Consider the following 110686-nt stretch of genomic DNA (forward strand, 5'->3'; position numbering starts at 1 on the left):
ACACATCAGGCACCCTCGATGCTCTGCTCAAAAACAAACAAACAGCGTGAAGTCGACACTTGTCACAAAGGACCAAAACAATGAGCGAATATGACGTAGATGTTGCAATCCTTGGCGCTGGCACGGCCGGAATGGCCGCTTACCGCGAGGCCGCCAGGCAAACCGACAGGATCGCCCTGATTGACGGAGGTCCTTTGGGAACAACCTGCGCAAGGGTCGGGTGCATGCCCTCCAAACTGCTGATTGCGGCGGCAGATGCCGCGCATGAAGCGCGCCACACCGCAAAATTCGGCGTTCATACAGGGGAGGTATCAGTAGACGGCGTGGCCGTGATGCACCGTCTGCGCACGGAACGTGACCGCTTCGTGGGCTTCGTCAAGGAGGCCGTGGATGAATTCAAGGACCATCACCTGATCCGCCAGAACGCGCGGTTTGTTGATGATAACACCTTGGAACTGGCCGATGGCACCCGGCTGACCGCCCGCACGGTAATCATTGCGACAGGCTCACGCCCCGCAGTGCCGCCCCCTTTCGAGGTAGCCGGGGATCGGTTGATCATCAACGATGATGTGTTTGACTGGCAGGATTTGCCCCGCTCGGTTGCCGTCTTTGGCGCAGGCGTGATCGGGCTGGAACTGGGTCAGGCGCTGTCGCGTCTGGGCGTGCGGGTGCATCTGTTCGGGATGGGCAATGCCGTCGGCCCGCTGAGCGATCCGGATCTGATTGCCTATGCCCGTGACACATTCGGAGCCGAGTTCGCCGCGCATTTTGATGCTGATACCAAGATCACACGCGACGGTGACGCGGTCGTTGTGCAGTGGAGCAACCGCAATGATGACAGCGACACAGGCGAAGAGCGGTTCGATTTCCTGCTGGCCGCAACGGGGCGTCGGCCCAACCTTGACCGGATCGGGTTGGAAAACACCTCGCTGGTGCTGGATGCGCTCGGCACGCCAGATATTGACCCGCAGTCCATGCAGGCACGAACCAAGGGCGACACGGTGTTACCGATCTTTGTGACCGGCGATGCCGCTGTTGATCTGCCCCTGTTGCACAAAGCTGCGGATGAAGGCCGGGTCGCGGGTGAGAATGCCGCCCGGTATCCCGAAGTTTATCGCCGCGTGCGCCGCACGGGCCTCGGCGTGGTGTTTTCTGATCCACAGATTGCGATTGCCGGTTGCGGCCACAAGGCGTTGACAGAGGCGGGTGTCGATTTCGCCTATGGTGAGGTTTCCTTTGAGGATCAGGGCCGCGCGCGTGTCATTGGCAAGGACAAGGGTTTGTTGCGTGTCTACGGGGATCGCGAAACCGGGCTGTTGCTCGGGGCCGAGATCATAGGCCCGGCGGCGGAGCATCTGGGTCATCTTCTGGCCTGGACCATCGAGAGCAAACTGACCGTTGCTGAGGTTTTGCAGCGCCCGTTCTATCATCCTGTGATCGAAGAGGGCCTGCGCACTGCGCTGCGTAACCTCGCCGCCACCTTGGATTTTGGCCCCAATCCGCCGTTGCGCTGCATCGATTGCGGGCCGGGCGGCTGATAGAAACATCTGAACATGACTGTCCTTCTCACCCCATTTTTGCTGATGCTTGCATTTTGTGTCGGCTATGCAATCCGGCGCGGCAGTATCTGTGCGGTTGCCGCAACGCAGTCGCTGATTGTTGAACGCCGCAGCAGACGCTTTCGCGCCTTTGGTGTGGCGGCGGCAGGGGCGGGGGCTGTGATTATCCCGCTGCACTGGCTGTTTCCGGCTAGTGCGACGCTCTCCGCCGGATATCCTGTCACGTTGCAGGTGCTCTTGGCGGGTGCTGCTTTCGGGTTGGGTGCGCGGATCAACCGGGCCTGCGCCCTTGGTACGCTGGCGCATCTGACAGGCGGCAACCTCGTCTATGGGCTGACGATAGTTGGGATGGTCGCAGGCGCGACTGCGATTGCGTCCGTCGGTAGTGCCAGCGAAAGCGACGCGGTCCTGCGTGTTTCCCCCCTCGAAATACCGACCGTTGGGGCGGTTTCGATCTGGGGCGTGCTGGTTGTGGTCCTGATCGTGGCGCTTTATCGACGCGCGCCACGTTGGTTGCGCAATCTGCGCGATCCGGCACCGTCGCGGATGGGGCCTTATCGCGCGATGCTGGTGGTCGGTGTTTGTGGTGGCCTGCTTTATGCATTGGCAGGCAGTTGGACGTATATGAGCGTCCTGTCACACCGTGCCGAACGTCTCGTTGACCCGACCCTCAATTTCGATGGTTTGCCTGTGGTAATGTGTGCGATGACCGTCGCGATCGGCGGGCTGATGGCCGCGTGGCGATATAGTGACTTTGATCTGCGCTTTCCGCCCCTGATGGCCAGTGCGCGGTGTCTGGTCGGAGGGGCCATCATGGGAGCATCGGCAGCAGTCATCCCCGGAGGCAACGGCACAATGCTGATCCACGGCCTGCCGTCACTGGCCCCCCACGCCATCGCGGCATACGCTGCGATGACCCTGACGTTATGTCTGTCGTTTCTAATCTGGCGTGAGGCATAAGTGGCAGGGGTGGAAAGGGTGATCCCGCAGGCGCGCCCCGCCTTGAAAGGGTGGTTTCCAGCGGCGCTATTGAAGTGCCGGAAAGTAATCCGCGGGCGACATGCGAATATCGTGCAGATTGTCGGCATTGCGCGTCAAAACCACGATCTCTGGTCCGGTCGCCTCGAAAGGTCGCGCAGGTTCAGATGTCGCTTGCCGGATCGCCATTTGGGCTTGCAACATTGGGTCGTCAAAAGACGCAGCCAGCACGCTGCCATTCATCAGGCCGCGTTTGATCGTGTGGTTGACATAGGTTGCCACGAGGACCGGTTTTTGCGCATCGGACCGGGTTGCCAGCAAACCAATCGCAGCCTCTATGGCGGGTGCGCTTGCGATCAGATAGCTGGCATCGGGATGGCGCTCCAGCGCGAGTTCGCTCAGCGCAAGCTGTTGGCGCAGGCCGGTATCCGCGCCCAGCACGTCCACTATGGTGACAGCGCTGTCGGCAAGCCCGTCGCGCAGTCCGGCTTCCAGTGGTCCCGTCCAGCCTGCCTCGGGGGGGCCGGTGACAAGAACCGCAGTCTGGGCGGATGAGCCCGCCGGGTGCAGCGCGCTGAGGTGACGGCCCAAAACATAACCCATGTCGCGCCAGTCCACACCGACATGACCGGCCAGCGCATCGCTGTGCACTTCGTTGACCAGCCCAAAGACAGGGACCGTCTGTGCCGCCTGTTCAATGGCATTTGTCAGCTCGACATGATCAGATGCCACCGCACCGATGATAATCGCGTTGACCCCGCGTTTGACGCAGGCGTCAAGCTGGTCGATCTGCACGGCAGGGTCGCCGTACCCACCTGCCTCAAAGAACAGAAGGTCTGCGTTGTTGCGCTGTGCTTCCTGCTCAAGACCAAAGCCGACACTGAGCCAGTACTCATCCTTGAAATGGGGAACCAATACGCAAAACAATTGGCGCATTTCAGCTTTTGGCGGCGTCGGGAGGACCGACAGGCCAACCCCGAGCGCAAAGCTGAAAGCGGCGATTGTGCCGGTCAGGGCAGCCCCGTAGTGTCTGAACATGCGACGAACGAGCTTTGACACGCGACTGATCCAAATCCTGAGCGCTCTTGCGGCTTTGTCCATTATGGTGGGCCTGGCGGCGATTGGCGTCAACCGCTATCTGGTGCGCACGCAGGACGCCCTTATTCAAAACAACCTGCCCGCGATAGAACTGGCAAGCCGAATTGGCGCGTCCACCGAAGTGGTTGGATCGCTTGCTGCAGCCTTTGTTCAGGCCGACACCAGCGCAGACCTGGAGCAGATCGCCACCGCCCTGCAGAGGACGGTCCTTGATATCGAAAACGGAGCGCAAGCGCTGGCTGAACTGAGCGGGCCTGCGGCCGAGGTCATGCAGGGGGTGAACGCAAATGACATCGTCGTCCGGATGACGGCCAACGGGCACGATGAATTGCGGCTTGAGGATCAAATCCAACGCATGGTGAGTGCAGTCGCACAGGATGGTGCGCGCCTTGATGCCCTCATCGAAGCCGAGACCGACCTTGCCCGCTTGCGGGTGACCGCAGGTATCGCAGATCTCTACGCAACCCCTGACATCGACCCGCGCCCGGCGCTGGATGCATTGGCAGATCGCTACTTCTTTGCCTTTGAACGGCTGACGGAACTGGCGCGGATGGTGGACGCTTTGCGATTGCAGTTTCAGCAAGTGCCAAGGCTGACGCTGTTGGAAGATGTGCAAATGGCGCATGATCAACTTGAAACGGGCCTCACCCTCGCACTGCGCCGCGTCGCTTTTCTGCCGTCACCGCGCGCGGCGCAGGAAGCTGGCATGCTGCTGGAACAGCAAAAAAGGGCGCTGCAAACAGGTGGCTTGATCGATCTGTCGCAAGAAAAGATCAGGCTGCGGACGTCGATCACGCAAGACAGCGCGTTGCTGCAGCGCACCATCACAGAGCTTTCCCAAAGGGCACGGCAAGCGCGTGATGCGGTTCAGGCGGCGGGGCTTGCGCAGATTGCACAGGCGCGGCAGCGCGCTTCGCTGATGCTTTTCGGGCTGATGTTGCTCGTTGCCAGCGCGATCATTGCGGGGGTGTTTTTGTGGCTATACGCCCGCAGGCAACTGATTGCGCGGCTTGGTAATGTTTCACGTCGGATCGTTGCTGTGGCAGGGGCGGATTACGGTGCACCGGTTGCGATCAGCGGCCACGACGAAATCGGACGCCTTGAGAAGGCCCTGAACATCCTGCGCCGCCGCGCGATTGATGCCGCAAAGTTGCGCGATAGTCTGGAGGACGCCGTCATCGCGCGCACCGGCGATGTAGTCAGCGAAATGCAAGCCTCGGATGCCGCGCGCGCCGCTGCCGAAGCGGCAAACCGCAGCAAGACCGAGTTTCTGGCCCGGATGAGCCATGAAATCCGCACACCCTTGAACGGCATCATCGGAATGCTCGATCTGTTGGAAGCAGATACGCAGGATGCGGACCGCAAGGCGCGCACCGCCACTGCGCTGAAGTCAGCGCGCGAATTACTGGATATCACCAACGACATTCTCGCCTTCTCCAGCAATGATGATACTGCAAACAGGGGCACTCCGGTGCATTTCGATCTGCGTGAACTGGTTGGGCAATTGGGTCATCAATTGCAGTCCCTTGCGACGAAAAAGGGGTTGGAAGCGGGCGTGGACCTGTCGGACCCGGCACCGCTGGTTGTGTTGGGGGATGTGGTGAAGATCCGACAGATCGTCGGGAATCTGATGTCAAACGCGGTAAAGTATACCAAGCGCGGGACGGTCATGCTCATTGTGGATCATGCCATGGATGCGCATTCGGGGCAGCTCGTGCTCAGCTTTACGGTGGCGGATACCGGTGTTGGCATGACCCGCGAGGCGATTGATCATGCCTTTGATGCCTATATGCGTGCCGATGCGGCCAAACGCGCCGGGATCGAAGGATTGGGCCTCGGCCTTGCCATTTCGCGCACGCTTACCCAAGCGCTCGGCGGCGCGCTCAGCATCGAAAGCGAGATTGGCCTTGGCAGCCGCTTTACCCTGACCGTGCCAGTGATGCGCGGGGATCCAGCACGTATTGCAAAAGATGAGACGCCATCAAGCGACCTGCTTTTGCGACGCGATGTGCTGGTCATTGATGACCATGGGGTCAATCTGATGGTCGCGCGTGGCTATCTGGAACGGCTGGGATGTCGCGTGACCGAAGCCGACAGCGGCACCGCCGGGTTGCAGGCCTGCAGTGCAGGGCGCTTTGATCTGGTCCTGATCGACCTTGATCTGCCTGACATGAGCGGCGCAGATGTGGCTGCCGCGCTTGCGCAACAGGAAAACACGCCCTTGCTGGTGGCACTCACCGCGCATTTGATCGAGGATACGCCCGAAAACCGGGCGATGCTGGGCGTTGCGCGCATCTTGTCCAAACCAATCTCGCCCCGTGCGCTGGCCGAGGTGCTGGCCGTCAGCACCTTGGATGGAACACCCCCTGATTTCGAGGGTGTTTTGGAAAGCCTGCGCAGCGATACTTCTGACCTCGGGGCGCAGACCACCGGGCAGATCGTGGCAGAGTTTCTGGATGACTTGCCACGCGCTGTTTGCGTGATCCTCGACGCGGCTTCGGAGGATCAGCGCAAACACGCACACAGGCTCAAAGGGGCTGCCGCGAATTTTCACCTCGAAGCATTTTGCGCCGTTTTGGCCCGTATCGAAGCCGCAGAAAGTGGCGCAGACGACGATCTGCGCACCCTGTTGAACAAGACAGCACAGGATGCGAAATCCATGCTGGACAAGGCCGCCCGAGAGGCGGGGCTTCAGACCGATTTCGGATCAACAAAATGATACCCCCGTCCGTGCTCGGTCAGGATCCATTCTGGGTGGGCGGGGTCGTGTTCCAGCTTCTTGCGCAGGCGTCCGACGACCACATCGATCATCCGGTCGTTTGAGCGCATTGCTTTGCGACCCATCATTTCGGCAAGCCGCGTCCGGCTGAGCGTCTGACCGGGATGATCGGCAAGCGCGCTCATGACGTCGAATTCCTGTTTGGTCAGCGTCTCGGTCCGGGCCGCAGACACCAGCCGGCGCCGGATGCGGTCGAAACACCAGGGGCCGAATTCCTCCACCTGATCCGAACGTTGCGGCGCTTGTCCGATATCGGCAATACGGGCCATAAGGTTCTTGACCCGTGCGGCCAGTTCGCGCTTGTCAAAGGGCTTGGTCACATAGTCATCCGCGCCCATTTCGAGACCGACGATCTTGTCCACCTGATCGTCGCGCGCCGTCAGCAGAATGATCCCCACCCGCGATTTACTGCGTTGCTCGCGGGTGATGGTCAGCCCGTCTTTGCCCTCCAGATTGATGTCGATCAGCAAAAGTTCGGCGGGATCAGCACTGAGGATTTCGTCCATTTCCGTGGCGTTTTCGGCCTGACTGACGCGGTATCCCTGCTCTTTCAAATAGGCAGCCAGTCGCATTCGTGTTGTGCGGTCGTCTTCTACGATGAGGATGTGTTGGGGCATGGCGCCACTGTTACATTTCTTTACATCTTCGAACAACCCGGTTTGCGCCGGATCAACACCTGTGGGTGTGCGTTGTAATAGTGTGGTGCCAAATCAACCTGTCACAGGAGGCACGCATGTCAATTACGCAACCAACCCGACGCAGCTTTTTACAAGGCGGTGCAGCTGCATTCGGCGCAACAAGTCTGATGGGCACAACGGCGCTTGCAGCACTTGATCCGAACTCTTTTGACGGGCGCGTGTTTCACGCAACGCACTACGGCCCGTTTGAGGGTGTTGTGCGCGACGGCAAGCTGGTCGGCCTCAACACCATCATGGACATTGACGCCCGCCCGACCGAGATGCTGACCACGGGGGTGATGGACCGGACCTATGACAAGTCGCGCATCAACTATCCGATGGTGCGCAAATCTTATCTCGACGGCTGGGAAACCGGCGACATCAAGCCCGAATTGCGCGGCAAGGAAGAATACGTGCGTGTCGATTGGGACACCGCATGGAGCTTGACGGCCAAGGCGTTGCTGGACACGGCCACAAACCACGGCAACGAGGCGATCTTCAGCTCCTCCTATGGTGGGTGGTCCAACGCGGGCACCTTCCGCCCCAACGTGCTGCAGGGCCGGTTGATGAACCTGATCGGGGGCTGCACCGTGACCGCTGGTGACTGGTCGGCGGGGGCCTCGCAGGTCGCGCTGCCCCATATCATCGGCGATATGGAAGTCTATTCGACCCAATCAGCCTGGGAGACCATCCGCGATCACTGCGAGGTCTTCGTGCTGGTGGGGTGTGACCCGATCAAGAACAACCGGGTGGAGTACCGCGTGGCAGACCATGGCATGTATGCGCATTGGGAAACCATCCGCGATTCAGGCGTGAAGTTCATCTCGATCAACCCGCAGAAAACCGCCTCTGACGCCTATCTGGACGCCGAATGGGTCCAGATCGTGCCCAACACCGATGTGGCGCTGTTTTGTGCCATGGCCAACCACGTGCTGGCCGAGGGACTTGAGGACCGCGCCTATATGGCGAAATACACGGTCGGCGCTGACAAGTGGATCGCCTATGTCAACGGCGAGGAGGATGGCGTTGCGAAAACCCCGGAATGGGCGGCGGAGATCACCGGCATTGACGCGGCGAAAATCCGAGAGATGGCGGAGCTTTTTGCCAAATCCAACACCAATATCGCTGGGGCATGGGCGCTGCAACGCGCGCAACACGGTGAGATGACCCATTGGGCGATCATCAACTTTGCCGCGCTGACCGGCAAGATCGGCAAGCCCGGTTGTGGTGTGGGCTTCAGCTGGCACTATGGCAATGGCGGCATGCCCGCTTCGGGCAAATCCAACCCGGCGGGCCTGTCGCAGGGGCGGAATTTTGTCAAGACCGTCTGCCCGGCGAGCCGCATCACCGACATGCTGGAAAACCCGGGCAAGGAAGTGTTCTACAACGGCAACACCCACACCTACCCAGATGTGAAAGTCGTCTTCAACGCGGGCAACAACTTCATGAGCCACCAGCAGGATACCAACCGGCTGATCCGTGCGCTGCACAAGGTGGAAACCGTGGTCAGCGTGGATGTCTGGTGGACTGCGGCGACGCGCTGGTGTGACATCGTTCTGCCTGCGGCCTCGACGCTGGAACAGGATGATATCTCCTCCGGCGGGACCTATTCCAACGACAAGGTCTACGCGATGAAAAAGATGATCGAGCCCGTGGGTGAAAGCCTGCCGGACTACGAGATCTTTGAAGGGCTGGCCGATACGCTGGGTCTGTGGGCGCAGTTCACCGATGGCGAAGACAAGATGTACCACGTCAAAGCTGCTTATGAGAAATCCAGCGCATCTGCGCACACGCCGTTCGACGCGTTCTGGGAAAAGGGCTTTGCCCGTCAGGAGGTGCCGGAAGAGGCGCGCAAATGGACCCGTCACGGGGAATTCTTCAACGATCCCGAAGGCGCGCCACTGCACACATCCTCAGGCAAGATCGAGATGTTCTGCGAGGATTTTGCCAAGCTCGATATCGACGACATGCCGGGCATGCCGATCTGGATGGAAAAGCACGAATACCTCGGCAACGCCAAGGAGGGCCAGTTGCACGTCGTGTCGCCACACCCGTGGTTCCGCCTGCACAGCCAGATGGACCAGTCGGAAAACCTGCGCGCGCTTTACAAGGTGCAGGGGCGTGAACCGGTGCGGATCAACACGGAAGATGCCGCCGCGCGCGGGATCGAGGATGGCGATCTGGTCGAGCTTTACAACGACCGGGGCACGGTGATTGCGGGCGCTGTTGTCAGCGACGAGATCATGCCCGGCGTCGTATCAATCTACGAGGGCGCGTGGCCGCAGCTGGACAGCAAGGGGCGGTGCAACTCGGGTCTGGTGAACTTCCTGACCTCGACACAGCGCTCGTCCGGCGTGGCGCAGGCAACGACTGCGAATACCACCCTGTGTTCAATGCGCAAATGCGAGGATCCGGAGGGGCCGAACCTGGCCTATGAGAAACCCGCGATCCTTGAGGACTACGACTATGCCGCGATTGATTATGACAAGATCGGTGTTGATCGCCTCTATGAGCTGACCGAAAAGCTCTATGCGGATATGGGCCCGGGCGAGAAGATCTACTTTGAGCGCTGCACGGTCTGCCACGCCCCGCGCGAAGTGACCCACTTCACCCAGCAGCAGTGGAAAGGCATCACCCCATCCATGTTCCCGCGCGCAGGTCTGGACGAAGCCGAGGCGGCCTTGGTGACAGAATACCTCATGCAAAACGCCTCGGACGCACCAAAGTGAACGCATGTGCAAAACAAGACGGGAGGCTGGTTTGTCCAGCCCCCGCCAAAGGCGCGTCGATCCTGACGCGCTGCCATAGGCGCAAGCAACACAGGGCCAGCAGTTTAAACAGACTTGCGGGACGGCTGACAGAATAATCTGAAAGGAAGAAAAAGATGAGCAACGATCTACCCGGCGCGGCAGGAAATCTCGCCGCCGCCCATCCGGAGGTCTGGGACGCCTATGCCAGTCTGGGTGCCGCCACCGCCAGTGCCGGCGGGCTGAGTGTGCGCGAACGGCGCTTGGTCAAACTGGCCCTTGCCATCGGTGCGGGGTCCGAAGGTGCGGTGCATTCGCATGCCCGCCGGGGTCTCGCAGAGGACATTGGCCAGCAGGACCTGCATCAGGTTGCTCTTTTGGCCATCGGGCCTTTGGGTTTGCCGCGCGCGGTCGCAGCGGGCACATGGATTTCGGACGTCACCGAAGCCTGAAGCAAATCTTGAACCGGGCGCTGCGATGCGCAGCCCGGTTCAAGGTCAGGTTGGCCACGCCCGATGCGACGGCGGGGCTACTGCTAGGGCCGACCCCTTTAGCGTTCCGCGCGTTTGCGGCGGGGTGCTGCGGTGTCTGACTGTCCTTCGCGGTGAAAGATATAGATGCCCGAGCCAAGGATGATTGCCACGCCGATCCACGTCAGCGTGTCCGGGAAATCGCCAAACACCAGAAACCCGAGGGCCGTGGCGGTTACGATTTCCAGATACTGAAACGGCGCCAAGGCGGTTGCGTCTGCGGATCGGTAGGCTTCGGCGATCAGCACAAAGGATGTGGCCGCAACCGCGCCAGCGCAGAGGATCAGCAACCATGTCGCGGTGTCACTGGCGGCAGGTACGAACCCCGTCATGCCCGTCGCGCCCAGACCCGCAGACAGCAGGATAAGGCCAAGACCGGCATAGATCGTCGTGCCACATTGAACGGTCAGGCCGGAGCGGGTCACGGTTGCTTTCTTGAGCACGATCATGTTCAGCGCATAAGCAAAGGCAGAGATCAGCGGCAGCAAGGACGCCCAGCCATAGACGTCAAAACCGGGACGGATCACGATCATCGCGCCAATCAACCCGACACCGACAGCGGCAAGGCGGCGCGGCTCGGCGGTTTCCCCCAGAAGGAACGCGGCAAGAATGGTCAGGATCAGCGGCTCAACAAAGAAGATCGCAAGCGCCGTCGTGATGGGCATCACCGCGAAAGCGCTGATCAGGCTGGTCAGCGACACGATCAGCAGCCCCCCCGACAGCGCCACAACGGGCGAGAACATCGCCCCGCGCAGACGGTGCCGCAGAAGATAGGCCACCGGCACCAGAAACAGCGCCTGCGCCAGAATACGGCAGAGCGTGACACCGACCGGGTTCAGTGTCTCACTGATCAGTTTCGCAAATGTATCCCCCACGGGAAGCAGCAGCATTGCCACGATCATGCAGATCATCCCGGTATTGGGTTTGGCAGGTGCGGCAATGTGGAGACCGGGCAGGGACGGGTTCTGGAACATCTTGGGACCTCAACAATCACTTCGGGACCGCTCCACTGCGGGAGCCGTCCAAATCCGGGCGTTCAGGATATTTGCGGAAAGGGCAGAAAGCACACGACGCCATCGCGGGCACTGCCATTGATGCGGAGTTAGGCCGCCGCCCGGTTTGGGTCAACATGGGCAATGTGAAAGCCGCTATGCAAAATGCGAATGGCTCACATCCGGACACGTCCGCTGTTGCGTCAGGGCGGTTTATCCGGGGCAATCAGGTTTCACCGCCAAGTTTTTCGGGCGTCAGTGGTGGCGGATATATGCGGGCGTCACGTGAATATCTGCGAGTAACTCATAATGAATCTGAAGAATATGAATTATACTAATAATTGAGATGCTGGTAGGTAGCGGCAACGAAAACTTGGGGGCCGCCATGTCTTTACACGATCATCACTGCGTCAACGCACTGAACGCGACCGCGCGCGAGCGTATCCTGATCATGGATGGCGCCATGGGCACGATGATCCAGGGGCTCGGTCTTGGGGAGGATGATTATACCGGTCACGGAACCGGCACGCCCTGCGCGCATGCGACGGACCTTCCGCAAAAGGGCAACAACGACCTGCTGACCCTGACACAGCCGCAGGCGATCGAACAAATCCACTATGATTTCGCCATCGCAGGCGCGGATATCGTCGAAACCAATACGTTTTCCTCAACCGCGATTGCACAGGCCGATTACGGTCTTGAGGCTGCCGTCCATGATCTGAACGTGGAGGCGGCGCGCGTTGCGCGGCGCGCGCTGGACCGGGCCACGGCGCAGGATGGCAAGCCGCGCTATGTGGCGGGGGCCGTTGGCCCAACGAACCGTACCGCGTCTTTGTCCCCGGATGTGAGTGATCCGGGGTATCGCGCGGTGACCTTTGATGGTTTGCGCCTTGCTTACCGCGACCAGATCCGGGGGCTGATCATCGGGGGCGCGGATTTGATCTTGATTGAAACCATTTTCGATACACTCAACGCAAAGGCGGCCATTTTTGCGGCGATCGAGGCGTTTCAGGCGCAGGGCATCCGCTTGCCGATTATGATCTCCGGCACGATCACTGATGCATCCGGCCGCACGCTTTCGGGGCAAACGCCGACGGCGTTCTGGCATTCGGTGGCGCATGCCCGACCGTTTTCCGTGGGGCTGAACTGCGCGCTGGGGGCGGGCGCGATGCGGCCGCATATGGCGGAGCTTGCGGGCGTGGTTGACACGCTGACCTGCGCCTATCCCAATGCTGGGCTGCCCAACGCCTTCGGGCAGTATGACGAGGGCCCCGAAGAGACCGCCACACAACTGGCCGGTTTCGCCCAAGAGGGGTTGTTGAATGTGGTCGGCGGTTGCTGCGGCACCACGCCTGAGCATATCCGCGCCATTGCAGAAGCGGTCGCCCACTTTGCGCCGCGCCAGTTGGAAAAGGAGCAAGCGGCATGACCCGGTATTTACGCCTTTCCGGGCTTGAACCCTTTGTCCTCACGCCCGACATCCCTTTCGTGAATGTGGGTGAACGGACCAACGTCACCGGCTCTGCCAAGTTTCGCAAGCTGATCACCAATCGCGACTATGCCGCAGCCCTCGATGTGGCGCGCGATCAGGTGGAAAACGGCGCGCAGATCATTGATGTCAACATGGATGAGGGGCTGATCGATTCCAAACAGGCGATGATCGAATTTCTCAATCTCATCGCGTCCGAGCCCGACATCGCGCGCGTGCCCGTCATGATCGACAGCTCCAAATGGGAGGTGATCGAGGCGGGCCTGCAGTGTGTGCAGGGTAAATCCGTGGTCAATTCCATCTCGATGAAAGAGGGCGAGGAGGAATTTCGCCATCACGCCCGGCTTTGTCTGGCCTATGGCGCCGCTGTTGTCGTCATGGCCTTTGACGAAGAGGGGCAGGCCGATACCGCCGCCCGCAAGATCGAGATTTGCGCCCGCGCCTACCGTATCCTCGTGGAGGAGGTCGGTTTTCCGCCCGAGGATATCATTTTTGATCCCAACATCTTTGCCGTGGCCACCGGCATCGAAGAGCATAATAACTATGGCGTCGACTTTATCGAGGCGACCCGTTGGATCCGCCAAAATCTGCCCCATGCGCATGTGTCGGGCGGGGTGTCCAACCTGTCATTTTCGTTTCGCGGCAATGAAACGGTGCGCGAGGCGATGCATGCGGTTTTCCTCTATCACGCCATTCAGGCGGGCATGGATATGGGCATTGTCAATGCGGGCCAGTTGGCCGTCTATGACCAGATTGATCCCGACCTGCGCGCGGCCTGCGAAGACGTGGTTCTCAACCGGCGCGACGATGCGACCGAGCGGATGCTTGATATGGCCGAACGCTTCAGGGGCGGTGCGCGCGAGGCAAAGGTGCGCGATCTGGCGTGGCGCGCGTGGTCCATTGAAAAGCGGCTGGAACATGCGCTGGTCAACGGCATCACGGAATTCATCGACGCCGATACCGAAGAGGCGCGATTGCAGGCCGCGCGTCCGCTGCATGTGATCGAAGGGCCACTGATGGCGGGGATGAACGTGGTCGGCGATCTGTTTGGGGCGGGCAAGATGTTCCTGCCGCAGGTGGTGAAATCCGCCCGTGTGATGAAACAGGCGGTGGCCGTTCTATTGCCCTTTATGGAAGAGGAAAAACGCCTGAATGGCGGGGACGGGCACGAGGCGGCGGGCAAGGTCTTGATGGCGACGGTCAAAGGCGATGTGCATGATATTGGCAAGAATATCGTGGGTGTCGTGCTGGCCTGCAACAATTACGAGATCATTGATCTGGGTGTGATGGTCCCGCCGCAGAAAATCCTTGAAGTCGCCAAGGCGGAAAACGTGGATATCATCGGCCTGTCCGGTCTGATCACGCCGAGCCTTGATGAGATGGTACATATGGCCAGCGAACTGGAGCGGGAGGGCTATGACATCCCGCTGCTGATCGGCGGGGCGACCACATCCAAGGTGCACACAGCCGTCAAGATTGCCCCGCGCTACACCAAAAATCAGGCGATCCACGTGCTGGACGCCAGCCGGGCTGTGGGTGTGGTCAGCAAACTGCTCAATCCCGAGAGCCGCGATGGCTATATCGAGGGCATTCGCGACGAATATGTGAGCGTGATCGAGCGCCATGAACGCTCCGAACGTGCCAAGGAACGTGTGCCGCTGGCCGCCGCGCGGGCCAATGCCATGCAGATTGATTTCAGCGATTACACCGTGCCCGCGCCGACCTTCACCGGCACCCGTGTAATTGAGGATTGGGATCTCGCAGAGATTGCGAAATACATCGACTGGACGCCGTTTTTCCGCACTTGGGAGCTGAAAGGCGTTTACCCGAAAATCCTTGAGGACGAACGGCAGGGAGAGGCCGCGCGCGCGCTCTTTGCTGATGCGCAGGCGATGCTGAAACAGATCATTGATGAAAAATTGTTCGGCCCCCGTGCTGTCGCCGGGTTCTGGCCGGCCAATGCGCGTGGTGACGACATTCACCTCTTCACCGGCGAGGACCGGGACACGCAGTTGGCCACGCTGCACACCCTGCGCCAGCAGCACGCCAAACGCCCGGGGCGGCCCAATATGGCCCTGTCCGACTTTGTCGCACCTGTTGGGACACCAGATTATGTCGGTGGTTTTGTCGTCACCGCAGGCCCGGAGGAGGCCGTCCTGGCCAAAAAGTTCGAGGAGGCAAACGACAGCTATTCGTCGATCCTTGTCAAAGCGCTGGCCGACCGGTTTGCCGAGGCCATGGCGGAGATGCTGCACCAGCGGGTGCGCCGCGAACTCTGGCCCTATGCGCCCGACGAAGGGTTTGCCCCGAATGAACTGGTGGGTGAGCCCTATCGCGGCATCCGCCCCGCGCCCGGCTACCCGGCCCAGCCCGATCACACGGAAAAACTGACCCTGTTTTCCCTGCTGGAGGCCGAAGCCAATACCGGGGTCGAACTGACGGAAAGCATGGCCATGTGGCCCGGTTCTTCGGTATCAGGGCTCTATATCGGCCATCCTGACGCCTATTACTTTGGCGTGGCCAAGGTGGAACGCGATCAGGTGGCGGATTATGCCGCGCGCAAAGGCATGGAGACGGAGGAGGCGGAAAGATGGCTTGCACCCATCCTGAACTACACGCCGACCCCGGTCGCTGCTGTTGCCGCTGAATGATCTGGGCTGATGTGCTAACCGTTTGATTTGCAACGGGTAAAACATGAACCTGCGCTGTTTGCGGCCCCATGAAGGTGTCTTTTCTAGGAAAAGATGCGTCTGTCGCGCGGGCCGGAAATGTCACCCGATGCAATAACGAGCCGATTGTTTTACACGAAGGGTTCACCCGAAACGTGGCGTGTTCTGACAAGGGCAAAAGGCGCGCCATCGTCCGCGCGCATCGCCTGAATACAAGTCGTCAAATCCGGCGGACAAATGGCCGCATCTTTCTGTACCCGGACAGCGGATTGCATCGGGGTTTTGCCCTAGAAGTGCCCGCCTGTTGCAGCTAAGGCTTGCGCCATTCGGTGAGCGATTCAAGAACCATACGGAGATTTTATGCCACCCCGTCCCAACATTCGACATGTCGTCTTTTTCAGCGCCAAGGATAAGGTCGATCTGCCCCGTATCATCGACGGGTTATCGCTCTTGGCGGATATCCCGCACTCAGAGGTTTTTGAGGTGCGCCAGAACACCCGTGATGATGCGCTGTCGAGCGAAGTCGACGTTGTCGTCTATGCAGAGTTCGCAAGCAATGAGGCGCTGTCGGCCTATAAGGCCCATCCGCTGTACCTCAAGGCTATCGACATCGTAAGGCCCTTGCGCAACCTGCGCATCGCGGCGGATTTTTAGACTTGGCAAGCCGTTCTGTCCCACGACAGGTCATCTTTGATAACGGTCCCCTTTCAGGGGCCAGCGCGTTTGTTGACCCCCTTCATACGATCCGCGCTGACACAGCTGCAGATGTGACCGATGCATTTGCTGCGATGGAACAAGCAAAGGCGCAAGGGCATTGGCTGGCTGGATACGCGAGCTACGAACTGGGCTATGTGTTTTCGCATAAATTGAGCGATTTGATACCCGTCGACAGAACGGTGCCGCTGCTGTGTTTCGGCGTCTTTGATGCGCCATCCCCGGCCGAATTCGCCCAGCCTTTGAAGCCTGCGCGATTAAAGGATTTGGACCCGGTTTGGGACGAAGCACAATACTCTGCCGCCTTTTGCGAAGTTCAGAAACTCATATCGGCTGGCGATATTTATCAGGCCAACCTCACTTTTCCGCTGACCGCCCGATATGCTGAACCGCCGATCGCGCTCTACCGTGATCTTTGTGCCAAACAACCGGTCCCTCATGGTGCTTTTGTGGATCTCGGGGGGCCGATGCTCTTGTCCCGGTCACCAGAATTGTTTTTTGCCATCGACGAAAGCGGGCACTTTGAAACCAAGCCGATGAAGGGGACTGCCGCACGCGGTAAGACACCGCAAGAGGACACCGAACAGGCGAGATGGCTTCAAAAATCTGAGAAGAATCAAGCAGAAAACCTGATGATTGTGGACCTTTTGCGCAATGATGTCAGTAAACTGGCTGAAGTAGGCAGCGTTAAAGTCCCGGATCTGTTCAAAGTCGAAACCTATGCAACATTGCATCAGCTAACGTCCCGCGTCACGGCCCAGATAGTGCCGAAAACCACATTGTATGATATATTTGAGGCATTGTTTCCCTGCGGTTCAATCACCGGCGCGCCAAAGATCAGAGCGATGCAAATCATTCGGTCGCTCGAGAGCGAGGCGCGCGGCGCATATTGTGGCTCCATCGGCTGGATCGCTCCCAACGGGTCGATGGAGTTCAACGTCGCCATCAGGACAGTTGTCTGCAACGATGACGGAACTGCCACGCTCAACGTCGGCGGCGGGATCGTGCACGACAGCAAGAAAAGCGACGAATATGCAGAGGCGATCCTCAAGTCTCGTTACGCCGTTTGATGCAGCAAGCGGGATGCCGGATTTAGCGCTGCATCACGCGCACTGGTCACAGAGCGTGACATCCCGGCAGGACAGCACAAGGCGATCATGAAACGCTTATCTCAGCAACACGTCTGAAGTGAGCGATGTTTCCTCACCTGATGATTGTGTGGGGGATAACGCGCCCGCGTTCAGGTCATCCGCTGCAAGGTTCCGTCACGTTTGACGAGGTGATGCCAGCCGACCGCCATGACGATGTGACCAAGCACAAGCAGGCCCAGGATCCAGCCCAGCTCCCCATGCCATTCCGCCATTGCGTCCATCCAGGCGATTTTCGTTTCACGCGGCGCAAATATCTCAATGCCGAGATAGCTGAACCCGCGCGTACTGCCCGCCGCCGCAATCAGACGGAGCGTCGGCACAATCACCATCAGAGTATAGATCGCCAGATGACCTGCGAGAGCCGCGCGCCCGATCAGTCCCGCGTGCGGCGCAGGCCGTCGCCTCAGGTTGATCAATCCCCATGCGCCGCGCAGCAGCATCAGCAAAAACAGGGTGGTTCCGAGCGGTGCGTGATAGGCCCAGAAAAACTCGCGCAGCGGATCTTCACGGGGCAGGGCCCATCGCAGCGCTGCCGTTACAAACTGCATTGCAAAGAGGAGGGCCATACCCCAGTGCAGAGTGCGAGAGATCAGGCTGTATCGTTCAGGTGTATCGTAAAATCTTGACATGGATGAGCCTCTTACGTCAGAAAATCGTTTGCTTTGCGATGATACCAGATGGATTTAGGGCAGTTACCCTTGATCTGTTTGCAGGTCTGCGGCGCAGCGAAAACCAATATGGCGATGGCCGCGTTCGGACGCGTTCGAAAACCCATCTCGATGGGTTGCGGTCAACGTGGCGGCGTCGGCATCGTAGATGTAATCCCCTCCTCTGGTAACGCGCTCACCTGCCAGAGTGTTATCCTCGCGGCCATCCTTTGGGTCATAGGGATAGGCCCGCAACAGGCTTGAGGTCCATTCGGCCAGCGATCCACTCAGATCAAGCACGCCCAGTGGCGAAGCCCCGGCAGGACGACCGCCAACTGCGCCTGTGACACCAGTGCGCCCGGAGGTGAAAACGCGGGTTGGGTCGGGTGCTGTGTTTCCCCAAGGGTAGAGAAACGCATCCGAACCCCGCGCCGCCGCTTCCCACTCTGCTTCGGTGGGCAGCCGTGCTCCGCGCCAGTGGCAATAGGCGCGTGCGCCTGCCCAAGTTGTTTCCGCTACGGGATGGTCTGCATAGCCCTCGGTTGGCACAAATCTATCCGTGTCGTGACCAATCCGCGCCTGATCATCATCCAGTGCGATGAGGGGGTAAAGACCACTGCCGCTGCGTCCCTCAGTCAGAAGGGCAATCCCGCTCTGAGACAAGTGTTTGGCGGAGACGCCGCCTGCCTCAAACGCCACCAAGACCTGAATATCGAGCGCGTTCAGGTATTCCGCAAAGGCCGCGTTGGTTACTTCGGTACGATCCATGCGGAACCCTTCCAACGTCACGCTATGCGCGCGGCGTTCAATGGCTGGACCGTCATTACGACCCAGCGTGTAAGGGCCCCCTTGTATCGTCAGCATCGTCTCGGATGCCCGCACGGCGGATGGCGCATTCGCGGACGTAAAAGGTACTGCGCCGAGTGTTGAGTAATCAGGTGGTTGCTGATTTTGCGCTGCGTGAAGGGCACCCGCGCAAAACGTGATGACCGCACCGCCGGCCAGCATGCTCAGATAGCTTCTCGTTATCTTCGTAAGCGCACCCGTCATGCTGCCCCCGTATCACGTCAATAACATTCAGCCGGTTCATTGGCTGCTCGACAAAACAAAGCTAGTCTATATATACGTTTACAACAGCTATTGTCGATAACATATATGTGAGACGCGATGTCCCGCCGGAAAATGGATGCATTCAAGACACCAGACCTCGTGGTGGCGGAAACGGGAAGCCATGTGCCAGAGCAACAGGCGTATCTCAATCTGATGCGCACATCCCAAGTGCTTGGGCAGGACGTCAGTGACTTGCTGGCCGGGTTCGGGTTGTCCGGCAGGCAATACAATGCGCTGCGGGCGATCCGGCGGGGCGGCGATGGCGGCGCGAGCGTTTCGCAGATCAGTCAACAGATGACCGATCCCCGGGCTGACGTCACCCGCCTGATGGATCGCTTGGTGCGCGATGGATGGGTCAGGCGTGAACATGACGAAACGGACCGACGCATTGTGCGCAGCCATTTGACCGAAAAAGGCAAGGAGTTGCTTGCCAGGATCGACCAGCCGTTGGTTGATCTGCACATTGGACAGCTGCAGCACCTGTCCAAAGACGAATTGGAGCAGTTGAGCGCGCTGCTGCAAAAAGCACGCGGCGAGGGCTAAGGTGGGGGCTGACTGCCCTCACCAGTCTTGAGGCATTGGTGTTTCCAGAACCGTAAAACCCGAACCATTCGGGCGTATTATGACACCCTCTCCTTCGGCCAATCGCACGTTGGCGACCGTCGCGATATTGGATGTGTGCGAAATGATGATGCGGTTTGCTCCGTCTTGCGGCGGCAGGCGCAACCTGTCCCGAAGGTATGCGATCCGGGCTGCCCGACCCTGTTCATCCGACAAAAGACCAAGGAGTTCCATCCGCTCCTCGACGCGGCCAAACGCAATCTCTGCCATATCGCGGCAGCGTGCAAAGGGACTGGCCAAGACCGCGCCGACCGGGATGGCGTGGCGTTTGAACGCGTCGCCGATCATGCGCGATTGTTCAATCCCCGCCCCCGACAAAAGCCGTTGCCGCGCGCGGGGCCAGTTGATGTTATCGACCCCCGACCATGTGGTCGCACCGTGGCGAAAATAGATGACGTGCCCGCCGCTCTGCAATGCAGAGAGCGTTTGCGGGGCCGCTCGCAGATACGTCGGCAGGGTGAAGATGGTAAAAGCCCCAAACAGCAGATGCCGCCGGGAGATCAGTGATTTTGAGGGCATTTCATCCGTCTATTCCCCTTTTGTGGTGTGTGTTTTGTATTACCAACCGGGGTTGTACGGCCTCGATGAAACCATAGCGCCCCATGGGTCTGAGACCACCGGGCGTTACCTTATCATGAGTGCTCAGACGGATCGGCGCGCAAGGCCACGTCTCTTCAGTCCAGTGGAGCTGCCGGGCGTAAGGTGCCTGCGCACTCACCAAATCCGATGCGGTAGCCGTCACCTTTGGCAGCCCCGCGCAGGGTCAGGGTATCGCCGTCTTCAAGGAAAGTGCGCGTTTCGCCGGTGTCCAGCGTCAGCGGTTCCTTACCTGCCCAGCTAAGCTCCAACAGACTGCCTCGGTTTGCCTTTTCCGGTCCCGAGATCGTGCCGGAGCCCAATAGATCGCCGACCCGCATCGGGCAGCCGCTGGTGGTGTGATGGGTCAGTTGCTGGGCTGGCGAATAATACATGACGTTGTAGTTCGTGCGCGACAGGATCGTCTCGGATTTACCTTCTGGCGCAAGGCCTACTTCGAGGTCGATATCATAGAGCATCGGGCCGGGCTCGGTGAGGTAGGGCAGCAGTTCCTTCTCGCGCGGCGGTGTCGAGGCACGGAACGGCTCAAGGGCGGCTTTGGTGACAATCCACGGGCTGATCGTGGTCGCCGTCGCCTTGGCCTGAAACGGCCCGAGTGGTTGGTATTCCCACGCCTGAATGTCGCGCGCGGACCAGTCGTTCAGCAAGACGTAGCCAAAAATCATGTCATCGGCTTCCTGCACGCTCACGCGGCCTTTGGAGGGTTTGCCGACGATGGCGCCCATCTCAAGTTCCAGATCAAACCGTTTTGACGCCTCGAACACCGGCATTTCGGCGTCAGGCGCTTTTAACTGCCCGTTGGGCCGGGTGATGTCGGTGCCGCTGACCACAACGGATGATGCGCGGCCATTGTAGCCGATGGGGATGTGCAGCCAGTTTGGCGGCAGGGCATTGGCCGGGTCGCGGAACAGGCTGCCGACGTTGAAGGCGTGATGACGGCCTGCGTAAAAGTCGGTGAATTCTGTCACGGTGAACGGCATCTCAAGCGTGGCCTCGGCCATGGCAATAAGATGCGTTTCAAACGCGCTTTTCTGGGCGGCACCTTTGCTCAAGGCGGTAGTCAGGTGTTTGCGAAAGCTGTCCCAGACATCGGACCCAAGTGCCATGAAGTCATTCCATGTGCCGCGTGCAAAGACACCGCTTTCGGGCAGGTCAAGCAGACCGGCCTGTTCCAGCGCGCTCACATCCAGAATGTAATCCCCGATGGCGACGCCTGCGTGCAGATCACCGCCCGCGACGTGAAACGCGCCATAGGGCAGGTTGTTGAGGGGGAAGTCGGTTTCGGGCGAATTTGCGCTTTCAACCCAAGATTGGATGAGCTGTGTCATGGGGGTTCCTTCAGGCTGCGTCTGGCTGGTTTTCGGGGCGCGCGGCGTCAAAGGCCGGCAATTTGAGCGCCTGCTTTTCGACGTCGCGCAGGCGGGCAAAGGACGTCAGGTCAACGCCCCAGCGGTGTGCATTGTAAAGCTGTGCAACAAGGCACAGGTCGCAGAGCTGCGGTGTGTTCGCAAAGCTGTACGTCGGAGCATCCGGCAGCAGGGCCTGATAGGCCTCAAGCCCCTCGCTGATCCAGTGGCGCATCCAAGCGGCGGCGGCATCACCGGTGAACCCGTGATGGGATTTCAGGCGGCTCATCACCTTGAAGTTGTTCACCGGGTGAATGTCTGACGCGATAATCTGCGCGGCCGCCAGCACCTTTGCGCGCTGCAACGGATCGCTTGGCAAAAGGGCGGGGTCGGGCGCGGTATGTTCGAGATAATCGAGGATTGCCAGCGATTGGGTTAAAACGGTGCCATCCTCCAGCACCAGCGTCGGCACAGCTTTGCTGGGGTTTTTCGTCACATAGTCGGGCGCGCGCTGCGCTCCGGCCACAAGGTCGACCGGGACTGTCCGATATGACAGCCCCTTGAGGTTCAGCGCCACCCGCACGCGGTAGGATGTGCTCGACCGCCAATAGGAATAGAGCGTCAGCATGGTGATCACTTTTTACCCGGTGTGCCGTCGAATTTCTTTTCGATGTCCGCCCAGCAGTTGATGTAGTCGTCCTGCAGCGGTGCTTCCTTGCCCGCGAATTGGGTGAGTTGCTGTGGGAAGCGGGTTTCGAACATGAAGGACATTGTGTTGTCCAGCTTGTCAGGGCCGAGGTTCGCGTTGGACGCTTTCTCGAACGCCTCGCGGTCGGGGCCATGGGGCAGCATCATGTTGTGCAGGCTCACACCGCCGGGGACAAAGCCCTGTGGTTTGGCGTCGTATTCGCCATAGATGTTGCCCATCATTTCGGACATAATGTTCTTGTGATACCATGGCGGGCGGAAAGTATCTTCGGCCACCATCCAGCGTTCGCGGAAGAGCACAAAGTCGATATTCGCGGTGCCCGGCTGGCCGGACGGCGCGGTCAGCACGGTAAAGATCGACGGGTCGGGGTGGTCAAACAGGATCGCGCCAACCGGGCAATAATTGCGCAGGTCGTATTTGTAGGGCGCGTAGTTGCCGTGCCACGCCACCACGTCGAGCGGGCTTTGCCCAATTTTGGTAGTGTGAAACTGACCACACCACTTGACCGTGACGGTCGAGGGCACTTCGCGGTCCTCAAAGGCGGCAACCGGTGCCTTGAAATCACGCGGGTTGGCCATGCAGTTCGCACCAATCGGACCCCGGCCCGGCAGTTCAAATTTCTGGCCGTAGTTTTCACAGACAAAGCCGCGCGCAGGCCCGTCCAGCAATTCCACACGGTAGACCAGACCGCGCGGGATGATCGCGATTTCCTTGGGTTCAAGGTCGATGATCCCCAATTCGGTCGCGAAACGCAGGCGGCCTTCCTGTGGCACGACAAGCATCTCGCTGTCCGCAGAGAAGAAATAGGCGTCCTGCATGGATTGGGTCACCAGATAGACGTGGCTGGCCATGCCCACTTGCGTGTTCACGTCACCTGCCGTCGTCATGGTGCGCATCCCCGTCAGCCATGTGAGCGGCTCATCCGTATGCGGGATCGGGTCCCAGCGGTACTGACCCAGAGAGGTCACATCAGGGTGGATGTCCGGAGCGGAGCGGAAATGCGGCAGGTCGATTTTTTCATAGCGGTGGCTGTGTTTGACCGACGGGCGGATGCGATAACACCACGTGCGTTCGGGGCGCACATCGGTGAATGCCGTGCCGGAAAGCTGCTCGCCATATAGCCCATAGTTGCATTTTTGCGGGCTGTTCATGCCTTGGGGCAGGGCACCGGGCAGGGCTTCGGTCTCGAAATCATTGCCAAATCCGGGCATGTAGCCGGGGTTTGTCAGTCCGCCGTCGGCCTGAACCAAAGGGCTGATATCTGCGTCTTTCATGGCATGTCTCCTCACGTTTCAAGTGGTCGGCACCGATGCGAATAATGGTGCGTTCAATTCCGCTTTGACAGGTGGTTCAAATTCGTTTCACTTGCAACGATTATCATTTTGTGGAAAAATGAGTCAAGATCATTTCATATGCAACGAAATCGAAGGTGCCGGATTTACATGACCTCAAGTGATTTCAACCTGTCCGAATTCCTGCCTTACAAACTGTCGGTGCTGTCATCGCGCATCTCCAAGATGCTCTCGAAGGTCTATGGCGCGGAATACGGTCTTTCGACGCCTGAATGGCGGGTTCTGGTCCATGTTGCGCGCCGCGAAAAGATGTCCGTTCGCGAAATTCACGACAGTGTCTATCTTGAAAAGCCGAGTGTCAGCCGCGCGGTAACCAAGCTGGAAAAGGCGGGGCTTCTGGCGAAATCCACTTGCGATGCCGACCACCGCCTTGTTGAGATCGAAGTGACCGCGTCGGGGCTGGATGTGTTCAACGGGATTGTTCCTGCGGCCCTGTCATTTGAAAACGCATTGATGAGCACATTTTCGGATGCGGAGCGGGATCAGTTCAATACCCTGATGGAGCGTTTGCATGATGTTCTCGATACACAACCGGGCGCGACACGCCGACCGCAGGTGGACGATGAAGTCTCAAAAACACTGCCGAACGGTGCAGGCTAGCCGCGCGTAAGTGCATTCGGAAACCCAAGACAGCACCGAGGAAATGAATATGATTGAACGAACCGGCAAAAGGTCTGTCATCACCGGCGCGATTTCGGCGGAAGAAACCATCGGCATTGCGTTGGCCTTGGAGAGCGCGTGGGCAGCGGCATGAAGGCGAGCAAGGTCGTTTCGCCGTCCGAGGCTGCCGCCCTGATCAAGGACGGTGATTGCGTCACGACCTCCGGTTTCGTTGGCATAGGTGTCCCGGATGAACTGCTGGCCGCTGTCGAAGATCGGTTTGTGCAAACAGGTCATCCGCGCGATCTGTCGTTGGTTTTTGCCGCAGGGCAGGGGGATGGCAAGGAACGCGGCCTGAACCGGTTGGGGCATGAGGGCCTGTTGAAACGTGTTATCGGCGGGCACTGGGGGCTGATCCCAAAGGTCGCGACGCTGGCCACGCAAGGCAAGATCGAAGGCTGGAACCTGCCGCAAGGTGTGATCAGCCAGCTTTACCGCGACATTGCGGCGGGCAAGCCGGGCATGTTGTCCAAAGTTGGCCTTGAGACCTTTGTCGATCCGCGCAACGGAGGTGGTGCGATCAACGAGATATCGACAGAGCCGCAGGTTGAACTGATGGAGATCGGCGGCGAGGAAGTCCTGTTCTACCCGTCACAGAAGCTGACGGTCGCCTTGCTGCGCGGCACGACGGCGGATGAGGTGGGCAATGTCACGATGGAGCGCGAGGCGCTGACCATCGACAATCTGGCGCAAGCCATGGCGGTGCACAATGCGGGCGGCGTGGTGATCGTGCAGGTCGAACGTGTGGCGCAGGCGGGGACATTGCCCGCCCGCGACGTCCATATCCCCGGTATTCTGGTGGATGCCGTCGTTATCGCGCGCCCGGAAAACCATCTGCAGACTTATCGCACCGCCTTCAGTCAGGCCTTCACCAACCGCATCAAACCGCCTCGGGGTGAATTGCCGGTCATGCCCCTTGATGCGCGCAAGGTGATCGCGCGGCGCTGTGCGTTTGAGTTGCCCGTGAACGGTGTGGTCAACCTTGGGATCGGGATGCCCGAAGGCGTGGCCTCCGTCGCCGCCGAAGAAGGGTTGCTGGAGCATCTGACGCTCACCGCCGAGCCGGGCGTGATCGGCGGGCAACCGGCTTCGGGACTTGATTTCGGTGCGGCGGTCAACACCGACGCGGTGATCCCGCAGAACAACCAGTTTGATTTCTATGATGGCGGCGGCCTTGACCTGGCCTGTCTGGGGCTTGCGCAGGCGGACGCTATTGGCAACGTCAATGTCTCCCGCTTTGGGCCGCGTCTTGCAGGTGCGGGTGGGTTCATCAACATCAGTCAGAATGCCCGCGCCGTTGTGTTTGCCGGCACGTTCAGCGCGCAGGGGCTGGATGTGCAGATCGACGCGGATGGGGTCGAGATCCGCCAAGAGGGCAGGGCGCGCAAATTCCTCGATCATGTCGAGCAGATTTCGTTTTCGGGCGTACGCGCGGCGCGGCTGGGTCAGCCGGTTTTATATGTGACCGAGCGGTGCGTGTTCGAACTGACCGCTGGCGGATTGAAACTGATCGAAATCGCCCCCGGCATTGATCTGGAGCGTGATATTTTGAGCCTGATGGACGTGCCCCCGATTGTAGATGAAATCTGCCTCATGGACCCGCGCATTTTCCGCACACAGGAGATGGGCCTGCGCACCGACCTGTTGCACCTTGATCTGCCGGACCGCGTGGCGATCGAGAGCAAGCTCGGCCAGCTATTTCTCAACTTCGAGAAAATGCGCATCCGCACACAAGACGAAATCGATCTGGTCAGAACGGCGGTCGCCCGCACCTGCGAGGCCCATGGCAAGCGGGTTGATGTCATCGTGAACTATGATGGTTTTCGTATTGACGAAGCGCTCGAAAGCAACTGGGCCGACATGGTGAACCGCTTGACAGAACGGTATTACGCAAAGGTTTCGCGCTATTCCGGATCGGCCTTCATGCGGATGAAACTGGGAAAGGTCTTTCCCGACGCGCGCACGCATATCTTTGAGACCGGCCCGCAGGCGCAGGCGTTCCTCGGGGCTGAAGAGGCGCCATAAAGCGTCATGCGAAAAACCTGAAACACCTAGCGCCATCTGACATCAAGGATTTCAACGCGTTACGTGATACGTGATATTTCAGGTATTTCGTCAGACGCTCTAGGTGATCTGCGATGGTCCAAGTATCTTGTCAGACGCCATAACTCAGGATTGTGGCAGATCGCCCAGATCAAGGTTCACGGCGAATTGAGTGCCAATGGCATCTGCTGCCGCGCTCAGTTGCACAAGATGCGCCTGCGCTACATCATCCACGCTGCGCCTTTCGGCGAGCCAGACCAAACTCAGCGCCCCCACGACCTGATCGCTGGCGCGGATGGCAACGCTGATCGCGCTGGGAATTCCGCCATAGTCCACCGCGCGCCCCCAATAGCCATGTTCCCGGCTGGCAAAGCCGCGCGCGCGGATATCTTTGAGTTTATCCGGCAGTTGCGCGGCGGCATCGCGGTCTTTGCCTTTCAGGCTCGCGCTCAGTTTGTCGGAGGATTCCATCCGTTCTCCGGGTCCCAAGGCGGCCAGAAAAGCACAGCCCAAAGCCGAGCGGAAAGGCGAGGGGCGGTAGCCGATACAATCGGGAAAGATACCATGGCGGCCATAGTGTCGGGTCGTATCGACAATCTCGACCCGCCCGTTTCCGATCGCGGCCGCAAGATCCACCCCCAGCCCGGTTGCCTTGGATAATTCCATGATTTCTGCGCTTCCGGCCTCGACCAGCGCATCTATCGAATCAGGGTAGGCGCTCAAGCGCGGGAACCGGGACCCAATACGATACCGACTGTCGCTGCGGCTCTGGGTCAGCCATCTTTGATTGACCAGCGTTGCGCAAATTCTCAGGATCGTGGCTTTGGGCAAACCCGTCTGATCCGCCAGAAAAACCAATGAACACACGCCATTACTCGACACAACTTCGAGTATTTTCATACTGCGTTCAACAGAGCGATTTAGTTTGACCACGCGTTCCACCTAGTGAAACGCATGTTCGACCTAAAAGGGATGTGTGTCTAGTTAATATTGTGGTGCGCCGTGGCCGGGCAGAAAGGCTTGCCGCAGACCGAGGAGGAGGGGACCTGTGCAGAATGTGCTTTCAAGATCCGTGACGGGATTGAGCCTGGCATTGTCCGGTTTGATTATCGTCGTCGTTTTCTACGTCTCTGTCTTTGGTGTCTTCAGCGAATCCTACCTTCGGGTCGGCATGTTGCTGGTCGGTGGCCTGCTGATCCTGCTCTTTCAGATCGAGCGCAGCGGCAGCCCTGTGGGAAAACTGCTGGCGCTCATCACGGCGGCCTTTCTCGGCGTTGCGGTCTATCAGTACTTTCGCGCCGCTGCGGAAATTGAAACCGGCCTTTATTTTCTGACATCCGCAGATATCTGGCTGGGCACTTTGGGTTTGATCGCCGTGATCGAACTGACCCGCCGTTCTGTCGGCATGGTCATGGCCTGCGTGGCGGGTTTTGTTTTGATTTATGGCGCATTCGGGCAGTTCGCGCCGGGCTTCATGCGCCATGCGGGTATGACGTCTGAGGAATTGATTCAGGTTCTGTGGTATTCTTTCGACGGTGTTTTCGGACGTCCGATGGCCACGGTCGTCTCGACCATTCTTATCTTCATCATCTTCGGGGCTATTCTGGAATTCCTGACCATTGATCAGGTGTTGGTGAAACTGGCGCTGGCCGCCACCGGGCGCGTGCGGTCCGGCCCTGCAGCTGCGGCAACGATTGCCAGCGGTCTGTTCGGCACGATTTCGGGCAGTGGGGTGGCCAATGTGGTCGGCACGGGGGTCATCACCATTCCGTTGATCAAGAAACGCGGTTTCAAACCGCATTTCGCAGGCGCAGTTGAGGCCGCAGCCTCTAGCGGGGGGCAGATCACACCCCCGATCATGGGCGCGGTTGCCTTTATCATGGCCGACGTGACAGGCCAGCCTTATCTGACGATTTGTGTGGCGGCTGCGGTTCCGGCGATCCTCTATTACGTTGGTTTGTTCATGGCGACGTCCAGTGCGGCGCGCGACATGGATCTTGATATCTCCGCACAGCCCAAGATGAATTTTGCATGGCGCGAGGTCGCGCAGATCATTGTGTTCATGCTGTCCCTGACAGCCATTGTCGTGGCCATGGTCGGGGGGTCTTCGCCCGCCTATGCGGGCTTTATCGGCGTGGCCTTCGCCATCGTCTTCGGCTTCGCGCTAAAGCCGAGCCTGCTGACCGACATCCCGTCCTGGATCAAGTTCATCCGTTCAGCGGGCATGATTTCCGCCCAGCTGGTGGTCATCGTGGGGGCCGTGGGGATCATCATCGGCATTTTGAACCTGACCGGTGTCGGCCTGCGGTTCGCGTCGCTTGTTGGCAGCTATGCCGACGGGCAACTGGCGGTATCCCTGCTGCTCATGGCCTTGGCCTGTCTGTTGCTCGGCATGGGGATGCCCACGGTGCCCGCCTATCTGATCATCGTGCTGGTCATGGGCCCTGCGCTGCAAAAGCTTGGCGTGCCAATCATTCACACGCATATGTTCGTACTGTATTTCGGCGTGTTGTCGGCTGTGACCCCGCCAGTTGCACTGGCCGCCTTTGCCGCCGCACCAATTGCGGGGGCCGGGGCCATGCGCACCGCTGTTGAGGCCTCCCGGCTGGCCTTGCCCGGCTTTGTGATCCCTTTTGCCTTTATCTATCAGCCCGCAATGTTGCTCGGCACCGGCTATCCGCTGATGGAATCGGCACAATCGATCCTGTTTGTCACACTTGCCGTGCTGCATATTTCGCGCGCCTGTTACCCGGCCAAGGGCAAGGCACGCTTTGCGCCCATCGGGCTGGCCCTCGCTTTCGCGCTCTTGTTCTTAGGAGCTTATGTGTCATGGATTGCTGTGGCTGCGACCTTTGCGCTGTGGTCCGTCGTCAGGTTCGGCACCTTCATGACGCCCGAAAATACTTGATCCAGAGGAGGAACGACCCATGACACCCCCAAACCTGACCCGCCGCTCCCTGTTGGCAAGCACGGCAGGTGCGGCTGCACTTGCGGCCTTGCCGCGTGCCGCTTTTGCCAAGGAGTTGCTGCGCATGTCGACACTCGGACCGGGCACCAGCCCTAACCTTGTGATGACGACCTTTGCAAACATCGTGAACGGGGCGCTACCGGACTACGAGATCCAGTTGAACGCGACCGGTGCCGCGACCCGCCACGTGCTTGAAGTGGCCATGGGCCGCAGCGATTTCTGCATGTCCTCGCCGGTGATTCATGCGCTGATGCGCCGTCAGGCCGCGATGTATGAGAAAATCGAACAAGCCCCCGAACTGGTCAAGAACCTGCGCACGGTGCTGAACTTCCCAATGGGGGTTTATCACATTGCGGTTTATGGATCCTCCGGCATCACGTCCATGGATCAGATCGCTGGTAAGCGCGTTTTTCTCGGCCCGCCCGGCGGTGCGGCCTATACGACCATGCAACGTTTGTTCAAAGCGGTTGCTGGCCTCGAAGCGGGCACGGATTACGAAGCGGTCAGCCTTGGTTGGGACGCTGCTGCCGCTGCTTTCCAGGATGGCAACATCGACGTCTATTGCAACCCGACCAACGCGCCCAGCCCGGCCCTGACGCAGATCGCCGTCACCAACGAAATCCGCTTCCTCGGCATTCCCTCAGAGGCGCTCGAGACCGAAGGGGTGCAGGCCCTTGTAGGGCGTCCGGGTTTCAGCGCGGCGACACTGCCCGCGGGTGCTTACGGCGACAATCAGATGAACGAAGAGGATGTCACGACCCTTGGCGTGACTGTGGGCATCGTCACTAATCAGGACGCGGACGAGGAGATGATCTATCAGATGAGCAAGGCCTTCTACGCCGGGGTCAAAGAAGCGGGCGATGGGTCGCCGTGGTTGCGGGCGATCACCCCCGAAGGTGCCGTGCAGGACATCAACCTCGCCCTGCACCCCGGTGCCCTGCGCGCCCTGAGCGAGATGGGTGTGGCCATCCCGGACGCCGCCAAAGGCTAATCGGTCTGGCCGGCGCGCACACAGCCCCGGCCATTCCTGTTGTTTTCAATGATCTGCAGAACCCGGAAACTCTCATGACAAAAAACGTCCTCTTCATCATGTGTGATCAACTGCGGTGGGATTACCTGTCCTGCGCGGGGCATCCGGGCCTTGAAACACCCCATATCGACGCGCTGGCCAAACGCGGCGTGCGCTTTGACCGGGCCTATGTGCAATCGCCCATCTGCGGTCCATCGCGGATGTCCTTTTACACCGGGCGCTACGTCAGCTCGCATGGCTCAACATGGAACAGCATCCCGCTGAAGGTGGGTGAGATGACCTTGGGCGATCATTTGCGCCCGCTGGGTGTGCGCACGGCTCTTTGCGGCAAGACACATATGGCTGCCGATGCGGAAGGCATGAAGCGCCTTGGCCTAGCACCCGACAGCACCATCGGGGCGTTGGTGGCGGAAAGTGGGTTTGAGCCCTATGAGCGCGACGACGGGCTGCACCCAAGCACGTCCTATGGCAAGCGCAACAAGAACTACGATGATTTCATGAAGGAGCGCGGCTGGGAGGATGAAAACCCGTGGGACAGCGTGGCCAACAGCGGTGAGGATCAGGATGGCAATATCCTCAGCGGCTGGTTCCTCGATAATTCCGATCTCAAGGCGCGCGCCGCCGATGAGGAAAGCGAAACCCCCTATATCACCCGCCGCGCGATGGATTTCATTGAAGAGGCTGGCGACACCCCATGGTGCCTGCATCTCAGCTATATCAAACCGCACTGGCCCTATATCGTGCCCGCGCCCTATCACGACATGTACCCGCCCGAAACACATTCCCCCGTGCTGCGCCATGACGTGGAAAAGGATGACCCGCACCCGGTGTTCGGCGCTTTCATGGAAGAGCGCGTTTCCAAAGCCTTCACCAACCAGACCACGCGCACCAAGGTGATCGGCGCTTATATGGGCCTGATCAAACAGATCGATGATCAGATGGGCGAATTGATGGCCTTTCTCGACGCCAAGGGCCTGAGGGATGACACGTTGATCGTCTTTACCTCGGATCACGGCGACTATCTGGGCGATCACTGGCTTGGCGAAAAAGAGCTGTTTCACGATCCATCGGCGCGCATACCGCTGATTGTCATGGACCCAAGCCCGGAGGCAGATGCCACGCGCGGGACGGTGTCAAATGCACTGGTGGAGGCGATCGACGTGGCCCCCACCATTCTCGATTATTTCGGCGGACAAGAGGTGCCGCATATCATCGAGGGCAAGTCCCTGCGCCCCTTGATGCACGGCAAACAGGAAGCTCTGCGCGATTTTGTGGTGTCTGAATATGATTATTCCATGCGTCAGGTCCGCCGTCGTCTTGGCGTCAGCGTCGCGGATGCCAAACTGACGATGCTGTTTGACGGGCGCTGGAAATACATCTTTGCCGAAGGGTTCCGCCCGATGCTCTTTGATCTGGAAACCGATCCGGATGAATTCAACGATCTGGGCGGCAATCCCAATTTCGTACATGAATGCGACCGCCTTCAGGCGTTGTTCTCCCAGTGGACCCGCCGTATCAGCCAGCGCACGACCATTTCGGATGCCGAGATCGAAAGGCGCGGTGCAGACCTGAACGAGGCAAGGGCGGGCATCATCATCGGTTTCCCCACCGAAGCCGACCTTGAGGCCGCGCTTGAAGCGGATAAAAAGCCGCCGTCCTGATCCACCCCTTCAGGCAGTACAGCGCGGGCTTCCATTCCTCTTTCGTATATCCATTTTCCGCCCGGGAGGATACGCCCATCTATCGGACGGTATCAGTGAAAAAATGAAAAAGACGGGTGCAGCGATCAGAGCGCCTGCTAGACTGCCAAATGAACGGGTCTGTGCCCTGATGCCAGAGCGTGGTGGACCAACGAAAAGAAACGTGTCGCTGGTCAAGCGCCTGAGACAAATCTCGAAGTGAGGAAATTCTGTGACCCAATACAAGACTGATTTTGAATGGACACGCCAGCAGTTCGATCTGCCCGAAGGGATGATCTATCTTAACGGCAACTCCCTCGGGCCGATGCCGCGCGCGTCGGTGCCAGCCATGACCAGTTTTCTCAACGATGAATGGCGTACCGAACTGATCAAGGGCTGGAACACCAAGGACTGGTTCATGCAGACCAATACGCTGGGCGATCGTATCGGGCGTCTGATTGGCGCACCTGCGGGCTCCACCGTGGTCAGTGATACATTGTCCATAAAGGTCTTTCAGGCGGTTGCAGCGGGTATGGCGATGGTGCCGGACCGCAAGGTGATCCTGTCGGACAACGGAAATTTCCCGACGGACCTTTATATGGTCGAGGGGCTGATCAAGCTGAAGGATGCAGGTTACGAGTTGCGCACGCCCGATCCCGAAGACGTCATGGACCATATCACCGAAGACGTTGGCGTTGTGATGCTCACCGAAGTCGACTACCGCACGGGCCGGCGCCACGACATGAAGGCGATCATCGACAAGGCCCATGCGCTGGGCGCGGTGGTGGTCTGGGATCTGGCGCATTCTGCCGGTGCGGTGCCTGTCGATGTGGGTGGCTGTGACGTGGATTTCGCCGTTGGCTGCACGTATAAATACCTCAACGGTGGGCCGGGGGCACCTGCGTTTATCCATGTGGCGCCCCGCCTGCTCGACACGGTTGAGCCGTTTTTGTCGGGTTGGTACGGGCATGAGGCCCCCTTTGCCTTTGACACCGCATTCCGCCCCATGCCAGGCAAGATCGAGCGGATGCGGATCGGCACGCCGTCGATTGCGTCTTTCGCGCTTTTGTCCGTGGCGCTCGATATTTGGGACAATGTGGATATGGACGAATTGCAGACGCGCTCAGCAGAACTCTGCGCGCTGTTCATCAGCGAGATTGAGGCGCGTTGCCCTGGCTTGGATCTGGTCACGCCGCGTGATCCAAGGAAACGCGGCAGCCACGTGTCGTTCGCGTTTGAGCATGGCTATGCCTGTATGCAGGCGCTGATAGCTGATAATGTGATTGGCGATTTTCGTGCTCCCAACGTCATGCGTTTCGGGATTACACCGCTGCTAGTGAACGAGGCTGACATCATTGGCGCTGTCGACAAACTGGAGAAAATCCTCAAGGAAGAGCGCTGGAAAAACGCGCAATTCCAGAAACGTTCGCTTGTGACATGACAGTAGCAAACGTGCTCATGATCATGTGCGAGTAACTCAGATAGGACTATCCGGGCTGTCCGGGTCATCAATCGATGCGCATGCTCAATCTTGTGGAACATGGTGCCGTTTTCAAGCGGGTCGAATATTTCTCCCGGCTATGTGCGCGCGCCGTGCTGGGCGGCAAAACCCACAGACCGCTCACAGCGGTTTGGGCTTTCCAAGCGCCCTCAAATCGGTGCCGTGGTCTTTGAATGTGGCTTTGAGGTTTGGAATAGGCTCGCGTCTGTGCATCCAAATTGGGAGGCGAAGTGCTGTCGCATTTCAAAGACTGTCTTGCTAACGAATAAAGCGCAGCGCCGGGACCGGGCCAACTCTGGCGAGGGCGCGGATGGCTACATCATGTCGGGCGAGCTGTTTAAGATTGCAACCTACTGGCCAGCGCCGAACTGGAGGACCCCGATCGCAACGATGCGACAAGCCATGCAATCGAATTGCTGGCTCAGACGGGTGACGACCGACCTGTGCTCACCACAATGGGACCGCTATTGTCCTCGTTCATACCATCCTGTTGTGGGCGGCATTTGAAGTCTGCGCAAAGATCGGTTTGCCGTGACAGGTGAGCCTTTTGCCAAAAACTGTCGGAACGATGCCGCGATTGGTCCTGTTAAATGGCCGAACGCCAAGAACACGCACCGCATGCTTACCGGTTGCCGTGCTGACACATTGCAACCAGTAGCGCAGCTCAAAACGTGTCATCGCGTGGTCGCCGGTACGGGTGTGATTTCAACACATATGGGCGCTATGTCGTTATTGGAGCGCGGCGGCGATGGATGGCAGAAATGACGCTCATCGCGGCAAGCGCAGAGCTGCGCGGGTTGTCGGGCAGGGCCTTGCCCTCGATCCTGAAGCCGAAACTCCCGAATGCGCCGGATGCATGTATTTCGTGAATGTTGGCGGTTGCATCGGGATCTGCGATCAGAACCGCTTGTGTGTGATCAAAGCCCAATCCGGCAAGGGCCACAGCGGCAGCGACATTTGCGTTCTTGGGATACTGCGTTGCCGCCTGTCGTGCCGTGCCCCTGAAGTGGGCGGTGGCAAATGTCAAAGCGTCCAGATCGACGCGCTCTTGCGCGGCAGATCCGCGCCACCCGGCGGGCGGCTTGCGTCCGGTGTAAGTCACCTCGCTCAGCCCCCCGACACGCGCAGCTTGCAGACAATCCAAAGCGCCGATCGCACCGCTGGCCAAATGCAGCTGTGCCCCACCGGTCCGTGCTGCTTGCGTCAGGAGTTGTTCCAGATTTTCGTCGGCAAGTGCGCCCAGTGAGACGGTCACCAGATCAATGCCCCGTTTCAGAATGGCCGCCCCATGTTCGATCAATGCTGCATGTCCCGCGCAATCGACCATCAAATCAATATCATCGGGAAGGTCGGCCACGCTTGCGACACGAACGGACACTTTGTCATTCGCACTGTCCATACGCGCCGGCCGCACAAGCGAAACAAGATGTGCCCGCCCTTCAATGCTAAGCTGATCAATCACATAGCGGCCGATGGCCCCCTCACCGATAATACCAATCTTCATACAGGCCTCCTTGTTTGTTCTTTATATCGGAAACTTAAAGGGCTTTGATATAGTTTCATGGCATCGCCAAGTCAGGTCGCGCAGAATGCCCGCCCGCGATTTCGACGCCTTCTTCAAAAGTGATTAAGGGTCCTGGATCAATTTGAGCTGCTGCATGCAATCGCTAAAACAAGACCCAAAGCCTGTGCAGGCAAAACGATGTGCGGTATCCGTACGGTTGGACTGACCCCGTTTGCTGATGGTTCTGCACTGGATAAGGCGGGTGTGTTCGGCATCGTCACATTGATCGACCGGCTCGAAAACCAAGCCCGGTTGTCGACGCTTTGGCAGGGGCGCGCAGACCCCGGCGCGCTGGACAAAGATTGCCGTTGCTGGCCTGATTCTACCTGCCGTCTTGGCTTTTCGCTGATCCCGGCCGCTGGTCACGGTCAATGCTTTCATGTTTTCGCTTCTGGCTTCGCTGGCGCTCTTTGCCTTTATCTAATTGCGCGGGGTGACGCCCGAAGCGATGATCCTTGTGGGCGCCATTGCCTTTGTCGGCCTCGTCGGCCCCCATATCGCACGCATCATAGTCGGGGAGGACCAGCGCGGTTTTCTGCCGTTGTCTGCCCTGATGGGCGCGCTGATCCTGTCGTCAACTTCGATCGTGTCCAAAGCGATCACACCCGGCATCGTCTATCCCATCGGCATGATCACTTTGCTGATTGGCATTCCCTTCTTTGTCAGCCTCATTCTGAGCCAACGCAAAAGGCACTGGCAGTGACCCTTTTCGCAACCGATCTGACCTTTGCCTATGACAGCCGCCGCGTGCTCTGCGGGACCAGCTTCAACGCGCTGCACCGGGGGGAGTTGACCGCTCTGATCGGGCCCAATGCGTCAGGCAAATCCACCCTGTTTCGTGTCATCGCGGGCCTGCTGACACCCAGCACTGGCATGGTCAACCTGAACGGCACCGATCTTTCGACGCTCTCCTCCCGCAACCGGCTCAGGCGGGTGTGTTTCATGCCGCAGTTCTTTGCCGTCAGTGCCGCGCTTACCGTGTTCGACGTCGTGATGATGGCGCGCAAGAACCTCGCTGGCTGGCGCGTCAGTGCTGAGGATATGGGTGCGGTCGGGGCTGCCCTGCATGACGCGGGTATCGGGCATTTGTCCGAATCCTACATCTCCGAGCTGTAAGGCGGGCAGTCGCAGATGGTATCCGTGGCGCAGGCGCTGATCCGACAGGCAGATGTCTATCGGGGTCGATCTCACCCACATCCCCCTAGGCGTAGAGCGCTGCGATGCAGCGTAGGAGGTTGTTGACACGCTTATCTTTAAAGTGCAAAATTTTACACATGGTGGAATAAAATTCGGTTTCGCGACTTGGCTAAATCGGTTCCATGGGGGAATGAATGGCGCTCACGGCGGAAAAGATGGCGATGGAGGCGAGCCTTTCTGTGCGTGCTGCATGGCTGCATTACGTTGGTGGGCTCACACAGGCGATGGTCGCCAAGCGGCTTGGGGTGCCATCGGTCAAGGCGCATCGCCTGATCGCGCGCGCGGTGCAGGATGGTCTGGTCAAGGTCTCGATCGAAGGGGACATCGCGGAATGCATCGCCCTGGAAAGCGCAATCGCGGCGAAATACGGGTTGAAAACATGCGAAATTGCGCCTGACCTCGGAGAGCCGGGATTGCCTCTGCGCACGTTAAGTCAGGCGGGCGCGTCTTTCATCAAGCGTGAGATCGACAATGGTGATCATGCTTGTATCGGGATCGGTCATGGTCGAACCTTGGCTGCATCGGTCGACCAGATGGGCCGGTGCGACGGCAGCAAGGTCAAATTCGTGTCGCTGCTTGGCGGGTTGACCCGGAATTATTCGGCCACACCGCATGACGTGATGGCCCGTCTGACGGCCAAAACGGGGGCCGCGGCCTATGTAATGCCCGTTCCGTTCTTTGCCAATTCGGTTGAAGACCGTGAGGTACTGTTGAACCAGCGCGGTGTGTCCAAAGTATTCGAATTGGCGGCAAATTCCGAATTGAAGGTTGTTGGCATCGGCACAACCGAACCCAGCGCGTCGCTGGTGTCATCCGGCATGATAGAAGCGCCAGAGATAAAGGACGTCGTTGCCAAGGGTGGCGTTGGCGAATTGCTCGGGCAGTTCTTTGACGCGGAGGGGCGCACCATACGAACCGCTCTGACCGAGCGAACAATGTCTGCGGGGCTGAACGGTTCCGAGGGCAAAAAGATTGTCGCCATTGCAGGTGGCAAAGAGAAGGTCGGCGCAATCCGATCTGTATTGATGAACGGTTGCCTGAGCGGCCTCATCACTGATGAGCGCACGGCACGCGCGCTTTTGCAAGACTGATACGATTTTGAAACCTAGGGAGGAAATCTAATGTATGATAAAGAAAACAAGCTGATAGACAGCTTCACGGCTGGCAAGATGAGCCGGCGTTCACTGTTCAGGGGCCTTGGCGCGCTCGGCCTGTCCACATCTGCGGCGGCGATACTGGTCAATGCCTCGGCTACCCGTGCGCTGGCGCAGAACGGGTTTGACTGGAAAAAGCACGAAGGCACAACCGTGCGTCTGCTGCTCAACCAGCACCCTTATACGGATGCGATGATTGCCAACCTTGAGAACTTCAAGGAACTCACCGGCATGAATGTGGAATATGACGTCTTCCCCGAAGATGTGTATTTCGACAAGGTAACGGCCGCCTTGTCGTCAGGCTCCAGCGAATATGATGCCTTCATGACCGGGGCCTACATGACATGGACCTATGGTCCTGCGGGCTGGGTCGAGGATCTGAACGAATGGATCATGGACGACACCAAGACCAACCCGGATTACATGTGGGAAGACGTGCTCGAAGGCGTGCGCAAATCCTGCGCATGGAGCGGTGTTCCCGGTGCGCCTATCGGGTCTGATGATGCCAAGCAGTGGTGTATCCCACTGGCCTATGAGCAGAACAACCTGACCTATAACAAGCGGATTTTCGACGCCAACAACCTGTCCGTTCCCACCAATATCGACGAGTTGCTGGACACGGCATCGGCGGCCAAATCCGTCATGGAAGGCGGCTATGGTATCGGTGTGCGCGGCTCGCGCAGCTGGGCGACGATCCACCCCGGTTTCCTGTCGGGATATACCAACTTTGATCAGGTCGATCTGACCGTTGGCGATGATGGCATGTTGTCGGCTGCCATGAACACGGATGTGTCCAAGGAATACCACAGCAAATGGGTCAAGATGATCCAGGATTCCGGTGCCCCTGACTGGTCAACGCACACATGGTATCAGGTCGGCACGGATGTGGGGGCTGGTAAGTCTGCGATGATGTTTGACGCGGACATTCTCGGCTACTTCATGAACGGTGGCGAGAATGCAGAAGCGGGCAACCTTGCCTTCTCTGGCTTTGCGGCCAACCCTGACGCAGCCGCGCCGACGCCAAACATCTGGATCTGGTCGATGGCGATGTCGCGGGCCTCACAGAACAAGGACGCCACATGGTACTTCCTGCAATGGGTCACGGGCCCTGAGCATGACCTGTTCGGCGCGCGTGAGATGGACCTCGTGAACCCCGCACGTTCTTCGGTGTGGGCGGATGAAATGTTCCGTGACAAACTGTCGTCGAAATACTCGGGATATGTCGAAATGCATGATGCATCGGCACCGGGGGCATCGATCAAATTCACGCCGCAGCCGCTGTTCTTTGACCTCACGACCGAGTGGGCAGAGACGCTTCAGAAGATGGTCGCCAATGAGGTGCCTGTTGATGAAGGGCTGGATATGCTGGCCGAATCCGTCAACACCCAGCTTGGTGAGGCTGGCCTGCACTAAGTCAGCAGAGACGAAAGGGTCCGCCAGCCTTGTGCAGGCGGGCCCCCACTGTTTTACACGCACACTGTGAATTGCATGCTCTGAGAGCGCTCAGAGATACAGGAGACGATTGTTCATGTCAGACGCAACGATAGGCGCCCCCCCTCGCAGGCGATTTAAAGTCAGCAGACGGATGCTGCCCTATGTGCTCAGTCTGCCCGCCTTGCTGGTCTGCATTGGCATTCTGATCCCGTTTTTCACGGCGGTGTTGTATTCGCTGCAGCGCTATCGTCTGTCGCAACCCTGGGCGCGGGAATACAACTGGGGCCAGAACTACCTGAATTTCATGTCGGATGCGTCGTTCTGGAACACGTTGAAAGTGTCGCTCACCTACGCGTTCTGCGCGGTGGGGATCGAGTTGCTGTTGGGCTTGGGGATTGCCCTTCTGCTGCAAAAGCGGACGCGGTTCAACAATTTCGTTTCGATCATGCTGCTTATGCCGTTGATGACGGCCCCGGCGCTTGCGGCCCTGATGTGGAAGTTGATGACAAATCCGGGCTTTGGCATTCTTTCCTATTTTGCAGACTTGCTGGGCTTTACCGATTTCAACTGGGCGTCCGATCCGCAGACCGCAATGCTGACGGTCGTGATCGTCGATGTCTGGGTCTACACACCCTTTATCATGATCCTGCTGCTGGCCGGGCTGCGCTCCCTGCCGCAACAACCTTTTGAGGCCGCCGCATTGGACGGCGTGCCGCGATGGTTCGTATTTTATCGCATCACCCTGCCCATGCTGACACCCTTCCTGCTGACCGCAGTATTGTTCCGCATGATCGAGAGCATTCAGCAGTTCGACATCATTTACGCGATGACCCAAGGGGGGCCGGGCGATGCGCTGACCGTGTTTCAGGTTGAAGCCTATCTGAACTTCTTCCAATCGACGAATGTGGGGCGTTCTGCAGCGCTGATGATGATCCTTTGGGCGATCACCTATTTCTTGTCGAGCATCTTTATCAAAAACTGGCTGCGTCTGCGTGAACGGCAGCGCGGCGACGCATAGGGGCAAGGCCATGAACACCACCTCTCCATTTGAGACTGTCCTGCGCGGCATCGCGATCACCCTTGTGATCCTGTTCTTCATGTTCCCGATTTTCTGGATCATCCTGATGTCGTTCCAGACCAATGCAACGATCCTTCAGGTGCCACCTTCGGTGTTCTTTGAACCGACATTGCAGAATTACCGGGGGCTGATTACCGGCCAGCTTGTGACGGATACCAGCTCCCTTGAAATCAAGTTCATGGGTAATCTGTTCAACTCGCTGTTTTTGTCAACGGCCTCTGTTGCGGTGGGTCTGATCCTTGGTGTGCCTGCGGCCTATGCCTTTGCGCGGCTGAAATTCCGCGGCTCCGAAGACATCGCCTTTACGCTTTTGTCCTTTCGCTTCGCGCCGCCGCTGCTGGTGCTTTTGCCGCTCACGATTTATTTTCAGCAGTTGGGCTTGGCCAATACCTACGGCGGGTTGATCTGGGTCTACCAGTTGATCGTGCTGCCGCTCATCCTGTGGATCGTGCGGGGTTATTTTGAGGATATTCCAGCAGATATCGAATATGCCTATCGCATTGCAGGCCACCGCTGGTGGACGACATTCCGCAAGATTGCGCTGCCTCTGGCGGGGCCGGGAATTGCGGCGGCGGCCCTGCTGGCGTTCATCTTTGCATGGAACAACTTTATCTTTGCGCTGGTGCTTGCCTCGGCGGACAAGCAGCCGGTCACGGTCGGGGCGCTGGCCTTTATCACCGCCTCCGGCGTGCAATACGGGCAGATCGCGGCGGGGATCATCCTGTCGATTGCGCCGACTTTTGCGCTCGCGCTTTATGCACAACGCTACCTTGTCGAAGGCCTCAGCCTTGGCGCGGTGAAAGGATAAACCATGACTCTGGCGCTTGAGAATATTGTCAAAGCCTTCAAAAAGGACGTGGTTCTGGACGGGGTCAGCCTGTCGGTGGATCAGGGGGAGACACTGGTGTTGTTCGGCCCCTCCGGGGCGGGTAAAACGGTGCTGTTGCGTCTGATCGCTGGCGTGGTTGAGCCGGATGCAGGCAGCATCACCATTCAGGGGCGTGACATGAACGGGGTTGAGCCAGAGGACCGGGGCATCGGCATGGCGTTCCAGAACTTTGCCCTGTTCCCCCATATGGATGCGACCGACAATATCGCAGCCCCCCTGACCGCGCGCAACATGAGTAAATCGGGGATCACCGACACAGTGGGCAAGATCGCCCGGATGCTCAAGATCGAACATGTGCTGCACCACAAGCCCAAGGAACTGTCCAACGGTCAAAAGCAGCGCACCGCCCTTGCCCGCGCCCTTGCGGGGGAGCCTGACATTCTGCTGCTTGATGACCCTTTGCGCAATGTGGATGCAAAGCTGCGGTTCGAGATGCGGTTGGAACTGCCGCGCCTGCTCAAGGAGCAGAACGCCACGGTGATCTACGTCACGCAGGACTACAAAGAGGCGATGGCGCTTGGGGATCGGATCGCGGTGATGAGTGCGCGCGGCATCGAACAGACCGGCACGCCGTCCGATATCTATCTCGCCCCGGCCAATATCGAGATTGCCCGCCTGTTTGGCGACCCGGTGATCAACCTGTTGGATGTTACGCTCACACAAGGCGCAGGTGGTGTGCAGTTTACCCTGTCCGGTGTTCCCGTGACCGTTGATGCCGGATATGCCGAAATGGTTGGGCGCGCGTGCACGGTTGGCATTCGCCCCGAAGCGATCCGCTTTGTCGCAGAAGGCACCGCAGGGGCGATCCCCCTTATAATCGAGACGGAAACACCGCTGAACGAGAAAACCGTGACCCTCGGACTGACCCAAAATGGTCGCGAAATCATGGTGTCGCGCCCGGCGGGCAGTCCGGGACCTGCGCAGGGGACGGGCTTTGTCACGATTGACGCGACCCACATCCATCTGTTTGACCGCGCCACAGGCAACCGGGTTGCACCGACACAGGCCGCAAAAACACAAGGAGCCGCATGATGAGCGCGCTGTTGAAACTGACGGGCGTCGACAAGTTCTACGGTGCCATCGGCAAAAGTGTTCATGCGATCCAGAACATCGACATGGACGTGATGAAAGGCGAGATTATCGCGCTTTTGGGCTCATCTGGCTGCGGTAAAACCTCGACCTTGCGGATGATCGCGGGCTTTGAGGAAACCAGCCGGGGGACGATCGAACTGGCGGGCCGCGAAATTCAGACGCTCCCGCCGGTTCGGCGCAATGTGGCGATGGCCTTTGAGGGGTATTCGCTTTACCCGACCGTGACCGTGGGTGAAAACATTGCCTTTGCGCTCAAGGCCGCGAAACTGCCCGCCAGCGAGGTAGAGGCCAAGGTCAAGGAAGTGACCGAGATGCTGGAGATTACCGACATTCTGCACCGGTATCCGACGTCGGTGTCTGGCGGGCAACAACAGCGGGCCTCGCTGGCGCGCGCGCTAATCCGCGATGCGGATTTGCACCTTCTGGACGAACCCATGGGTCAGTTGGAACCGCAATTGCGCACTCTGCTGCGCGGGCGGATCAAATACTATATCAAGGAACGTGGGCTGACGGCGATCCTCGTGACGCATGATCAGACCGAAGCCAACGCGCTCGCAGACCGGATCGCGGTGATGGAGGGCGGTGTGTTGCAGCAATTTGCCACCCCGCAGACCATCAAGGAAGCACCGGCCAATCTGTTCACCGGCACTTTTGTGGGCGAGCCGCCGATGAATGTTTTTGACGCGCAAGCCAGCGATCAGCAGGGGCATTTGCACCTCGATCTGGGGCAGGGTCTGAATCTGAGTTATGCCGCTGATGCTTTTGCCCCCGAAGTGCGCGCGAGCCTTTTGGCGCGCAAGAACATCGTGCTGGGGGTGCGCCCTTATGCGGTGCACCGCGACACGGCGGGCGCTGAGGCAAAGGTCATCGCGAACCAGTGGCTGGGCGATCAGAGCCATATCGCCGCCAGTTTTGCGAACGGCACCATCGTTCTGGTCGAACACGACCGGGCGGATGTGGCGGTGGGGGATGCCATCCATGTGCGTCTCGCACCGGAGGATCTGCATGTCTTTGACAAGGACACGGGCGCTGCCCTCAGCCACGGGGCGCATATGGCATGACGGCTCAGGCGCGTGATATTCTGATCGGGATTGATGCAGGCACATCGGTCATCAAATCGGTGGCATTCCTGCTGGACGGCACGCAGATCGCCGTCGCCTCTGTGCCCAACCGCTATACCACGCGCGCGGATGGCGCGGCGTTTCAGTGTCAGGATACGACATGGGCGGATTGCGCCCGGACCCTGCGCGATCTGGCCGACAAGGTGCCCGATCTTGCGGCGCGCACGGCGGCCCTTGCAGTGACGGGGCAGGGGGACGGCACGTGGCTTGTGGGCAAGGACAACCGGCCCGTCACGGATGCATGGCTTTGGCTTGATGCGCGCAGTGCTGCCACGGCGGCCAGCTTGCGCGCGACAGAACCGCGGGAGCGGTTCCAGAGCACCGGCACCGGGTTGAACGCCTGCCAGATGGGCGTCCAACTGGCGCATATGGATGCGACGATGCCGGAGGTGCTGGACACCGCCGAAGTCGCGCTGCACTGTAAGGACTGGATATATCTCAACCTGACCGGCGTGCGGGCGACCGACCCGTCAGAAGCCAACTTCACCTTCGGCAGTTTTCGCACCCGCGCCTATAGCGGCGCGGTGATTGCCAGCCTTGGGCTGACCCATCGCCGTGGATTGCTGCCCGAAATCGTCGATGGTGCGCAGCAAACTCATGGCCTGTCCGCACAGGCCGCCGCGCAGACCGGGCTGTTGGAGGGCACGCCCGTGGCGCTGGCCTATGTGGATGTGGCCTGTACCGGGCTGGGCGCGGGGCTTTACACGCCGGATGCCGCGACGGGCTGCACCATCGTGGGATCAACGGGGATGCACATGCGCGCAACCCCGGCGGCAGATGTCACTCTGAGTGCGGAGCCTTCGGGCTATGTCATGGTCTTGCCTGTGCCGGGCCTTGTTGCGCAAATCCAGACGAATATGGCCTCAACGCTCAACATCGACTGGCTGCTTGGGCTGGGGGCGGATCTGATCCGCGAGATGGGCGGCGCTGTTGAACACGCCGATCTCGTTGCCCGGATCGAGGGGTGGCTGGCGCGTACAAACCCCGGCGAGGTGATTTATCACCCCTATATCTCGGAAGCGGGAGAGCGCGGACCCTTCACCGACACCAACGCGCGCGCTGCTTTCATGGGGCTTGGATCAAAGCATGGCTTTGCCGATCTGCTGCGGGCGGTCATCGAAGGGTTGGGCTATGCGGCGCGCGATTGCTATGACGCGATGGGCGGCGTCCCGACCGAGGTGCGCCTGACGGGCGGGGCCGCGCGCTCGGCCGCGCTGCGCAAGGTTTTATCTGCTGCTCTGGGCGCAAATGTACGCACGACCGCGCGCGAAGAAGCCGGTGCGGCAGGGGCTGCGATGACGGCTGCTGTGGCGATCGGGGCCTATTCGGATATGAATGCCTGCATCGCCGATTGGGTGCAGCCTTTGCTCGGGCCTGCCGAAGCACCGGACGCGGACCTTGCTGCGCGCTACAGCGCTTTGTTTCCATCCTACCGCACCATCCGCACAGATGCCGCCCCGGTCTGGGCGACGCTCGCCACAATCAAGGAGACACATCATGCCTAAGTCAGTCGCGATCATAGGCGATCTGTTCATGCTGCCGGAGAAATTTGCCGATGCGCTTGCGGCGGCCTGTGGCGACGCGGTTGACATCCGCACCCGCAAGGACAATTGGCCCGATGAACCGATGGAACATGGCTATTCGGTCAAGGGCATGGATGATCTCAAGGAGTATTTCGGCACGGCGGATGATGTGGTCGACTTCGTCGGGGATGCGGAAATTCTGGTGACCCATCTGGCCCCTGTGTCGCGCGAGATGCTGGCGCGGATGCCGAACCTGAAACTGGTCGCGGTGTCGCGCGGCGGGCCGGTCAATGTGGATATGAAGGCGGCGGCGGATCACGGGGTCACGGTGGTCAACACACCGGGGCGCAATTCCAGCGCCGTGGCGGAATTTACCCTTGGGGCCATCCTGACCGAGACCCGCAAGATCCGCGAAGGTCACGAGGCGTTGCGCAATGGCATATGGCGCGGTGATCTTTACCGGGCCGATATCACGGGCCGCGAATTGAATGAGATGACCGTGGGCGTCATCGGCTATGGCAATATCGGCAGCAAAGTGGTCAAGCTGCTGCGCGCCTTTGGGACCAAGGTGCTGGTTTGCGACCCCTATGTGCAACTGACCCCTGAGGATGCGAAAGCGGGGGTGGAACATATGACACTGGACCGCCTGTTGAGCGAGGCGGACGTGGTTACGCTGCATGCGCGCGTCACCGATGAGACAAAAGAAATGATGAACAAAGAGGCCTTCAAGAAAATGAAAAACGATGCGTTATTCGTGAACACGGCCCGTGGCCCGATGTGCCATTACGATGATCTTTACACAGCACTGGTGGAGGGTGAAATCGGCAGCGCCATGATGGAAACCTTTGGTGTCGAACCGGTGCCCAAGGACTGGCCGCTGCTGCAATTGCCCAATGTGACCCTGACCCCGCATATCGCCGGGGCGTCGGTGCGCACCGTGACCTATGCGGCGGAACAGGCCGCCGAAGAAGTCCGTCGTTTCATCGCGGGTGAACCCGCGCGCAACCCGTGCTGATCTGATGGGACAGCGCGAGGATATCATCACAGCCTGCAAGAAGCTGGAAGCGGACGGGCTTAATCGGGGTGCATCGGGCAATGTGTCGATGCGCGATCGCGATCATATGCTGATCACGCCATCGGCTGTCGGCTATGACGTGATTGCGCCGGACATGATCGCCCGGATGCGTCTGGACGATGACAATGGCGGTTGGGAGGGGCCGAACAAACCTTCATCCGAGTGGCGTTTTCATCGCGACATTCTGCGCGGGCGCCCGGACATCAACGCGGTGGTGCATACCCATGCACCCTATGCGACCATTCTGGCCATCGCGCGCAAACCGATCCCCGCGGTGCATTACATGATTGCGGCTTTTGGTGGCCCCGACATTCGTGTCTGCGATTACGCCCGCTATGGCACGGCAGAATTGTCCGAGCATATTCTGGAGGCGATGGAGGGGCGCAATGGCTGTCTGATGGCCAACCATGGCATGGTGGTGGGGGCGTCTGACCTCACGCGCGCGCTTTGGCTGGCGGGTGAGCTGGAAGCGCTGGCGCATCAATATGTCCATACATTGGCGATTGGTGGGCCGGTGTTGCTCAGCGACGGCGAGATCGAAGAGACCGCCAAAGGGTTCGAAAGCTACGGCGTGCAGGCAAAGGACACCGCCCAATGAGCGAACCCTGCGACCTCTTCATCATCGGGGGCGGCATCAACGGGGCAGGGATCGCACGCGATGCCGCCGGGCGTGGCCTCAAGGTTGTGCTGTGCGAAAAGGATGATCTGGCGCAGGGCACATCTTCGCGGTCGGGCAAGCTGGTTCATGGCGGGCTGCGCTATCTTGAGTATTACGAATTCCGGCTGGTGCGCGAGGCGCTGATCGAACGTGAAGTCTTGCTCAACGCCGCGTCGCATATCATCTGGCCAATGCGGTTCGTTCTGCCCCATTCGCCGGATGATCGGCCTGCCTGGCTGGTCCGTCTGGGGTTGTTTCTCTATGACAATCTGGGCGGGCGCAAAAAGCTGCCCGGCACTAGGGTGTTGGACTTGCGCCGCGCTCCCGAAGGGGTGCCGCTCAAGGATGGGTATACCAAAGGGTTTGAATATTCCGACTGCTGGGTCGACGACAGCCGTCTTGTGATCCTGAATGCGGTGGACGCCGCTGAAAAAGGGGCCGAGGTTCTGACCCGCACGGCCTGCACATCGGCGCGGCGCAACGGGGATCGGTGGGACATCACCGTGCAGGGCCCGGAGGGCACACGCGCCTTTTCCGCCCGCGCACTGGTCAATGCGGCGGGCCCATGGGTGACGGATGTTGTCGGGCGCGTGACCGGCACCAACAGCAAGCGCAATGTGCGGTTGGTTAAGGGCTCTCATATCATCACGCCGAAATTCTGGGAGGGGCAGCAGGCTTATCTGGTCCAGAACCACGACAAACGCGTGATCTTCATCAACCCTTATGAGGGCGACAAGGCGCTGATCGGCACGACCGATATTGCCTATGATGGCGCGCCTGAAGCCGTCACAGCGGATCAGAGCGAGATTGATTACCTGCTGGCAGCGGTGAACCGCTATTTCAAACAGGAATTGACCCGTGACGATGTGGTGCAGAGCTTTTCAGGCGTGCGCCCGCTTTATGATGACGGCGCGGGCAACCCGTCAGCCGTGACGCGCGACTATGTGTTCGATCTTGAAACACAAGGCGGTGCGCCGCTGTTGAATGTCTTTGGTGGCAAGATTACGACCTTTCGCAAGCTGGCAGAACATGCGCTGCAAAAGCTCGACGGCTTTTTCCCGCAGATGGGCGCGGATTGGACGGCGAAAGCGCCGCTGCCCGGTGGCGATATTGCAGACGCGGATTTTGACCGCTTTGTTGCGGATATACAGCGCGAATACCCATGGCTGCCGGCGGATCTGGTGCTGCACTGGGGCAGGCTTTATGGCACGCGGATGCGGATGATCCTTGGGGATGCAACCGCGCTGGAGGATCTGGGGGTTCAATTCGGCCCACGCCTCTTTGAGGCAGAGGTGCGCTATCTTGCGACCCACGAATGGGCGATGTCCGCGCAGGATATCCTGTACCGCCGCACCAAGGAGAATTTGCAGATGAGTGCTGAGCAGATCGACGCCTTTACCGCGTGGGTTGCGCAAAATCTGGAGCGGCAAACATGACGATGCAGCCCGCTGATCTGGCAGAGCTTGCCAGCCTGTCCGCCCGGATCGGGGCCGATCCGATGCTGATACAGGCGGCGGGGGGCAATACATCCGTCAAGGATGGTGATGTGATGTGGATCAAGGCGTCGGGCACGCTTTTGGCCGATGCCGAGGCGCGAGATATCTTCGTGGCCTGTGATCTGCCAGCCATGCGGGCCAGTCTGGAAAAGGGCGAGGCCCGCGCTGATCAGCCGATGGAGTTTGCGCTGGCGCAGGACGGCTTGCGCCCCTCGATCGAAACATCGCTGCATGCGGTTTTTGAGCAGCGCATCGTGCTTCATGCGCATTGTGTCCATACGCTGGCGCATGCAATTCAGGCCGACCCGGTGGCTGCCATCGGTCAAAAACTGGTCGGGTTCAACTGGGGCGTCACACCTTATGCGAAACCGGGGGCCAATCTGGCGCGGCAGGTGCGCGATCTGGTCCGGCAAGGCTGCGATGTCATCGTTCTCGGCAATCACGGCGTGATCGTCGCGGCCGATACGGTTGGTGCCGCGGGTGATCTTTTGCTCGGCGTAGCTGAGGCGCTGCGCGTGGAGTCGCGGCCCCGGCGCGCGGCCCCGCCCGGCGATCTGCCTGAGGGCTGGGTTGCGGGCCCGGCCTCCCTGTCTGCGGTGGCCTGCGATCCTGCGCTGTTGGGGATGGCGACGGGTGGCAGTCTGTATCCCGATCACGTGATTTTCTGCGGCGTGGGGGCCATGGCCTGTGACGCGCCACCCATGGGCGACAGCCCGCCCTTTGTCCTGATCCCGGGCAAGGGGGCTGCCATACGTGCGGATGCAACGGTGGGTGCATGGGCCCTTGCGCAGTGTCTTGGGGATGTGCTGACGCGTGTGCCCGAAAGCGCCGTTTTGAACTATCTGACCATGGCGGAAAATGGCGAATTGCTCGATTGGGACGCCGAAAAATATCGGCAGGCGCTGAATGGCTGAGCTTTACCTCGGTATTGATCTGGGCACCTCCGGCGCGCGGGCCGTGGTGACTGATGCAGCCGGGCATCTTGTCAGCACGGGCAAATCCGCCCATGCCGATCACCCCGGCAGCCCGCGCGTCCCGTCCGTCTGGTGGGCGGCAACGGAACAGGCGGTCTTGGCGGCACTGGAGGATGTTGACGCGCGCGACGTACGTGCAATGGCGGTTGATGGCACCTCGGGCACGATGCTGGCGATTGATGCCATGGGCGTGCCCTTGTCCGACGGTGTGATGTATAATGACGTCTGTACCGATGCGGAGCTGTTGGACCGTATCACCGCCGCCTCACCCGAAACGACCGCAGCACGCGGGGCCACCAGTGGTCTGGCGCGGGCGGTGCAGCTGCTGACGCATAAGCCCGCACGTGTGGTGCATCAGGCCGACTGGATCGCCAGGCAGTTCAGCGGGCGCTGGATCAGCGACGAAAATAATGCGCTTAAAACCGGATATGATCCCGTCAGCGGCAGTTGGCCCGACTGGATCGCGGAGGTGATCGACCCGGCAGTGTTGCCGGAGGTCGTAGCACCGGGAACGGTAGTCGGGCAGGTGGGAGATAACCTCTTTGGCCTCAGCCCGGATTGCGCGGTGGTTGCGGGCACAACGGATGGCTGCGCGTCCTTTCTGGCCACGGGCGCGGCGCAGGCCGGGGATGGGGTGACGGCGCTTGGCAGTACGCTGACGATCAAGCTCTTGTCCGATCAGCCGGTATTCGCGCCGCAATTCGGTATCTACAGCCACAAAATATTGGGCCTTTGGCTCGCGGGTGGTGCGTCCAACACCGGGGGCAATGCGCTGTTGTCGGTCTTTTCCGCGCCTGAGATCGCGGCTCTTTCGACCCGGATCGACCCTGAGACCGACACCGGATTATTTTATTACCCGCTGGCCAAACCCGGTGAACGCTTTCCGATCAGTGACCCGGAACACGCACCGGTCATGGGGCCGCGCCCGGCAGCGGACAGCACGCATCTGCAGGCCATGTTCGAAGGTATCGCAGACATCGAAGCGCAGGCCTACGCGCGGCTGGCTGAGCTTGGTGCGCCCGACTTGCGCAGCGTTCGATCCGTGGGCGGCGGTTCTGCGAATGCAGCATGGACCCGGATCAGAGCGCGTCGCCTGTCCGTCGCAATGCCCGAACCGCTGTCCGGTGAGGCCGCGTTCGGCACAGCGCTTTTGGCACGGTCGGCCCTATGAAAACGGATTTGATGACCCTTGCCCCGCAGTATGACGCGTTTCTGATCGACCAGTTTGGCGTGCTGTTGGATGGCACAGGGGCGTATCAGGGGGCAGCGGCGGCCTTGTCCACCCTGACGGGGATGGGCAAGCAGGTGGTGCTTTTGTCAAACTCCGGCAAGCGTGCAGCCCCGAATTCGGCGCGCCTGACGCGGTTGGGGTTTGACCGGGATAGCTACATCACCGTGATGTCATCCGGGGAAGCCGCCTTTGCCGAAATCAAAGGCCGGATCGGGCAGGATATCGCCCCCGGTGCCGCCGTTTGGGTTCACGCGCGTGACGGGGATATGTCGGCGGTTGCAGGGCTTCATCTGACTCCGGTGGATGAGGCCGCAGCGGCGGATCTGCTGATCATCGCAGGCAGCCGCGCAGATGAATTTGACCGCGCGCATTACCGCACATGGCTGGCCCCTGCGGCGCAGCGTGGCGTGCCCGCTTTTTGCACCAACCCGGATATCAAAATGCTCACGCCACAGGGGCAGCGGTTTGGGGCAGGGGTCATTGCGCAGCTTTACGAAGAACTGGGTGGCACGGTGGAGTGGGTTGGAAAGCCCTATCCGCTGATCTACCGCATGGGGCAGGCGGTTTTGGGGCCGTCAGAACGCATTTTATGCATTGGTGACAGCCCCGAACATGATATCGCAGGGGGGCGGGCCGCGGGCTTTGCGACGGCTTTGGTGCGCACCGGATTGCATGCCGGTCTGTCCGAGGATGCGCTGCTGGAGCATTGCCGCGCCACGGCGATGCCCGATTTCATAATACCGAGCTTTTGCTGGGAGGGGCCTCGATGGCATTGACGCTTTCGCTGAACACGAACCCGCTGGTCAACCGCTTTGCACAGCCGGACGACCTGATCGACACCGTCGCGCGGGATCTGCGTATCCGTGATCTGCAACTGACCCATGAATTCATCAACCCAAGCTGGCCAGCTCCGGTCGCCGCGCGGCTGACCAACACGATGGGCGCAGCTTTGCGCCGCACCGGCGTGCGCGTCACCAGCGGCATGACGGGGCCTTATGGACGGCTCAACCACTTTGGCCATCCTGACCCTGATGTGCGGCGCTATTACGTCGAGTGGTTCAAGACCTTTGCCGATATCACAGCTGAATTGGGGGGCACCTCGGTTGGTACGCAATTCGCGATATTCACCTACAGCGACTACGACGACCCAAGTCGGCGTGCCGCCCTGATCGACACGGCGATCGAGTGCTGGGCGCAGGTTGCGGAACACGCCAAAAGCGCCGGGTTGGAGTTCATTTTTTGGGAACCGATGAGCATCGGGCGCGAATTCGGGGAAACCATCGCAGCAGCCCTGGCGTTGCAAGACCGGCTGGACGCTGCCGATATGGCCGTCCCGATGAAGATGATGGCCGATATTGACCACGGCGATGTGACCAGCCCTGATCCGGCGGACTATGACCCCTATGCCTGGGCGCGCGCGGTGCCAAAGGTCAGCCCGATCATTCACATCAAGCAAAGCCTGATGGACAAGGGCGGCCACCGCCCCTTTACCGCCGCGTTCAACGTGCAGGGCCGTATTCAGCCAGCACCCTTGCTGGCGGCCTTGGCTGAGGGCGGTGCGGTGGACAATGAAATCTGTCTTGAGCTGTCCTTCAAAGAGCGCGAACCGAATGACCGCGAAGTGATTGGTCAAATCGCGGAAAGTATCGCCTTCTGGGCACCGCACATTGATAGTGGTGTGCAGGATTTGAACATATGAACACCATACTGATGGTTAAAACGAGGTCGTCGCATGTCTGAACCGTCTTTTTGGATTGGCACCAGTTGGAAGATGAACAAGACGCTTGCCGAAGGGCTGGATTTTGCCCGCGCGCTCGCCGTAGCGGATGGTGCGCGCGATCCGCGCATCCAGCGGTTCGTCGTGCCGTCCTTTCCTTTCGTGCGCGACATCAAGGCTGCATTGGCCGATACCTCGGTCAAGGTCGGGGCGCAGAATATGCATTGGGAGGATTCAGGCGCGTGGACGGGCGAAGTTTCCGCGCCGATGCTGGTGGATTGCGGCTTGGACCTTGTGGAACTGGGACACTCCGAGCGGCGCGCGCATTTTGGCGAAACGGATGAGACCGTGGGGCTAAAGGTGGCGGCGGCTGTGCGACATGGGTTGATCCCCTTGATCTGCATCGGCGAAACGCTGGAAGAACGCGAGGCAGGGCGCGCAAAAGAGGTGCTGGCCGCGCAGGTCAGCGCCGCGCTGGCGCGGGTTACTGGCACCGTGCCGGTTTTGCTGGCCTATGAACCGGTCTGGGCGATTGGTGAACACGGCATCCCCGCGACATCAGAATATGCCGACGCGCGACAGGCCGAGATCATCGACGTTGCAGGCGAGATGCTGGGACGGCGGGTGCCCTGCCTATACGGCGGGTCGGTCAATCAGGACAATTGCGAGGAATTGATCCGCTGCCCGCACATTGACGGGCTGTTCATCGGGCGCGCGGCATGGGACGCGACCGGCTATCTGAAAATTCTGGAAAAATCTGCGGCAACCTTGGACTTGGGAGAAACGACATGAAAATTGCAGTGGCAGGCGATAGCGCGGGCGAAGGTTTGGCGAAAACCCTCGCGGAGCACCTTGGCGCGCACCATGACGTGGTCGAGATGTCACGCACGCAGGACGGCCCGGATGCGTTTTATGCGGACCTGTCCAATCGCGTCGCTCGTGCTGTGATCGCGGGCGAGGTTGAGCGTGCCATTCTGGTCTGCGGCACCGGAATCGGCGTTTGCCTGTCGGCCAACAAGGTGCCGGGTATCCGCGCGGCACAATGCCATGATACCTATTCCGCAGGCAAAGCGGCCACGTCAAATAACGCGCAGATCATCACGCTGGGTGCGCGCGTTGTCGGTGCGGAACTGGCCAAGGATATTGTGGATGCTTATCTCTCCAGCCATTTTGATCCCGAGGGGCGCTCGGCTGGAAATGTGCAGGCGATTGACCGGTTGGACGCCGCCTATAACAAGGCGTGATCCAGCGCGTGCCTTGATCATTGACAATGCTTCGGCGCGTGTTGGCGGAACCCATGAAACCCGTGCTCGGAGCTGACTGTGGTCTAGAGCGTCTGACGAAATACCTGAAACATCGAGTATCACGTAACGCGTTGAAATCTATGATTTCAGGCAGCGTTACGTGATCGAGGTTTTTCGCATGACGCTTTAAGCCCGTCAAAACGTGATTTGCAGCTTTACGTCCGTTGGCCGCTGTTCCACGGCCCGGTCAAAGGCCGCAATACTGTCGGAAAACGCGAATGTCTCTGAAATCAGCGGTTTCAGATCAACCTTGCCCGATGCGATCAGATTGATGGCGCGGTCATAGACATTGGCGTAGCGGAAAACGGTTTCCAGCCGCACCTCCTTGGCCTGAAGGGAGACGATGTCCATCGGCACAGGCTCCACCGGCATGCCCACCAGAACAATGGCCCCGCCGGGGCAGACAAATTGCGGGGCTTGCAGGATGGCTTGCGCCGCACCTGAGCATTCAAATACAAGATCACAGCCCCAGCCGCCAGTTTCGGCTTCGATCCTTGCAACCGCGTTGTCATCGCCCAGGTTGATCGGAACAATGGCGTCATACTGGCCGATCAGGTCCAGTTTGGGCTGGGCAAAATCGGTGATGACCACCTTGGAACATCCGCCCGCCAATGCGGCCAAAGCGACCATCATGCCGATTGGGCCAGCGCCTTGCACCAGAGCCACATCGCCCGGTTTGATCTTCGCGCGAAACGCGGCCTGCATGCCGATGGCAAAGGGCTCGACCATCGCGCCCTCCCCGAAGGTCACATTGTCCGGCAAGGCGTAGGTGAATTTGGCCGGATGAACGACTTCAGGCGTCAGGCAGCCGTGGATCGGGGGCGTCGCCCAAAACCGCACAGCTGGATCCACGTTGTAGATGCCCAATTTGGCAGCGCGGGAGTTCGGATCGGGAATACCCGGCTCCATACAGACCCGGTCGCCTTTTTGCAGGTGGGACACGGCGGTGCCGACCTCCACCACGGTGCCTGCGGCCTCATGGCCCAGCACCATCGGTTCCTTTACGACAAACGGGCCGATTTTCCCATGGGTGTAGTAATGCACATCACTGCCGCAGACACCCACCGTATGAACCGCAATTCTGACGTCATGTGGACCAAGGTCGGTGTCGAGGTCTATCTCGCGCAGGGCAAGCTTGCCCTTTTCTTCCAATACGAGGGCTTGGGGCATAATCGGCCTTTCACAGTTCCTTAGGGTGCACTGGTCACACAGGTTTCCGACTGTTGGTCGAAAATATGGCTGTTCTGTTTGTCCACGGTGACATGCAATGTTTCGCCGGGAACCCAATCGCGTCTCTCGCGTGAAATGACACAGGCTTCCTTGCCGCCGATCCTGCCATAAAGATGTGTCTCCGGGCCAGTGGGTTCAGCTACAGAAAGTATCATTTTCAAATCTGACTCCGTGTCCGACAGGCTGAGGTGCTCGGGCCGTACACCCAGCAGAATTGCCTGCCCGTCTTGCAAGGCCAGACCATCGCGCACAGCAACGCGGGCGCCGCCAATATCAAGCGCGGTTTCGCCACCAGCGGTTTTGACAATCCCCTCAAGGATATTCATGCCGGGCGACCCGATGAACTGCGCTACGAAGAGGTTCTTGGGATTGTCATATACATCAAGCGGGGAGCCTGATTGCTCAATCACCCCGTCGCGCATGATCACCACGGTGTCGGCCATGGTCATGGCTTCGATCTGATCATGGGTCACATAGACGGTGGTGGTTTTCAAACGCTGGTGAAGCTCTTTGATCTCAGTGCGCATCTGAACGCGCAATTTGGCATCAAGGTTGGACAAAGGCTCATCAAAGAGAAACACGTCAGGGTCGCGTACGATCGCGCGGCCCATGGCGACACGCTGGCGTTGCCCGCCCGAAAGCTCTTTGGGATAGCGGTCCAGATAGGGTTCCAGCGACAGGATACCAGCGGCCCAGGCGACCCTTTCGTCAATTTTGGCCTTGTCCATCTTTTTCAGATTCATGGAAAACGCCATGTTGTCGCGCACTTTCATATGCGCATAAAGGGCGTAATTCTGGAACACCATGGCGATATTGCGGTCTTTGGGATGCACACCGTTCACGCGCCGCTCCGCGATATTTACATCGCCTGAACTGATGCTTTCCAAGCCGGCAATCATGCGCAGAAGGGTGGATTTACCACACCCCGAAGGCCCCAGAAGGACGACGAATTTGCCGTCTTCGATATCCAGATTGATGCCGTGCAGGACCGCAACATTGCCATAGGTCTTTTTCAGGTCTGCGATTGTCACTGACGCCATATCTGTGCCCACTTGGTTACTTGCCAAAGCATGCCGTATCCGCTGCTGCCTTGACGTATTCAACTTACACGCCGCCGCCCGAGAAGGCGGCGGCGCTTTTCATGGTTGAGAGACTTAGCGAAGCTCTGCTTCGGCGACCTGTTGATCAACCAGTTTTGCGATCTGATCCATGCAGGCCTTGGCATTGCCGTCATAGTCCTGACCGGTGAGCAATTTGCCCAGTTCGGTCGGGATTTCATTGTTCGCAAGACCGGCCCAGATCGCCATGTCCGGCTCGGACGCCATGTAGTTGTTGATCGTCTCAAGAACCGTGCCGAGGTGGCGGGTGGTGCCGGACCCTTCAAGGTTCTGGCGCTCCAGAATGCGTGGATCGTTGTAAGACGATGTGCGCATCGGGGCAAAGCCACCCGCGAGCGTGCAGCGTGTCATGATGTCCTTGGAGCAGGCCCACTGCATAAACAACCATGCGGCATCGATGTTGCTGGAATAACGCGACAGGGCGATCGAGGATCCACCCTGATGGCCCCAGTTTGGAATCTCACCAAAGCCAACCGCATCGCGACCGCGCAGGGTGGACGGGCCCTGAAGTGGGGTCGTCATCTCCCAAAGACCTTTCACGGCGGAATCGTCCGCGTTCCAGCCGGGGAAGAATTCGGCCCACGACTGGCAGAGCGCGATCTGACCCGAAGCACCCATCTGCCACTGGCCATCCCATGTCGCGGCGACGGAGTTCGCTGGCGCATTTGCCAACAGGTTCATGTACCACTCCAGCCCTTCGATGCCTGCGGCGTCATTGCCCGAGAACATCTTGTCCGCGTCGAATATCGACCCGCCATGGCCCCAGACCGCCTGTGACCAGTCACATTCCAGAGAATAGTGACCAGATTTTGCCTGCAGCCCGGTGCCGTAAATACCGTTTTCCTGCTCCGCCGCGGTGATCAGTTCCACAGCCTGTGTGAAATCTTCATAGGTTTTTGGAACGGCAATGCCGTGCTTTTCAAGGATGTCCTTGCGATACATCAGCGTGAAGATCGGAATGTCGAAGGGAAGGCCGATCCACTTGTCCTGATAAAGGCTGATGCCTTCGACCAATGGCTCCGAGAAGTCATCAAAATCAAAGCCCGGCATGGCAAGGTCAGGCTTGTCCGCATAATACTCACGCGGATCAATCGTGTCGCGCGAGAAGGTCGCAGTCCATGCCTGATCAAGGTAATAAAGGTCATAGGTGCCAAGCTGGCCCTGAACGTCCTGTGTCGCCTTGGCCAGAACCTGCTCAAGTGGAACGATTTCGATTTCCACATTGATTCCGGTCAGCTCTGTGAACTCGGATTTCAGCTGGTTCAGAACAACGGTCGGCGGTGTTGATTCCGACGTGTAGCGGATTGTGGTGCCGGCGAAGGGCTTGCCCGCTTCACGCAGGAAATTTGCCACATCCTCCGGCGTCTCCCCGTGGGCATCGGCCATTGCCATGTTGCCAAACGAGCGGAAACCGCCGAGCGATCCCGCAGCGAAGGCCGACATGCCGATACCTGCCATGCCCATTTTGCGCAGAAAATCCCGTTTCGAGATGCGTTTATTCGTGAAGTCATTGGCGCTGTCTATGATGAAGCGCTGCTTGTCGTGGGTCCTGAAGCTCATTTGGATACCTCCCTGATATGATTTGAGCCGTATTTTGCCCTCGGATGAGGGTTAGAAAGATCAGTCCTTGATTGCCCCCATCGTCAGCCCGCGCACCAGATGGTTCTGAACGAGCAGGATGAAGATAAAGCCCGGTATGATGGCCGATGTCCCAAGCGCCGAAATATATCCCCATTCGCTTCCCGTGGATGTCACGAAGGTGGTGATTTTCACCGGGATCGTGCGGATCGAACTTGTAAGGAACAGGGCCAGAAGAAATTCGGTCCAAGAGAAAATGAAACAGAGCACCGCGGTGGCCGCCAGACCGCCTTTTGACATCGGTAGGATCACTTTCCAGAACACCTGCCAGCGCGTCGCACCGTCGATCATGGCGGCATGGTCGATATCGACCGGAATGTCGTCGATGAAGGATTTCATCAAAAGCACGGCGATGGGTATATTGATCAGCGTATGGGCGATGATCAGCCCCACATAGGTGTCACGCAGGCCCATGTCGTGAAAGATGAATACCAAGGGGATAATGATCGCGATGGGGGGCAGAAACCGCTGTGACAGCACCCAGTTCAACAGGCCTTGCGAGCCCCGGAAGCTCATGCGGGACAAGCCGTAAGCGGCAAGCATCCCCATCCCCGCCGACAGAACGGTCGAGCCGACGGCGACGATGATCGACGACAGGATTGAGCCGCGCCCGTCATAGGAATTGCCACCACTGGTGCCGAAATCCGACCGGGTGTTCTGGTTCACATCAATCGAGGATTCGCCGAGCAGAGTGACGCGGTAGTTTTCCATCGTCGGCACAAAATCAAACCAGATCACGCCATCTTTGTCGAAAACCGCCGAAATCGGTTTGATCGAGGTCAGCGCGAACCAGAAGATCGGGAACAGAAAGACCAATACGATAGAAATGGCAGCAACGTAGCGCGCGATGATGAAGGGCCGTGACTGTTCCATCAAAAGCGTACCTTGAAGACTTTAATGAAGACATTGGCAACGATCAGCACCACCAAGAGCGTAAAGATCGCAACTGTGGAGGCGAATGGGAAATTCGCGCTCTTGAAATAGATCGTTCCGGTGTAGGCCGTCAGGGTTTCGGTGGCGGTGCCGGGTCCGCTGTCCGTCATCACCTTGACGTAGTCAAAGACGCGGAACAGGTCGATGCCCCGAATAAGGACGGCCAGTGCAATGATTTTGGACATCATGGGCAGGGTCAGCTTGAAGAACGCCTGCACATCCGTCGCCCCATCAATTGCGGCGGCCTCAAAGGGGTCTTTGGGCAGGGCGCGCAAGCCTGCCAGCATGATCAGCACCATGAACGGCGTCCATTGCCAGACATCCACGATGATTACGGCCAACAGCGCGGTAGAGCCTGTCGCCAAAAGCGGTGCGTCTTTCGATATGATGCCGAGATCATAGAGCGCATGGCTGATCACACCGAACGAGCCGTCATACATCAGCAGGAACATCATACCCGTGACAGCAGGGGGCACCACCAGCGGCAGTGTCATCAAGGCGCGCAGAATGCCAAACCCCTTGCGATCCGTGTCCAGCAAGAGCGCAATCAGCATGCCGAGCGTCAGCTGCAAGATGATGGCCAAGAATGTATAGGTCAGGGTCACCTGAAGCGCATCCCAAACCCGTTCATCTGCCCAGAGCCGCGACCAGTTCCACGCGGGGTCAAAGGTCTCGACCCGCGTCGCAGGGTTGCGTTTGTACATCGTCAGCCACAGCGAATAGAGGATCGGATAAAGCCCGAACACCAGAAGCAGCGAAATGCACGGGAACAGCCAGGGCAGCGGATGTTCAGACGTCAGCCACCGCGGCATGCGCAGACGGTTGTCTGATCTCTCATCGGCTGATGGTGTCACCGTGCTCACAATCAGCGGCCTCCCGGAAGGACCCAAGCGATGGCCATGGCAGTGTGGCTTTCGCGCAAACTCATCTGAATGTCCTCCCTTACCTTGGTGTCTGGCACTGTTTTTTAGTCAACCCTTGTCGAAGCCCGTTATGTGCAGCGCATTCGAAGAAGAAAACACAAAGACAATATCCAACCTGAGACCAAGCTATCCCCTTGAAACCCTATACCAATAAAAAACAAAAAAAAAGAGGTAGTTTACATGTGTAAAGAATGGTCTGAGCGTACAGCCTGTACCATATTTAGCACGGTGCGCTTTGCGCTGCTCACCTGCCGCTTCACAGGTGAGATCGCGGCCTTTCGTGGCATATGGTTTTGTCACAGGTAAGGGGGATCAGGTCGTCGGGCAGACAAAGTCGGGTCGAATACCACACCTGCGCATGTAAGCGCCGACGTCGTGACCTGAGAACAGCCCGTGATCCTCAATCAGCACGGTTTTCATCCCCGCCGCAGCGCCGCCCAACACGTCTGTGTGCAAAGTGTCACCGACCATGGCCACGCGGTCTGGTGAGACCGCGCCGAGGCGTTCCATGACCGCCTGAAAGGCGTTCCCGAAAGGCTTGCCGAAAAACTGCGGCACAACGCCGGTGCGATCTGCCAGCGCATGGGTGAAAAAGCCGGGCTCGCAACTAAGTCCGGTTTCACGCGGGGCCACAAGATCGGGGTTGGCGCAGACAAGCGGGCGCTTTTGGGCAAGCAGAGCCTGTTCCAACGCCTGCATAAGCGCGTCATCGATGCGCTCGCTGGACAGCATTAGAAAACCATCCACCGCGGGCTGCGTGTCCGCCGTCCAAGCCACGATATCCAGATCAATGTCCTCTAACGTGTCGCTTGCCTTGCACACGGCGCCCCAGCGTCCCTTTGGTAAGTCCGCTTGGATATTCTGAACGCAGACATCGCGGCTGGTCACGATCTCATCGGCGGAAAAATCAAACCCCAGACCCCGGAACTTGGCCACGGCAAAGGCATGATCGTCGCTCGCGGCATTGGTCAGCACGATCAGCCGTTTGCCCATGGCGCGCAATTGCGCGATGCGATCGACCGCACCGGGAATGGGAGTGGCCCCCACATTCAGGACCCCAAAGGCATCCAGTACAAAGGCGTCCACATGCGGTGCGACATCTTCGAGCGTGCGGCAGGCCTGTGGTGTTGCGCAGAACTGCCCGCCCGGCAAGCGATCCCGGACCTGCTCATATCGATCAAAGGCGGCCTCGGTGGACAGGACTGCTGCATAACTCATTGTTGTTCCTCAGTGAACTTGCGCAACCCGGCGTTCCAGTCGGACAGCAGCGGCCACAGTTTTTCATAGTGCCCGCGCAATGCTTCGTAGCGTTTGACGCGTTCGGGGTTGGGCTGCACGGTTTTAACGATCTCGCCTTTCATGGCAAGAGAGGCCTCTGACAGGGTTGGATACCATCCGGCCCCATGCGCTGCTGCCATTCCGGCCCCAAGCGAGGATGCTTCACGGACATCTGATTGCAGCACCTCAACATTCAACGCGTCGGCCATGATCGAAAGAAACAGATCAGAAGAGGAGCCACCGCCAATCGCGACAACCTTGTTCAACCGACGGCCCGTCGCCTCACGCGCTTTGTCAAACGCAAGTGCCGTATCAAGTGCGAGGCCTTCGAGTATGGCGCGGTAAATGTCGCCGGTTTGCGTCGACCCGGAAAGACCGGCGATCACCCCACGCGCATCGCTGTCCCAGTTTGGCGTCATCGATCCCTGCCAATAGGGCAGCACGATCAGGCCGTTCGCGCCGATCGGGCTTTGTTGTGCTTCTTTTTCGAGGGCGTTCAGAAAGGCTGTCTGATCTTCCTTTCTGACCTGCGCCAACTGCTCTGTCATCCAGTCGATCAGGAAAGTGCCGGCCTTGAGCAGTGTTTCATAGATGTAGCCTTCTCCGGAGACTGCAATTTCCGTGCGAAACGCCTGCGAATGGGCATATTCCGGGGAATAACACCCCGCAACCAGCGCCGTGCCGAGGTTCATATAAGCGATGCCGGGTTCAACGGTTCCGGTGCCAGTGGCGGCGCATTGACCATCCCCGCCGCCCGCGACGACCGGAATACCCGCAGGCAGCCCGGTTGCCTCTGCGGCTTGCGCCGTGAGAGGTCCGATCACTGCACCGGGGCGATACAAGTCAGGCAGGATCGCCGCGTCAATGCCCGCCGCGTCCAGCAGTTCGTGCGACCAGCACCCGTGTTTCATATCCACCATGCCCATCGGGTCGGCCGAGGCCAGCGACGTAGCCCAACGCCCGGTCAGATTGCGGGTGATAAAGCAATTCACATCCGCGAAATGGCGGATCCGGGCATAGATATCCGGGTGGTTTTCGGCGATCCACAGCATGCGATAGATCGGGACAATGACATCCACCGGCTTGCCGGAGAGCGCGCGAATTTTCTCCGCGCCGTATTTTGCGGCAAAGCTGCGCTGCTGGCCTGTCGCGCGTTCATCGAGCCAAAGGCTTCCGGGCAGTAGTGGTTTTTCATCCGCGCCAAAAACGCAAAAGGTCTCGCGTTGATTTGAAACCGCAACGGCTGCAACGCGGCGCGCATCAATCTGGCCCGTCACCTCGCGCAGCGCCTCTTTCGTGCTCAGCCACCAGTATTGCGCGTCTTGTTCAAAATGTCCCGGTTTGGGATTGGAAAGTGCGATGGGACACCGCCCTTCGGCCACGAACTTTCCCTCACGCGTCCATGCAATCGCCTTGGTCGCGGTGGTCGATGAATCGATTCCAATCACACAGTCTTTGATTTCAGGATGCTCTGTCATAACCCTCGCCGCATCGTTTCCAACAGTCGCTGACGCACCGCCTGCGCGTATGTCTCTGCGACATTATCTCTCCCTTGGTTTCAGAACTTTTGCCGCGTTGGCGTGATGCAAATTTCCTGGATCAGAGCGTTTTGTGGCATCTGATAGCTGTGCAACATGATGGATGCCACATGCTCCGGGCCGATCCCGCCGCCGATCTTTTTCTTGTTGTCCTGATAGGCCTTGAGCGTATTGGGGTCATTCACCGCGCCAAGGACCTCGGTTTCGATGATGCCGGGGGACAGAACGATGACCCGCACATCGTAATCGGACAGATATTCGCGCAAGGATTCCGACACCGCGTGGACAAAGAACTTGGTGCCGCAATAGACCGTATGATCCGGATAGACCTTGCGCCCGGCAATCGAGCTCATCATGAACAGCGTGCCTGCGCGGCGCTCCATCATGTCCGACATCACGGCATGCACCGCGTTCATCACACCCTTGGTGTTGATGTCGATCATCTCATCCCATTCTTCGGGGGGCTGTGTGCCGATATCAGCGAGCCGCGCAATACCGGCGTTGCAGAACATCATATCGACGGGGCCGTATGCGGCTTCGCCCTTTTCGACGGCCGCCCGGATCTGGGCACGGTCACGCACGTCAACCTCGCAACACACCGCATTGGGCAGGTTCAGCGCCTCCATCCGGTCAAGGCGGCGCGCCATCAACAAGACAGGATGCCCGGAATCCGAAAAGGTTTTCGCCACGGCGGCCCCGATACCGGAGCTGGCGCCCGTAATTGCGACCAATGGTTTTGTGCTCATCTTACCCTCCCCTGAAATGGCTTACGTCTGGATCGCGATGAATTGCTCAAGCTGACCGGCATTAGCGGCGATATCGACAAAGGAAAACCTGTCTCGCATCTCATGTCCATGGCGCACGGCCTCGCGGTAAAATTCAAGGTCAATTCCAAGGTCCGCAGCGGTCGTTGGCGCGCCTGCATCCGCGAGCAGCTTCTCCATCTCCTGGACCGGGATCATGAATTGGCGTAACTCGCGCTGAAGCTCAGGCCATAGGGTGGCCAGTTTGTGATTGACCGCGTCCAAGGCGTCACCGTCCAGTGCCTTGCGCCGCAGTTGTTCGATGCAGTCGGTGGCGGCGGTGCCCATGCGCTTTTTCATCCCTTCGGTATCAATTGGCGTCGGTTTCATCACCGGTGCGCTATCCTGCGCCAGAAGTCCCTGCTGAATGCGTGCCATGGTCAGGCTGGCCACACCCACCTGTTGCCCATGCAGCGTGCCGGGATGCCGCGCCCCTGCAAAGCAATCAATGTAGTGCGAGATCTGATGTTCGCCCATGGAACCGGGATTGGACATGCCGATAAATCCGATGCCGAGCCCGCAGAGCGTCAACACGCGATAAAGCCGTGCCGTCGCTTCGATATCGCCCTGCGGCAAAAGATGGGCACATTTGTTCAATTCGATTTCATCCGCGATCTGGATGTCAAACGGTACGGAGCGATAGAGCGTGCCGAGCAAACGGTGCGACATCCACCAATCCACCTGCGCCACCGAGCGGGCAACGCAATCGGCAAACCCCGATGCGCTAAGATGCGAGGGTGCCGCCGCAGAGACAGCCATATCCACGAAGAACCCGGCCGGGGCTTGCGCTGGCAGCGAAACCTTCAAGCCGGAGTCCAGTGTCATGCTGGCCGTGGTTGACGTATATCCGTTCATCGAGGCCGCAGTGGAAAACACAGCATAGCGCCGCCCGTCCTGCGCGGTGACGTATTTGCACAGGTCATTGAGGGTGCCTGAGCCGACCGCGATGACGCTGTCGTATCCTTTGAGTTGGTCCGCCAGTGCGGCTGCCGTCTGCATGTCCGCATGGGGGTTTTTCAGAACGATTGCCGCCTCGCCGCCGATGGGTTTGAGTGCGCGCGCGACGCGCCCGCCCAATACGTCATACGTGTTCTCATCGGCAACAACAGCGAGCTTTTCTCCAAGCTTCAGCCTGCCAACAAGCACTTGTTCCATCCCGTCAAGGCTCTCCCTGAAGACGATGGACTCGTAGGGGACGGAAACCTTCTTGCCAGCCTCGGCATCATAGAAGTCACCTGCAACGATATCGTCGATCAAGGTCGTCCAGTTGCGGCTGTCCATTTCCGCTAAGTCCATGGCGTTGCTGCTCCCATTGCTGGATCGGTGTCCGAAAGTCGGCATAAAGTAGCAGCAAATTTACAAATGTAAATTACAAATATACATGTGTATCTGAGTTGTGCTAATAGCTGGGGTGGGTCAAGAGTGTTCCTCGTCGCTACTAGAATTGACTGCGCATATGAAACGTTTGAAAAAACCAGTTGAGTTTTCCGATGCGGCTGTTTGGGCGGCATGGCTCTATTATGTTGATGAACTGACACAGAAAGAAATCGCCGACCGGTTGGGCACGTCGCGTGTGACTGTCATCAAACTGTTGGCCGAGGCGAAAGAACGCGGCCTCGTTAAGATCGAAATTGACACGACCGTCGCCTCACATGTGGCCTTGTCCCGTCAGATGGCAGATCATTTTGGTCTGCAAGAGGCCCTTATCATTCCCTCGCTGGAAGGCGCCGATGATTTGAAAAGGCTGGGCCGTGCCGCCTCTATCATGCTGGTTGGCAATCTGAAGGACGGGGAAACGCTTGCCGTGGCCTGGGGGCGCACCGTCGCTGCCGTTGCGCAATCCGTGCCCGGGCATACGCGGTTGGATGACATCACGGTATGCCAACTGGTGGCCAGCCCGGACGGTATGGCCAGTGATTTTTCACCCGAACTGTGCTCGTCTCTGTTGGCCAATCGCTTGCGCGCCAAATGCGTCAACATCCTTGCCCCTGCAGTCGTTTCCAACGCCGAAGTCAAAGCCAGCCTGATGGCGGAACCCTCGATTGCGGCCCAATTCGAGGTGATCCGCAACGCCTCCACCGCTTTGTTCGGTGTCGGCGAATTGGGCGCGGGTTCGACAATTTCCACCCATAATGTGCATAAAGCTGAGACGCTGAGCGCTGTAGAGGCAGACGGCGCTTTGGCCGTCATCATGGGGCTTTTCATAGATGCCGACGGCAATGAAGTGCGCTCGCCGGTGCATGACCAGCTGATTGGCGCGACGCTGGAGAATTTACACGCGATCCCGCGTCGCATTTGTGTGGCCGGAGGTCTGCATAAAACAGCCGCCATCCGGGCTGCCTTGCTTGGGAAGCTCGCGACCCATCTGGTGATAGACGAGGCCACCGCGCAAAGCGTGCTGGACTCCGATTTGACGGATCAGCCTGACTGATCCCGCAGGACCCGGCGATCTGCGCAACTGCCAGCTGCCCCGCGAGGGCAGGCGGCATGGCTCGGCAAAGGGCGCGTGCGTTGTTCATGCGCCGCGCAATCCCATATCCCAAAAACCGATTTCCAGCCGGGTGGCGGTGGCAAAGCGGGCTTGTAACTGTGGCCATCGTGGCGAAGCACTCGGATGAGGCCCCAAACGGCGTGTCACCGCCGCATCGATCAAGACGCCCACCGAAGTCATAGCCTTCTGATAACCAGCATCGGCATAGAGCGTCTGACGAAATGCCTGAAACATCAAGTATCACGTAACGCGTTGAAATCTTTGATTTCAGGCAGCGTTACGTGATTCAGGTTTTTCGCATGACGCTTTAGGTGCCGATCCAGTCGCCATAGGGCGTGTCGGGGGCGGCTGTTGCGGCCAGTCGTGTTCCGATTTCGCCATAGCCGAAAAAACAGGGTGCGAGTGCAGCCAACAGATCAAGCAAATCCCCCTGCAGCCCCGTGTCCATGACGTAGCGGGTATAGGCAAGGTTCTCGAATTCTTCACGGGCGGCATATAGCGTTGCTTCATCAATGCCTTCGGCTGCGCAGGTTTGCACATGAAGGGCCATCTCGTGATTGACCAAGGCAACAACGGTTCTGGCACCATACTTCATCTCATCCAGCGTCTCAGACTTGACCACGCCCGCGCGAAATGAACGAGGAACACGTAGTCCTGAACAAGGTAATGCAGAAACGCGGCGCGCGGCAGCGATCCATCTCGCAGCCCTTCCACGAAATCATTGTGGGTATATGCCTGACAGGGTTCAGGGCATCCTGCACGCCAGAGCGAAAAGGTCTCCCCATACACAGAACCGGTCATAGTGCGGCCCCATCTCTTGCGGTGTTGCTGATCTGTGCAAGGTGGCCCGCGTTTTGTCTGGTAACAACGAAGTGCAGGATGGTGTCACAGTGTAAAGACTTTATAGGTCATTCACTTTCATTGCGCGTAAAGGGATGCGAAATGGTGCGTCGGCCCGTGGCCGGTACCCACGGACAAGGCGTCTGCATGCGCAATGACCTGTGCGACATAGGATTTGGCGGCAGCTGTGGCAGCGGCGGGGGGCAGTCCTTTGGCCAATTGCGCGGCCAGGGCCGATGACAGCGTGCAGCCGGTGCCATGGGTGTTTGATGTGTCGGCCCGCTTTGCGTCAAACCATGTCACGGCCTCTGCGGTGACAAGGCAATCAGGGCTGTGAGGCTCGTCAAGGTGCCCGCCTTTGATCAGTGCCGCCTTGGCACCAAGGGCGCAAAGTGCAGCGCCTTGCGCGGCCATCTCGTCGCGTGTTGTGGCGATGGCCATACCAAGCAGATGAGCGGCTTCGGGCAGGTTTGGCGTCAGGACGGTTGCCATCGGCAACAAGGACGCGCGCAGGGTATCCACCGCCTCCGGCTCCAGCAGCGCGGCACCCCCTTTGGCAATCATCACCGGATCAAGCACGATGGGGATGTCGCTGTGCCCCTGCAACGCATCTGCCACAGCGGCTGCGATCTCAGCATTGGCAATCATACCGACCTTGATCGCATCGACGCGGATGTCGGCAAAGATGGCTGTGATCTGCGCTTGGACGAACGCGGGCGGAACCGGATGAATACCAGTCACGCCCTGCGTATTCTGTGCAGTCAACGCCGTGATGGCCGCCATGGCAAAGGCACCATTGGCTGAAATTGCCTTGATGTCGGCCTGAACCCCCGCGCCTCCGGAGGGGTCAGAACCTGCGATACTCAGGAAGTTTGGGATCATGTTTTGTGCTCCGGTTTGAAGGAGTGAAATGCGCGCGCCGCCGCCTTTGGGTCGGCCTGACCGCAGATGGCTGAAACGACGGCCATGCCATCCGCTCCGCTGGCAAGCACACCATCTATATGGTCGGGCTTGAGGCCGCCAATCGCGACATTCGGCAAAGACGACAGCGCGATCAGATCGGCCAGTCCGTCAAAACCCGTGGGCTGCGCGTGGTCGGTTTTCGTATCCGTGCCAAAAACAGGGCCCAGCCCAAGGTAATCCACATAGGCCGGGTCCGCGTCGCGCACGGTCTGCGGCGTTTCGCACGACAGACCCAGAATTCTGTCGGGGCCGAGCATCGCGCGGGCTTTGTCCGGCGCAATATCGCCCTGACCGATATGCGCGCCATCTGCATCCGCGGCGACTGCGGCAGTAACATCATCATTGATGACGAGCGGAACGCCGGGGCCCTGCAAGGCGGCCTTGAGCGCCATCGCGAGGTCAATGCGCTGCGCGGTGGTGGCGTGTTTGGCGCGCAGTTGCACCATCGTCACCCCACCCGCCACCGCACGGCGCACGGTCTCCACGATGCCTGTTTGCGCACAAAGCTGCGGGTCGGTCACCAGATAGAGCCGCAAGTGATCTTTCAACTGGCCCGTCATCCGATGACCTGTGCCAAATCAGCGGGCTGTGTGTTGGCAAGTGCATCAAGGAAATGGACCTGAAAGCTGCCCGGCCCCTCGGCGCGCTTTGCAGCGGCACTGCCTGCGACTTTGAAATGCGCAAGGGCGGCGAGCGCCGCGTCGAAAGCCGGACCTGTGGCTGCATATGCGCCCATCAATGCGGTCTGAGAGCAGCCCAGAGCGGTAATCTGCGGCATCAGGGGCGAGCCGCCCGAAACCTGCGCCTCGCGGGTGCCATCGGTCAGATAATCAACGGGGCCGGTGATCGCGACGACCGACCCAAACTGGGTCGCAAGCGATTTGGCAGCCCCCTGAGCGGCCTCTACGCTGTCCCCGCTGTCGGCCCCTTTCCCAGCCCCTGCTTCCCCGGCCAGTGCCAGAATTTCAGATGCGTTGCCGCGCAGGATCGTAGGGCGTTGTGCGACCAGAAGCTGCGCTGCACGTTTGCGATAATCGGAGATGAAGTGCGCAACAGGATCCAGAACCCACGGGATATTCTGCGCATTGGCCGCCGTTGCCGCCGCCACCATACTGGCCTGCCAAGGCGCTGACAGTGTTCCGATATTGATCGTCAACGCGCCGCAAACAGGTGTAAATTCGGCGATTTCCTCGGGCGCATGGACCATGGCGGGTGATGCACCCGCTGCCAAAACGACGTTTGCCGCGACATTCATCGCCACGTAGTTCGTTATGCAGTGCACCAAAGGATTCTGGTTGCGCAGCGCAGTCAGCAGGTCATGTGGGGCCATTGTGTTTCCTCTTTTTGCAAGCAAAAAGAGGTGCGATGTATGCAGCACAAGTAGACATACAACCTCCCTCCGCCAGCACTATCTGGTTCAGGTTCGAAGGGTACGTCTCAGCTTTTCAGCGCCCCTGGTGCATAAACGGCTAATTTTTTTCGGTCGGGTCGTCAAACTGATTCAACGCGTCATACGCAGCGGCATCCATCACCCATGCGGTTTTGCGCTGCCGGTTAAGGCATAAGCTGTCCGCCGTTCACTTCGATCGTCTGGCCAATGATATATCCCGCCAGACGATTTGACGCCAGAAAGAGGTATGCGCCTACGCAGTCCTTAGCGCTTCCCAAACGCCCTTGCGGAATGGTTGCCAGCATCGCGTCCATCTGCGCTGCGGTCGAGTAGCGTTCATGAAATGGCGTATCAATCACACCGGGCGCGACCGCGTTCACCCGGATACCATGGGCGATCCATTCTTTGGCCATACCCCGGGTGACGTTTGAAACGAATGCCTTTGACGAGCCATAAAGCCCGGCACCGTTGCTCGCGCCGTTTCTGGCTGCAATCGAGGATGTATGTATGACGAAACCGCCGTTCACCTTTAGATGGGGGAAGGCAGCCTTGGAGGCCACAAGGATTGAACGGGCGTTTAAATCCATGATGTCGTCGTAATCTGTGTCGGTCACATCGGTGTAGGCAACCCGCCTGACCATGCCACCGGCATTGTTGATGAGCCCGTCAAGGCCGCCGAGCGCCGCTGAGGCGGCTTCAACCGCAGCGCCCATCGCCGCACTGTCTGACGCATCCGCTCGGATCAGATGCGCTGTGCCGCCTTTAGCCTCTATGTTGCGCGCCACGGTTTCCGCAGCTTCACTGCTTGAATTGTAATGCACACCGACATGTGCCCCTTGTGATGCAAATGCCCCTGCCAGCGCCGCTCCGATGCCGGTTGATGCGCCAGTAATCAGAATGCGTTTGCCTTTGAACTCGGGTATTCTCAAAGCATGTTCCGACATGAAGGGACTCCTGACAGACCCTCGCAGGTCCAGATTACTTTCGGCTGCAAAGGACTTTGGTAAATAAACAGTTGTTGCGTATACGGTCAGACTCAAACCATACTGTAGTCTCCGGGCGGCCGTCTAGTAGCCGCCAGAAAACTGGGAGGATTGTATGAAATACTTGGCTGTAGCAACATGCATTGCATTGGCATCGGGGGCCACGACGACGTCGGCGACCGAACTTGTGGGCGCTGTGCAGTTCGACGAATCTCACGCCTTTACCAAAGCATTGCGGGAGTTCGAGCGCGTCGCGGGCGAATGTTCCGGTGGCTCGCTCACCTTTGATCTGCACCTGAATTCAGAGCTTGGGCTGGAGAAGGATTATTTTGAAAACATGAGCCAGGGCATCGCGGTGGATTACGCCATTGTCAGCCCATCGCATATGTCGACTTTCTCGCAGAAAGCGCCCTTGATGGACATGCCGTTCCTGTTTCGTGATCTGGATCACTGGAATGCCGTAATGGAACAGGATGCTCTTGCTCCGCTCGCCGCGGACGTTCTGCAGCAGGCGGATGTGCGGCTGATCGGCTACGCGGGCGGTGGCACGCGCAACCTGATCGTGAACAAGCCCGTGACCACGATGGAAGAACTCCAAGGGCTGCCAATGCGCGTCATGGGAGCACCGATCCAGACCCGTATCTTCGAAGCCATCAAGGCGGCCCCCTCGGTCATCGCCTATAGCGAAGTCTATAACGCCATCCAGACCGGCGTAATCGACGCGGCCGAGAACGAGGCGGCAGGCATCGAACAGATGAAGTTCTACGAGGTTGGTCCAGAGATTTCGCTGACACGGCATGCCATCACCGTCAGGCCAATTGCATTCTCAAACGCGACGTTTGAGCGGCTGACGCCAGAAGAACAGGCCTGCGTGATGGAAGCGGGCAAGGCTGGTGGCAAGCTGGGCCGCGATCTTGAAAGCGGTCAGGACAGCGAAAAACTGTCGGCGATGGAATCTGCAGGCTTGCTCAAAACCCATGAGTTTACGGAGCGCGACAAGCTTTTGGAACTCGCCGGTCCTGTGAAGCGGTCATATGCCGAAGAACTGGGCGCGACTGACGTCCTAGAAGCGATTGAAGCTGTAAACTGATCTATATCCGGGTTCCGTGTCCTCGTGACGCGGAACCCGCCCACCACTCAGACAAAACGAGACGCGCCATGCGTATGTTTCTCGAAGGCTATTATCGCCTTCTGAAGTTCCTTATCACTCTGTTGATGGCCGCGCTGATCGTTCCGGTGACGATGCAGATCCTGAGCCGGTACACCGGAATGGTACCGCGTTACATCTGGACGGAAGAGATCGCGCGTTTCTGCTTTGTCTGGATCATCCTGATCGGTGCGATGATCGCCGTTCGGGACGGCACCCATTTCGACGTTGATGTGTTGCCCCATACCCAGAACCGGCATATCGAGTTCGCCTCCAAATTGTTTGTGCACTTGTCCATCCTTGTGATGGCGCTGTCGTTTCTGTGGTGGGGGCGCGATTTCTTTGTGCTCGGCGCACGACAACAGTCCGAAATATCCGGACTGCCCATGTGGATGATCTATGTCGCCTGGCCCATCGCGGGGGGCACGTGGACGATATTTACCGTTGAGCGCATATTCGATGATTTTCAAGTGTTCAAAAAGGGAATGGTCGATGGGGCCGGGTGAAGTCGCTGCCATTCTGTTTGGCACTTTTGGCATTCTTGTTGCGCTGCGCGTGCCAGTTGCCTTTGCGCTGGGGCTGGCCGTGGTGCCGGTCTTTTTCATCGAGGACCGCCTGACGCCCGTTCTGCTCATGCGCGAGATGTTCAAGAGCTATAACGCTTTCATCCTTCTGGCGGTCCCGTTTTTTCTGCTGGCGGCCAATCTGATGAATGCGGCTGGTATAACGGATCGGCTGATCCGCCTTGCGCGCGCGATGGTTGGGCATCTGCCGGGTGGGGTAGGGCATGTGAATGTGGTCGTCTCCATGCTGTTTGCCGGCACCTCCGGGTCATCGACCGCCGATGCGGCGGGCATCGGATCGCTTTTGATCCCGCAGATGAAGAAAGAGGGGTACGATTCATCTTTCGCGGTGGCCATCACGGCCTGTTCCAGCGTCATGGGGGTTATTATTCCGCCCTCGATCCTGATGATCGTCTGGGGTGGGCTGATGTCGGTTTCGATCGGGGGGCTGTTTCTGGCTGGTGTGATCCCCGGCATTCTCATCGCGGGCTCGCAGATGGTAACGGTCTATATCTACGCCAAGCGGCGGGGCTATCCGGTGCACACACGCTCCACACTCGTCGAACTCTTCCGCGCGGCGGCTGGCGCGTCCTTGGCGCTCATGACGCCGCTGATCATCGTGGGCGGGATTGTTGGTGGGTTTTTCACACCGACCGAAGCCTCGGTGGTCGCCGTCCTTTATTCGCTGTTTCTGGGCATGTTTATCTATCGTACGATCACGCCGCGCCAACTGCCGCATATCCTTTACGACAGCGCGCGTTTCGCCGCGATTACGCTGTTCTGCATCGGCACCGCATCTGCCTTTGGATGGTGTCTGGCTTATTTCAAAATCCCTGCCACATTGGTGGCCTATATTGACCAGCTCGGTCTGGGCGTCATCGGCATTGGGATCATGTGTGCCCTTGCGTTCCTTCTGATTGGCATGTTCATCGACGCGATTCCCGCGATCATTATTCTGGGCACGGTGTTATTCCCGGTGACGCAGCATGTGGGGATGCACCCGATCCATTTCGGTATCATAGGTATCATGAGCCTTGCGTTTGGGCTGGTCACACCGCCCTATGGGCTCTGTCTGTTGATCAGTGCCGCGATTGGCAAAATAAGACTGATCGAAGCGCTGAAAGACGTGGTCGTCATCTTGCTGCCAATGATCTTTGTGTTGTTGATCATTATTCTTGTGCCTGATCTCATTCTCGCGCTGCCACGCTGGCTGATGCCGAATTTCATTCAGTGAAGCGTGGCAGGTTGTGCTTCCGGTGCGCGCAGATCATCTGTGATTGCGATCCTCGCTTGGCGGGTCCACAGGTCACCATTACTGAGAGAAACGTTGCCGGATTGCCGCGCTGCGCGAACTGGGGGAGGGGTGCTTCTGACACCCCGTTTCCGAAAAGAGTGGGCGGGAGATGCCCCGATACCTGCGCGGCCATCACCGTGTTCTCTTTTGCCTCAGGTGTGAGACATAACCGGCAGAAAACACGTTGGATGATGTAGCCCGAGTGGGGCAGGGCATGTAACAAAAGCCGAACCCTCATGCGGCCAGAAAAGCCGGATTCTCTGCCGATTGGGTGGAGGTTATATGTGGCAACAGGCGCCGGAAAGCGGGCAAGAACTTGTTAAATCGTGGCACAATCCCAAGTGCGGCAAGACCGATGCGTTATTTGGAGCACGAGCCGACGCGGTGGTAGCCATTGCTGCGCAGGACCGTGTCGGCAATCCCCCGACCAAAGGCTGATTTCGTCTCAACGACAACCATTTTGGGTGAAGTTGCGGCCTCATTCCTAGCGTTCCAGAACTGCAAGTTACGATCAATGGTCATGCGCTCGCCGCCCGCACGGGCAACAAGTGTCATCCTTTCGTGTTGCACTTGTATGACCGGCAGATAGGGCGCGTTCAGCCCTCGACCGTAGTGACCGAGGTGGGATTGTTCGGCGAACTGCATGGCCGGGGCGGTCAACTGGTCCAGTGCCGAAGGGTCATGCGGCAGGCGTTTCTTGACCGTGACTTTCCGAAGCGACTTCAGGTTCACTTCGACAAAGCAGATGTCAGCACCGAGGTAGTGCCGCGTGTGCAGCGTGGAACGCCGCCGACGACCCGCTCATGAGAGCCAACGGCGTGAGCGCCTTGACCGCTTCTTCCGCTACCTCATTCAGGTCAACATGATCATCTTAGCCAACCTCCATTCGATCCGCGCCCGAGGACAAAAGGTATTGAGTGACCGCTCGCGACAGTGCCTTGACGTCATCACGCATGGGGTCGAGCGTTGGGTCATCCGACAGGTTACTTAACCGCGCAACCAGAACTGCCACGGGCGTTCGCAAGGCGTGTGCGGCTTCTGCGGGACGTCGCTTTTCGCTCTCCAGTTCACTGTTAAGCCTGTCAACCGCACGGCTGACTGCATCTGTCAGATACTTGATTTCAGCGGGTGGATTATCGTGTTGGAATAAACCTGATGGCTTGTCGGGCGAAATTTCCCTTGCCCAGCCCGCGGCCTCCGCGACCGGCCTCAAGTCGCGGCGAATTCTCAAAAGCACACCACCAATCAAGATATCCAAAGTCGGAAGCACGGGACGCAGGACATGGTCAAAAAATTTGCCCAAAATCTCTGCTCTGATCAAGTTAGCCGGATCGCCGATCATTGCAAAGTAGACGCGATAACGTCCTTCCGGCCCAAAGATGACGTGCGATGCGTAGGTTTCCATCTCGCCAAGAGCCGCCTCGCGTGCAATCCAGTCATCCAGTTCAATCGGACTTCCCAGCAGATTGGTGGGGAGCAATTCTTGGTTCATGCTGTCGATGAGACGGTTCTGTGAATCCACCAGCACATATCCATAGGCATTGGGATAATTTGCGAAATGAGGCGGAGCCGCATCCTGAATACGCACAGCGTTTGCAGACGCTGCCAGCAGGGCCTGATCAAGGTAACCGATCTCGCGACTGACGGCATCTCCCAAAAGCGCACTGTCGAGGGCAACATCGTACATGGCGACAAAAGCAATGTTCGCAACCAGCACGGCAGCGGAAATCCATATCAGTCGCCGCTTTAAGCGTGTGGACCCTCGCTCGCGTTTTTGCGTCATCTTCGCAAGTGGCTCCCATCCAGCAACATCCAGCCAATGCCGCGTACTGTCCGCATGCTGATGTCTGCCTTGGAAGCTTCCAGCCTGCGCCGCAAACGCGATACGGTCGCATCAACCGCATTTGTCGTGATGTCTGCGTCCTGATCATAGCGGCTTTCCGCGAAGGCGCGACGCGACGCAACCTTATTTTTGCGCCACATCAGGATTTCCAGCACGTCAACTTCTCGGCGACCGACGCCGAGCAGAGTGCTGTTCATACGTGCTTTGCGATGGGCGGTATCAAGGCGCTGTGACCCGGCCTCAAGAACCACGCTCAAACAGCTGCCGGGTCTGCGCAAAACGGCACGGTACGGCGCAATCAACTCTGATACCTCCATAGGTTTGACAAGGTTATCATCGGCCCCCCCGTTCAACCCCAAGCGGATTGTCGGCAGCGTTGTTGCCAATAGCGGCAGCGCTACCCGTAGAGCCAGTACGCGGAAAACCCAGCCTGCTTTACCTCACCCTGTGAGCCACTCGCAGCCGCTGCGTTGCCGCAAGCGGTCAAGAGCGAATGACAGCTGTCCGCCGCGATTTCATTTTCGGGAGGGCACCGCGTGCCATCAGATGGGTGCGTTCGTTATCGGGGATGCCAAGGTCGTCGTCGCGCATTTCCAACTCAACTATGCTGCGCCGCCTAAGTGGCGAAATAACGGCGACTTTTATTGATGACAGGGCTAAAACAGCGTCGATCCGTAGAAAATGGAAACTGCCAGGGTATAGGCGGCAAGAAGAGCAACGTTGATGGGATTGCCGGAGAGCTTCGGCGTTTTTATCTGGGAGACATTCAAGCCTGCGAGGCACAGGCCGGCGGCTGCGAGGATGATCGAGAACACCATCTGATCAAACAAACCTGCAAACATAAAGATGAAGACGAGAAGGATGCTGTTGTTATCAATAGCCAATCCGGTGTATTTTGCATCATCCGACAGGCCAAAAGTGCTGAAGTAACTTAGCCGGGTCACACCGAAGACGAGCATTATGAAGGCAACCGGCAAAAAGGCCGGGCTGAAATTGGCATAGCTCAGGACTAAAACTGCAGGTGTGACGCCATAGCTTACGATATCAATCAAGAGGTCCAGCTGGCCGCCAAACTTGCGATCATCGCCAGTGCGACCGGTCATCTTGCGGGCAATAAGCCCATCGGCCCAATCAAATGCGACTGCCCAGATCATGCCAATCATGGCAGCGGCATACAGACCCGTTATCAGAAAATAGATCGCCAAGAGCGTGCAGCCCAATCCTGCGAGAGAACAGATATTGGGCAGATCCTTAATGTAAGACAGAATAGGGCGTTGAGGAGAAATGGCGTTTTCAGTTGTCATGGCAGGTCCTTTGAGTTAGAGGATGAGGCCCCTGTTCAATCTTTGACAGGCAATCTCTGCTTCCCATTCTGTGTGCATTTGAAACGCGTAGTCTTCAAAACACCAAACAACTCCAGATTTTAGAAAATCTGGGGTTAAGTCAGTTTAATTGTTTGAAACTAAACGACAAAATTCACGTTAGCGTGCATTTCGATGCCGTTAGCTAGCACTGTTTGTGGGCAGGTAAAAGGAGAATACGTAGAATGATCGTCTATACAGTCGGCACTTTCGATTTACTCCATGTTGGCCATCTTGCTCTGCTGAACCATTGCAAGTCACTTGGTGATGTTCTCGCGGTCGGCGTCGCGTCGGATGAGGTCGTGAACCTTTACAAACCAAACGTTCCTGTCGTTCCGTTGGAGCAGCGCGTTGAGATGTTGCAAGCGCTTAGCTGTGTCGACATCGTTCGACCCTACCATGAATTGGAATATGTGTCAGGCTGCATAGCGGTGGACGTGGATATCTTTGTCATTGGCGAAGATTGGGGCACCCAGGCACACAATCTGGATGTGGATGCTTATTTGAGGGAGATGGGCAAAGAAATTGCTCAGGTTCGGTATAATCCACGCACGTCTTCTACAAGAATAAAGCAAATGGTTTTGGCGCAATCGCAGGCGCACAGAAAACCAGAACTGATGGTGTCTTAATCGCCATTCCTCACTCAAAGCCGTGCATGCGGCTTCTGCTTGGAAAGGGCTAACCAATGATTGCAGTCCATTCCATGCCCAGTGCGTTTAGTGCGGGAGAATGTGAACGCATTATCGCGGCGATAGCCCAGACCCCGACTAAAGAAGCCCTCCTCGTTGGTCAGCGGCAGGATCACAATTTGCGCAACGCTGAATTGGTTTGGATAGACAACGTCGATGGCATGGGCTGGGTGATGGAGCGGTTGATCGCGCTTGTGCGCGCATCCAATGTTGAGCACTTTGATTTTGATCTGCGGGAATTTGCAGAAAGCCCACAGGTGGCGATTTACAAGGATACAGATGGGGGCCATTTTGCGTGGCATTCGGATATCGGAGACGGGCCAGTTGCGCGCAAACGCAAGCTCACTCTTGTCTTGCAATTAAGCAAGCCTGGTTCTTATGACGGTGGTGATCTTGAGATCATGCCCGGCGCTCAGGTGCTGGCCGCCAGTCGCGCACAGGGGTGCGTCAGCATTTTCCCCAGCTTCACGCTGCATCACGTAACACCGGTCAAACGTGGCACACGACATTCAATGACTGTCTGGGCGCATGGCCCGGCCTTTCGGTGATGCGTCCGGCTGGGATGCTACCGATTATGTTTCTTAGCAGTCAAAATTCATCAAATTCAGGAACCTTGCCCAGCCTTATCAGAAAACGGGGCGGTTCAACTTCTCCAGTGTTGGGATCCTCGTTCACGATATAGGCATCAGCGCCTGCGCAGTCTTCGGACTGGGCTTCCCTTTCGGCTCTGTTTTGCGCCTCAGATGCTGTCGTATATTCGAATTGCTTGTCGATTTTTAAGCTATCTTGCCCATCGCGCCCAACTTTCTTTTCCACATATGTCTGGCAGATATAGTGAACTTTTGCTGTGCTCTCGTCTGGTTTCGTCATGGTTAAGTCCCTGAATACAGCAGTGGCGCTGATGATACTTGAGAGCAGTTTGGCTCGATCGTGGGTATTCTTTGGGGAAACTGCGGCGCGGAACTGAAGGGCATGTAACGTAACAATGATGGGTACTTTTCAGGCTAACTGAGTATGTTGATGTTCCACGCCGCCCCCGTGTTATTTTGCCTTCTTGCCACCAATCGCCAACGCGGGTTTGCCAGCGAGTGAATTGGCTGTAGCAGAGATTTTTGCTTTCTCTTGTTTTGGTTTCTTGGCTTCTTTATTTCCACGTTTATTACCTTTGGCCATCGTCTGTCCTTTCAAAGTGCAGCGATCCAATGCCGGAATGACAAGGGGTGGCTGTGGTCGTCACTGCTTACCACCAAGGGGCGCGCAGTGATTTGGTGCGGGAGGGTCATGTTGGGTCCGACGTTTCCTCTGCGGCCTCATCAAACGCTCGTTGCTGGTCACGCGATACTGTTGAAACTGGTGATCCAAACATTGCGTTGGCAGCCTCAAAATCTTCGATGGTATCAATTCGCGTCCAGTCCGATCCCTTTGTGTCTAACGTGTGAAAAGGAATGTCCTGCTTGATCAGTTGCTCGTAAGCGGCCCCGCAGTGGAGATTTGCACCCGCTGTACCTTTCTTCATCTGCTTCAGTTCTGAAAAGAGCAGGGGTCCGGTGACTGCGCTGATCTTCTCGATCCCGATCAGCTTACCACGCGCGGTTTTGGACGTGACGGACTTGCCAATTTCGACCACGCGCATCTGTTCGTCGACAACGACTTTTCTGTCGCTCCTGGTAAGTGCAGCACCGTAATTAACGCACAGCACATTGGGCAGTTGCGTGTCGAGCAATGTCCGCAAAAATCTGGTCTCAAACACCATATTGGCATCAAACTTGATAAATTCAGCGATCCCGACGGCATCGGACGCCAGCATGAGCGAATGGCAATCGTTATTGTCGTGATAGCGGTCATTGAGCACGTAAGTGACCCTGATGCCGCGAAATGTCTTGTTGACGAACTCCCTGATCTCGTCAGACCGGTGCCCCAGAACCAGCACGAATTGGGATATACCACAGCTGAGGCAATTGCGGATCATCCGCTCTAGGACAATGGAACCGCCGACAGATAACATGCATTTTGCGCAAGCGTCTAACTGGGGGTTTAGCCTTAATCCAACGCTTGCTGCCAGTATGACAGCTTTTGGAGGGCGATTGATTTCATACTTCATTCTGTTTCCACTCCATAATTGAGGCGTTGATTGTTTCCTCTTGGTTCGCTGGCAACCTCGGTGATCCGGTTTCTGCGAAAATGGGCGATGCGATCTACGACTATGCGCAGATTGAGAGAGCAATGCGAAGTGCGGCCGCCAGCGTGGCATTGTCGGATATGTTCAAGTGGTTTGGACCTGCACTACGCAATTCACTGCAGGTCCAGTTTTGGTTTATCAAGCGTCAAGCTCAAGCCCGGCGATGCACGCCTTTGCGAGGTCGCGGTTTGGCATGTCAGTACCGGGTAGCGTCGCCCAACCTGCATCCATAACGGCCTTGGTGCGGTTGAATGCAGAAGCTTCTTGAATGACGGCCAGTTTAGGCGCGCGCTCCGGGTCAGCTTTGGACGCGTCAAGACAGACTGGCACCATGGCCTTCGTCACTTCTTCAGTGGCAAAGGTCTGGGCCATTTCTTCAGCAGTGGCGCCTGTTGTCCAACCACCCCAGCTGAATCCAAGGATCGTGATCGCAATTGCACCACCTACAGCACCGTAGATGCCGGGTTTCGTCCATTCTGGAAAAGTCATTTTGGTTCCTCTGACGGAGAAAGCGCCGCCCCACTACTTCAATTTGATCTACTCAGGTCCGCTTTGCCCGCGCACCGTTTTTTAGTTGCGTTGGCCGATCATGATCGCCGCTCGTCCTGATCGTGACCATGAGGCGCAATACGCTGGCCTTGAACGATTTCCCTGACAATCTGCGCAAAAATCACCACCCTCAGCGAGGGGCGCGACAGTTAAATTTTCTTGATGCAGGAATGTCGTCTACTTTGGTAGGCAATATGCCTAAGCAGCAGATACAACAAACTTTTGTTTGATACGTATAACTTCCCAGTCCGAAAATGACAACCGGCCTTGTGTTGCCCGCTTTGGATTGATCGGTCATCTCCGCCTTGCGGAAAGTCGTCGCGATGGGCTCGACGTCAGCACAAAGAAAACGCTGTTTTCGGGTCTCCACACGGCCACGTCGCAGGTTCGGCGAACATCCTTTGTGGATGCTCCCTGCATGGCAGGATATTTTTGATCCGATTTGTGCATGTGTCAGAGGCAGTCGTGCCGCTTATCCTGAAGGCTGATGATTTGATCCCTGAAAAGCACAAATCGTCCTGCAGGCGTCGAGTTCAAAACCACGCAGCGCAATGAGCTCCCCCTCTCATTGCCGCAAGTGGCGATTACCGGACAGCGGGCAAACTGACTTCACCTATCTGAAGATCCTTGGTTGGGTTGTCTGACTTGGAATTACAGTGAGAGGGGTCATAGAGACCCCTCTCACCGCGTTCAGAATATGAACTCATCAAAGAATTCGGATCCACAGAACGATGTCACATCGGAAGAATCTGCCGCTGACGTGCTGAAGGCGATGCTTTGCGTTTCGCCATTCATGCTGACGGTTCCGAACAGCTCTACGTCACCTTCCATGGCCAAGACCTCGACGGTCAGGCCGCTCTCTGAACTGGCGACCGATCTGATACTGGCGCTGCTGATCGTTGACCCGGATTCCGTTCGCACGTTGGGGCCAAAGTCAAAGACGAAATTATCGGAGCTGAGTTCCATACCGCCCGCATCGTCGCACACGACCGTGCCTTCATCGAGGACTCTGGAAACGATGGGCACTTCTGTACCGGGGATGGCGATGGTTCCTGAATCCGCATCTTCTGCAGTTACATCATCGACTGTTGCTGATCCTCCAGCACTGAAATTCCCTTCGCCTTGCACATCCACCGATGGACCATCCGTGTCGCTGGCAACTGACGTGACTTCGACACTGCTTCTGGTGGTTTGAGTGGTTGAGCTGCTCGTGCTCGTTTCTTCGACGTCTTCGTCTGTCTCTTGATTTGTGCTGAAACCTCGTGAAGCCATGAACTGTTCGATATCAAAGCCGGTTCCGGCAGTGATTTCTGGTTCCGCAGGGGGCGCTTGCTCGACTGTGGCAGGCACTTCTTCCACAACCGGGGCGTCTTGCGCGGATGCGATGACCGGATCAGTGGATTGTTCTGACACGAATTCTTCTGCGGTTATGTCATCGACTGTGGCCGAGCTACCGCCGCTGACGTTACCTTCGGTCTCAAGCTGGACCGATGGACCATCCGCTTGGCTGGCGACCGCAGTGGTTTCGATGCTGCTTCTGGTGGTTTGAGTGGTTGAGCTGCTCGTGCTCGTTTCTTCGACATCTTCGTCTGTCTCTTGATTTGTGCTGAAACCTCGTGAAGCTATGAACTGTTTGATATCAAAGCCGGTTCCGGCAGTGATTTCCGGTTCCGCCACTTCCGGTTCTGCAGGTGCTGTGTCTTCAACCACGGCAGGTGTTGGTTCAACCACGGTCAACGCGTCCGCGCTTGCATCGGGGAGTATGACGGTATTTGCGCTCGTTGTGCCAAAGTTCTGGGTGACAAATACCGCGTCCAGCGTCTGCCCGTCGTCAACAAAATCACCGGCCTCGATACCAATCCCGATTTCCTTGAAGTCCGGGTTCAAGAGGTTTGCGCGATGTTCAGGGCTGTTCATCAGGTTGGTGTGCAGCTGGGCAACTTCGTCTGACATGCCATTGTCACCGGCTTCGCTGACCCATGCTATGTTTTCGCCGGTTTTCCAGTTTCCTTCCAATTCATAGCCTGAAGCCTCGATGCGCTCACGCCAATTGGATCCGTCAGCACCCGTATGGCTAAAGCGATCATTGTCGAGCATCCATACGCTGTGGTCTTCACTGGCTTCATTGAGGTCTGCGTTGAATACTAAAGGATCGAGGCCGACTTCTGCACGGTCTGCATTTATCAAATCCAGCATCTGCTGCTCGTATTTGTTGGCTTGTGACATGACATTCTCCTTTGAGTGGTTTTTGGCATCATGTGGCTTTCGGACTGCATCCAAAACATGACCCGTGCACTCGGTATGCGGGAATCGCCGGTATCCCGAATCCACCATCCCACTTTGCGGAATGACCTCCAAAGGAGCGTCCGCCAACTGGCTAATTGGACGCAATAGCGTCCATTGTGGTTTGTCGAATTGGGGAAACTGACAGCAAAATTACGCCTATACGTCAGCGGCGCTAGAAACGCTGCAAGGTGCCCACGAAAACGGGGCTTATCTATCGTACGTTAGGCGAAATCATAGCCGACAGGTTGATGTTCAGGCAACCTGCACGCTCCGACCTCAGGGCGACTGAACGCATAACGCAACGCTGTCACACTTCTCTGTAGTGTCGGCAATTGGCAAAATACCACCGACAGCCAAAAACACAGAGTGCTTGTGTTTCCGAAGCGGAACTGAGCTTCGGAAACCGTGGCAACCGCAATCCCAAAATCCGAAATGCCAAAATTGCCCGATCGGCGCAATTCGTGAAATTCCCCGGATCAGACCGGTCCGTTGAACTCGGGCAAAGCTATCTAAGGGACATGCCAAGATGAAACCGAAAATGAACCTTATCGTCTGGGTGTTAATCTCCATCCCACCCGGTATCTATCTTTGGGTGAAGTTCTTTCAGCTGGTGTTCTCATTCCTTTGGAGAAATCACTGATGGAAACCTTGGAAGGTCCATCGACAGAGGGTTTCTGGCCGCGAGCTTGCCGGGTCCCCGCGTGTTGTAGCGCAGACACTGCTCCACCTAGAGGAGGGATACAGCCATTTGCAGTTGACGTGATAAAGCTGCCAACGGTCCATCAATGTCTTCGGACAAACGGTATGAATTAGATGCTGTGTTTGCTGCTGCCCCCGACGGAGACAGGACTTTCCTGAGATTAGCAAAAGAGGCCACACAAGAGGTCGCGTCCAGTCGTCTTAACCATAGCGAAAGGAACGATCATCATGGTTGAGAATATCCGACGTAACGGTGAGCATGTTTTCGATGAGTTTCTAGCCGGTGATGCAGATGTTAGCACACGCCCAAAAGACATAAGTGACAAAAACCATTGTTTTCACATCAGGGGCGGTCGAGGCGGCGAGGCGCACGTGCCGTTTCTAAGCGCTCCTGCCGAAAAACGGAACAGTATCCGGCGCGGTGTGTTTTCGTTCATATGCCGGGCTGCTTGCCTCGTCGCAGCAGGGGCAATCGCGCTGAGAGCATTTCAATAAACCGAGCTTGTTCCGAGCCGCTGCGTTTTCAGGTTTTGAAATGTTATCAGACCTGTAGCATATGCATTTTCCTTAAGATCTCTCACAAGTTTATGGCCGACTTTACTGTCGATATGACCAAAATTCCGACAAGACAGACATAACAGAAATACTTCGGAGGACCGGGAAAAAACAGGTAGCCACAAGAACCGATGATCAGACACGATTGCAAAATCACATCGCTCAAGCTTCCCCAGTAAATCTTTGGCTTTGACAAGTTGCGTCTGATCCAGCTGCGGTTTGCCCACCGCTAACCCTGCATACTGAAGAACCTTCAAAAGGAAGCGACAACAATCAGCGGCCATCATTTGATCACATCGTTCAGAGCAATTAAAAATGCTGTCATCGACCAACTCAGCTGACACGGTCGTTTCTTGTTGAAAAATACGTGTTCTTATCGACTTCAAATCGATGCTCTGGGAGATAACCGGTGTGAGCTGCTCGATTTCTTTCTTTGGCTCAACTTTCGAATTCAACCTTTGCTCGACTCTCGATGTGAGCACATATTGGCGCCCATTCAGCCTGAGCCTTATCCACCCACCGTCTTCCAGCCTTTTTAATCCGCGAAAGGTAGCGGATCGACTGATGTCCGTCTTTTGAGCGAGTTCATCCAAGGTAATCGGGCCGTGTTTCGCCACAGTTTCCAAGATTTCGAATATCCTAGTTTGCAACGATCCTGCTCCACAGACTGGTATCCCAGTTTCTTATCATTGTTGATTCCTGCTATCCAACTCGCAATTCCGATAAGCGAAACGGTGCTGTTTGGTGCGGTGATTTTAAATGCGCTTTGGCTTCAATTATTTGAATTCACATTGTAAATTGACCGAATAATTCATATTCTGCGTCTGGTTTTGCCGCCCGCTTCAAAAGTGGCAGAGATCACTGGAGACGCTCGGGAAACGTGTGATTTGTTACCTTCATGGTCTATTCCGACCCGAACCAAGAAATGCTTTTTGAAGCTCTCCAAGGAGAGGGCTCGTAAGCGACTGTGATAGAGTGCCGGGATACATTCGTGTCGATTTTGGTGGAATATAAAGGCCAGTCGCAGCTCTTTGTTGTGCAGGTCAGTAAACCAGCTATTCTTGCGAGCAGTACTCAATTCATGCACTTTCGGGCGTCTTTCTTGACGACAAAAGGTGAACAGGAAAGCCGATTTCATGCTCTGTGTCCTCCCTCCGCCAGCATTATCTGGTTCAGGTTCTAAGGGTACATCTCAGCTGCAAAGCGCCCCCGGTAAATCTCGAATAGGAGCTTCCATCAGACGGGTCAAATGGTTTGGCACCTCCTCGAACTTTTGAGCGGTCCGCTGCCATTTCGAGCCTTCCGCAAACGTCCGCTCAGCCAAAGCCTACGAAAGATATTGTGGTGCTTGCACACATGCGTGATCGGTTCGATCTGTCTTTGGGGAGCTATGGTCACCGCCGAGGGGACGCATTTGTTACCCGGCAGTCGGTTGCACAGCAATCTGCCGAGAGGGCACCACTCCAACTGCGGCGGCCAATACTGTTTTCACGATTGTCAGAAAACCTTGCGCCCGAACGGCTGCTACAATCCGCGTAGGCACCGCTCAGAAGCCGGCTGGAAAAGCCCCTTGGCCTTCGAAGCAAAGGCTGCATAAATGGTTAATAGGAGCGGCACGAAAGCGGGACAGATCAACTGAATAATACTTCCGCACATAAACTGAGAAATTTTTAGTCCATATTTTGGTTACATCGTTCACAGGTAAAGGAGTTATCAATAACGTGTTTTCAAACGATAGAATATCGCTGAAGGGGTAAGTTTTGATTAGCCCATGTATTGCAGTCCAAGAGGGAGTCGCAACGAACCGTAAAGATGTAGAAGTTGTTGTTTGGCGCGATTACATCTGCCGTCACGGCCTTCATCTGAGGCTTTGGATAAATAATCATGAGTTGGAGCATCCCGAAAAGACTTACTCAGTTTTGCTTTCCATTTAGGGCAGCTGAGCAGGATTGAGAGAACTCTACATTTAAATGAGCGTCGCGTCGGGGGCAGGATCAACTTGAATTCACCTTTCACTGACGAACAACTGCCCATGCTTAAGGTTATTGCGCATGGGCATATAATTTTGGGAGCAGCACCTCATGCGCGCCGCTTGCAGAATAGTGGGTTTGTCGCCGTCCGGGCGGCCGCGGGTTCATATCTTTGGGCCCTGCGGCCGTCCGTTTAGGGGCAACCGTCTGGGATTTCTGATCGCGGCACGCGCAAAAGGCAACGCCGGGGTATGCAGCAATGAAGATCCAAACATGGGGATCGGTGGTATACTCCTGATACATAAAATGAATGCCGCTTGTATTTTACCGACGCGCCCCTCTGAAAATGGGGAATTACGACACAAAGCCTCCTTAATAAAATCGGTCCAAAGCCGCTGTTCGACGTTGGTTCTCGATTCTGCGCTCGATGCCCGCATCGCTGCCGCTCGCTGTGCCGGAGTGATTTGATATTGGCAAGTTCGGGCGGGTATGTCCTCTTTGTACTGCTGTTCTTAACGACCTTGCATTTCATTTCGCGTGATCATTGGGAGATCGAACACCCATGTATGCGAAGACCGGCACCAAACCTGTTGTTTCGGCGCGAGCAGATGGCGTTGGCGTGCAGTTCCGACCCTGAGGCCAAAGAACGTGCCGGGCTCGTCCGGCGTCTGTGTATGTATGCGCGTTCCGCAATCACCGCAAAAGCTTAAACACCTGCGGCGACCGCTGTCAGCGACTGTTTCGAATACCTTGAGCCTGCCACTTGTCAGTTCGAATTGACCATCATCGATATGCACGACCCATCCGAACGCGGTGCCCGAGTTGATCTGGCAATTCTCGCAGTGGCAGATCGCGCAGCGCTCGGGGTCTACAACAGCCTGATACGTAATAGCCCCACAAAGGCATCCTCCGTCCACGTTCATTTGGTCTCTCCAAAATGCAGCGTTAAACTACGCTTCACCCTGCATCTCACCCTTGGGAAGGTCAAACTGGTGCGGATCGATCCAAAGCTGCCTTTTAGCGGAATCCTCAATTTCTGCGATCGCAGCCCGGAGCCGTGAACTTTGCCGACATTCGTCGCACTTACATCAATATCCGCTTCTTTACGCCGATCAACAAAAGGTGCTTTTTGGGAAGATCTGTCATCTCGGAGAACGAAAGCTCAAGAGTACTTTGCCGTTTAATTGACATTAACAATTTCACTTATTAGTTATCATGATAACAAATGAGGGAATACCAGATGTCAAACTCGCTATTCGTCTTCGCGGAAATCAAGCCGAAGCCTGAACATTTCAAGGATGCTCAGCAAGCTATCATCGAAATTCTGAACCAGACTCGCGCGGAAGAAGGCTGCCGTTCGTTCGAGCTGTTCGAGGCACCGGGTCAGGACACGCTGTATCTTTTCGAGGAATGGCAAGATCAGGATGCGCTCGATCAGCACCATGCTCAACCCTACACAGCCGCGATCTTCAAATCTTACGAAGGATGGCTGGCCGAACCACCTCGCATCCTGCCTCTGCACAGTCTAGGTTAGCATGTTCTTTCTTCGGGAATTGCCCACGCGGATGATGATCGACGGCTACGTATCAGCGACTGGCGTGGGCGACGTGGATGCCGTGGCGCGTGCACTCTCGATGATGCGAGAGGCGAGCCAGCTGGAGCGCCTGCTGGATGCCTACTTTAATAGCCACAACCTTTCACAGTTGAAATTCCATATCCTCATTGTGATAGACCGCGAACCAGAAACAGACAGTCTTCGTCAAAGTGAAATCAATCAACGCCTGGACGTTTCCAAACCAGTACTGCACCGGACTGTGACCTCGCTACTGAAAGACGATCTGCTCGCCCGCCGTGACGATCCCGAGGATTCACGCGCGCACCGTCTGGCGCTGACCGATAAAAGCAAAACGGCGCTTGCAGCGATCCTACCCGGCTATTTTGAAACCATTTCCGTTTTTATGGGGAAACAACCATGACGCGGCTTCTGACGGCCTTCTTTGCATGGATCGTCGTTTATGCCGCTGTCACCGTTGTTCGAAGCTGACGTTCGCGCACGGCCTATCATCGGTCAGGATGGGCTCTTTCCAGCCATTTTCCGCCTTGCGGTATCATCGACTTTGGGCCAGCGATGCACCGTTGTGAACGGCTCAAATCAGACGTCCGCTAGATGGCAAACCCAGCCATGGCACCATCTCTAGACCTGTCGTTCGTTCATCTTGCAGCAGCTTGGGACCAACATCGTGGACTTTTCGGAAGGATTCCCTCCGCCTGCGTAATTCAGCAAGATTTGTGCATATGGTCGCTGTTATGGTTTCCCTATGAGCAACAACGCACCCAAACCCCACCCCCACATGGACCGCATTCTGCGGGTCATTGACTACATCCACACCCAAGCGGCGGATGATCTGTCGCTGGACCAACTTGCGGACGTGGCCGCAATGTCACGGTTCCATTGGCACCGGGTCTTCACCGCGATCATGGGGGCGTCGCCCGCGCAGATCATCCGGTCCGTTCGCATGCATAAGGCCACCATGCTTCTTCTTCGTACCGACCTGCCCATTGCTCAGATTGCGGCCCATGTCGGGTATTCCAACGACCGCAGTTTTTCCCGCACCTTTAAGGACATTTACGGCCAAACCCCCACAGCCTTCCGAAATGCCGGTTTTCCCGGCATGGCGCCCCATCCCAACCCACAAGGAGTTTCTAACGTGTTCGACGTCGACATCCAGACCACATCTGACAAACGCCTCGCCGCTTTGTCCCAACGCGGAGATTATGCCGAAGGCAGCGTGGCCTACCAAAAGGTTGCCACGATCATCTCAACCGGCAATCACTGGCCCCAGACCCGGGGCATGGCCGGTGTCTATTATGACAATCCTGAGGTGACCCCCACGGAAGATCTTCGCAGCCATGCCGGTGTGTTATGGGAGGGTGGGGCAATCCCCGATGGTCTTGAAGAGGTTCAATTAACTGGTGGTCGATACGCTGTACTTCACTTCAAGGGCCCTTACGCTGGCTTGGCCGAAGCCTATCGCTACGTTTACGGCCCGTGGCTATCGTCCAGCCAGGAATCGTTGCGCGATGCTCCGTCATTCGAGCACTACCTCAATGATCCCACCAACACGGCGCCTGCCGATTTGCTGACCGATATCTACATGCCGCTGGAGGGCTAAAATGAGCGCGGCAAACCCTGAGCGGTCCAGCGGGGCATCTACAGTGTCATGAGGCGCAGCGTCAGCGAAACAGGCATGAACGTCACAACGGAACGTCTGCAAAGGGGCTGCTAGGTTCCAGCCCCTTTCGCGAACGAGGAGCGCTGATTTTTCTCAATGTAGGTCCAAGCAATGAAGCGGCTGGTTTTCTGCCCCTGCGCCATCTTGACAACTTTGTATTCAGCAACCCTCGCTTTTCCTAGAATTCTATGGAGCGGCTGCAGATTATCTTTCTTCGATACCAACGAGGTAAACCACAAACACTGCTGTGCGAACTCCGTACTCTGCGCAACCATACGGGCAATAAATCTGATCTCACCGCCCGGACACCAAAGCTCGGCGTTCTGGCCACCAAAGTTGCGCTGTTCGGAGTGTCCTTTGCCTAGGTTCGACCACTTGCGTTGGGTGCCTTTGCTCGCTTTTTCCTTGGACGCGTGAAAAGGCGGGTTGCACATGGTTAGGTGAAAAGCATCCTTGGCTTTGATCACGCCTCTGAAAGTATCCTCAGGGTTGTCTTGGCGCCTGAGGGCAATTTTCAAATTATTGAATTCACAAATTTGCCTTGCCGATTTGAGAGCGCCCGCATCAGTATCGACGCCAGTGAAGCTCCAGCCGTATTCGCTCTGGCCTGTCAACGGGTACACCAAGCTCGCGCCGGTGCCGATGTCTAGTGCTTTGATATGAGGTCCACGTGGTATGTCTTGGTTATTGCTGTCGGCAAGCAAGTCCGCGAGATAGTGGATATAGTCGACACGACCCGGAATTGGGGGGCATAGATAGCCACTTGGGATATCCCAAAATTCAATATTGTAGTGCGTCTTTAGCAACGCTCGATTGAGCATGCGGACAGCACTCACGTCTTTGAAATCAATCGTCGTCTCGCCGCGTGGATTGCGGGTCGTGAAAGCCTCAAGTTCAGGCGTCTGCGCGACTAAACGCGCGAAGTCGTAGCCTTCTGAGTGTTGATTGCGGGGATGTAGCTTGGTTTTGGTAGCCATGCGGGACGCCTTCATCAAAGTTGGTGGACGTCACTCGCCAGCCTGTGAGTTGAGCTTAGGCGTTCAAGCACAAATAGTAAAATCAGGAGTGCGATAGATCCTCCACTGGCAAACCGGGCCGACCAGTCTTTCCGTGTGCAGCATCCGTAGTTTTGAGCCCAAACTGACTTTCTCGAATGCGGCATTCCGCCGATCAAATAGCTACAACCGTCAACGGCCGACAGGGGCTGTTTTCTACGAGCTTTCGGCAAGTCACCGAAGCTGGTCAGTTAACTAAAAATAAATCTAAGCGTATTTGTTTAAAGTTTTTCGAAATATGAAGAGAAAGGAATTATCGTGTTTTGGAGTGAAGATGTCAGCGACGTCAAATCATATAGCCCGCGGCTTTTGCCTCAGATTTGAAGAGACGCGCGAAGGCATCTGGTGCGCGCGGTACATGGCGCGCGTAAATTCTGCCGTAGGGAAATTAGTTGCTCGTATTGGGGAGGGGCATGGCTCGAATACATCTGTGAATTCGCCATGCGCCGAGAATTCCAATGCGCACAAACAAGCCAAAACCGCACTGTTTGATCCGGCAAAGCGATCTGTCCAAACGCATGACTGCCTTGTCGGAAACCGGTCTAAGGTAGAATTTGAAAATTCCATTGTTCACGGTGCTGCGGCGTCGGCGAACCGGCGTTTTGAATATCAGTCCACCCATTCGGGAAGAAACAGCCTGAATTGCGGGACACAAGGTTCGCAAGCCCGAGCGATACCGGGCGCGGTGAAAATCGACACTTAAACAGAGTTAACCAACGGTTGTGGGCGTAAGAGCCAAACAAGGAAGAGAGGGTCAGTCCGATGCAGATGTTACCGAGTAAACTATTTGAACTTATAACGAACCTACGCGGAGTTTTCAGCGATCTGGAACAGATGGGAATCCGTGTGGAAATTGGGGATGATTTCGCCAAATTCCGCAGTCTGAGGAGCCAACTGTCAAATCGCGGCCCGATTTATCCCATGTTCGATGTCGCCAGCTCGTATATCGACCAAGGCAATGGCTTCTGGGTCTGCGGCTTCAACCCGGATGGTGAATTGATCCATACACAGGCCGTGCGCCTTCTCGATCTTGATGGCGTTTCACTCGATCAGCACCTCAAAACGCACCGCCACAAATATATCACGCCCGGCTCAACGCCTGACCCGGATCTCACGTTCTATTCAGGACCGGAAGCACTGCAGACGATCACGGGGAAAGTCTGTTATCACGGCGAGTTCTGGCTTCATGCCAGCGGCCTCGGCGGTCCGCGAAGTCAGGGTGCGACGTCAATGTTGTCGCGCATTCTGCTTGAGATCATGGTTGGTGCATGGAACCCATCATTCGTCTTTGCGCTTGTTCCCCAAAGACTGGCGGCGAAGGGGGCCCATTTGCGCTACGGCTATAATCATTGTGACCACGGTAGCTGGTTGGACGCGAACCAACAGATGACCGAGGAAGACCATTTGATCTGGATGGCAGCCAATGACTTGGCCAATCTGCTCGCGCGTAAACCACAACGTTTTCAATGTGCGAAAAATATGTCGATTGCCCAGTTCACTAAGCCTGCCGGCATGCCAAAAGCAAACTGCATTAGTGTCAAAAAGCAGGAAGCGATTATGTGAGGCAACTCTACCTTAAATCAGACAGCTACCCGTCCCAAAGTCCCTGACGGAAGATATTGTTCGCTGGTTCTGAAGGCGGCGGCAAAGCCATCGCAACCGCTTTCACTCTCATTGAAACCGTAAAACTGGCCCTGTGTGGCGGCGGGCCAGTGCCGGGCATTTCAGCGTTTCCCAGGTCAACTGGATTTCGGAATCCAGCCAAAAACTATTTTCGCAAAACGACTTAACCTGAGTTGGAATCCTGACTGGCTATAGCTCAGTACAACGAAACGTTTTCGGGCGACATCTTGTAGCCGACCTCAACGCGGGACTCGCCATCTGATAATCCAACGTCCCGAACCGATAATTCGGCGTTTATCTTCCCCTCGACCCACACTGGTGTGAACAGACCCGTGACTTCAATTCCGTCAGGGTAAACAACATGCACCATCTGATTTGCCGGCGGGGGCGGTGTGTGGATGCAAGCGCCAGCGTAAGGAACGAGCAGGAAAGATGTCACTTTTTGCCCTTCGAATTCCAACGGCAGCACGTAGCCCGGTATGCGAACGTCCTTGCCGATAACGTCCGGATTGACTGCGTTGGACTGTGCTCGACGCTGCTGAATGATTATCTCACGCTGTTTGAAAAGCCAGTCTACATCAAGCCCTTCGCTCGATAACTGGCTGCGTAGCTTTTGTGCTTCGTGGGAGGTTGTGTTTTTTGATGATGCGTCTTGAGAGGTCTCAAACCTGAGTATTATTCTCAGCGCATCCAGTTGTTCAGGCGCTAATCCAGCGAAAGGGTCTTCAACAATTGACTGTGGGCCCACAAGTTCTGTCCAACTAATTGCCGAGCGCTCGGCTGCCGCAGACATGCCCAATGCCATAAAGGCAATCGCACATATAAATAGCTTTGGGTTTCCCAGCGCCATTTGAACTACTCCCACTATTTCATCTCTTGCCTATCTAGAGCCACGCAGGATCAACTAATGTGAACCTACATGGTCGATATGGGTGTTGGAGGAGAAATCAGAACATGTTTTGTGAGTTTTCTGCAGTCACCCCAAACTGGATTGAAGGATCACTCCATTTCGTTTTTGTAGATCACGCCGTTTTTCATGATTAGATCGAAATTTTGATGTGGATCAGCAATCAGGTCAATGTCTTCCAGCGGGTTACCATCGACAAGGATCAGGTCAGCATAGGCACCTTCTGCGATCACGCCCAGTTCGCCTTGCTGATAGGGGTGACGCGGGCCGGACAGTTCAAGCAATTCGGCATTGGTCGAGGTCGCCATCTTCAACACCTCATAGGGCGTGTACCAGCGCTGTAGCTTGGCAAGAAACGCACCCTGTCGTTCCGCCAGCGCGGGATCGAAAAGGATATCGGTGCCAAAGGCCACCTTGACCCCGACCTCCTTGGCGGTGGTGTAGGTGAAATCTGTGCCGTTCGTGACGTCGATCCATTTTTGCTGGCTCACCGGGTCATTAAAGGAAAAGCCGTCTTCATCATCCAGCAAGGGTTGTACCGACAGCCAGACGTCGTTGTCACGCATCAATTCCATTGTCTCCCGGCTCATCAGGAAACCATGTTCGATAGACTTCACGCCAGCGGCGACGGCAATTTCAACCGCCTTATCCGTGAAGACATGCGAGGCGACATAAGTGTTGTATGTATCGGCCACTTCCACGAAGGCCTCGATTTCAGCCTTGGTATACTGGCGCACATCCAGGGGATCATAGGTGGACGATACACCGCCGCCCGTGGAAATCTTAAGTTGGGTCGCGCCCATGCGCATGATCTCACGCGCGCGCTTGATTACCTCCGGCACGCCATCAGCCTGCGCCATCAGCCCGACGCTGTACCAGTACCATTGAGAATCCGCGGAATTGCTCGGCACCGCCTGATAGGGCCGATAGTCGAAATGCCCACCAGTCTGGGTTACGGGTGGGCCAGACGGCAGGATACGAGGGCCTTTGATCTCGCCCGCGTCGATCATTCGCTTGATCGCGAAGGAATTACCACCGACATCGCGCACGGATGTGAAGCCGCGCATCAATGTGCCTTCGGAACCCATGGCGCCCCGAACGGCAACTTCCAGAATATCGCCCGTTGCTACGACACTCTGGGGATTGCAGCAGTAAAGTGTGTGCCAATGCACGTCGATCAGGCCGGGCATCAGCGTTCGGCCACCGCCGTCAATGACGGTTCCACCAGCCACTGCGAGGGGCTCAGTCGAAATCGATGTGATCAGGTTGTCCGTGATCACGACGTTGGCGTTTTCAATGAGTGCTTCGTTCACACCGTCAAAAATATTTACATTGGTAATTAGCTTAACATCCTGCGCCCATGCCGGTGCGGACACAGCGTAAATCATCATCGCCGTTGCCGACAACATGCGATTAATCCGGGCCTGTATTGTCATCTTACTATCCTTGTTCTTTCAGCACACAGCTGAACTGAGCAATCGTCGTGACGAAGAGTTCATGACATTGTACCCAACCTGTAACGAGAAATCGACCTGTCGATTGCCACCTGCGTATATCCCCGGCTTTATGGAGGCCTGACTGGCGCGCCTACGGGCCTCACCTGTGCGCATTCCCAATGTAACCTGCAAGCTAGTAAAGCGGTTGTCCATCTCCCAACGATAGCTCAGCGCGGGGTCGAATGTCATAAAAAAACGTCGGGTTGGCCAGCTTGGGAAGGTAGTCGAAATCAACTGTGCTTTTGTTGATATTAACCTCTTGGGAAACCGCGTCTTTCAGGCAAATGGCCAGCATGGGCCGTCCCTGAAAAGTCCGGCGGCTTCAGTCTTCAAACGCTGTGCAGAAGTCGAGGCCGTTCAATGCGACACAGACACTCTAATCAACCGAAACGACTTCATTTATTGGGGTGGATACCTAATTCATCACACGCTTGATGTGAAAACCCTTCTCATCTCACGTGCATCGCTGATTGTATTGCCGCGCCGAGTTCCGACCAATATAAGCCGATGCAGAATTCGCCGGGAAAGCCAAGTAATCCAAAGTATGATTACTTGCTGGCCAAATCGACGGGCTACGGCGGCGGCACTCTCTTTGGCAACATAGCGGCAAGCCATCATTACCAAACATGGCTATGTTCTCGGTCTGGTCGTCGAAAATCAGTCGGTTATGTCTTGACGTTCTTCGTGTTCATTCATGAGCCTTGTGGCCGACTTCATGCCTCTCTGGGCCGTTCCTACCACCAACCAGAGCCGCGATTGAACAGATGCCCCTTCGCATCCGATAAGCGCAAAGAACCCTTGTCACCGATGCTGCACCGTGCACGGACGTCAGCTTTCGCCAAACAATGCTTGATAACTTGATGGCGAGGTGTGCAGATGCCGGTGAAACGCCCGCCGCATCTTTTCTTGATCACGAAAGCCGCAGGCCAATGCGACAGCCTTCATACTGCGGTCGCTTTCAATAAGTAAATTCCGAGCGGCATCGACCCGCATGCGTTCCAGCGACTTAGCCGGGGGCAGGCCAACGCTTGTTGCATATCGGCGAGAAAAACTTCGCCCACTCATTCCACAGCGGTCCGCCATGTCTGAAACGCTGGTCACATGCGCCAAATTCTCGCGCAGCCATTCATGTAACGCAGCGAACTCCCCTTTGGCATCCTGTGTTTGGCGCGCCAGATCCGCGCTGAACTGTGATTGTCCTGCCGACCGGATCATTGGCGTCACAAGGGACCGCGCGAGCCGCAATGCAGGGCCTTTTCCAAGGTCTTCCTGAACAATGGCAAGGGCCATATCGATCCCTGCCGTGATCCCTGCTGATGTCCAGATCGACCCCTCTTTGATATAGATGGGATCAACCTCAACCTTCACCTTTGGGTAACGGGTGGCCAAAAGGTCGCAATCCTCCCAATGGGTCACCGCACGCCGACCATCGAGCAGACCGGCCGCTGCGAGCACGAAAGCACCGCAACAGACCGAACAGGTGCGCCTCGCGCGTGTTGAGAGCGTCGCGATAGCCTGCACCAGCCCCTCATCATGCGCGGCAACCTCGGCACCATTGCCGCCAACAATCACAAGGGTGTCCGGGCCAGCATCACCCATTTCGCCCAACACCATGGACAGCGGCGCGCTGTCGATGCCGACAATTGTGTTCGTCGCGATCGGGCCGCCATCCAAGGACACGATGTGGGTCCTGTAGGCGGGGTTCTCGCCGCCTTCTGGATAGGCGTGCGTGAAAACCTGCAAGGGTCCGACGAGATCGAGCAAGACGATACCGGGATAAACGATGAAGATCACCGTTTTCTGGTCGGGCGACGTCTTTGGCATATTGGCGCAAAAAGGGGGCATGTTGTCATTCATGCCATAGAGCGCCCGGGTTATCCATCTCTTGCAACAAGGAGTATGTAAAATGAGAACAATGGCTGCGCTCGTGTTTCCGGGCTTTGAAACGCTCGATTATTTTGGTCCGATGGAAATGTTGGGGGGGGCGGCACAAGGGATTGAGATCATCACGGTCGCGCAAGGACGCGAACCCGTGCCGAGCGTCCATGGTCAGCGCATCGTTGTGGATAAAACGATCGCTGAGAAAAACGACTACGACCTGCTGTTTATTCCAGGTGGCGATACCGCATTGGAGGCAGCCAAGGATCAAGCACTGATGCAGTGGATAAGAGAGGCATCCGCAAACGCCGAACGTGTCATGGCCGTCTGTACGGGAACTGTGTTGCTGGGAATGACCGGGGTTCTTGACGGTCGCAAAGCAACGACGAACAAAATCGACTTTAACGATACCGTCCCTCTTGCCCCGAATGTGGATTGGGTCAAAGAGGCGCGATGGGTCGAAGATGGTAAATTCTTCACATCCTCTGGTGTCTCCGCTGGGATGGATATGTCCCTTGCCGTGATTGCCGACCTTTATGGAATGGCCGCAGCGGAAAAAGTAGCCTTGGGCACCGAATATGAATGGCACAAGGATTCCTCACGAGATCCCTTTGCAAAATTGGCGGGGTTGATCTGATGGGCTGTTCGATCAATTCGGTCGGCGTGTTTTGCGGGTCCGCGTCAGGTGTCGGGGATGTCTTCGCCTCGCAGGCCGGATCGCTCGGCGCGCACCTTGGACATCAACAGCTTTCCCTTGTTTACGGTGGTGGCCGGGTCGGCCTGATGGGCGCGGTCGCCGATGGGTGCCTCAGTCACGGTGGGCAGGTCACCGGCGTAATGCCGAGGGCTCTGGTCGACAAAGAGATCGCGCATCCCCATTTGACGCAGTTGATTATCGTTTCAGATATGCACGAACGGAAAGCAAAAATGGCCACAATGGCAGACGCCTTCATTGTGCTGCCGGGCGGAACGGGCACGATGGAGGAGTTCTTTGAGCAATGGACATGGGGCCAGATCGGCTATCATAGAAAGCCGATTGCGCTTCTCAACGTGGCTGGGTTCTTCGATCCGCTCCTCACGATGATAGATCAGATGGTGGCACAAGGATTCTTGTCGGCGCAGTACCGCGACATGCTTCTCTGCGCATCCGATATCAAAACTATTCTGAGCAAACTATCAGAATACGAACACCCACCTGAGAAGGGATATGACCAGAATTAGAGGCCAGCTACACATGCCATTCCAGCCGTCGAATTGCGATTGGCGAAAGGCAGTTCCGTCCCGCAGACGGTGAGTTCCCCACACCATAAGCTAGGAAAAGTCATCTATGACTTGCGCCGTCGCCTGGCAGTTATCCATTGCAGAACTCAGCTATGCGGCCTTTGTCATCCTGACCGGTGACATGAGCCACTAAGGCGAAACGGCGACCTGAGCGCGATTTTCGCTCGAAATCAAAGAGCTGGACATGACCCGGCACCTGATGGTCGGCGGTCACGGCGGCACTGCAGCTTTTGGCACGCCCTTCCCAGAAACCCATGCGGGCGCATACTGGGTCCGCAAAGTTGCGCCTGCCCGATAGAAACAAACTGCCAAAACAGAATTTTGGCAGTTTGTCTTGTCCGCGATCATCAATTTACGTTTGAGGCAACTTCACCGGCGACGTTTCAGGCCCGCTAAAACAGCGATTCCGGCAAACAGCAGCGGAAATCCGGCGGGTAGTGGAACCGCTGGAGGGATAATAGTTTCGTTGACGGAGAAGGTCATCGTATAATCTACAGCACCATTATTCGTGCCAAAAGTACCGTTTGCAAAAACCATGTTGTATGTGCCAGGCCCGCGCACGAAGGTCTGTGTGGAACTGAACGAAGACGTCGTGTCGTTCGAATTTGGCACCTTGTATTCAAAAATAGTTGGCGTAATGGACGATTCATAAAGACCCCATGTAGGCGACGGAAACCCAAAGTACGGGTTAAAAGCGTCAACATTGTCGCCAAAAGTCAGAGTAGCGCCCACAAGAGTCTGATTGGCTCCAATTACGACATTGAAAACGTCCCCTGAGTCACTCGGCGTACTGATGGAGCCTGAGAATATGTTTGTTCCAGCAACCAGCTGAAAATCACCGACCTCATTAGGCGCTCCGAGATTTGATCCGATTTTGTCGTAATCACCAGTAGCCTCAACCCCGGTGGCTTCGTCGTATGTTCCTGTAAACGAGGATACCGTAACCGCGCCTGCCTGCGCTGCCAGCCCGGAAACAAGGACCGATGCAGCCAATACTTTAATCGCAATACTCATGTAAAAATTCTTTCCTATTATTAATAGTTTAACCGAAGTTTGACTTATACACTTTTTGGTAACCTGCACTACTGAAATCTAAAGAAACCAAGTAGGAGTTGTTTGAGAGCAGTAAGTAACCGTCTGTTTAGCTTTACCGCAGCGAATGCTCACTTCGCGCTGCAATGCGGTCATCGGCGTCCCAGATTTCTGCGCTCTCGACAATTTACAGCCTTCGCGAGGCCACACCGCAGCGACCGAGCCCATAACGATGGGCGACTTTGGGCTGTTCGTGCCGCCACCCATAGCCAGAAATAAGCTGGTGCTACGCTGTTCTCTAACGTCCGCTCTCAAGAGCACGGCCAGAAACGTGCAAAATCAAAGCTAGTTTTGCCACGGGTTTGTCGCACAAGGTTTTCCACGGGTTTCGGCATGCTGCCTGCCGTTGCAAAAAAAAGACCGTTTTGGGCACATGGATTCTGATAGGCATTTATGTCCAAATCACGATCGGAATGGGTTATTGGTACGCCCTGCACGAAGCTTCGTTTGAGCTAGCTTTAGCTCAGCGGTACGTCGACAGCTGGCCGACGCCGCGTCGTCAAAAGCCGGCGCATTGATGACCCTCGCTGAGAACCAGAAAGACGCCGTCTAAACTGGTCCTACAACCACCGGTCGCAGACCACCGACCGGGCGTCGGGGTTGTTGCTCAACCCTTGTTCTCAAACCGGCTGTCATTGTAACCCGCCTATCAGAATCCGGTTATAAATTTTCTATTGAAATCAACGGGGAGTGGACAAAGCTTGGTTGGCGCCGTGTTAGGGTGAAGCTTTTGGAGCGAGGCGGGGTCAACCATGGATGTGCGAATTTTTGTCGAAACGACATTTGAGGATGGGAAACAAAGAGGCGCAGTATCGAGCGTCTTTGCCGTGCACCTGACATCCTAGAAACCGAGAGCTTGGGTTTGCGGCTTAATGAAGCCGAGAATTTGTTGTCGCACTTTCACGAAATGCTCCTTCACAATCAGATCTACGAAGCGTTGGCGGCAGGTCGAATTTGCGATAACTGCGGAAAGCGGCTTGCGATCCACAATGATCGAGGCTGTACTTGCGGCACACTATACGGCCGGTTTCGGGTGAAAGCGCCGCGGCTACGATAGTGTGCCTGTAAATCAGACGCGGTGGCCACGACAGTCGCTCCGCTTTCGCCAATCAACGCGATGTTTCCGGATCGCGCGACACCCGAACTACTGCGCCGTCAGGCTGAGTTGGGACCGCGGCACTCGTTTCGAGAGGCGGCCCGGTTGCTCGTGATTTTTCTGCCGTGCGCGCCTCAGTCAAACACGACAGTCCGAAATCGGTTGGGACGCATTGCCGAAAAGCTTGAAGCCGCCGACGAAGGGGATGGGGACAAAAACGCGAGCGATGCATTGTCTCCACTGACCGTTTTCCTGGACGGTGCATATATTCGATGTCGTCCGGAATACCAGAAGCGGCACCTAGATGTTGTGGTATCTTTGGCATGGCAAAGTGATGACAGCCGCCACAATATTAAAGGTTCTTGAGGTTGACTGCGATCGTTTGTGCTTGGAAACAACAGACCAGCGAGAAGCGGCCAGACGTGTTAAAGCGCGATGCAAACAACTCTATTCCTAACTTTCCGGCAACTTTGACGGGCTCGCAAATTATGGCCAGCGATATCGAAACTGGCGCGCAGTCTCGTCATCCCGCGCAGAGAAGTGCGTCGATGACATCGGAAACGCTCGAAAGGGCAAACGGTGGCGCATATGATGGTCCCCGCACGGAGCGCATCGCGTCGCTGTTCTTCTTGACGGCAGGCTGACCGTCGCAAGGATGGCCGCCTGACCACCAAGTTTGCCCATTCCCCCTGCATGGCCACCACATGCGATATTGGCCAAGCTCACGATGGAGAGCATTTCGGCACCATCGCCCATGCTCTACGGTCCAAAACCTTCGCCAAGATCGGAGTTGAGGTTGATCTGCATCATTCTCAATCCTTACTGAAGCGCGTTTGGCAGGAAGAGCGCAATGCTCGGGAAGGCGATCAAAAGAACCGCCATCAACAGCATGGTCAGGCAATAGGGCAGCGCGCCCAACATGACCTCATTGAGGCTGCCTGACTTGCGCGCGCCCTGAACCACATAGAGGTTGAGGCCGACAGGAGGTGTGATCAGCGCCATTTCGATAAGGACGATCATCAGGATGCCAAACCAGATCACATCATACCCTTGGACCAAAACCATCGGCACAATAATCGGGATCGTGACAACCATGAGTGAAAGGGTTTCGATGAAAAAGCCCAGCACGATGTAGAGCACGACCACCACAAGGATGAAGGCTAGCGGCGACAGGCCAAGCCCGTCCATAAAGGCGGTCAATTCGCGGCCCAACCCTGCAGAGGCCAGCGTGAAGTTCAGGAAGGACGCGCCAATAACAATCAGCATGATCATGGAGGTGATCTTGACCGTTCCTGTAAGGCTTTGTGTCAGCATGTCCCATGACACCCCGCCAAAGGCGAGTGCGATGACAAAGGCACCAGCGACACCGACGGCGGCAGCTTCGGTCGGGGTGGCCCAGCCCGCATATATGGAGCCGACGATCATGCCAAACAACAGCAGGATCGGCACCAGATCTATCAGCGCGCGCAGCATTTGTGGAAACGGAAATGTGCGGCGCAAGCCACCCAGATCTGGCCGGATCATGCAGATGATGACTGTGACCAGCATGAACATCAGTGCCAGTGCAAGGCCAGGTATAAGGCCTGCAAGGAAAAGTTGGGGGATCGAGGATTGGGTAAGAAAGCCGTAGACAATGAGATTGATTGATGGCGGGATCATTATGCCCAGCGTGCCGCCTGCGGCAATGGCACCCGAAAAGAGCTTGGGGTCATAGCCCAGCTTTTCGGCCTGTGGCATGGCAACTGTTGCTACAGTGGCCGCCGTGGCAACCGATGATCCTGAGGTGGCGGAAAACATCGTCGCCGTAGCGATATTGGCGTGTACCAGCCCGCCAGGCAGCCAGCTGACCCAACGATCCAATGCCGCATACGTGCGCGTGGCAACACCGCTGCGCACAAGAATCTCGCCCAGCAGTACAAAGAACGGGATCGCGATGAGCGTTGCGGAATTAGACGCTGACCAGACCATGTTCCCAAGGCCTTTCGTGAGCGGGAAGCCTGAGAAGAACGCATCAATGCCAAAGCCCAACAAGAACAATACGATCCCGACAGGGATTGAGAGGGCAAGCAGGCCAAGAAGGCCGATGGAGACATAGCCGATCATTTCGATGTGTCCTGTTCTGCAAACGCGCCGATGAATTTTTCGGTATCCTCATGGCGGCGCTTAAACAGCAAACTCAGCGCGCAGAGGGTCACAATGGTGGACATAAGTGCGAACCAGACCCAGCCTGCGAACCACGGCAGGTGAACCCAGACCAGAGGTGTCTCAAGCGGTGTATTTGCGGTGGAGCCGTTCTTGATCGATCGCTCCAACACTGGCCACGCCTTGACCGCGATGGTGATGATGACGCCCGTCATGATGGTCATGGAAAAGACGTCAAAGAGCGCGCGTTTAAAGCTGTCAGCGCGGCTGCGCAGAATATCGATGCGGACGTGGCCCATCTCCAGCAGAGTATAGGCCATGCCCCATGAGGTCGCGAGCGCCATAGCGTAGCCCGCAATCTCTTCGGTGCCGCCAAGGGACGTGCCGAACCGGCGCATGATGATATCGGTCAGCACGAAAGCCGCGCAAATCAGCAGCCCCGCGCCGACACAAAGGGCAACCCCTTTGTTCAGCCTGCGCAGGGTATCTATCATCTTGAGTTCCATGTCCGGCCCGCCCTTTGGTTCTTGTTTACTCGATCTCGACGCCGACAACTTTGCCTACGCTGTCGTTCCAGCGTGCGGGCCAGTCGCCCCCTGCGCGTTCCGCCCACTCGGGCAATACTTCGGATGTGAGGATGTCACGGGCGCGTGTGAAATCTTCGTCGCTGACCTCCACAAGCGTCATGGAGCGGGCATCGCCTGACGGGCACGCGCCGTTGCCCGTCAGACAAGCAATGTCATTGACAAGTGCATCTTGGGCGCTGGCCCATGCGAGGTCTTCAAAGCCGGTCTTGATCTGATCGGTGAGAAGCGTCTGGTTCTCCGCGGACATGCCGTTCCACTTGTCGAGGTTGATCGCCGTCACAACAGGGTCCCAGCCCCCCAGCGGGATCGGCAGCAGGTGAGAGGAGACTTCCCACCAACCAGCGGAATAGCCCGAACCAGCACCGGTCACAGCACAATCAACCACACCTTTTTGTAAAGCACCCGGCACTTCGGAGAAGGACACGTTCACGCCCTCAGCGCCCAACGCTTCGAGCAGCTTGGCGGTCATGCGGCCAGAGGCACGAACTTTGAGCCCTTCCAGATCGGCAAGGCTTGCGATCTCGGCGTTACAGAAAACAACCTGTGGCGGGTAGGGTGCGATGGCCAGAACGTGGCTGTTGAAACGGTCGCGGTAGATATCGGACACCATGGGGCGCGCAGCGTCGACCATGGCGCGGGCTTCATCGGCGGTGAGCGCGATCAGTGGCACATCAAGGCCTTCCAGCTCTGGCGCGTCAGAGACAGCGTAATCGGCCACAGTCATGGCAACGTCATACACGCCCTGGCCCAAGAGAGGATAAATATCGCCCAGACCGAGGCTCATCTGGTTGTGGGTGGTCAACTCGACTTTGAAATCACCCGCTGCTGGCAAAGTCGTGCTCCAGAACGGGGCCTCATAGCTGTTGTGCAGCGGCAGGCTGGACCAACTGCCGACAACGGACAGGTCCTCAGCAAATGCGGGTGCGGCCAGAGCCGTGGTTGCGGCCAGAATTGTGAGTGTCTTTTTCATATTGTTATCTCCACGTTGTGTTGGTTCAGTTTCTTGTCAGGATTGTTGTTTCAGCGTCCTCCGCCACATCAGCGATCAGCATGTGACCGGGCGAATGTGTGATGCAGATCGGCAGACCCGCATCCAAAAGGACGTTTTGCGGCGTCACACCGCAGGCCCAATAGACGGGGACTTCGCCAGCTTTGATTTCGACCGCATCACCCCAATCAGGGCGGGCCAGATCGGGGATGCCAATCTGGGCAGGATCGCCCACTGCAATCGGTGCTCCATGCGCTTGGGGAAAGCGGCGGCTGATCTCGCGGGCCTGGTCGACCTGCGCTTGCGGTATCGGGCGCATTGTCACGACCATATGGCCGCCGAACCGCCCCGCAGGAACAAGGTCGATGTTGGACCGGAACATGGGAACGTTCAGGCCCTTCTCCACATGACGCACCGGAATGCCAGTGCGCAGCAGTGCATTTTCAAATGTAAACGAGCATCCCAGCGCAACAGTGACAAGGTCGTCAGTCCAAACATCACTGATGTCCGTCACTTCGTCGCTCAGCGTACCATTGCGAAACACACGGTACTTCGAGACATCCGTGCGGATATCAATGTCATGGCCCAGGGTCGGCAAGGTTGGATCACCGCTATCGCCCACGCCCACGATGGGGCATGGCTTGGGGTTGCGCTGGCAGAACCGCAGGAAATCCAACGCGTATTTCTCGGGTAGAATTGCAAGGTTGCATTGAAGCTTTCCCACAGCAAGCCCCGCCGTGTGCCCTTTATATGACTTGCTGCGAATGGCCGATCTGACTTCGCCTGCAGAACAGGCAACGAGGTCGGAATGTGAAACTGATCTTTGCACCATGCGAAACTCCCCCGCTGTGCGAAGAGCATCACACGGTCGTTTCGTTCAATCAAATTATCAATTTATATCACTCTTGATAGATTTAGTGAATTCACTTCGGTTGAGTCCGATCCCATGTGTCAGCAACACTGCACGCAATTTGTGCGCTATTTTCAACGAGAAAGCTGCGTGGCTCTGACAGATATGACGCGGTGAACGATAGGGACTGCTGGCGAAATCCCGGATTGAATTCGACGATTTGCCCTGCCTCAAGAAAATCATTGGCCAAGGCCCTTGGATAGGGGCCAACGGCGATTCCCGCTGCAATCATCTTCAAACTGGCCGACAATGACGCTGACGCATAAACGCGCATCTTTGGCCCAATCCGCCGCGAGAGTTCGGACATCAGTTCGCGGTAAGGTCGGGTCTTGCTTGAATAGGAAATGACCGGAATTTTGGTCAGGTCGGTCTGCGGGTTTGTGGTCGAGCGGTACCAGTGCAAATCAAATGAAGGCAGGGTAACGTTTTCAACAGAAAACTCCGACACTGGCCCCATCAACAGCGCAAGATCGAGTTTTCTTTCAAGAAGTTCAGCGCGCAAGTTCAGGGAAATGTCGACTGTAAGATCAACGTTTACACGCGGATATTGCTCACTGAAAGCTTTGAGGAAATCTGGCAACCAAGCCTGTGCAATGGTCTCGGAAGCACCAACGCGAAATAGGCCTTCTGCCTCGGACGGGTTGGCAACGCGTTGCTTGATCTCTTCTTCGACAAACAACATCTGCTCGGCGTAAGAGAGCAAGAGCGTGCCGTGCTTTGTCAGGACAAGGTCACCCCGACCACGTTCAAAGAGGGGCACCCGCAGTTCTTGCTCCAGATTTGCAATTCTTGTCGAGACAGCGGGCTGCGATAGGTTCAGCCGATCTGCCGCCTTGCGAAAGCCTCCCAACCGCGCCACCCAGAGGAATGTCTTGATCTGATCAAATGTCATAGATCATCCATAAATTATGTCAGTCCGGCCGCATATCTATAAATTTAACAGCAAAGCCAGACGCATCGGACATGAAAACGGAGGGTCAGCATCTTAGACCTCGGAAATGTTGTCCCGATCATACTGGCGGAAAGCGGACGTTGGCCATGATATCAGTACGGTCGACTTCGTCCCGATTGCCGCCCCAGGGCTGCGCATCGACCTCGCTGGAGCAGCGAACTACTGGATTGGTGAGGCTGCACTGCAACGGCGTTCGACGAAATGAATGGCGGGAATGGGCTGCCCATGTAGGCGGCCCAACTGCATTAGATTTCAATGGCTTCAGCAATCGCTAAGGCATCCTCTAGTTCAACGCCGAGATATCGAACTGTGCTGTCCATCTTGGTATGTCCTAGCAAAAACTGCACCGCGCGCAGGTTGCCCGTCTTCTTATAGATTTGCGTGACCTTGGTCCTTCTCATCGAATGCGTGCCATAGGCAGTTGCCGCGAGGCCGATCGAGGTAACCCAGTCACGGACAATCCGGGCGTATTGGCGCGTTAATATGTGCAGGCGCTCATGGAAGCGGCCAGGCCAAAGATATTCAGAGCCGACCATGAGTTCGTCTTCCATCCACTTCTCGACTGAGGCTCGAGTGCCTTCCGATATCTCAAAGCGCACAGGTTGCTGCTTTTTGCTTTGCAGTACCGATGCTCGTTCTTTGATCTGTCGGGACGCCATTACGTCGACCACTTCATCTCCACCAGATCGCAACCGCGCAATTTGCTGTCGATTGCCATGTTGAAGAGAGCGAGGTCTCGATGGTTCTCAGCCAACTCAAGGCGAACTCGGATCGCCCAAACGTGCTTTGGTTTCAATGGTCGCCCTTGGCCGAAGATGCGGCCTTTGCTCCATGCCGGACGAAGTGCGCGAATGGCTGGTAGGTCTGGTGTTTTCATGACTGATCCTCCGATCCGCCATACTCTCCCACAACGACAACCCGACGTTGACAGTTCACCATATCACGAGATGCTGCGCCATGTGTTCGAGACAACGGTTGCTCGTTGCATGAAGGAAGGCTTGGTTGGCGGCCAGGGCTTCGCGGTCGACGCCAGCCTGATCAGCGCGGATGTGCAGAAGCAGAACTCGAGCAACCCCGAAGATTGGGCAGCCCGCGAGATTTGTCCTGATGATGCACCGCGTGCCGTCCGCGAGTACCTCGACACGCTGGACGACGAAACCTTTGGGGCGGCGACCACCGCAAAGCCCAAGTTCACAGCCCATGCTGACCCAGCAAGCCAATGGACAGCGGCGCGCAAAGGCCCTGCGTTCTTTGCGTATTCCGACAATTACCTCATCGATACGGACCACGGCATCATCATGGATGTGGATGCCAGCCGGTCGAACAAGACCGCCGAGGTGGGCGCGATGCGCAAGATGCTCGACCGGACCGAAGAGCGCTTTGGCGTGAAGCCCGATTGGATCGCGGCAGATACGGCCTACGGGTCTTCCGACACTCTGGTCTGGCTGGCATTAAAGCGCCAAATCCTTCCCTTCATCCCGGTCTTCGACAAGGGTGAACGGACCGACGGAACCTTCTCGCGCTCTGACTTCACATGGGATGATGAGAACGACCGGTACATCTGCCCGGGCGGCAAAGAAATGCGGCATACATGGCGGACCTATTCTGATCCAAAACGGAATGCGCCAGTTTGGAAATCCAGAAACTATCGGGCACTGAAATCAGACTGCACAGGATGCGAGCTGAAGGCAAAGTGCTGCCCCAACGCTGAAACGCGTTCGGTCCATCGCGATAAATATGAGATCGTCAGAGACTTTGCTCGCCAATGCACCACCTCAGACTGCAATCCCAAGGCTCAGGCGCGACGAAAAAAGGTCGAGATGCTCTTTGCCCACCTCAAACGCATCCTCGGCCTGGGGCGATTACGATTACGCGGTCCCTGCGGCGTTCAAGATGAGTTCACCTTGGCAGCCACCGCCCAAAACCTCCGGAAACTGGCAAAGCTCAAGCCAATACTGCCCGCCGCAGGTTGAACCGATGGTTACGCCGTCGACATCCAAACGAAATCAGGGCGATAGCTCAAACAGGCGCGCCGAAATCAAAGACTTTTTCAACAAAATCCGCCCAGAGTTGCAAATGCTGCGCTGCAATCGAACGTCGGCTTTTTTGAGTTCGTAAAAGATATAAGAAACAAGCTAGGAAGTCATTCGCCCAGCAGCGTGGAACTAGTGAAGGTTTTGCCATCGAATTCAACCAGCAAAACTCCTTGGAACGACAAAGGTAATCTCGCTGTGACCAACGGTGACGTAGTGCCGTCTTCGCAGACCCAAAGCTTGGAAGCCTCTGTGAACTGACAGTTAGTTGCCGAACCTTCAGGCCCAGCATAGGTGATGACGTTGCGCTTAAGAGTGAAAGTTGAGCCGTCTTGCGAGATCATTTCGGGAATTGATGAGCAACCTGCCAAAAGCACGGCCGCCATTCCCATCCAAAGCATTTTGAACTTAAGCATCACATGACGCTGGCACTTAAGCAGACGCGAAGGTACCGGAAATGAAAGGCAGGTTCGTCCGCATCGTATGAATTCGAGCGCTGTGCAGCAAAAGTCACTTTGTTCTAGACCCGCCGTTGGTGGTCCGAGCAGCTTATAAACGCAATTGGTCACACATCAAATTTTCCTTTGCAGCGAAAGCTCATTCTGAAGCCAGTCCAGATAGTTGATGATCACCTCGTCGTCCCGTTTGCAGTAAGACCATTTCTGATGTTTTCTGACAGTAATGAAGCCCGCTTGCTTAAGAATATCTAGGTGCCTGCTTGCCGTTGGTTGCGCCACGCCAAGCTCGGCCGCGATCATTGTCATACACACCCCAAATTCAACGGCATCAGCAGACCATTGATGCCCAAAGTGCTCTTTCGGCTCTGCCAAGAGGCGGAGAACCTGCATACGGACCTCACTGGCCATTGCTTTTATTTGGGTTGATCTATCCATGTTCATCATCATATCGTCAGATAACAAATTAACAATGTGATTTTCAATATGCTAGATCTGCCAAATACGTTCAACTTTGAAGGCTACGCTATCAAGTGGGGGCAGCTTGGGGCTGGTCCACCGCTCGTTCTCATTCACGGCACTCCGTTCTCGTCCCAAGTTTGGCGACGGATCCTGCCGCATTTGACTGAGCACCGGAGCGTCTTTTTCTACGATCTTTCGGGGTACGGACTGTCTGAAAAGAACGCCGGTCAAGACGTATCGCTTGGCGTTCAAAACCGATTGCTCGTCGCTCTATTCAAAGAATGGCGCTTAGTTCGGCCCGATGTCGTGGCGCATGACTTTGGCGGGGCAACGGCACTACGCGGCTATTTTCTGAATGACCTGCGATTTGCATCTTTGACCATCTTCAATGCTGTTGCTCTCGCCCCGTGGGGATCTCCATTCGTGCAACATGTGCGCCAAAATGAGGCGGCATTCTCAGGCATGCCAGACTACATGCACCGCGCCCTTTTGGCAGCCTATCTGCAGACAGCTGCGCACAACACGCTCTCCCCCGAAGCAATAGAGATTTACACGGTGCCATGGGTCGGCACCCTCGGTCAGCCCGCTTTTTACCGGCAAATCGCGCAGATGGACCAAATGTACACCGATGACGTTGAGGCGTTGTATCGCCCACTGGACTGCCCGGTTCGTGTCCTTTGGGGACATGAAGACAGTTGGATTCCTGCGGCCAAGGGTGACGCACTGGCTGCCTTGATTTCAGACAGGTCCTGCACTCACATCAAGGGATCAGGCCATCTGGTCCAGGAAGACAGGCCAGAGGCGATCGTGGCCGCCATTCTCAGCCAAATTCAAACCAGCACGCCCACGCGCGGCTAGCACGGCGAACGCTACGCAAGAGCCTAAAACACCGGATACAGCAAGCCGCGCCAACGTCCACTACATTTCCTTTGAGTTTTGATCATCAGCTTCGAGAAGCTCCTTACGCAGCCGCTGTCCTCCCCCAGAAAAATTCGCTGAAAGCGGATCACATTGTTCTATGCGATCCACCCGAAAATGCCGGAAGTCTTCGCGCAATTTGCACCAAGCCTCCAGAACCGCAACCTTGATGTAGTACGTGATCGACAGGGGCAGCACGGTTCGCTGTGTGGTCGAGGCGTCCAGACCAGTATACCGGATCGAGATTTTCTGCTCATTGCGGATGCTTTCGCGCAATCTTGTAGAGAGCGCATTACTCGCGTCTTCGATGCCCCAATTTGACACACTCAACGCATCCGTCGCCAAGCGTTGCGTGTCAATTTTGGACAAAACTTTCTGTGCCGCCACTTGAAGGCCTTTATCGCCCGTCCGAGAGAACAGGCTGAGGCCACCGACAATGGCCTCAACCTCGTCGCTACCAAAATTGAGTGGGGGCAAGTCATATCCTTCAAGCATGACGTATCCCACGCCAACTTCACCCTCTATGGGAACGCGCATTGATTGCAACGTAACAATGTGTCGATAAACCGTCCTTTAAGATACTTCGAGTGGCTCTGTGATACGGCCTGCAGAGATTGGCTGCGTGGCACCTCGCAAGATTTGAATAACCTCGAATAGCCTATCCGTTCGCTGCACTATCCGCCCGCAGTTCCTGACCACAGTTTTTCTAGGTGTAACATGAACCATACTGACACCCTGTCGTCAGTATGGTTCATGTAGGAAGCTCTGACGTGACATTTATGCGCACGGCAATAGAAGCAGGATCATTTCCATGGCCACCAGAAAAAAACTTAACGCAACGCTGCGTGCGTTCATTGAACGCCAGCCAATGTTCTTTGTTGCAACCGCCGCGACGGAGGGGCGGGTCAATGTATCTCCCAAGGGCATGGACACGTTGCGCATCGTCAACGATGACCACATCCGTTGGCTGAACCTAAGCGGAAGCGGCAATGAAACGGCGGCCCATGTTCAGGCCACTGGTCGCATGACCCTGATGTTTTGCGCATTTGAAGGTGATGCGATGATCTTGCGCACTTACGGGCAGGCTAAAGTCATGCACCCTCGGGACAATGATTGGGCAAGCTGTGTCGCTGATTTTCCTCAGCTTGCAGGAAGCCGACAGATTTTTGATCTTTCGATCGATATGGTTCAAACATCCTGTGGCACTGGCGTCCCTTACATGGATTTGAAGGCAGATCGCGGTGCAAGAGAGCTGGTGCCGTTCTACAAGAACTTGGGTGATCAGGGTGTGAAAGAATACTGGGAGCGTAAGAACACGATGACAATCGACGACGCACCAACAGGCATATTTGATGACCTTTGACATTCGCCCCGCTGATTGGAGCAGCTTTTCGACCGTCATGGGCGACAAAGGAGGCTGTGGTGGATGCTGGTGCATGTTGTGGCGTCGCACCAAAAAGGAAATGGATGCCGGAATCGGCGACGGGAACCGCCGCGCGATGAAGGCGCTGTTTGACGAAGGTCATGTTCCAGGGCTTGTGGCATTCCAGGGGGATGAGCCCGTTGGCTGGATACAAGTCGATAAGAGAACAGCGTTTCCAAGATTGGACAGTTCGCGCGTTTTGAAGCCGGTTGATGAACACCCCGTCTGGAGCGTGTCTTGTTTCATGGTTCACAAGGCTTTTCGACGCCAAGGTCTGTCGCTTTTGCTGCTGAATGCAGCCTGTGAATGGGCACAAAAACAGGGCGCTTTGGTGATCGAGGGCTATCCAATCGACACATCAAAAGCGAAATATCCGCCAGTTTATGCGTGGACCGGATTTTGGGGGGCTTACCGCGATGCTGGGTTCATAGAGGTTGCTAGGCGCACGGAAACACGGCCCATCATGCGTAAAACCCTTGCCACACCAAACGAAACCCAAACCTAGAATGAATGTGAGATTGTAGATGATGACTGGCCGATGCGAGTGCGGAAGTGTCCGTTTTGAAGTGGAAAATGTTAGAGAGACAGTGACTGTCTGTCATTGCAGCCAATGCCGCCGCACAAGCGGCCATCTGTGGGCGTCGACCCATGCGCCTTTTGCAGCGATTAGATTTGAAGTTGAGGACTGTCTGACTTGGTATGCGTCATCCAACGATGCTAAACGCGGGTTTTGCAATAACTGTGGGTCGAGCTTGTTTTATCGGATGAACGGCGAAGACGGGATCGGCATTGCGGCGGGTTGTCTTGATCAAACCGTGAAACTTCGTGTGGGAAAACACATATTCACTGCTGACAAGGGTGGGTATTACGGCACGCCCGACGATGCGCCGGTTTTTCCAAAAGGTTAGGCTTTGGTCGCTCAAAAATCCACACAACGCGTGTAGTGAAGAGGCGAAAACGTATCGGAACTGCGCAATGTTTTGAGGCCTTCTGATATTGATCGATAAACTCAATCGGAGAGACGTTATGAATTTGGCAACAAAGCTGACGCGGTACAAAGCCTGGGCGAACAAACGTACCATCACCTATCTGTTAGGGTTGCCAGAGGGAGAGGCCGAAAAACCGCGTTCCACGCACTTCGGGTCCATTTTACACTCGCTCCAGCACAGCTACATCGTTGATGATATTTTCCGCGCCCCTTTGCTTGCTAAACCTCACGGTTACTCTCGTCGCTTGAGCAACACCCCACCGTCGCTGCCAGAATTTTGGAAAGATGTTCAGGCAATGGATGCTTGGTGAAATCAGAACGCTAAGCAATGGGACTAAGAAACATCGAACAAACCAATCGCTTTCAAATTTTTGGACGGCAAGGACGGGAAGATGTCACCCTAAGAAATGGTAGTGCACGTGGTTAACCACACGAGCTATCATCGAGGCGTTGTTGATGAAATTCTAGGGCAGATGGGCATTGATAGCCCTGCCAGCGATTTTCCCGTTTATCTCAGGGAACTTTCCGCTGAACCCTAAGAGAAGGCCATGATTGCCGTCAGCTATTTATGGTTCGCGCAGATGAACTCCTGAATGCCTCCATGTTGCGCAGTAAGGCACTTCGCATGAAATGCCGCTCAAGGGCGGTTACCACGGCACGCCTGACAACAAACCAGTTTCACCAAAAGGGTAGGCTTTGACCTGCTCCCCTGAAAAGTCCGGTGTTTTGAGTTAGCCTGTTCTCCAAGTAA

99 protein-coding genes, 6 pseudogenes and 2 riboswitches are annotated in these 110686 nt (G+C 57.1%); of the genes and pseudogenes, 54 read left to right on the top strand and 51 right to left on the bottom strand.

What is annotated here, in order from left to right; translation table 11 throughout:
• The first annotated feature begins 80 nt into the window (after positions 1-80).
• Together K5Q35_RS18625 and K5Q35_RS18630 are read left to right on the top strand one after the other, a co-directional pair.
• Entirely contained in the window at positions 81-1538 is a 1458-nt protein-coding gene (locus K5Q35_RS18625; RefSeq protein ID WP_220800915.1) for a dihydrolipoyl dehydrogenase, read from the top strand.
• A gap of 15 nt (positions 1539-1553) precedes the next feature.
• Entirely contained in the window at positions 1554-2519 is a 966-nt protein-coding gene (locus tag K5Q35_RS18630; protein WP_220800916.1) for a YeeE/YedE thiosulfate transporter family protein, read from the top strand.
• A 66-nt stretch (positions 2520-2585) separates the two neighbouring features.
• On the opposite strand, the gene torT is transcribed toward K5Q35_RS18630, so the two are convergent.
• A complete protein-coding gene (gene torT / locus K5Q35_RS18635) occupies positions 2586-3596 on the bottom strand; it encodes a TMAO reductase system periplasmic protein TorT (RefSeq protein ID WP_259650592.1) in 1011 nt (336 codons plus the stop codon).
• On the opposite strand from torT, the gene K5Q35_RS18640 reads away from it, so the two are divergent.
• Positions 3574-6354 (top strand): ATP-binding protein, encoded by a 2781-nt coding sequence (locus tag K5Q35_RS18640; RefSeq protein WP_220800917.1) that lies wholly within the window; start codon positions 3574-3576, stop codon positions 6352-6354. The genes torT and K5Q35_RS18640 overlap by 23 nt on opposite strands.
• Here K5Q35_RS18640 and K5Q35_RS18645 read toward each other — a convergent pair.
• Positions 6327-7031, bottom strand: coding sequence for a response regulator (locus K5Q35_RS18645; RefSeq protein WP_220800918.1), 705 nt, complete (start codon positions 7029-7031; stop codon positions 6327-6329). The two genes, K5Q35_RS18640 and K5Q35_RS18645, sit on opposite strands and share 28 nt — an antisense overlap.
• 116 nt (positions 7032-7147) lie before the next feature.
• Here K5Q35_RS18645 and K5Q35_RS18650 point away from each other — a divergent pair, with 116 nt between their 5' ends.
• Both K5Q35_RS18650 and K5Q35_RS18655 read left to right on the top strand, forming a co-directional pair.
• Entirely contained in the window at positions 7148-9820 is a 2673-nt protein-coding gene (locus K5Q35_RS18650; RefSeq protein WP_220800919.1) for a molybdopterin-dependent oxidoreductase, read from the top strand.
• 155 nt (positions 9821-9975) lie between these two features.
• Positions 9976-10290 (top strand): carboxymuconolactone decarboxylase family protein, encoded by a 315-nt coding sequence (locus tag K5Q35_RS18655; RefSeq protein ID WP_220800920.1) that lies wholly within the window; start codon positions 9976-9978, stop codon positions 10288-10290.
• A 98-nt stretch (positions 10291-10388) separates the two neighbouring features.
• Here the strand turns inward: K5Q35_RS18655 and K5Q35_RS18660 are convergent, their stop codons facing one another.
• The gene (locus tag K5Q35_RS18660) at positions 10389-11342 is read right to left on the bottom strand and encodes a DMT family transporter (RefSeq protein ID WP_220800921.1); all 954 of its coding nucleotides are present in this window, start codon (positions 11340-11342) and stop codon (positions 10389-10391) included.
• A 403-nt stretch (positions 11343-11745) separates the two neighbouring features.
• Between K5Q35_RS18660 and K5Q35_RS18665 the strand changes: the two genes are divergently transcribed.
• The 4 genes from K5Q35_RS18665 to K5Q35_RS18680 all read left to right on the top strand — a co-directional run bounded on the left by K5Q35_RS18665 (position 11746) and on the right by K5Q35_RS18680 (position 17302).
• Positions 11746-12789 carry a homocysteine S-methyltransferase family protein gene (locus K5Q35_RS18665; RefSeq protein ID WP_220800922.1) on the top strand — a complete coding sequence of 348 codons (1044 nt, stop codon included), beginning with the start codon at positions 11746-11748 and terminating at the stop codon, positions 12787-12789.
• Entirely contained in the window at positions 12786-15500 is a 2715-nt protein-coding gene (gene metH / locus K5Q35_RS18670) for a methionine synthase (RefSeq protein ID WP_220800923.1), read from the top strand. Before K5Q35_RS18665 ends, metH begins: the two co-directional genes overlap by 4 nt.
• A gap of 378 nt (positions 15501-15878) precedes the next feature.
• Positions 15879-16172, top strand: coding sequence for a Dabb family protein (locus K5Q35_RS18675; protein WP_220800924.1), 294 nt, complete (start codon positions 15879-15881; stop codon positions 16170-16172).
• A 2-nt stretch (positions 16173-16174) separates the two neighbouring features.
• Positions 16175-17302, top strand: coding sequence for an aminodeoxychorismate synthase component I (locus K5Q35_RS18680; RefSeq protein WP_220800925.1), 1128 nt, complete (start codon positions 16175-16177; stop codon positions 17300-17302).
• A 170-nt stretch (positions 17303-17472) separates the two neighbouring features.
• Here K5Q35_RS18680 and K5Q35_RS18685 read toward each other — a convergent pair whose 3' ends face one another.
• Together K5Q35_RS18685 and K5Q35_RS18690 are read right to left on the bottom strand one after the other, a co-directional pair.
• On the bottom strand, positions 17473-18012 hold the full coding sequence (locus tag K5Q35_RS18685; protein WP_220800926.1) for a cytochrome b: 540 nt from the start codon (positions 18010-18012) through the stop codon (positions 17473-17475).
• A gap of 63 nt (positions 18013-18075) precedes the next feature.
• On the bottom strand, positions 18076-19080 hold the full coding sequence (locus K5Q35_RS18690) for an SUMF1/EgtB/PvdO family nonheme iron enzyme (protein WP_220800927.1): 1005 nt from the start codon (positions 19078-19080) through the stop codon (positions 18076-18078).
• 117 nt (positions 19081-19197) lie between these two features.
• Between K5Q35_RS18690 and K5Q35_RS18695 the strand changes: the two genes are divergently transcribed.
• On the top strand, positions 19198-19683 hold the full coding sequence (locus K5Q35_RS18695; RefSeq protein WP_259650593.1) for a MarR family winged helix-turn-helix transcriptional regulator: 486 nt from the start codon (positions 19198-19200) through the stop codon (positions 19681-19683).
• Between the two features lie 18 nt (positions 19684-19701).
• Here the strand turns inward: K5Q35_RS18695 and K5Q35_RS18700 are convergent, their stop codons facing one another.
• The 4 genes from K5Q35_RS18700 to hmgA all read right to left on the bottom strand — a co-directional run bounded on the left by K5Q35_RS18700 (position 19702) and on the right by hmgA (position 23687).
• On the bottom strand, positions 19702-20280 hold the full coding sequence (locus K5Q35_RS18700) for a histidine phosphatase family protein (protein WP_220800928.1): 579 nt from the start codon (positions 20278-20280) through the stop codon (positions 19702-19704).
• A 155-nt stretch (positions 20281-20435) separates the two neighbouring features.
• A complete protein-coding gene (gene fahA, locus K5Q35_RS18705; protein WP_220800929.1) occupies positions 20436-21686 on the bottom strand; it encodes a fumarylacetoacetase in 1251 nt (416 codons plus the stop codon).
• A 10-nt stretch (positions 21687-21696) separates the two neighbouring features.
• Complete coding sequence (gene maiA, locus K5Q35_RS18710; RefSeq protein ID WP_220800930.1) at positions 21697-22332, bottom strand: maleylacetoacetate isomerase; 636 nt, start codon at positions 22330-22332, stop codon at positions 21697-21699.
• 5 nt (positions 22333-22337) lie between these two features.
• Positions 22338-23687 carry a homogentisate 1,2-dioxygenase gene (gene hmgA / locus K5Q35_RS18715; protein WP_220800931.1) on the bottom strand — a complete coding sequence of 450 codons (1350 nt, stop codon included), beginning with the start codon at positions 23685-23687 and terminating at the stop codon, positions 22338-22340.
• A gap of 168 nt (positions 23688-23855) precedes the next feature.
• Here hmgA and K5Q35_RS18720 point away from each other — a divergent pair, with 168 nt between their 5' ends.
• Both K5Q35_RS18720 and K5Q35_RS18725 read left to right on the top strand, forming a co-directional pair.
• A complete protein-coding gene (locus tag K5Q35_RS18720) occupies positions 23856-24365 on the top strand; it encodes a MarR family winged helix-turn-helix transcriptional regulator (protein WP_220800932.1) in 510 nt (169 codons plus the stop codon).
• Between the two features lie 150 nt (positions 24366-24515).
• Positions 24516-26450, top strand: a complete 1935-nt coding sequence (locus K5Q35_RS18725) for an acyl CoA:acetate/3-ketoacid CoA transferase (RefSeq protein WP_220800933.1) — start codon at positions 24516-24518, stop codon at positions 26448-26450.
• 144 nt (positions 26451-26594) lie between these two features.
• Here K5Q35_RS18725 and K5Q35_RS18730 read toward each other — a convergent pair whose 3' ends face one another.
• Positions 26595-27401 (bottom strand): IclR family transcriptional regulator, encoded by an 807-nt coding sequence (locus tag K5Q35_RS18730; protein ID WP_220800934.1) that lies wholly within the window; start codon positions 27399-27401, stop codon positions 26595-26597.
• A gap of 115 nt (positions 27402-27516) precedes the next feature.
• On the opposite strand from K5Q35_RS18730, the gene K5Q35_RS18735 reads away from it, so the two are divergent.
• The 4 genes from K5Q35_RS18735 to kynU all read left to right on the top strand — a co-directional run bounded on the left by K5Q35_RS18735 (position 27517) and on the right by kynU (position 33586).
• On the top strand, positions 27517-29376 hold the full coding sequence (locus tag K5Q35_RS18735; RefSeq protein ID WP_220800935.1) for a TRAP transporter fused permease subunit: 1860 nt from the start codon (positions 27517-27519) through the stop codon (positions 29374-29376).
• Positions 29377-29395: 19 nt separating this feature from the next.
• On the top strand, positions 29396-30427 hold the full coding sequence (locus K5Q35_RS18740) for a TAXI family TRAP transporter solute-binding subunit (protein ID WP_220800936.1): 1032 nt from the start codon (positions 29396-29398) through the stop codon (positions 30425-30427).
• Between the two features lie 74 nt (positions 30428-30501).
• Positions 30502-32127 (top strand): alkaline phosphatase family protein, encoded by a 1626-nt coding sequence (locus K5Q35_RS18745; protein WP_220800937.1) that lies wholly within the window; start codon positions 30502-30504, stop codon positions 32125-32127.
• Positions 32128-32377: 250 nt separating this feature from the next.
• A complete protein-coding gene (kynU, locus tag K5Q35_RS18750) occupies positions 32378-33586 on the top strand; it encodes a kynureninase (RefSeq protein WP_220800938.1) in 1209 nt (402 codons plus the stop codon).
• Between the two features lie 781 nt (positions 33587-34367).
• On the opposite strand, the gene K5Q35_RS18755 is transcribed toward kynU, so the two are convergent.
• Positions 34368-35150 carry an aspartate dehydrogenase gene (locus K5Q35_RS18755; RefSeq protein ID WP_220800939.1) on the bottom strand — a complete coding sequence of 261 codons (783 nt, stop codon included), beginning with the start codon at positions 35148-35150 and terminating at the stop codon, positions 34368-34370.
• Between the two features lie 508 nt (positions 35151-35658).
• Here K5Q35_RS18755 and K5Q35_RS18760 point away from each other — a divergent pair.
• The 18 genes from K5Q35_RS18760 (at position 35659) to K5Q35_RS18845 (ending at position 53093) form a co-directional block, all read left to right on the top strand.
• Entirely contained in the window at positions 35659-35913 is a 255-nt protein-coding gene (locus K5Q35_RS18760; RefSeq protein ID WP_259650594.1) for an iron chelate uptake ABC transporter family permease subunit, read from the top strand.
• Complete coding sequence (locus K5Q35_RS18765) at positions 35910-36326, top strand: ABC transporter ATP-binding protein (RefSeq protein ID WP_259650595.1); 417 nt, start codon at positions 35910-35912, stop codon at positions 36324-36326. The genes K5Q35_RS18760 and K5Q35_RS18765 overlap by 4 nt, the downstream gene beginning before the upstream one ends.
• Before the next feature lie 215 nt (positions 36327-36541).
• Positions 36542-37498 carry a sugar-binding transcriptional regulator gene (locus K5Q35_RS18770; protein WP_013960793.1) on the top strand — a complete coding sequence of 319 codons (957 nt, stop codon included), beginning with the start codon at positions 36542-36544 and terminating at the stop codon, positions 37496-37498.
• Positions 37499-37528: 30 nt separating this feature from the next.
• A complete protein-coding gene (locus K5Q35_RS18775; RefSeq protein ID WP_013960794.1) occupies positions 37529-38974 on the top strand; it encodes an ABC transporter substrate-binding protein in 1446 nt (481 codons plus the stop codon).
• Positions 38975-39089: 115 nt separating this feature from the next.
• Positions 39090-40013: a carbohydrate ABC transporter permease gene (locus K5Q35_RS18780; RefSeq protein ID WP_220800940.1), complete on the top strand. Its 924-nt coding sequence runs from the start codon at positions 39090-39092 to the stop codon at positions 40011-40013.
• A 10-nt stretch (positions 40014-40023) separates the two neighbouring features.
• Positions 40024-40881 carry a carbohydrate ABC transporter permease gene (locus K5Q35_RS18785; protein ID WP_220800941.1) on the top strand — a complete coding sequence of 286 codons (858 nt, stop codon included), beginning with the start codon at positions 40024-40026 and terminating at the stop codon, positions 40879-40881.
• 3 nt (positions 40882-40884) lie between these two features.
• Complete coding sequence (locus tag K5Q35_RS18790; protein WP_220800942.1) at positions 40885-41994, top strand: ABC transporter ATP-binding protein; 1110 nt, start codon at positions 40885-40887, stop codon at positions 41992-41994.
• On the top strand, positions 41994-43115 hold the full coding sequence (locus tag K5Q35_RS18795) for an ABC transporter ATP-binding protein (RefSeq protein WP_259650596.1): 1122 nt from the start codon (positions 41994-41996) through the stop codon (positions 43113-43115). Before K5Q35_RS18790 ends, K5Q35_RS18795 begins: the two co-directional genes overlap by 1 nt.
• Positions 43112-44680: an FGGY-family carbohydrate kinase gene (locus tag K5Q35_RS18800; RefSeq protein WP_220800944.1), complete on the top strand. Its 1569-nt coding sequence runs from the start codon at positions 43112-43114 to the stop codon at positions 44678-44680. Before K5Q35_RS18795 ends, K5Q35_RS18800 begins: the two co-directional genes overlap by 4 nt.
• A complete protein-coding gene (locus K5Q35_RS18805; RefSeq protein WP_220800945.1) occupies positions 44673-45713 on the top strand; it encodes a 2-hydroxyacid dehydrogenase in 1041 nt (346 codons plus the stop codon). Before K5Q35_RS18800 ends, K5Q35_RS18805 begins: the two co-directional genes overlap by 8 nt.
• A 4-nt stretch (positions 45714-45717) precedes the next feature.
• Positions 45718-46371, top strand: a complete 654-nt coding sequence (locus tag K5Q35_RS18810) for a class II aldolase/adducin family protein (RefSeq protein ID WP_220800946.1) — start codon at positions 45718-45720, stop codon at positions 46369-46371.
• Positions 46368-47867, top strand: a complete 1500-nt coding sequence (locus tag K5Q35_RS18815; protein WP_013960802.1) for a glycerol-3-phosphate dehydrogenase — start codon at positions 46368-46370, stop codon at positions 47865-47867. The genes K5Q35_RS18810 and K5Q35_RS18815 overlap by 4 nt, the downstream gene beginning before the upstream one ends.
• Complete coding sequence (locus tag K5Q35_RS18820; RefSeq protein WP_220800947.1) at positions 47864-48841, top strand: class II aldolase/adducin family protein; 978 nt, start codon at positions 47864-47866, stop codon at positions 48839-48841. The genes K5Q35_RS18815 and K5Q35_RS18820 overlap by 4 nt, the downstream gene beginning before the upstream one ends.
• A complete protein-coding gene (locus K5Q35_RS18825; protein WP_220800948.1) occupies positions 48834-50072 on the top strand; it encodes an FGGY-family carbohydrate kinase in 1239 nt (412 codons plus the stop codon). The genes K5Q35_RS18820 and K5Q35_RS18825 overlap by 8 nt, the downstream gene beginning before the upstream one ends.
• Positions 50069-50908: a TIGR01459 family HAD-type hydrolase gene (locus K5Q35_RS18830; RefSeq protein ID WP_220800949.1), complete on the top strand. Its 840-nt coding sequence runs from the start codon at positions 50069-50071 to the stop codon at positions 50906-50908. The genes K5Q35_RS18825 and K5Q35_RS18830 overlap by 4 nt, the downstream gene beginning before the upstream one ends.
• Entirely contained in the window at positions 50899-51831 is a 933-nt protein-coding gene (locus K5Q35_RS18835; protein ID WP_220800950.1) for a sugar phosphate isomerase/epimerase, read from the top strand. Before K5Q35_RS18830 ends, K5Q35_RS18835 begins: the two co-directional genes overlap by 10 nt.
• Positions 51832-51864: 33 nt before the next feature.
• The gene (locus tag K5Q35_RS18840; protein WP_220800951.1) at positions 51865-52641 is read left to right on the top strand and encodes a triose-phosphate isomerase; all 777 of its coding nucleotides are present in this window, start codon (positions 51865-51867) and stop codon (positions 52639-52641) included.
• Positions 52638-53093 carry an RpiB/LacA/LacB family sugar-phosphate isomerase gene (locus tag K5Q35_RS18845; RefSeq protein WP_011569715.1) on the top strand — a complete coding sequence of 152 codons (456 nt, stop codon included), beginning with the start codon at positions 52638-52640 and terminating at the stop codon, positions 53091-53093. The genes K5Q35_RS18840 and K5Q35_RS18845 overlap by 4 nt, the downstream gene beginning before the upstream one ends.
• 195 nt (positions 53094-53288) lie before the next feature.
• Here K5Q35_RS18845 and K5Q35_RS18850 read toward each other — a convergent pair whose 3' ends face one another.
• From K5Q35_RS18850 to K5Q35_RS18890, 9 genes are all read right to left on the bottom strand, one after another.
• On the bottom strand, positions 53289-54323 hold the full coding sequence (locus K5Q35_RS18850; protein ID WP_220800952.1) for an NAD(P)-dependent alcohol dehydrogenase: 1035 nt from the start codon (positions 54321-54323) through the stop codon (positions 53289-53291).
• A gap of 20 nt (positions 54324-54343) precedes the next feature.
• Positions 54344-55423, bottom strand: coding sequence for an ABC transporter ATP-binding protein (locus K5Q35_RS18855; RefSeq protein WP_220800953.1), 1080 nt, complete (start codon positions 55421-55423; stop codon positions 54344-54346).
• Positions 55424-55537: 114 nt separating this feature from the next.
• Positions 55538-57061 (bottom strand): ABC transporter substrate-binding protein, encoded by a 1524-nt coding sequence (locus K5Q35_RS18860; RefSeq protein WP_220800954.1) that lies wholly within the window; start codon positions 57059-57061, stop codon positions 55538-55540.
• 60 nt (positions 57062-57121) lie between these two features.
• Positions 57122-58012, bottom strand: a complete 891-nt coding sequence (locus K5Q35_RS18865; protein WP_013960812.1) for a carbohydrate ABC transporter permease — start codon at positions 58010-58012, stop codon at positions 57122-57124.
• Positions 58012-58935 carry a carbohydrate ABC transporter permease gene (locus K5Q35_RS18870; protein WP_220800955.1) on the bottom strand — a complete coding sequence of 308 codons (924 nt, stop codon included), beginning with the start codon at positions 58933-58935 and terminating at the stop codon, positions 58012-58014. Before K5Q35_RS18870 ends, K5Q35_RS18865 begins: the two co-directional genes overlap by 1 nt.
• A 372-nt stretch (positions 58936-59307) precedes the next feature.
• On the bottom strand, positions 59308-60213 hold the full coding sequence (locus K5Q35_RS18875) for a TIGR01459 family HAD-type hydrolase (protein ID WP_220800956.1): 906 nt from the start codon (positions 60211-60213) through the stop codon (positions 59308-59310).
• Positions 60210-61751: an FGGY-family carbohydrate kinase gene (locus K5Q35_RS18880; RefSeq protein ID WP_220800957.1), complete on the bottom strand. Its 1542-nt coding sequence runs from the start codon at positions 61749-61751 to the stop codon at positions 60210-60212. The genes K5Q35_RS18875 and K5Q35_RS18880 overlap by 4 nt, the downstream gene beginning before the upstream one ends.
• Positions 61752-61831: 80 nt before the next feature.
• Complete coding sequence (locus tag K5Q35_RS18885; RefSeq protein WP_220800958.1) at positions 61832-62557, bottom strand: SDR family oxidoreductase; 726 nt, start codon at positions 62555-62557, stop codon at positions 61832-61834.
• A gap of 21 nt (positions 62558-62578) precedes the next feature.
• On the bottom strand, positions 62579-63910 hold the full coding sequence (locus K5Q35_RS18890) for an iron-containing alcohol dehydrogenase (RefSeq protein WP_220800959.1): 1332 nt from the start codon (positions 63908-63910) through the stop codon (positions 62579-62581).
• Positions 63911-64070: 160 nt separating this feature from the next.
• On the opposite strand from K5Q35_RS18890, the gene K5Q35_RS18895 reads away from it, so the two are divergent.
• A complete protein-coding gene (locus K5Q35_RS18895) occupies positions 64071-65045 on the top strand; it encodes a sugar-binding transcriptional regulator (protein ID WP_220800960.1) in 975 nt (324 codons plus the stop codon).
• An 84-nt stretch (positions 65046-65129) separates the two neighbouring features.
• Here K5Q35_RS18895 and K5Q35_RS22950 read toward each other — a convergent pair.
• The 5 genes and pseudogenes from K5Q35_RS22950 to K5Q35_RS18925 all read right to left on the bottom strand — a co-directional run bounded on the left by K5Q35_RS22950 (position 65130) and on the right by K5Q35_RS18925 (position 69242).
• A pseudogene (locus K5Q35_RS22950) lies at positions 65130-65906 on the bottom strand (TenA family protein).
• 117 nt (positions 65907-66023) lie between these two features.
• A complete protein-coding gene (thiD, locus tag K5Q35_RS18910) occupies positions 66024-66827 on the bottom strand; it encodes a bifunctional hydroxymethylpyrimidine kinase/phosphomethylpyrimidine kinase (RefSeq protein ID WP_220800961.1) in 804 nt (267 codons plus the stop codon).
• Positions 66824-67468 carry a thiamine phosphate synthase gene (thiE, locus tag K5Q35_RS18915; RefSeq protein ID WP_220800962.1) on the bottom strand — a complete coding sequence of 215 codons (645 nt, stop codon included), beginning with the start codon at positions 67466-67468 and terminating at the stop codon, positions 66824-66826. The genes thiD and thiE overlap by 4 nt, the downstream gene beginning before the upstream one ends.
• Complete coding sequence (gene thiM, locus K5Q35_RS18920) at positions 67465-68238, bottom strand: hydroxyethylthiazole kinase (RefSeq protein WP_220800963.1); 774 nt, start codon at positions 68236-68238, stop codon at positions 67465-67467. Before thiM ends, thiE begins: the two co-directional genes overlap by 4 nt.
• A gap of 46 nt (positions 68239-68284) precedes the next feature.
• Positions 68285-68374, bottom strand: a riboswitch (TPP riboswitch).
• Between the two features lie 88 nt (positions 68375-68462).
• A complete protein-coding gene (locus tag K5Q35_RS18925; protein ID WP_220800964.1) occupies positions 68463-69242 on the bottom strand; it encodes an SDR family NAD(P)-dependent oxidoreductase in 780 nt (259 codons plus the stop codon).
• 154 nt (positions 69243-69396) lie between these two features.
• On the opposite strand from K5Q35_RS18925, the gene K5Q35_RS18930 reads away from it, so the two are divergent.
• The 3 genes from K5Q35_RS18930 (at position 69397) to K5Q35_RS18940 (ending at position 72225) form a co-directional block, all read left to right on the top strand.
• Positions 69397-70371: a TRAP transporter substrate-binding protein gene (locus K5Q35_RS18930; protein WP_220800965.1), complete on the top strand. Its 975-nt coding sequence runs from the start codon at positions 69397-69399 to the stop codon at positions 70369-70371.
• A gap of 68 nt (positions 70372-70439) precedes the next feature.
• Positions 70440-70934: a TRAP transporter small permease gene (locus tag K5Q35_RS18935; protein ID WP_220800966.1), complete on the top strand. Its 495-nt coding sequence runs from the start codon at positions 70440-70442 to the stop codon at positions 70932-70934.
• Positions 70921-72225: a TRAP transporter large permease gene (locus tag K5Q35_RS18940; RefSeq protein WP_013960825.1), complete on the top strand. Its 1305-nt coding sequence runs from the start codon at positions 70921-70923 to the stop codon at positions 72223-72225. The genes K5Q35_RS18935 and K5Q35_RS18940 overlap by 14 nt, the downstream gene beginning before the upstream one ends.
• 420 nt (positions 72226-72645) lie before the next feature.
• Here the strand turns inward: K5Q35_RS18940 and K5Q35_RS18945 are convergent.
• From K5Q35_RS18945 to K5Q35_RS18960, 4 genes and pseudogenes are all read right to left on the bottom strand, one after another.
• Positions 72646-73071, bottom strand: a pseudogene (locus K5Q35_RS18945) (VTC domain-containing protein); the annotation flags it as partial.
• An 85-nt stretch (positions 73072-73156) separates the two neighbouring features.
• Positions 73157-74068 carry a hypothetical protein gene (locus tag K5Q35_RS18950; RefSeq protein WP_220800968.1) on the bottom strand — a complete coding sequence of 304 codons (912 nt, stop codon included), beginning with the start codon at positions 74066-74068 and terminating at the stop codon, positions 73157-73159.
• Positions 74065-74514 carry a response regulator transcription factor gene (locus K5Q35_RS18955; protein ID WP_220800969.1) on the bottom strand — a complete coding sequence of 150 codons (450 nt, stop codon included), beginning with the start codon at positions 74512-74514 and terminating at the stop codon, positions 74065-74067. The genes K5Q35_RS18950 and K5Q35_RS18955 overlap by 4 nt, the downstream gene beginning before the upstream one ends.
• Positions 74515-74784: 270 nt before the next feature.
• Positions 74785-75432: a phosphatidylcholine/phosphatidylserine synthase gene (locus tag K5Q35_RS18960; protein WP_013960830.1), complete on the bottom strand. Its 648-nt coding sequence runs from the start codon at positions 75430-75432 to the stop codon at positions 74785-74787.
• Between the two features lie 242 nt (positions 75433-75674).
• Between K5Q35_RS18960 and K5Q35_RS18965 the strand changes: the two genes are divergently transcribed.
• Positions 75675-76118 carry an adenylyltransferase/cytidyltransferase family protein gene (locus tag K5Q35_RS18965; RefSeq protein ID WP_013960831.1) on the top strand — a complete coding sequence of 148 codons (444 nt, stop codon included), beginning with the start codon at positions 75675-75677 and terminating at the stop codon, positions 76116-76118.
• Between the two features lie 56 nt (positions 76119-76174).
• On the top strand, positions 76175-76726 hold the full coding sequence (locus K5Q35_RS18970) for a 2OG-Fe(II) oxygenase (RefSeq protein ID WP_013960832.1): 552 nt from the start codon (positions 76175-76177) through the stop codon (positions 76724-76726).
• A 40-nt stretch (positions 76727-76766) separates the two neighbouring features.
• Here the strand turns inward: K5Q35_RS18970 and K5Q35_RS18975 are convergent, their stop codons facing one another.
• The 7 genes from K5Q35_RS18975 to K5Q35_RS19000 all read right to left on the bottom strand — a co-directional run bounded on the left by K5Q35_RS18975 (position 76767) and on the right by K5Q35_RS19000 (position 85339).
• Positions 76767-77048, bottom strand: a complete 282-nt coding sequence (locus K5Q35_RS18975; RefSeq protein ID WP_220800970.1) for a hypothetical protein — start codon at positions 77046-77048, stop codon at positions 76767-76769.
• 171 nt (positions 77049-77219) lie between these two features.
• On the bottom strand, positions 77220-77351 hold the full coding sequence (locus K5Q35_RS22735; RefSeq protein ID WP_259650597.1) for a hypothetical protein: 132 nt from the start codon (positions 77349-77351) through the stop codon (positions 77220-77222).
• A gap of 106 nt (positions 77352-77457) precedes the next feature.
• Complete coding sequence (locus tag K5Q35_RS22955; RefSeq protein WP_345742288.1) at positions 77458-78030, bottom strand: hypothetical protein; 573 nt, start codon at positions 78028-78030, stop codon at positions 77458-77460.
• A 465-nt stretch (positions 78031-78495) separates the two neighbouring features.
• Positions 78496-78846, bottom strand: coding sequence for a hypothetical protein (locus K5Q35_RS18985; RefSeq protein ID WP_220800971.1), 351 nt, complete (start codon positions 78844-78846; stop codon positions 78496-78498).
• A 750-nt stretch (positions 78847-79596) separates the two neighbouring features.
• A complete protein-coding gene (locus tag K5Q35_RS18990; RefSeq protein WP_220800972.1) occupies positions 79597-81132 on the bottom strand; it encodes a CAP domain-containing protein in 1536 nt (511 codons plus the stop codon).
• Positions 81133-82379: 1247 nt separating this feature from the next.
• Positions 82380-83096, bottom strand: coding sequence for a MarR family transcriptional regulator (locus K5Q35_RS18995; RefSeq protein ID WP_259650598.1), 717 nt, complete (start codon positions 83094-83096; stop codon positions 82380-82382).
• Between the two features lie 482 nt (positions 83097-83578).
• Positions 83579-83667, bottom strand: a riboswitch (TPP riboswitch).
• A 1261-nt stretch (positions 83668-84928) separates the two neighbouring features.
• Complete coding sequence (locus K5Q35_RS19000) at positions 84929-85339, bottom strand: GFA family protein (RefSeq protein WP_220800974.1); 411 nt, start codon at positions 85337-85339, stop codon at positions 84929-84931.
• Between the two features lie 317 nt (positions 85340-85656).
• Here K5Q35_RS19000 and K5Q35_RS19005 point away from each other — a divergent pair, with 317 nt between their 5' ends.
• From K5Q35_RS19005 to K5Q35_RS19015, 3 genes are all read left to right on the top strand, one after another.
• Positions 85657-85950, top strand: coding sequence for a putative quinol monooxygenase (locus K5Q35_RS19005; protein ID WP_220800975.1), 294 nt, complete (start codon positions 85657-85659; stop codon positions 85948-85950).
• 31 nt (positions 85951-85981) lie between these two features.
• Complete coding sequence (locus K5Q35_RS19010) at positions 85982-86392, top strand: MarR family winged helix-turn-helix transcriptional regulator (RefSeq protein WP_201766495.1); 411 nt, start codon at positions 85982-85984, stop codon at positions 86390-86392.
• 342 nt (positions 86393-86734) lie between these two features.
• Positions 86735-87589 (top strand): GyrI-like domain-containing protein, encoded by an 855-nt coding sequence (locus K5Q35_RS19015; protein ID WP_220800976.1) that lies wholly within the window; start codon positions 86735-86737, stop codon positions 87587-87589.
• A 110-nt stretch (positions 87590-87699) separates the two neighbouring features.
• Here K5Q35_RS19015 and rlmF read toward each other — a convergent pair whose 3' ends face one another.
• Entirely contained in the window at positions 87700-88626 is a 927-nt protein-coding gene (gene rlmF, locus K5Q35_RS19020) for a 23S rRNA (adenine(1618)-N(6))-methyltransferase RlmF (protein WP_220800977.1), read from the bottom strand.
• Positions 88627-89466: 840 nt separating this feature from the next.
• Between rlmF and K5Q35_RS19025 the strand changes: the two genes are divergently transcribed.
• A complete protein-coding gene (locus K5Q35_RS19025) occupies positions 89467-90267 on the top strand; it encodes a hypothetical protein (protein ID WP_220800978.1) in 801 nt (266 codons plus the stop codon).
• Between the two features lie 256 nt (positions 90268-90523).
• Here K5Q35_RS19025 and K5Q35_RS19030 read toward each other — a convergent pair whose 3' ends face one another.
• The 3 genes from K5Q35_RS19030 to K5Q35_RS19040 form a co-directional block, all read right to left on the bottom strand.
• Positions 90524-91177, bottom strand: a complete 654-nt coding sequence (locus tag K5Q35_RS19030; protein WP_220800979.1) for a DUF3299 domain-containing protein — start codon at positions 91175-91177, stop codon at positions 90524-90526.
• A gap of 149 nt (positions 91178-91326) precedes the next feature.
• On the bottom strand, positions 91327-92670 hold the full coding sequence (locus K5Q35_RS19035; RefSeq protein ID WP_220800980.1) for an amidohydrolase family protein: 1344 nt from the start codon (positions 92668-92670) through the stop codon (positions 91327-91329).
• 888 nt (positions 92671-93558) lie between these two features.
• Positions 93559-94575 carry a GlxA family transcriptional regulator gene (locus K5Q35_RS19040; protein ID WP_259650599.1) on the bottom strand — a complete coding sequence of 339 codons (1017 nt, stop codon included), beginning with the start codon at positions 94573-94575 and terminating at the stop codon, positions 93559-93561.
• A gap of 61 nt (positions 94576-94636) precedes the next feature.
• Between K5Q35_RS19040 and K5Q35_RS19045 the strand changes: the two genes are divergently transcribed.
• Together K5Q35_RS19045 and K5Q35_RS19050 are read left to right on the top strand one after the other, a co-directional pair.
• The gene (locus tag K5Q35_RS19045; RefSeq protein WP_220800982.1) at positions 94637-95245 is read left to right on the top strand and encodes a DJ-1/PfpI family protein; all 609 of its coding nucleotides are present in this window, start codon (positions 94637-94639) and stop codon (positions 95243-95245) included.
• Complete coding sequence (locus tag K5Q35_RS19050) at positions 95245-95829, top strand: TIGR00730 family Rossman fold protein (RefSeq protein WP_220800983.1); 585 nt, start codon at positions 95245-95247, stop codon at positions 95827-95829. The genes K5Q35_RS19045 and K5Q35_RS19050 overlap by 1 nt, the downstream gene beginning before the upstream one ends.
• Positions 95830-96258: 429 nt before the next feature.
• Here the strand turns inward: K5Q35_RS19050 and K5Q35_RS19055 are convergent, their stop codons facing one another.
• Entirely contained in the window at positions 96259-96903 is a 645-nt protein-coding gene (locus tag K5Q35_RS19055; protein ID WP_013960858.1) for a VPLPA-CTERM sorting domain-containing protein, read from the bottom strand.
• 830 nt (positions 96904-97733) lie between these two features.
• Here K5Q35_RS19055 and K5Q35_RS19060 point away from each other — a divergent pair.
• A pseudogene (locus K5Q35_RS19060) lies at positions 97734-98744 on the top strand (ISKra4 family transposase).
• A 23-nt stretch (positions 98745-98767) separates the two neighbouring features.
• Here K5Q35_RS19060 and K5Q35_RS22960 read toward each other — a convergent pair.
• The 7 genes and pseudogenes from K5Q35_RS22960 to K5Q35_RS19095 form a co-directional block, all read right to left on the bottom strand.
• Positions 98768-98833: pseudogene (locus K5Q35_RS22960) on the bottom strand (LamB/YcsF family protein); the annotation flags it as partial.
• A gap of 63 nt (positions 98834-98896) precedes the next feature.
• The gene (locus tag K5Q35_RS19070; protein WP_220800984.1) at positions 98897-100180 is read right to left on the bottom strand and encodes a TRAP transporter large permease; all 1284 of its coding nucleotides are present in this window, start codon (positions 100178-100180) and stop codon (positions 98897-98899) included.
• Positions 100177-100725, bottom strand: coding sequence for a TRAP transporter small permease subunit (locus K5Q35_RS19075; protein WP_013960864.1), 549 nt, complete (start codon positions 100723-100725; stop codon positions 100177-100179). Before K5Q35_RS19075 ends, K5Q35_RS19070 begins: the two co-directional genes overlap by 4 nt.
• 25 nt (positions 100726-100750) lie before the next feature.
• On the bottom strand, positions 100751-101776 hold the full coding sequence (locus K5Q35_RS19080) for a TRAP transporter substrate-binding protein (protein WP_220800985.1): 1026 nt from the start codon (positions 101774-101776) through the stop codon (positions 100751-100753).
• Positions 101777-101801: 25 nt separating this feature from the next.
• Entirely contained in the window at positions 101802-102626 is an 825-nt protein-coding gene (locus tag K5Q35_RS19085; RefSeq protein ID WP_220800986.1) for a putative hydro-lyase, read from the bottom strand.
• Positions 102627-102717: 91 nt separating this feature from the next.
• The gene (locus K5Q35_RS19090; protein WP_013960867.1) at positions 102718-103596 is read right to left on the bottom strand and encodes a LysR family transcriptional regulator; all 879 of its coding nucleotides are present in this window, start codon (positions 103594-103596) and stop codon (positions 102718-102720) included.
• A gap of 305 nt (positions 103597-103901) precedes the next feature.
• Positions 103902-104533, bottom strand: a pseudogene (locus K5Q35_RS19095) (tyrosine-type recombinase/integrase).
• A 67-nt stretch (positions 104534-104600) separates the two neighbouring features.
• On the opposite strand from K5Q35_RS19095, the pseudogene K5Q35_RS19100 reads away from it, so the two are divergent.
• Positions 104601-105629: pseudogene (locus K5Q35_RS19100) on the top strand (transposase); the annotation flags it as partial.
• A gap of 170 nt (positions 105630-105799) precedes the next feature.
• On the opposite strand, the gene K5Q35_RS19105 reads toward K5Q35_RS19100, so the two are convergent.
• Both K5Q35_RS19105 and K5Q35_RS19110 read right to left on the bottom strand, forming a co-directional pair.
• Entirely contained in the window at positions 105800-106105 is a 306-nt protein-coding gene (locus K5Q35_RS19105) for a hypothetical protein (RefSeq protein ID WP_220800987.1), read from the bottom strand.
• 156 nt (positions 106106-106261) lie between these two features.
• Positions 106262-106582, bottom strand: a complete 321-nt coding sequence (locus tag K5Q35_RS19110) for a helix-turn-helix transcriptional regulator (RefSeq protein WP_259650601.1) — start codon at positions 106580-106582, stop codon at positions 106262-106264.
• A gap of 48 nt (positions 106583-106630) precedes the next feature.
• Between K5Q35_RS19110 and K5Q35_RS19115 the strand changes: the two genes are divergently transcribed.
• Positions 106631-107464 carry an alpha/beta fold hydrolase gene (locus tag K5Q35_RS19115; RefSeq protein WP_220800988.1) on the top strand — a complete coding sequence of 278 codons (834 nt, stop codon included), beginning with the start codon at positions 106631-106633 and terminating at the stop codon, positions 107462-107464.
• A 60-nt stretch (positions 107465-107524) separates the two neighbouring features.
• Here the strand turns inward: K5Q35_RS19115 and K5Q35_RS19120 are convergent, their stop codons facing one another.
• Complete coding sequence (locus K5Q35_RS19120; protein WP_220800989.1) at positions 107525-108001, bottom strand: YafY family protein; 477 nt, start codon at positions 107999-108001, stop codon at positions 107525-107527.
• 334 nt (positions 108002-108335) lie between these two features.
• Here K5Q35_RS19120 and K5Q35_RS19125 point away from each other — a divergent pair, with 334 nt between their 5' ends.
• The 5 genes from K5Q35_RS19125 to K5Q35_RS22965 all read left to right on the top strand — a co-directional run bounded on the left by K5Q35_RS19125 (position 108336) and on the right by K5Q35_RS22965 (position 110474).
• Positions 108336-108887, top strand: coding sequence for a pyridoxamine 5'-phosphate oxidase family protein (locus K5Q35_RS19125; protein ID WP_220800990.1), 552 nt, complete (start codon positions 108336-108338; stop codon positions 108885-108887).
• On the top strand, positions 108877-109452 hold the full coding sequence (locus K5Q35_RS19130) for a GNAT family N-acetyltransferase (protein WP_259650602.1): 576 nt from the start codon (positions 108877-108879) through the stop codon (positions 109450-109452). Before K5Q35_RS19125 ends, K5Q35_RS19130 begins: the two co-directional genes overlap by 11 nt.
• Before the next feature lie 22 nt (positions 109453-109474).
• Entirely contained in the window at positions 109475-109855 is a 381-nt protein-coding gene (locus K5Q35_RS19135; protein WP_259650603.1) for a GFA family protein, read from the top strand.
• A 118-nt stretch (positions 109856-109973) separates the two neighbouring features.
• Positions 109974-110246: a DinB family protein gene (locus K5Q35_RS19140; RefSeq protein WP_220800992.1), complete on the top strand. Its 273-nt coding sequence runs from the start codon at positions 109974-109976 to the stop codon at positions 110244-110246.
• A 96-nt stretch (positions 110247-110342) separates the two neighbouring features.
• The gene (locus tag K5Q35_RS22965; RefSeq protein WP_374758664.1) at positions 110343-110474 is read left to right on the top strand and encodes a DinB family protein; all 132 of its coding nucleotides are present in this window, start codon (positions 110343-110345) and stop codon (positions 110472-110474) included.
• Positions 110475-110686: the final 212 nt, after the last annotated feature.

The organism is Roseobacter sp. OBYS 0001, from assembly GCF_019654895.1.
GTDB lineage: Bacteria > Pseudomonadota > Alphaproteobacteria > Rhodobacterales > Rhodobacteraceae > Roseobacter > Roseobacter litoralis.

Bases quoted from the DNA above. Each gene is read 5' to 3' on its own strand.
- K5Q35_RS18625 (WP_220800915.1), top strand. From the start codon at position 81: ATGAGCGAATATGACGTAGATGTTGCAATCCTTGGCGCTGGCACGGCC.
- K5Q35_RS18630 (WP_220800916.1), top strand. From the start codon at position 1,554: ATGACTGTCCTTCTCACCCCATTTTTGCTGATGCTTGCATTTTGTGTC.
- K5Q35_RS18640 (WP_220800917.1), top strand. From the start codon at position 3,574: ATGCGACGAACGAGCTTTGACACGCGACTGATCCAAATCCTGAGCGCT.
- K5Q35_RS18645 (WP_220800918.1), bottom strand. From the start codon at position 7,031: ATGCCCCAACACATCCTCATCGTAGAAGACGACCGCACAACACGAATG.
- K5Q35_RS18650 (WP_220800919.1), top strand. From the start codon at position 7,148: ATGTCAATTACGCAACCAACCCGACGCAGCTTTTTACAAGGCGGTGCA.
- K5Q35_RS18655 (WP_220800920.1), top strand. From the start codon at position 9,976: ATGAGCAACGATCTACCCGGCGCGGCAGGAAATCTCGCCGCCGCCCAT.
- K5Q35_RS18660 (WP_220800921.1), bottom strand. From the start codon at position 11,342: ATGTTCCAGAACCCGTCCCTGCCCGGTCTCCACATTGCCGCACCTGCC.
- K5Q35_RS18665 (WP_220800922.1), top strand. From the start codon at position 11,746: ATGTCTTTACACGATCATCACTGCGTCAACGCACTGAACGCGACCGCG.
- metH (WP_220800923.1), top strand. From the start codon at position 12,786: ATGACCCGGTATTTACGCCTTTCCGGGCTTGAACCCTTTGTCCTCACG.
- K5Q35_RS18675 (WP_220800924.1), top strand. From the start codon at position 15,879: ATGCCACCCCGTCCCAACATTCGACATGTCGTCTTTTTCAGCGCCAAG.
- K5Q35_RS18685 (WP_220800926.1), bottom strand. From the start codon at position 18,012: ATGTCAAGATTTTACGATACACCTGAACGATACAGCCTGATCTCTCGC.
- K5Q35_RS18690 (WP_220800927.1), bottom strand. From the start codon at position 19,080: ATGACGGGTGCGCTTACGAAGATAACGAGAAGCTATCTGAGCATGCTG.
- K5Q35_RS18695 (WP_259650593.1), top strand. From the start codon at position 19,198: ATGTCCCGCCGGAAAATGGATGCATTCAAGACACCAGACCTCGTGGTG.
- K5Q35_RS18700 (WP_220800928.1), bottom strand. From the start codon at position 20,280: ATGCCCTCAAAATCACTGATCTCCCGGCGGCATCTGCTGTTTGGGGCT.
- fahA (WP_220800929.1), bottom strand. From the start codon at position 21,686: ATGACACAGCTCATCCAATCTTGGGTTGAAAGCGCAAATTCGCCCGAA.
- maiA (WP_220800930.1), bottom strand. From the start codon at position 22,332: ATGCTGACGCTCTATTCCTATTGGCGGTCGAGCACATCCTACCGCGTG.
- hmgA (WP_220800931.1), bottom strand. From the start codon at position 23,687: ATGAAAGACGCAGATATCAGCCCTTTGGTTCAGGCCGACGGCGGACTG.
- K5Q35_RS18720 (WP_220800932.1), top strand. From the start codon at position 23,856: ATGACCTCAAGTGATTTCAACCTGTCCGAATTCCTGCCTTACAAACTG.
- K5Q35_RS18725 (WP_220800933.1), top strand. From the start codon at position 24,516: ATGAAGGCGAGCAAGGTCGTTTCGCCGTCCGAGGCTGCCGCCCTGATC.
- K5Q35_RS18740 (WP_220800936.1), top strand. From the start codon at position 29,396: ATGACACCCCCAAACCTGACCCGCCGCTCCCTGTTGGCAAGCACGGCA.
- K5Q35_RS18745 (WP_220800937.1), top strand. From the start codon at position 30,502: ATGACAAAAAACGTCCTCTTCATCATGTGTGATCAACTGCGGTGGGAT.
- K5Q35_RS18755 (WP_220800939.1), bottom strand. From the start codon at position 35,150: ATGAAGATTGGTATTATCGGTGAGGGGGCCATCGGCCGCTATGTGATT.
- K5Q35_RS18760 (WP_259650594.1), top strand. From the start codon at position 35,659: ATGATCCTTGTGGGCGCCATTGCCTTTGTCGGCCTCGTCGGCCCCCAT.
- K5Q35_RS18770 (WP_013960793.1), top strand. From the start codon at position 36,542: ATGGCGCTCACGGCGGAAAAGATGGCGATGGAGGCGAGCCTTTCTGTG.
- K5Q35_RS18775 (WP_013960794.1), top strand. From the start codon at position 37,529: ATGTATGATAAAGAAAACAAGCTGATAGACAGCTTCACGGCTGGCAAG.
- K5Q35_RS18780 (WP_220800940.1), top strand. From the start codon at position 39,090: ATGTCAGACGCAACGATAGGCGCCCCCCCTCGCAGGCGATTTAAAGTC.
- K5Q35_RS18785 (WP_220800941.1), top strand. From the start codon at position 40,024: ATGAACACCACCTCTCCATTTGAGACTGTCCTGCGCGGCATCGCGATC.
- K5Q35_RS18790 (WP_220800942.1), top strand. From the start codon at position 40,885: ATGACTCTGGCGCTTGAGAATATTGTCAAAGCCTTCAAAAAGGACGTG.
- K5Q35_RS18795 (WP_259650596.1), top strand. From the start codon at position 41,994: ATGAGCGCGCTGTTGAAACTGACGGGCGTCGACAAGTTCTACGGTGCC.
- K5Q35_RS18800 (WP_220800944.1), top strand. From the start codon at position 43,112: ATGACGGCTCAGGCGCGTGATATTCTGATCGGGATTGATGCAGGCACA.
- K5Q35_RS18805 (WP_220800945.1), top strand. From the start codon at position 44,673: ATGCCTAAGTCAGTCGCGATCATAGGCGATCTGTTCATGCTGCCGGAG.
- K5Q35_RS18810 (WP_220800946.1), top strand. From the start codon at position 45,718: ATGGGACAGCGCGAGGATATCATCACAGCCTGCAAGAAGCTGGAAGCG.
- K5Q35_RS18815 (WP_013960802.1), top strand. From the start codon at position 46,368: ATGAGCGAACCCTGCGACCTCTTCATCATCGGGGGCGGCATCAACGGG.
- K5Q35_RS18820 (WP_220800947.1), top strand. From the start codon at position 47,864: ATGACGATGCAGCCCGCTGATCTGGCAGAGCTTGCCAGCCTGTCCGCC.
- K5Q35_RS18825 (WP_220800948.1), top strand. From the start codon at position 48,834: ATGGCTGAGCTTTACCTCGGTATTGATCTGGGCACCTCCGGCGCGCGG.
- K5Q35_RS18830 (WP_220800949.1), top strand. From the start codon at position 50,069: ATGAAAACGGATTTGATGACCCTTGCCCCGCAGTATGACGCGTTTCTG.
- K5Q35_RS18835 (WP_220800950.1), top strand. From the start codon at position 50,899: ATGGCATTGACGCTTTCGCTGAACACGAACCCGCTGGTCAACCGCTTT.
- K5Q35_RS18840 (WP_220800951.1), top strand. From the start codon at position 51,865: ATGTCTGAACCGTCTTTTTGGATTGGCACCAGTTGGAAGATGAACAAG.
- K5Q35_RS18845 (WP_011569715.1), top strand. From the start codon at position 52,638: ATGAAAATTGCAGTGGCAGGCGATAGCGCGGGCGAAGGTTTGGCGAAA.
- K5Q35_RS18850 (WP_220800952.1), bottom strand. From the start codon at position 54,323: ATGCCCCAAGCCCTCGTATTGGAAGAAAAGGGCAAGCTTGCCCTGCGC.
- K5Q35_RS18855 (WP_220800953.1), bottom strand. From the start codon at position 55,423: ATGGCGTCAGTGACAATCGCAGACCTGAAAAAGACCTATGGCAATGTT.
- K5Q35_RS18860 (WP_220800954.1), bottom strand. From the start codon at position 57,061: ATGAGCTTCAGGACCCACGACAAGCAGCGCTTCATCATAGACAGCGCC.
- K5Q35_RS18865 (WP_013960812.1), bottom strand. From the start codon at position 58,012: ATGGAACAGTCACGGCCCTTCATCATCGCGCGCTACGTTGCTGCCATT.
- K5Q35_RS18875 (WP_220800956.1), bottom strand. From the start codon at position 60,213: ATGAGTTATGCAGCAGTCCTGTCCACCGAGGCCGCCTTTGATCGATAT.
- K5Q35_RS18880 (WP_220800957.1), bottom strand. From the start codon at position 61,751: ATGACAGAGCATCCTGAAATCAAAGACTGTGTGATTGGAATCGATTCA.
- K5Q35_RS18885 (WP_220800958.1), bottom strand. From the start codon at position 62,557: ATGAGCACAAAACCATTGGTCGCAATTACGGGCGCCAGCTCCGGTATC.
- K5Q35_RS18890 (WP_220800959.1), bottom strand. From the start codon at position 63,910: ATGGACTTAGCGGAAATGGACAGCCGCAACTGGACGACCTTGATCGAC.
- K5Q35_RS18895 (WP_220800960.1), top strand. From the start codon at position 64,071: ATGAAACGTTTGAAAAAACCAGTTGAGTTTTCCGATGCGGCTGTTTGG.
- thiD (WP_220800961.1), bottom strand. From the start codon at position 66,827: ATGATCCCAAACTTCCTGAGTATCGCAGGTTCTGACCCCTCCGGAGGC.
- thiE (WP_220800962.1), bottom strand. From the start codon at position 67,468: ATGACGGGCCAGTTGAAAGATCACTTGCGGCTCTATCTGGTGACCGAC.
- thiM (WP_220800963.1), bottom strand. From the start codon at position 68,238: ATGGCCCCACATGACCTGCTGACTGCGCTGCGCAACCAGAATCCTTTG.
- K5Q35_RS18925 (WP_220800964.1), bottom strand. From the start codon at position 69,242: ATGTCGGAACATGCTTTGAGAATACCCGAGTTCAAAGGCAAACGCATT.
- K5Q35_RS18930 (WP_220800965.1), top strand. From the start codon at position 69,397: ATGAAATACTTGGCTGTAGCAACATGCATTGCATTGGCATCGGGGGCC.
- K5Q35_RS18935 (WP_220800966.1), top strand. From the start codon at position 70,440: ATGCGTATGTTTCTCGAAGGCTATTATCGCCTTCTGAAGTTCCTTATC.
- K5Q35_RS18940 (WP_013960825.1), top strand. From the start codon at position 70,921: ATGGGGCCGGGTGAAGTCGCTGCCATTCTGTTTGGCACTTTTGGCATT.
- K5Q35_RS18950 (WP_220800968.1), bottom strand. From the start codon at position 74,068: ATGACGCAAAAACGCGAGCGAGGGTCCACACGCTTAAAGCGGCGACTG.
- K5Q35_RS18960 (WP_013960830.1), bottom strand. From the start codon at position 75,432: ATGACAACTGAAAACGCCATTTCTCCTCAACGCCCTATTCTGTCTTAC.
- K5Q35_RS18965 (WP_013960831.1), top strand. From the start codon at position 75,675: ATGATCGTCTATACAGTCGGCACTTTCGATTTACTCCATGTTGGCCAT.
- K5Q35_RS18970 (WP_013960832.1), top strand. From the start codon at position 76,175: ATGATTGCAGTCCATTCCATGCCCAGTGCGTTTAGTGCGGGAGAATGT.
- K5Q35_RS18975 (WP_220800970.1), bottom strand. From the start codon at position 77,048: ATGACGAAACCAGACGAGAGCACAGCAAAAGTTCACTATATCTGCCAG.
- K5Q35_RS22735 (WP_259650597.1), bottom strand. From the start codon at position 77,351: ATGGCCAAAGGTAATAAACGTGGAAATAAAGAAGCCAAGAAACCAAAA.
- K5Q35_RS18985 (WP_220800971.1), bottom strand. From the start codon at position 78,846: ATGACTTTTCCAGAATGGACGAAACCCGGCATCTACGGTGCTGTAGGT.
- K5Q35_RS18990 (WP_220800972.1), bottom strand. From the start codon at position 81,132: ATGTCACAAGCCAACAAATACGAGCAGCAGATGCTGGATTTGATAAAT.
- K5Q35_RS19000 (WP_220800974.1), bottom strand. From the start codon at position 85,339: ATGAACGTGGACGGAGGATGCCTTTGTGGGGCTATTACGTATCAGGCT.
- K5Q35_RS19005 (WP_220800975.1), top strand. From the start codon at position 85,657: ATGTCAAACTCGCTATTCGTCTTCGCGGAAATCAAGCCGAAGCCTGAA.
- K5Q35_RS19010 (WP_201766495.1), top strand. From the start codon at position 85,982: ATGATGATCGACGGCTACGTATCAGCGACTGGCGTGGGCGACGTGGAT.
- K5Q35_RS19015 (WP_220800976.1), top strand. From the start codon at position 86,735: ATGAGCAACAACGCACCCAAACCCCACCCCCACATGGACCGCATTCTG.
- rlmF (WP_220800977.1), bottom strand. From the start codon at position 88,626: ATGGCTACCAAAACCAAGCTACATCCCCGCAATCAACACTCAGAAGGC.
- K5Q35_RS19025 (WP_220800978.1), top strand. From the start codon at position 89,467: ATGCAGATGTTACCGAGTAAACTATTTGAACTTATAACGAACCTACGC.
- K5Q35_RS19030 (WP_220800979.1), bottom strand. From the start codon at position 91,177: ATGGCGCTGGGAAACCCAAAGCTATTTATATGTGCGATTGCCTTTATG.
- K5Q35_RS19035 (WP_220800980.1), bottom strand. From the start codon at position 92,670: ATGACAATACAGGCCCGGATTAATCGCATGTTGTCGGCAACGGCGATG.
- K5Q35_RS19040 (WP_259650599.1), bottom strand. From the start codon at position 94,575: ATGCCCCCTTTTTGCGCCAATATGCCAAAGACGTCGCCCGACCAGAAA.
- K5Q35_RS19045 (WP_220800982.1), top strand. From the start codon at position 94,637: ATGAGAACAATGGCTGCGCTCGTGTTTCCGGGCTTTGAAACGCTCGAT.
- K5Q35_RS19050 (WP_220800983.1), top strand. From the start codon at position 95,245: ATGGGCTGTTCGATCAATTCGGTCGGCGTGTTTTGCGGGTCCGCGTCA.
- K5Q35_RS19055 (WP_013960858.1), bottom strand. From the start codon at position 96,903: ATGAGTATTGCGATTAAAGTATTGGCTGCATCGGTCCTTGTTTCCGGG.
- K5Q35_RS19070 (WP_220800984.1), bottom strand. From the start codon at position 100,180: ATGATCGGCTATGTCTCCATCGGCCTTCTTGGCCTGCTTGCCCTCTCA.
- K5Q35_RS19075 (WP_013960864.1), bottom strand. From the start codon at position 100,725: ATGGAACTCAAGATGATAGATACCCTGCGCAGGCTGAACAAAGGGGTT.
- K5Q35_RS19080 (WP_220800985.1), bottom strand. From the start codon at position 101,776: ATGAAAAAGACACTCACAATTCTGGCCGCAACCACGGCTCTGGCCGCA.
- K5Q35_RS19085 (WP_220800986.1), bottom strand. From the start codon at position 102,626: ATGGTGCAAAGATCAGTTTCACATTCCGACCTCGTTGCCTGTTCTGCA.
- K5Q35_RS19090 (WP_013960867.1), bottom strand. From the start codon at position 103,596: ATGACATTTGATCAGATCAAGACATTCCTCTGGGTGGCGCGGTTGGGA.
- K5Q35_RS19105 (WP_220800987.1), bottom strand. From the start codon at position 106,105: ATGCTTAAGTTCAAAATGCTTTGGATGGGAATGGCGGCCGTGCTTTTG.
- K5Q35_RS19110 (WP_259650601.1), bottom strand. From the start codon at position 106,582: ATGGATAGATCAACCCAAATAAAAGCAATGGCCAGTGAGGTCCGTATG.
- K5Q35_RS19115 (WP_220800988.1), top strand. From the start codon at position 106,631: ATGCTAGATCTGCCAAATACGTTCAACTTTGAAGGCTACGCTATCAAG.
- K5Q35_RS19125 (WP_220800990.1), top strand. From the start codon at position 108,336: ATGGCCACCAGAAAAAAACTTAACGCAACGCTGCGTGCGTTCATTGAA.
- K5Q35_RS19130 (WP_259650602.1), top strand. From the start codon at position 108,877: ATGACCTTTGACATTCGCCCCGCTGATTGGAGCAGCTTTTCGACCGTC.
- K5Q35_RS19135 (WP_259650603.1), top strand. From the start codon at position 109,475: ATGACTGGCCGATGCGAGTGCGGAAGTGTCCGTTTTGAAGTGGAAAAT.
- K5Q35_RS19140 (WP_220800992.1), top strand. From the start codon at position 109,974: ATGAATTTGGCAACAAAGCTGACGCGGTACAAAGCCTGGGCGAACAAA.
- K5Q35_RS22965 (WP_374758664.1), top strand. From the start codon at position 110,343: ATGGTAGTGCACGTGGTTAACCACACGAGCTATCATCGAGGCGTTGTT.